Below are 115,343 nucleotides of genomic sequence, written 5' to 3' on the forward strand. Positions count from 1 at the left end.
ATGCCCGACGTGGAAAGTTTTTGGCATAGCCTTGAAGAAGCCTATCAAGCGATTTTGTCGGCGCCAAGTTTTGATGCTTGGATTAAAACCACACGCCCTTTGAAATTAGACAACAATCAATTGTGGCTAGAAGTCCCTTCTGCGGTTCATCGTGATTACTGGGAAAAAAATCTTTCGGCAAAAATTGTCGAAACTGGATTTAAATTGACCGGTGCAGAAGTGATGCCCCATTTTGTTGTTGCCGATGAAAAAGACACAGCACTGGCACAAGAACTCGAAGAACCTGCCAAAGAAGAAGTTGTTTTTAGTGAACAAAGTAAAAAAGCGATGCTTAATCCTAAGTACACTTTTGACACCTTCGTTATTGGTAAAGGAAATCAGATGGCTCACGCTGCAGCGCTTGTTGTTGCCGAGGATCCTGGTTCGATTTACAATCCCCTCTTCTTCTATGGTGGTGTAGGGTTAGGGAAAACCCATTTGATGCATGCCATTGGTCATCAAATGTTAGTGAATCAACCAGATGCCAAAGTCAAATATGTTAGTAGCGAAACGTTTACGAATGAATTTATCAACTCAATTCAAACAAAGACATCCGAACAATTTCGGAAAGAATATCGCAATGTTGACTTATTATTAGTCGATGATATTCAATTTTTGGCGGAAAAAGAAGCAACATTGGAAGAATTTTTCCATACCTTTAACGATCTTTACAATGAAAATAAACAAATTGTTTTAACAAGTGATCGCCCGCCGAATGATATTCCAAAATTACCTGAACGATTAGTTTCTCGCTTTGCTTGGGGTTTGTCTGTCGATATCACTCCGCCTGATTTAGAAACACGGATTGCAATTTTGCGCAAAAAAGCAGATGCCGAGCGTTTAGAAATTCCGGATGATACACTAAGTTATATCGCTGGTCAAATTGATTCCAACATCCGTGAATTAGAGGGTGCTTTGGTCCGCGTTCAAGCCTTTGCAACTATTAATGGAGAAGATATTACCACTAGTTTAGCGGCGGACGCCTTGAAATCTCTAAAATCAGTTGGTAGTAAAAATCAATTATCCATCCTACAAATTCAAGAAGAAGTATCCAAATATTATCATGTGCCTCTTAAAGATTTAAAAGGGAAAAAACGGGTGAAAACAATTGTGGTTCCTCGTCAAATCTCAATGTATCTTGCTAGAGAAATGACCGACAATTCCTTGCCAAAAATTGGTGCCGAATTTGGCGGCAAAGATCATACAACGGTGATTCATGCGCACGAAAAAATTCAGCAATTATTGGAAAAAGATCCAGCGATTCAAAAAGAAGTCAGTGAAATTAAAAATTTATTGAACTCTTAGGATGTGGAAAACTAAACAAAAAAGAACAAAGTTATCCACAACTTATACACAAGTGGATAACTTAGTAAAACCAATGCTTTTTTGACTTTTCCACAGAATCAACATGCCCTATTACTTTTATTATTTATTTATATATAATATACAAAACAGTGGCGTACAAAATTAGAACGTATTGAAAATACTTAAAAAGGAGTTTACATTATGAAATTAACGGTCAAACGAAGTGTCTTTTTACAAGAATTACAAACTGTTCAACGAGCAATTTCTTCTAAAACAACGATTCCAATCTTAACGGGTGTTAAAATTGTCTTATCAGAAGATGGCTTATCACTTACTGGGAGTAACGCGGATATTTCAATTGAAAGTTTTTTAAGTAAAGACGATGAAAAAGCTCAAATGACCATTGAACGCACAGGTAGCATCGTTTTACAATCTCGTTTCTTTGGCGAAATTATTCGTAAATTACCAGAAGATATGTTCACAATGGAAGTTCTAGATAACAATCAAGTTGCAATTACTTCAGGAAAAGCTGATTTTACGGTTAATGGATTAGATGCTGACAATTATCCGCACTTACCAGTAATTGATACTCAAAACCAAATGAAATTACCTGTTCATTTATTGACAAAAATTATTAGTGAAACAGGTTTTGCTGTATCGATGCACGAAAGTCGTCCAATTTTAACTGGGGTCCACTTTATTTTAGAAAATCAAAAATTACTTGCCGTTGCGACAGATTCACATCGTTTAAGTCAACGTGTGATCCCGACAGAACAAGCAGTAGAAGACTTTAACATTGTAATTCCAGGAAAAAGTTTAACTGAACTTTCTCGTTCATTAACCAATGAAGAAGAAATGGTTGAAATCAGCATTATGGAAAACCAAGTGCTATTTAAAACAGAAACAATGTACTTCTATTCTCGTTTGTTAGAAGGAAATTATCCTGATACCAACCGTTTAATTCCAACTAGTCATAACACGCAAATTGAATTTTATGTACCAGAATTGCTTTCAGCAATCGAACGTGCCTCTTTACTTTCTCATGAAGGACGTAACAATATTGTTCGCCTTTCAATTTCACCAGATTCTGTTGTTTTATATGGAAATTCACCTGAAATTGGAAAAGTCGAAGAAGCTTTAAACTATGAAAATGTTTCTGGTGAAGCGTTGGATATTTCTTTCAACCCAGATTATATGAAAGATGCGTTGCGAGCGTTTGGCGATATGAATATTACCGTGAAATTCCTTTCTCCAATTCGTCCGTTTACATTGGAGCCAACCGAAACAGAACTAGATTTCATTCAACTAATTACACCGGTTCGTACAAATTAATCATGTTTAAAAAAGACCTTCGGAAAATCACTATGATCGCCGAAGGTTCTTTTTTGTCGTCTATTTAAAGCCGATAAACGCTGCTAGATAAGCTTTTTAAAACTAGAATAGCTTTTACGCTAATATGATTGTGAATGTTTGAACTATCATTTGACGAATAAATTCTGCCTTTTTTTTTCGTGGATAAAGAAAAAAGCCCTTTAATTTTTCGTTTAAGAGCTGTTCATTTTTTTATGAATATTTCCTAGCGGAAGAAGTTAGCATTGCTTAAAACGACGCTCAGACCTCTACAAGCTACTTTTCTTCATTGCGCGCCCTCTTCTTTTGTCTTTGAGTTACCCCTAATTGTTTTTTTAGTTAAATGATACTCGTCATTTTTGCAAAATCAGGCCCCTTTTTTCTCAAGAAAATATCAATTTCCGTTTTAAAATGCTTTTTAAGAGTTTTTTTATCCTAATAATATTTTCGGTCATTTAGAATTAAAATTGCTTAGAATGAAAATTAGACAGATAAATTTGTTTTCTCTTATGAAAAAGGGTATAATATATATGAGAACGTATTAGAAAAAAGAGGGATGCACATTGAAAAAAACGTTTGTTTTAGCAACTGAGTATATAACGCTTGGTCAGTTTCTTAAAGAAATCAACGTCATTGGTAGTGGCGGCCAAGCCAAATGGTATTTGGCAGACAATAGCGTGTTTGTTGATGGCGAGTTGGAAAATCGTCGCGGACGGAAACTTTATGCGGGCATGATGATTGAGCTACCTGAAGAAGGTACTTTTTTTATGGTGAAAAACGGAAACGAGTCCGACGATGCGGCTGAATGAGCTGACACTTCAGCATTATCGTAATTATGAAACAGTCAGCTTAGATTTTCCAAAAACGTTAAATCTTTTTTTAGGCGAAAACGCCCAAGGAAAAACCAACTTGTTAGAAAGCATTTATGTTCTAGCAATGACACGAAGTCATCGAACCAGCAATGAAAAAGAATTAATTGGCTGGGAACAAGCAGCAGCTAAAATTAGCGGTGTGGTTGAAAAAAAGACAGGCACCGTACCATTGGAAATTTTAATTTCCAACAAAGGACGTAAAACCAAGGTTAACCACATTGAGCAAAAAAGGCTCAGTGCGTACATTGGGCAACTGAATGTTATTTTATTTGCTCCAGAAGATTTATCTTTGGTGAAAGGCTCACCCCAAGTCCGCCGGAAATTTATTGACATGGAACTCGGACAAGTGAGTCCTATTTATCTTTATGATCTTGTCCAATATCAGTCTGTTTTAAAACAACGGAACCAATACCTAAAACAACTAGCTGAAAAGAAACAGACAGATGCTGTTTATCTAGATATTTTGACAGAGCAGCTAGCTGAATTTGGCGGGAAAGTTCTATACGCTCGGTTAGGTTTTCTTAAAAAATTAGAGCACTGGGCAAACTTACTCCATCAAAAAATTAGTCATGGACGCGAAACGCTCACCATTGACTACGCATCAAGCATCCCAATTGACAACACGGATCTTTCCTTAGAAGCACTTCAAAATCAATTGCTCCAACAATTAATGAACAATCGTAAACGTGAATTGTTTAAAGCGAATACTTTTTTAGGCCCTCATCGTGACGATTTGCTATTTATTGTCAATGGTCAAAATGTTCAAACGTATGGCTCACAAGGTCAACAGCGAACGACAGCTTTAAGTATTAAATTGGCAGAGATTGATTTGATGCATTCAGAAACAGGAGAATATCCTGTGTTATTACTAGATGATGTCATGAGTGAATTAGATAATGAACGTCAAATTCACTTGTTAGAAACGATTGAAGGTAAAGTTCAAACGTTCTTAACGACAACTAGTTTAGATCACATAAAAGACAAGCTAACAGTTGAACCAGATATTTTTTATGTTCAACAAGGCAAGATAGAAAGGAATTCAGCGACATGACAGAAGAAGAAAAAAACATGAGAGAACGTGCGCAAGAATATGACGCTAGTCAGATTCAAGTTTTGGAGGGCTTAGAAGCTGTCCGGAAACGTCCTGGTATGTACATAGGTTCTACTAGTGGCGAAGGGTTACACCACTTAGTATGGGAAATCGTTGACAACTCTATTGACGAAGCCTTAGCAGGATTTGCTAAATCAATTCAAGTAATTATCGAACCAGACGATAGTATTACTGTTATCGATGATGGTCGTGGAATTCCAGTCGGGATTCAAGCCAAAACAGGCCGCCCAGCTGTTGAAACAGTTTTTACAGTGCTACATGCCGGCGGGAAATTTGGCGGTGGCGGCTATAAAGTATCAGGGGGCTTGCACGGTGTTGGTTCCTCTGTTGTTAATGCTTTATCGACCAGTTTAGATGTTCGTGTTTATAAAGATGGCAAAGTGTATTACCAAGAATATCGTCGTGGTGCGGTTGTTGATGACCTAAAAGTTATCGAAGAAACGGATCGTCATGGCACCACTGTTCACTTTATTCCAGATCCTGAAATTTTTACAGAAACAACCGTTTATGATTTTGATAAATTAGCAACACGGGTGCGTGAATTAGCCTTTTTAAATCGAGGCTTACACATTTCAATTGAAGACCGACGTGAAGGACAAGAAGATAAAAAAGAGTATCACTATGAAGGCGGGATTAAGAGTTATGTTGAGCATTTAAATGCCAACAAAGACGTTATTTTCCCAGAGCCAATCTTCATTGAAGGTGAGCAACAAGATATTACAGTGGAAGTGTCAATGCAGTATACAGACGGCTATCACTCAAATATCTTAAGTTTTGCCAACAATATTCATACCTATGAAGGCGGAACGCATGAATCTGGTTTTAAAACTTCTTTAACACGTGTGATTAATGATTATGCACGTAAACAAAAATTGATGAAAGAAAACGATGAAAAATTAACTGGGGAAGATGTTCGTGAAGGCTTAACCGCAGTGGTTTCCATCAAACACCCAGATCCTCAGTTTGAAGGACAAACCAAAACGAAACTAGGAAACTCAGAAGTACGGACCGTTACGGATCGTCTATTCTCAGAATACTTTACAAAATTCTTGATGGAAAACCCAACAGTCGGCAAACAAATTGTCGAAAAAGGGATGTTGGCCTCTAAAGCTCGTTTAGCAGCAAAACGGGCCCGTGAAGTAACCCGTCGTAAAGGCGCTTTAGAAATTAGCAACTTGCCAGGGAAGCTGGCTGATTGCTCAAGTAAAGATCCGGAAAAATGCGAATTATTTATCGTCGAAGGAGATTCGGCCGGCGGTTCAGCAAAACAAGGACGTAGCCGTGAATTTCAAGCCATTTTACCAATTCGTGGGAAAATCTTGAATGTTGAGAAAGCCAGCATGGATAAAATTTTGGCCAATGAAGAAATTCGGTCATTATTTACAGCGATGGGAACAGGCTTCGGCGAAGATTTCGATGTTTCTAAAGCACGTTATCATAAACTAGTGATTATGACCGATGCCGATGTCGATGGTGCGCATATTCGAACGTTGTTATTAACCTTGTTCTATCGCTTCATGCGTCCAATTGTTGAAGCTGGTTATGTGTATATTGCCCAACCACCACTATATGGCGTGAAACAAGGGAAAAACATCACCTATGTTCAACCGGGCAAACATGCTGAAGAGGAACTAGCAAAAGTGTTAGAAGAATTACCTGCTTCACCAAAACCAAGTGTCCAACGTTACAAAGGTTTGGGTGAAATGGATGATCACCAACTTTGGGAAACAACAATGGACCCAGAAAAACGATTAATGGCGCGAGTGAGTGTCGATGATGCCATTGAAGCTGACCAAATTTTTGAAATGCTAATGGGCGATCGTGTGGAACCACGTCGTGCGTTTATCGAAGAAAATGCCCATTACGTGAAAAACTTGGATATTTAATGTGTCGCAACGTTGTAAGAGACGCTAGAACATATATTTAGAGGGGAAAAAATTCATGAGTGAAGAAATTAAAGAAAACATTCAAGACGTCAATCTGACCAGCGAAATGAAAGAATCTTTCATTGACTACGCAATGAGTGTTATCGTAGCCCGCGCGTTACCTGACGTTCGTGACGGTTTAAAACCTGTTCATCGCCGAATCTTATATGGAATGAACGAATTAGGGGTAACCCCTGATAAACCACACAAAAAATCAGCCCGGATTGTTGGGGATGTTATGGGTAAATATCACCCCCATGGGGACAGTGCAATTTACGAATCAATGGTGCGGATGGCACAACCTTTTAGTTATCGGGCGATGTTAGTTGACGGCCACGGAAACTTCGGTTCTGTCGATGGTGACGGCGCTGCCGCTATGCGTTATACCGAAGCACGTATGAGTAAAATTGCTTTAGAAATGCTACGAGATATTAACAAAAATACAGTCGATTTCCAAGGAAACTATGATGATTCAGAACAAGAACCAGTAGTTTTACCTGCTCGTTTTCCAAACTTACTAGTTAACGGAACAACGGGGATTGCGGTGGGGATGGCAACAAATATCCCGCCACACAATTTAAGTGAAGTGATTGATGCAACAAGTTTATTGATGGACAATCCTGATGTAACGACGAATGAATTGATGGAAGTGTTACCTGGACCAGACTTTCCAACAGGCGGTTTAGTGATGGGGAAATCAGGGATTCGCCGAGCATATGAAACAGGGAAAGGTTCGATTACTGTTCGTGCAAAAGTTGAATTGACTGAAATGCCGAATGGAAAAGAACGTATTTTAGTAACTGAATTGCCTTATATGGTGAATAAAGCCAAATTAATCGAACGAATTTCTGAATTACACAGAGATAAACGAATTGAAGGAATTACTGATTTGCGGGATGAATCTTCTCGTGAAGGCATGCGGATCGTCATCGATGTTCGTCGAGATGTGAGTGCCTCTGTTGTGTTAAACAACTTATACAAAATGACTGCCTTACAAACATCTTTTGGTTTTAACATGTTAGCCATCGAAAAAGGCGTACCGAAAATTTTAAGTTTGAAACGTATTTTAGAAAATTACATCGAGCACCAAAAAGAAGTCATTACTCGCCGGACGATTTTTGACAAAAACAAAGCAGAAGCACGGGCGCATATTTTAGAAGGTCTACGAATTGCCTTAGATCATATCGATGAAATCATTGCCATTATCCGTGGGTCACAATCAGATGACGAAGCAAAAGCAACGTTAATTGAACGCTTTGAATTTTCAGATCGTCAAGCGCAAGCGATTTTAGATATGCGTTTACGCCGTTTAACAGGTTTAGAACGCGACAAAATTGAGAATGAATATCAAGAGCTATTGAAATTCATTGCGGACTTAGAGGACATTTTAGCCCGCCCAGAACGCGTCATTGAAATCATTAAAACAGAGTTAAATGACGTTCGCACAAAATTTGGTGATGCACGACGCACAGAATTATTAGTAGGTGAAGTCCTAAGTCTTGAAGATGAAGATCTAATCGAAGAAGAAGAAGTCGTGATTACGTTAACCAATAACGGCTACATTAAGCGGATGGCAAACTCCGAATTCCGGGCGCAACGCCGCGGTGGACGTGGTGTTCAAGGCATGGGCGTTCATGATGATGACTTCGTGAAAAACCTAGTTTCTTGTTCAACACACGACACGTTATTATTCTTTACGAACACTGGGAAAGTTTACCGAGCAAAAGGTTACGAAATCCCTGAATACGGTAGAACAGCAAAAGGAATTCCAGTGATTAACTTACTGGGAATTGATTCTGCAGAAAAAATTCAAGCGATTATTTCTGTTGAGGGCAAAGCGGAAGCAGGTAAATACTTATTCTTCACAACCTTAAAAGGAACCGTCAAACGGACAGCCGTAACAGCCTTTTCTAATATCCGTAGTAATGGATTAATCGCCATTAGCTTAAAAGAAGATGATGAGTTAGTTAACGTGGTAACGACTAATGGCAATCAGAAGATGATTATCGGAACACATGCAGGATACTCTGTCACATTTGATGAAACTACTGTACGTGATATGGGCCGGACAGCATCAGGTGTTCGTGGAATCCGTCTCCGCGAAAATGATTATGTGGTCGGCGCAGCGATTCTGGATGAAAATAAAGAAGTCCTAGTCATTACTGAAAATGGTTATGGTAAGCGTACAAAAGCTTCTGAATATCCAGTTAAAGGACGTGGCGGTAAAGGGATTAAGACAGCAAATATCACTGAGAAAAATGGTCCATTAGCTGGTTTAACCACGGTCAATGGGGATGAAGATATCTTATTAATCACGAACAAAGGTGTCATTATCCGCTTTAACGTTGATTCTGTTTCTCAAACAGGACGCGCAACATTAGGGGTTCGTTTAATGAGAATGGAAGATGGCGCCAAAGTGGTAACAATGGCTGTTGTAGAACCAGAAGAAGTGGAAGAAGAAATCGTAGAAGTTGTAGAAACAACAGAAAATGAAACAACAGTAGAAACAGAAGAATAACATAAAAAAGTTTCGCCAGTTGGCGAAACTTTTTTATTGGGGCTTTTCAAAACTATTTCTTGCTTTTGTCCATCAATTAGCATATAATTAGAGATTGTGAACTACCTTTTTAGGTATGTTCTCCTTGCTCTTAGCCAACTAAGAGCCTTGAAGTCCATAGGGAGGTGAAAATCAATGAGTCAAGATACGAAGTATGAAATCATGTACATTATTCGTCCGAACATTGATGAAGAAGCAAAAACTGCTTTAGTAGAACGTTTCGACACAATCTTAAAAGATAACGGAGCAGAAGTTATCGAATCTAAAGATTGGGAAAAACGCCGCTTAGCATATGAAATGAACGGATTCCGTGAAGGCATCTATCATATCGTTAACGTTACTTCTCCATCAACAGCTGGCGCAATCAATGAGTTTGATCGTTTAGCAAAAATCAATGACGATATTATTCGTCATATGATCGTGAAGGTAGAAGCATAATTTGTTTCACATGAAACATTTATTGACGAAAGGAGATGTTTTGAATGATTAATAACGTTGTATTAGTCGGAAGATTGACAAAAGATCCTGACTTACGTTACACCGCTAGTGGTTCAGCTGTTGCGACCTTTACACTTGCTGTAAATCGTAACTTTACGAATCAAAATGGTGACCGTGAAGCAGACTTTATCAACTGTGTGATTTGGCGTAAACCCGCAGAAACAATGGCTAATTATGCCCGTAAAGGTACATTATTAGGTGTTGTCGGAAGAATTCAAACTCGTAATTACGAGAACCAACAAGGTCAACGTGTCTACGTAACTGAAGTGGTTTGTGAAAACTTCCAATTGTTAGAATCTCGTTCTGCTTCAGAGCAAAGAGGAACTGGCGGCGGTAGCTTTAATAACAACGAAAATGGTTATCAATCACAAAATCGTAGCTTTGGTAATAACAATGCCGGTTCTGGATTTAATAACAACAACAATAGTTTCAATCCATCATCTTCTCAGTCGCAAAACAATAACGGTATGCCTGATTTCGATAAAGATTCTGATCCATTTGGTGGCTCAGGTTCATCTATCGACATTTCAGATGATGATTTACCATTCTAAACGAATTTGATAGGAGGGAACAAGAATGGCACAACAAAGAAGAGGCGGACGTAAACGTCGTAAAGTCGACTACATCGCAGCAAACCACATCGAATACATCGATTATAAAGATACTGAATTGTTAAAACGATTCATTTCAGAACGTGGCAAAATTTTACCACGTCGTGTTACAGGTACTGGCGCTAAAAACCAACGTAAATTAACGATTGCTATTAAACGCGCACGTATCATGGGATTATTACCATTCGTTAGTGACGAACAATAATTTTATGACAATTTCCAGAACCAAAGAGCTTGCTCTTTGGTTCTTTTTTATCTTGACTAGTGTTTCACGTGAAACATAACAAGGTTCGCAGAATGAAGTGTTTTGTGATAAAATAAAGGATGAAATAACTAGTGAATCACCAGAGCAATATGCTCGTTGGAACAAGTCGCCTCAAAGGTCTGCAGAAAGATTGGAGGCAAAAAAATGCAAAAGAAGAGAATTCAAAAAAACGGTTTCTTAATTGTTGTGGGGCTTCTCTTAGTAGAATTTCTCCTCTATTTCTTACTAACAAATAAATGGCTGCTATTAGCGGTGATTATCGCATTAGATATCTTTCTCTTAGTGGTTATTCGGCTGTTGATTAGAGATGTAGAAATTACGAATGTAGAAAAGATTCAAGAAGCAAGTTCCATTGCTGAACAATCGTTGGATTATGTTGTAAATGAAGTACCTGTGGGGATTATTACGTATAACGGGGAAACACGTGCGGTAGAATGGCTTAATCCTTATGCTGCTTCTATTTTTAATAAAGACAATCAGCTAACGTTAACCGCTAGCCAAGTTACGTCTTATTTAGAATTAGCAGAACGAAACCAAGATATCTTTACGATTGACGAAAATACCTATCGCTTTAGCGTCAATAAAGAACAACATACAATTACTTTTGAAGATATCACTAAAGAAAGTAATTTGTATCAAGAAAAAGTCGAAATGCAAACGGCTATTGGCATTGTGTCTGTCGATAATTATGATGATGTCACCGATACAATGGATGAGAAAGAAATTTCTTATTTGAATAGTTTCATTACGACGATGGTTTCTGATTGGATGGACCAATACAAAGTTTTTTATAAGCGGATCAACGCAGAACGTTATTTTTTCATTGCTCAATGGGAAGATATTCAAAAAATGATGGACGAAAAATTTTCTATTTTGGATACTATCCGTAAGGAATCAGCTAACCATGAAGTAGCCATTACGTTAAGTATGGGTATTGCTTATGGGGGGGCAACATTAGATCAAACCGGGACCACGGCTCAAACGAACCTAGATACAGCTTTAGTTCGTGGCGGCGACCAAGTGGTTGTAAAAGAAGCCAAAGATGAAGCGAAGCCGTTATTTTTTGGTGGGAAAACGGCAGTAACGACTAAACGTTCTCAAGTGCGTTCTCGCGCAATGAGCATGGCAATTAAAGGAATTATTGCGGAATCCGCTGACATCTACATTATGGGTCATCGTTATCCAGATATGGATGCGTTAGGTTCAGCATTTGGGGTTGCTCGTTTAGCTTCGTTTAATAATCGAAAAGCATGGATTGTTTTAGATGAAAATGAAATCATTCCCGATGTCAAAAGAGTGCTAGAGGCGATTAAAGAGTACCCAGAATTAGAAGAGTGCATTATTAGTCCTAAAGAGGCCATGAAGCGCAAGAAAGAAAGTAGCTTATTAGTTATGGTAGATTACCATAAACCGTCTCTATCGATCTCAAAAGAGCTCTATGAGCGTTTTGATAAAGTAGTAATCATCGATCACCATCGACGAGGAGACGAATTTCCAGCAAAACCCTTGCTTTCTTATATTGAATCCTCTGCCTCTTCTGCTTCAGAATTAGTCACAGAATTGATCGAATACCAAAGTAATAGCGCAAACAAACTGCAGGCCTTTGAAGCAACCATGATGTTGGCGGGTATTGTGGTTGATACGAAAAGTTTCAATACACGAACAACGGCGCGAACATTTGATGTGGCTAGTTATTTACGAACTTGTGGAGCAGACTCATCTTTAGTACAATATCTATTAAGTTCTGATCTTACAAGCTATCTTGAAATGAACAATTTAATCTCTAAAAGCGAATATGTCACAAAAGATACCGTCGTTGTTGCAGGGAGTGAAGACAAAGAATATGATAGTGTGACAGCTGCCAAAACAGCGGACACATTACTTTCTATGGCTGGGATTAATGCAGCATTTGTCATTACCAAGCGGACGGATCAACAGATTGGCATTAGTGCTCGGAGTAATGGTTCAATTAATGTTCAAATTATTATGGAAAATTTAGGTGGTGGCGGTCACTTTACTAATGCGGCAGTACAATTATCAAACGTAACAGTAGCGGAAGTAAAAGAGCAACTACTTGATGTAATTCGTCAAAATATTAATGAAATGTATGAACAGGAGTGAAGGAAATGAAAGTTATTTTTTTACAAGATGTTAAAGGAAAAGGAAAAAAAGGGGACGTAAAAGAAGTGCCAACTGGTTACGCCCAAAATTTTTTAATTAAAAACGGTTATGCAAAAGAAGCCAACAAAGGAAGCATGAGTGCGTTAGCGGGTCAAAAGAAAGCTCAAGAAAAACATGAAGCAGAAATATTAGCACAAGCAAAAGAAATGCAAGCCTTTTTAGAAGATGAAAAAACTGTTGTAGAAATCAAGGCAAAAGCTGGGGAAGACAGCCGTTTATTTGGCTCAATTCCTTCAAAACAAATTGCAGAAGCCTTAAACAAACAATACAATGTAAAATTGGATAAACGCAAAATTGAATTAGCTAATCCAATCCGTTCTCTAGGTTACACTAACGTGCCGGTTAAACTACATCATGAAGTTACAGCGAAAATTAAGGTTCATGTCGTAGCGGAATAATATAATCGATAAAAAAGAAGCCGATTCCTCCGGCTTCTTTTTTATATTAAATTAATTATTAAATTTATTTTACGGTTGTTCGAAAATAAAATATATAACATTTTAAATTAACCAAAGAATTATATTTTAATTATTTATATGTTTTTGAAAATTTAAAAAGTGAACTAAAGATAGAGAAATCGGTAGAGAAAAAATGTACTTTTTTTAATGAAATTGTGTTAAAATGGATAGACTAAATGAACCAGAAAGTAAGACATCGTGGGAGAGAACAAAATGAATGAATTATTGCAAGATAGGGTACCGCCACAAAATATTGAAGCGGAACAAGCCATTTTAGGTTCTATTTTCTTAGATGCAGATGTGCTAATAGAAGCGATGGAATATGTGGAACCTAAAGATTTCTATCGTCGTAGTCATCAGTTGATTTTCCAAACGATGATGACCTTAAGCGACCGAAATGAAGCGATTGATGTGGTAACAATCAAAGATCGCCTAGAACAAGAGAATTTGTTAGAAGATGTTGGTGGACTAAGTTATCTGTCAGATTTAGCTTTAGCTGTACCGACAGCTGCCAATGTCATTTATTATGCAAAAATTGTTGAACAAAAATCGTTGCTGCGCAACTTAATCCAAACTGCTACAGAGATTGTAACTAAAGGCTTTGAGCAAGGTGAAGATGTTGAATCTATTTTGGATGATGCAGAACGAAGCATTTTAGAAGTCTCCGAAAAGCGGAATCGTAGTGGCTTTTTATCAATTTCAGATGTTCTAAATACAACTATTGCCAATATTGACCAATTATACCAAAATGATGAAGAGATTACTGGTTTACCTACAGGCTATCAAGCGTTGGATAAAATGACTGCCGGCTTGCAAGCGGAAGAGCTAATTATTTTAGCGGCCCGTCCAGCGGTAGGGAAAACCGCTTTTGCTTTAAATATTGCCCAAAATGTCGGCACCAAAACAGATAAAGCTGTCGCTATTTTTAGTTTAGAAATGGGGGCAGAATCATTAGTGAACCGGATGCTTTGTGCAGAAGGATCCATTGAGGCCAGCCATTTAAGAACAGGGCAATTATCTGAAGAAGAATGGCAAAACTTAATTATTGCGATGGGTAGTTTGTCCCGTGCGAATATCTATATTGATGACACACCAGGGATTAAAATTACCGAAATTCGTGCGAAATGTCGTAAATTAGCACAAGAAAAAGGCAACCTAGGGCTAATTTTGATCGACTACCTACAACTGATTGAAGGAACTGGAAAAGAGAACCGCCAACAGGAGGTTTCTGATATTTCACGTCAATTAAAAAAATTAGCGAAAGAATTAAAAGTCCCGGTTATCGCTTTGTCCCAGCTTTCTCGTGGCGTGGAACAACGTCAAGATAAACGTCCTGTGTTAAGTGATATTCGTGAATCAGGATCCATTGAGCAAGATGCCGATATCGTTGCCTTTCTTTATCGTGATGATTACTATGATCGTGGTGAGGGAGAGGACGGCGATCATGAGCCACCAGAAGTTGACAATGTTGTAGAAGTTATCATTGAGAAAAACCGTAGTGGTGCGCGTGGAACGGTCGAATTACTTTTCATTAAAGAATATAATAAATTTTCTTCGCTTTCGCCGAGGACAGAATTTTAAAAAAAAGAACTCATTTTTTGAGTTCGTTTTTTTAATGACTAAGGGATTAAAACCAGAGAGTAAAACACGAACAATATTCGTATATTTTATTGTTTTACAAAAACGCAACTAAAAATGTTCGTATTTTCGACAGAAACGCTTTTGATTGTGAAACAATATTCGATTTTTACCCTTGAAAGGGACTGGTTTTATTGGTACAATGATTCAGGACAAAAAAATTATGAACGAGGTGTTCGAATGTCATCAGTAGTAGTTGTTGGAACGCAATGGGGCGACGAAGGTAAAGGAAAAATTACAGACTTTCTAAGTGAAAACGCAGAAGTGATCGCTCGTTACCAAGGCGGAGATAACGCCGGACATACCATTAAATTCGACGGCGTAACGTATAAATTACATTTAATTCCTTCAGGGATTTTCTATAAAGAAAAAATTAGTGTAATTGGTAATGGCGTAGTTGTGAATCCAAAATCTTTAGTAAAAGAATTAGCTTATTTAAAAGAAAATAATGTTGCCACTGATAATTTACGTATTTCAGATCGGGCCCATGTCATCTTGCCGTATCATATTAAATTAGATCAATTGCAAGAAGATGCGAAAGGTGAAAATAAAATTGGGACAACGATTAAAGGAATTGGCCCAGCCTACATGGATAAAGCAGCACGGGTGGGAATCCGTATCGCTGATTTATTGGATAAAGAAATTTTTGCGGAACGTTTGCAAATTAACTTAGAAGAAAAAAATCGTCAATTCGTGAAAATGTTTGATAGCGAAGCCATTGAATTTGATGATATTTTTGAAGAATACTATGAATACGGACAACAAATTAAACAATATGTTACAGATACTTCGGTTATTTTAAATGATGCATTAGATGCTGGAAAACGGGTTTTATTTGAAGGGGCACAAGGTGTCATGTTGGATATCGATCAGGGAACCTATCCATTTGTTACTTCTTCTAATCCAGTAGCTGGTGGCGTAACTATCGGTAGTGGCGTTGGTCCATCAAAAATTAATAAAGTGGTTGGTGTCTGCAAAGCGTACACTTCACGTGTCGGTGACGGCCCATTCCCAACAGAATTATTTGATGAAACAGGAGAAACCATTCGTCGTGTCGGTAAAGAATACGGAACAACAACAGGACGTCCGCGTCGGGTCGGTTGGTTTGATTCAGTAGTTATGCGTCATTCAAAACGTGTATCAGGGATTACAAACTTGTCATTAAACTCGATTGACGTGTTAAGTGGTTTAGAAACGGTGAAAATTTGTACAGCTTATGAACTTGATGGTGAATTAATTTATCATTATCCAGCAAGCTTGAAAGAATTAAGCCGCTGTAAACCAGTTTATGAAGAATTACCAGGTTGGTCTGAAGATATCACTGGTTGCAAAACTCTAGCCGATTTACCCGCTAATGCTCGCAACTATGTGCATCGGATTTCAGAATTAGTTGGTGTGCGCATTTCAACATTCTCTGTAGGTCCAGACCGTAACCAAACGAACGTTTTAGAAAGCGTTTGGGCACAAATTTAAGCAGATTTTTAAGGGAACGTAAAGGATGGCTTATGCCAATTCAGCCTTTACGTTCTTTTTTAATTTTATATAAAAATGAAAAACTATGGTAAAATAAAAGAAAACATGAAGGGGGCAATTGTCCGTGAATTATCAATTAGTGACAGATTCTTGTTGTGACTTGCCGTATACATACTTAAAAGAAAAACAAGTACCTTTTATTAGCATGAATATTCAAATTGACGGGAAAGAATATCGCGATGATTTAGGTGAAACGTTTGATTATCAGAACTTCTTAACGGCTATTAAAAATGGAAGTATGCCCACTACGTCCCAAGTTAATGTGGGACGCTACAATGAATTTTTCCGTCCTTTTGTGGAGCAAGGGCTACCGGTGGTATATCTAGCTTTTTCATCTGGGCTAAGTGGCTCTTATCAAAGTGCGTTGCAATCAGTGGAGATGTTAAAAGAAGAGTACGATAATGTAGAAATTCATATTATTGACACAAAAGCAGCTAGCTTAGGTCAAGGGATGTTAGTCCGAGAAGCCATTCGATTACAAACAGATGGCCATTCATTAGGAGACGTTGTCGCCTATCTTGAAGAGCAAAAAATGAAACTTCATTCGTGGGTCACAGTAGATGATTTAAAGCATTTAGAACGTGGCGGACGGATTTCTAAAACAGCGGCTGCACTTGGTGGCTTAATGAACATTAAACCAATTATTCGCGTGGATGCGGCGGGCAAATTAGCATCTGTTGGTAAAACTCGTGGACGAAACAAGTCCTTGCAAAAGATTGCGCAAGAAACGATTCAAGGCATTGTAGAGCCAATGAAACAAACACTATTGATTGCATATGCGGGAACGAAAGATGACGCGGAAAAAGTCAAAGAATTAATCGAAAAAGAAATAGAGGTTAAGGAGATACTGATTTATCCTCTAGGACCCACCATTACTAGTCATACTGGAATAGGTTGTATTGCTGTGTTTTCTTTTGGTGAAAAAAGAAAATAAAAAATAGAGAAGTCATTTTTTAATGACTTCTCTATTTTTTTAATAGTCTGAACTGAATAAAACGTCCATTTGTTTTTGAATTTCTGGGTTTTCCAAGAATTCATCATAGGTTGTTTCTGCCCGATCAATGACCCCTTTATCAGAAACAGCAATAATTCGGTTCGCTAATGTTTGAATAAATTGGTGGTCATGTGAAGCAAAAAGAATTGAACCAGTGAAAGCCATCAAACCATCATTTAACGCAGTAATTGATTCTAAGTCTAAGTGGTTCGTTGGATCATCTAAAACTAAGACATTGGCTTTGGAAAGCATTAATTTTGAAAGCATGACACGCACTTTTTCGCCTCCAGAAAGAACATTGACTGGTTTTAGTACCTCTTCACCAGAGAATAACATCCGACCTAAGAAACTACGTAAGAACGTATTGTCATCTTCTTCTTTACCAGCAAATTGACGTAACCAATCTAAAATGGTTAATGGCTCTTCAAAGTCTTTGCTGTTGTCTTTTGGTAAATAAGCTTGGCTGGTTGTAACACCCCAACGAACAGAACCTGTATCGGGAGTAATTTCGCCCATAATCACTTTGAATAACGTAGTCGTTGTAATATCTGAGTCAGCGATGAATGCAACTTTATCATCTTTTGTTAAGTTGAACGAGATATTATCTAAGATTTTTTTGCCATCAATCGTTACAGAGACATTTTCAACTTGTAATAAGTCATTGCCGATTTCACGTTCTGGTGTAAAACCAACGAATGGATAACGACGAGAGGAAGGTTGAATGTCATCTAAGGTAATTTTATCTAACATTTTTTTACGAGACGTTGCTTGTTTTGATTTTGAGGCATTGGCGCTAAAACGAGCGATAAAGTCTTGTAATTCTTTGATTTGTTCTTCTTTTTTGGCATTAGATTGTGCTTGCAATTTTGTCGCTAGTTGGCTTGATTCCAACCAGAAATCATAGTTACCAACGTAAAGTTTGATTTTACTAAAGTCTAAATCTGCCATGTGAGTGCAGACTTTGTTTAGGAAATGACGGTCATGGGAAACCACGATAACGGTATTTTCAAAGTTGATTAAAAATTCTTCTAACCAATTGATTGAGCGGGTGTCTAAACCATTTGTCGGCTCGTCTAATAGTAAGACATCTGGTTTACCAAAAAGAGATTGAGCTAATAATACTTTGACTTTTTGACCAGCTGTTAATTCGCTCATTTTTTGATCATGTAATTCTTCTGGAATGTTTAGCCCTTGGAGTAAAACAGCTGCTTCAGGTTCTGCTTCCCAACCGTCAAGTTCAGCAAATTCGCCTTCTAGTTCTGCGGCACGAATCCCATCTTCATCTGAAAAATCTTCTTTCATATAGATAGCATCTTTTTCTTTCATTACTTCGTAAAGACGTTTATGTCCCATAATTACAGTTTCTAAAACAGTGTAGTCTTCGTAGTCAAAGTGATTTTGTTTCAGCGTTGCTAGTCGCTCATTAGGACCCATTGAAACCACGCCAGTTGTCGGTTGAATCTCACCTGATAAAATTTTAAGAAACGTTGATTTTCCTGCACCATTTGCGCCGATTAAGCCGTAACAGTTGCCAGGAGTAAATTTAATATTCACTTCTTCAAAAAGTTTACGATCTGGAAATTGTAAACTTACATCATTAACAGTAATCAATTGTTTTCCTCGCTTTTAATATATTCTTGAACCTCTCTGCATTATATCGGCTACAGAACCTTTTTTCAAGGAGTTTCAATCTTTTTACAGAAACGAATAAAAAGGTGGGTTTTTTATAGAAAAAAGGCGTTTTTTTAAAATGTTTCATGTGAAACAGAAATTTTTTTCATGAAAGGGTTTTTAGTGTATTTTTTTAATGATACACTGTATCATGTAAATTAATTAGTGTATCGATTAAAGGAGCCATCAAAAATGAAGCGGATTGAAAAAATCTATCAATATGTTAAAGAGCAAACGAAGAATTTAACGCCAATGACCTTAACAAGTGATGCGGGAGTCACGACACAAGAAATTTCAGAACGTTTAAACATTCAGCGGACCAATGCTAGTAAAGATTTGAATCAACTCGTTCGTGAAGGGCGCTTGAAAAAATTATCTGGTCGACCAGTAAAATATGTCGCGCAGGTGGCGTTTCAGCATCGACCATTAACCAAGCCAGTTAAAAGTTATCGGGAAAAATCAATGGATCACTCCACAAAAACTTTTATCGAACCATTGGTTGAACCAGTAGTCACGACAAGTAAAACCCCAGAAGTTGAAGATATTTTCAAAAAAATTATCGGTTCAGCTGGGAGCATGAAAACGCCGGTTGAACAAGCCAAAGCAGCAATTTTATATCCGCCAAAAGGCTTGAATTGTTTAATTACTGGACCAACAGGTTCTGGGAAAACTTATTTTGCTCACGCCATGTTTCAATTTGCGAAGCTGAACCAAATTGTGGCCAAAGAAAAAGAGTTTGTGGTGTTTAACTGTGCAGACTATGCGCATAATCCAGAACTTTTGATGTCGCATTTATTTGGGTATGTAGAAGGGGCCTTCACAGGCGCTACGAAAGCGAAAGAAGGGATTATTGATGAAGCAGATGGCAGCATTCTGTTTTTAGATGAAGTACATCGGTTACCACCCGAAGGACAAGAAATGATTTTTTATTTTATGGATCACGGCGTGTACGCGCGTTTAGGTGAAACAGTGAAATCACATCATGCGGATGTTCGGATTATTTGTGCTACGACGGAGAATCCTACTTCTTCTTTATTGAATACTTTTGTGCGACGCATTCCGATTATCATTCAATTACCGAACTTTAGTGACCGTCCTGCGAAAGAAAAAATTGACCTCCTAAAAGTGATGGTTTCAATGGAAGCAGCGCGGATTCAACGGCGAATCTCTTTGTCAGAAGATGTGGTCAAAGCGTTAATTGGAAGTGTTTCTTATGGAAATGTTGGTCAGCTAAAATCGAATGTGCAACTTGTGACTGCGCGAGGGTTCCTTAATCAGATGGAACAAGAGGAATTAATGATTACGATGGACGAATTAACGGACAATATTAAAGAAGGCATTATGCAACTTGCCAGTAATCGAGAAGTATTGTCGGAGTTATCGAAATATCTGGAACCGCAATTAGTGGTATCACCAAATGAATCTTTAGTAGCTATTCAGTCAGATGCCTATGAATTACCTTACAATCTATATGAGATTATTGGAGATAAAGCGGCTCTCTTAAAAGCAGACGGCTTGGACCAAGAACTAATTAATAATTTTATTACAACGGATATCAATGTTCATTTAAAATCTTTCTACAAAGATTATGGATTCACCTTTGATACAGAAAATAAATTGGCTGAAATTGTTGACCAACGAATTATTGATGTCACTAAGAAAATTTATAATTTTGCAGCGAAGCGGTTATCGTATTCGTTTCAACCCAACTTTATTTATGCAATGAGTTTACACATTAGTTCTTTCTTGAAACGCATCCAATTAGGCAAAGATCCTAAGCATCCTTTAAATGAAAGTATTCGAAATATGGTTTTAGATTATCCAACAGAGTTTGAAACAGCGAAAGAAATTAAAAATATTATTGAAAGTAGTTATCAGATGGAGATTCCTGAATCTGAAAGTTACTATTTAGCTGTTTTGCTCATTTCTTTAAGAGAAAATCCTGAGGCTGGCCGGATTGGCATTGTCGTGGCTGCGCACGGAAATAGTACTGCTAGCAGTATGGTACAAGTGGTTTCTCAATTGTTAAATGTTGATAATTTGAAGGCTGTGGATATGCCTTTAGATATGCCACCGAAAGAAGCTTTGCGTAAAATCGTTGAAGCAGTTGGTGAAGTGAATGAAGAAAATGGCGTACTATTATTGGTGGATATGGGTTCATTAAGTACGTTTTCAGAAGAAATTGTACGCCAGACAGGCATTGATGTGCGGACAGTAGACATGGTGACCACGCCAATTGTTCTTGAAGCGGCCCGCAAAACCGCATTAATTGATACACAATTGGAAACACTTCATGAGTCCTTAAAAAACTTTCATGGCTATGCCGATATTCGCCAAAGTGAAACGAAACAAATCATTGAAAATTGGAAAACAAGAGCAATTATTGCTATCTGCGCTTCTGGAGAAGGAACTGCCCGCCGAATGAAAGAGCTTATTGAGGAAGCTGTCTTGCCACAAATAGACTGGCATTTAGAAGTGATTCCTTTGTCCATTGTAAATATGAAAGAAGTCTTGCCTAAAATTCAAGAAGACTATGAAATTATTGCGACTACTGGGATTACCAATCCCAAAATTGGTGTTCCTTATATTTCCATGGAAAATTTCTTTTCCGGTGAAGCAGAAAAAATTATTCAGCAATTACTAGCAGAGCGGAAAGAAGAAGTAATGAATAAGCCGTTGGACGAAGCGGCAGCAAAAGAAATTTGTCTCAAATATATGGAGCAAAGTTTCACTTTCATTAATGGAAAAAAAATCATTGATCTGTTGTGGTCATTCGCTAAAAATATCCAAACCCAATTAGCGATGCCAGAAGAGTACACATTTTACATCAATTTGATTATGCACACATCGGGCATGTTGGAGCGTATTTTACGGAATGATACACTGACGGTTTCTGAAAAGGAACTTGGTCGATTGGTTCAAGAGCCAATTTATCCAGTGATTGTGGCCTCAATTGAGACTATGGAAGAAACTCTTAATATGGATGTTCCAGCAGAAGAAGTTTATTTTATCGCACAGTTAGTCAAAAATGCCCAGTGTATCGAAGATAAAATCACCGAAATTGATACACTAGATTAATACAGAAAAATCGATACACTATTTATTAGTGTATCGATTTTTTGATTTTCTTAAAAAAACCTATAATTTTCTAGGTTTCGAACCGATACACTAAAGTTGGCACGAAACTTGCTTATAATAAGGTGTCCCTTTTTACCTAAAATTTTTAAGTAAAAAGACAAAGGTCCTAACCTTTAAAAATGAATTTAAAGGAGCATTCCCGATGGTAATGGATATTCGTTTAGCTCGAATTGATGATCGATTAATTCATGGCCAAGTAGCAACTGTTTGGGCAAAATTGACGAACATTAATCGCATTTTAGTGGTTAGTGATTCCGTTGCTCATGACAATTTGAGAAAAGCCTTGTTGGTTCAAGCTGCTCCACCTGGTGTCAAAGTAAATGTCATCACTGTTCAAAAAATGATTGATGTTTACCCTGATCCTCGTTTTGATTCGTTTCGAGCCATGTTGTTATTCACTAATCCTTTGGACGTGAAACGAGTGGTCGAAGGCGGTGTACAACTAACTTCTGTGAATATTGGCGGAATGAGTTTCAGCACAGGCAAGCGAATGATTACGAATGCAGTTGCAGTGGATGCCAACGATTTAAAAGCATTTCTGTTTTTAAATGAACAAGGTATTGAATTGGAAATTCGTAAAGTCGCAGCAGACAGCCAAGTGAATTTGATGGATTTACTGAAAAAAGAGCGTAGCAAAGAAAATAACGCCAGCTGACGTTAATTTTTACAGACGAAAGACATTGAAAGGATGTGGTGGCCTAGGACCAACATCATTGCTTCATGAACTGTATTGATAAAGGCAAGTGCTGATGTTGAAAAAAATCAAGAACTATTGAAATTTTTTCATTTATTTTTGTCAGAATCTGATTTATCTGATTTTTTTCAAAAAGTGAAAGCGTTTAGCAGTACAACCATGAAAAAAAACATCAATTATACAGGAGGTATAAAAATGGTAGGAATTATCCTAGCAAGTCACGGTGAATTTGCTGAAGGGATCTTGCAATCTGGTGCAATGATCTTTGGCGAACAAGAAAATGTAAAAGCAGTTACGTTAATGCCTAGCGAAGGTCCCGATGATGTAAAAGCAAAAATGCAAGAAGCCATTGCATCGTTTGACAATCAAGACGAAGTACTATTTTTAGTTGACCTATGGGGAGGAACACCATTTAACCAAGCGAACTCATTGTTAGAAGATCATAAAGACAAATGGGCAATCGTTGCAGGTATGAACTTACCAATGGTTATTGAAGCATATGCTTCTCGTTTCTCTATGGAATCAGCACAAGAAATTGCGACACACATTCTTGAAACAGCAAAAGATGGTGTCAAAGTTAAACCAGAAGAGTTACAACCAGCAGAAGCACCAAAAGCTGCTGCGACAGAAGATGCACAGCCAAAAGGTTCATTACCACCAGGTACAGTTGTTGGCGATGGCAAAATTAAATTTGTGCTAGCACGTATTGATTCACGTTTATTACATGGTCAAGTAGCAACAGCTTGGACAAAAGCAACACAACCAAACAGAATTATTGTTGTTTCTGATGCCGTTGCAAAAGACGACTTACGTAAGAAATTAATCGAACAGGCAGCTCCTCCGGGAGTAAAAGCCAATGTTGTTCCAATCAGTAAAATGATTGAAGTAGCGAAAGATCCACGTTTTGGCAATACAAAAGCATTATTATTATTTGAAAATCCTGAAGACGTCTTAAAAGTGGTTGAAGGCGGCGTAGAAATTCCAGAAGTAAACGTTGGTTCAATGGCTCACTCTGTTGGGAAAGTCGTTGTAAGCAAAGTATTATCAATGGGTCAAGAAGACGTTGATACGTTTGATGAATTAAAAGCCAAAGGCATCAAATTTGATGTGCGTAAAGTGCCAAATGATTCAAAAGCGAATATGGACGAAATTTTGAAAAAAGCAAAAAATGAGTTAGCAAACGCGTAACTCGCCAAATACAAATCAAAATAGGAGGCTTATCATGTCTGTTATATCAATTATTTTAGTTTTACTCGTTGCCTTTCTAGCTGGTATGGAAGGGATTTTGGATGAGTTCCAATTCCACCAACCGTTAGTAGCATGTACATTAATCGGATTAGTTACTGGTAATTTAGAAGCCGGAATTGTTTTAGGTGGTACTTTACAAATGATCGCGTTAGGTTGGGCGAACATTGGGGCTGCCGTTGCACCGGATGCCGCTTTAGCATCTGTTGCTTCAGCAATTATTTTAGTTTTAGGTGGCCAAGGTGTTAAAGGTGTTCCTTCAGCGATTGCCATCGCAGTTCCTTTAGCGGTTGCAGGTTTATTCTTAACAATGATCGTTCGGACAGTTGCGGTTCCAATCGTTCACATGATGGACGCGGCTGCTGAAAAAGGCAACATTAAACAAGTTGAAATGTTACACATTTTCGCTGTATGTTTACAAGGTATTCGGATTGCAATTCCAGCAGGTGCTTTACTATTCATTCCTGCTGACACTGTTCGTAATTTCTTAGAATCAATGCCAGCTTGGTTAACTGATGGTATGGCTATCGGTGGTGGTATGGTCGTTGCCGTAGGTTATGCATTAGTAATCAACATGATGGCAACAAAAGAAGTATGGCCATTCTTCATTATCGGTTTCGTAGTCGCAGCGATTTCTCAATTAACATTAATCGCATTAGGTGCTTTAGGTGTCGCTTTAGCTCTTATTTACTTGAACTTATCTAAAATGGGCGGTTCTTCTAACTCAAATGGCGGAGGCAACTCTGGCGACCCATTAGGCGATATTTTAAACGACTACTAATTCTGAAGGAGGAGCAAAGAAAATGGCAGAAAAAATTCAATTAACTAAAAAAGATCGTTTAGCTGTAGCTTGGCGTTCAACATTTATCCAAGGTTCTTGGAACTATGAACGTATGCAAAACGGCGGCTGGGCATTCTCAATGATTCCAGCAATCAAAAAATTATATAAAACGAAAGAAGAACGTTCAGCGGCGTTAAAACGTCACTTAGAGTTCTTTAATACACACCCATACATTGCCTCACCAATTCTTGGTGTAACATTAGCTTTGGAAGAAGAACGTGCCAATGGCGCACCAGTTGATGACGTAGCGATTCAAGGGGTTAAAGTTGGGATGATGGGTCCTTTAGCCGGTGTCGGTGACCCAGTTTTCTGGTTTACTGTTCGTCCAATGTTAGGAGCTTTAGGTGCTTCCTTAGCAATGGGTGGTAACATCTTAGGCCCAATCTTATTCTTCGTTGCTTGGAACTTAATTCGTTGGTCATTCATGTGGTATACACAAGAGTTTGGTTACAAAGCAGGTTCTAAAATTACTGATGACCTTTCAGGTGGTTTACTACAAGATATTACAAAAGGTGCTTCTATTTTAGGGATGTTCGTACTGGCCGCATTAGTTCAACGTTGGGTATCGATTAAGTTCTTACCAATTGTCTCACAAGTTAAGTTAGACAAAGGTGCTTATATCGAGTGGGATAAACTTCCTGCTGGCGGTGAAGGAATGCATAAAGCTTTTGAACAAGTGAACCAAGGATTGGCGCTTTCACCAACGAAAGTTACTTCTCTACAAGATAACTTAGATCAATTGATTCCAGGTCTTGCACCATTACTACTTACATTCTTATGTATGTGGTTATTGAAGAAAAAAGTTAGCCCAATCATTATCATTCTTGGTTTATTCGTAGTCGGCGTTGTCGGCCACTTAATCGGCTTATTATAAGAATGAGGAAGTAAGTTCATTACTTCTAATCAAAAAAAGCGGAAGAGAAGTCGAGAAACTTTTCTTCCGCTTTTTTAAACAAAGATGTAATTTTGTTTGTTTCGATCAGGAAAGAAACGTATAATAAAGAGGAATTAGTCGAATGAAATGGAGCAGATAACATGGTACAATCATTAAACACAAAAGTTGATTTAGTTATAGATGCGACGGCATTTACAGGATTAACAGATTATGGACAAATTATGATAGGTGACCGCGGGTTTGAATTTTACCATGCCAAAGATCCACGTAAGTTTATCCAAATTCCGTGGGAAGAAGTCGATTACGTGTTGGCTTCAGTAATGTTCAAAGGAAAATGGATTCCTCGTTATGCGATTCAAACCAAGAAAAATGGGACGTATACGTTTGCTTCAAAAGAGCCGAAGCGAGTGTTACGAGCTATTCGTGAATATGTTGACCCAGATCATATGGTCCAATCTTTGAGTTTCTTTGATGTCATAAAAAGAGGGATCCTCTCAATCGGAAAAAAGAAAAAATAATTTATAACTGTTACTTTTTTATAAACTAGATGAAAAAGTAGCGGTTTTTTTGTGGAAAAACGAGGGACTTATTTATACAAAAAAGACACAATTATGCACCAAAAAAGAGACAATCAAGTGATACGTTGTTTTTAATGGAGTTATCATTGAAATGGTTTTCAGAAAGTACGATGAAAATATTTGACACCTTGTAAAATAGTAGTAACATAATAAGTGTAATAAATTATTTTATAGAGGAGTGAGTGTCATGGAACAACGACAACATCATGGAATAGATTGGGGTTCATTAGTATTAGGAATTCTATTTGTTCTGACTGCATTAATTTCTTTTCAAAATCCTGCCGGTAATTTAATTGCCATTGTGATGGTTTTTGCGATTTTTGCTATTATTAAAGGAGTTTTCGAAATTTTTGTACGTAATCGTATGAAAGAATTGCTAGGCTACAAAGCTTATGCACCAATCATCTTAGGGATTATTGATATCCTAATTGGTGTTTACTTATTGTTTAACTTAAATATTGGTGTCGCTGTGTTACCATTTGTCTTTGCAATTTGGTTTTTATTCGACTCAATTTTTGGCTTATTTACTTTAGATTTTGCTAAACGAGTAAGCACAGGTTACTTCTGGTTCACATTAATTGTTGATGTTTTAGGGATTATCTTAGGTGTAATGTTATTATTTAATCCATTGTCTTCAGCATTAACTTTAAGCTTCTTAGTTGGCTTTTACTTTATGATGTTTGGTATTAGCAATATTGTATATGCTTTTAGATAAAAGAAGTAAAAAAACAGGTTTTCCTTTTTGGAAAACCTGTTTTTTTTTTAATAACGACGGTGGCAGTTGCCATTATTTCCCGAAATTGTTCGAACAAGCCACACGATAATCGCTACGGGAACTAAAATTTTTACTGCTAGCCACAATAAGCTTCCCACGATACCGACAACGGCACTAAAGAGTGAACCGACAACTAAAAATAAAAGGACCACTAAAAGAATATTTATAAACATTGGTCGTTGATTATTCATACGTACTACCTCCAAATTTTTCCTGTTTTCTATATACAGAGTATAGCAAGAAAGCGCAACAAACACCTCCATCGGAAGGCTGATTTTTTTCTCTGGCGAATGATGGAGCCGCTGTTGGTTATTTTGGACTTTCTTATTGAAATAATCAGAATATTCTGGTGTATAATTATAAAAAAGGATTTAAAGTGAGGGATTGGATGTCGACTGAGGGATTAATCGCTTTGTTAGAAAAGAAACGAAATCATTTAAGTAAAATTGAAAATCAAGTATTGGATTATATTTTGACGCATATGACGGAAATTAGTTCACAAACCATTTATGAGGTGGCGCAGGCGTTGTTTGTCTCAACAGCCACTATTTCTCGAACAGCAAAACACTTAGGTTATCGAGGCTTCCAAGAATTAAAATACGCGATCGTCCAATCGGTGCAGAGCGAGAGCACAGAAAGCGATAGTCGTAGTTTTCAAGCCATTACGCAACAGTTGATTGCCAATGTGCAAGATAGTTTTCAACAAATGGATGAAGCCAAAGTCGCGGAAATGCTTAAAATGATTGAGCGTGCGAATACGATTGAAGTGTTCGGTGTTGGTGGCAGTTTTCCTATTTGTACTGATTTTGCACGAAAGCTAACATTTTTAGGAAAAAAAGCCTATGCACGATCTGATTGGGATGAACAAGCAGCAGCAGTTAAGAATCTGGATGGACAGGATTTAGCCATTTTTGTCAGTTATACAGGAGAAACTAAGGGGGTTGTAGGGTACGCACGTGTAGCGCAGGAACAGCAAGTGCCGATGATTAGTTTGATTTCCACTAAAGGAAGCACCTTGGAAAAATTGTCGACGACGACGTTATTTGCCAAAGGGACGACACGTTATCATCAGCGCGTGGATTTAAGTTCAAGAATTGCTGTCATTTGTTTGTTCGATACGGTTTTATTAATGTATGCAGAGGCAAAGCAGCCGCGGTAATTTTATGCAACACCATACTAAATGATGTAAGGGGATACATAAAGAGTGTAGCCTCTTTTTTCTTTGTTTTGGGCTAGTTATAATGAGGGTAATGAATGTAAACGCAATCATTTTTAGTTTTGTAAAGAATGAATGGAGGAGTTAAGAAATGGCAGTAAAGAAAAAGAAAGCGACTTTCTGGGAGTTTTTCCAAGGATTAGGTAAAACGTTTATGTTGCCAGTGGCTTTATTAGCTTTTATGGGGATTTTGTTGGGATTAGGAAGTTCTTTTTCCAGTGAATCCATGATTGAAACGATCCCGTTTTTAGGAAAGCCCGCAGTAAAAATTATTTTCCAATTTATGTCGACAATTGGTGGTTTTGCGTTTGCCTATTTACCTGTCATGTTTGCAATGGCCATTCCGTTGGGGTTAGTTCGGAAAGAAAAAGGAATTGCTGCGTTTTCAGGTTTCGTAGGCTATACGGTGATGAATTTAGCGATTAATTTCTATTTAGTGCAGACGAATCGCCTTGTGGATCCTGAACAGTTGCGGGAAGCCGGCCAAGGAATGGTTTTTGGGATTCAAACGATTGAAATGGGCGTTCTTGGTGGAATTATCGCTGGGCTTATTGTATATAAGTTGCATAATCGATTTTATACGGTGCAACTACCAGATAGTTTTGCCTTCTTTTCTGGCGCACGGTTTGTACCAATTATTACTTCATTAGTGATGGCATTCGTGGGCTTAGTAATTCCGTTAGTTTGGCCACTTTTCGCGCTAATGATTATGGCGATTGGCCAACTTATCCAACGTTCTGGTATTTTTGGGCCTTTTCTGTTTGGGTCAGGGGAACGTCTACTGTTACCGTTTGGGTTGCATCATATTTTGGTTTCCATGATTCGTTTTACTGAAGCAGGGGGTTCAGCGGTGGTGGCTGGCAAAGAAGTGTTTGGTGCGTTAAATATTTTCTATGCAGAATTGCAAAATAATTTACCGATTTCACCAAGCGCAACAGCTTTCTTGTCACAAGGGAAAATGCCGACCTTTATTTTTGGCTTACCAGCGGCGGCGCTTGCGATGTATCATACTGCAGCTCCGGCGAATCGACATAAGATTAAAGGCTTACTCCTTTCAGGTGTGATTGCTACGGCTATCACTGGCATTACAGAACCAATTGAATTTTTATTCTTATTTATTAGTCCATTATTATGGCTGTTTCATGTTATTATGACTGGTCTAGGTTTCATGGTAATGGCTTTATTGGGTGTTGTGATTGGGAACACTGATGGGGGACTACTGGACTTTATTATTTTTGGCTTGTTACAAGGAACTTATACAAAATGGTGGTGGGTTCTCATTGTCGGCGCTATCTGGTTTGTTATTTATTATTTCGTCTTTAAAACAGTCATTGTAACCTTTGATTTAAAAACACCTGGACGAGACAAGGTCTTAGGTGAGACTGAATATACCGATCAAGAAGTTCAATATAAGAAAACGGGTGGCTATGATGCGCCTGGGATTTTAGCGGCTTTGGGTGGACAAGAGAATATTCAAGCTATTGATAATTGCATTACGCGTTTACGTTTAGTGTTAGCAGATGCTAATAAAGTAGATGATGACAAATTAAAGCAATTAGGGGCTTTAGGTGTCGTGCATTTAGATGCGCAGAATGTGCAAGTGATTATCGGAACCAAAGTGACAACGGTCCGTAATCAATTAGAGATGATTTTAGGTTAGAAAAAAGACAGAAGGTGAAGAGTGTGTCGTTTGATAAAGCAATTGATCGACGAGGAACGTATTGTACACAGTGGGATTTTGTAGAAGACCGATTTGGGGAAGCGGACTTGCTTCCCTTCACTATTTCCGATACGGATTTTGCTGTGCCAGAGGCAGTTCTGGCAACATTACAGGAGCGTTTGAAACATCCCGTATTTGGCTATACGAGGTGGAACCATCCGCAATTAAAAGAAGCAATTCAAACGTGGTACCAGACAAGATTCCAGACGAAGATTGAAGAACACTGGATTATGTATACCCCGACCGTTATCTATGGGATTTCTGCTTTGATTCAATTATTAACTAACGAAGGGGAGGGCGTTATTTTACAAACACCTGCATATGATGCATTTTTTAAAGTTATTCAGGAAAATAAGCGGCAAGTAGTGGCAAATGAACTGCTTTATCAAGAGAAGCGCTACAGCATTGATTTTATTGATTTAGAAAAAAAACTAGCACAACCAGAAAATCGCTGTTTACTTTTATGTTCCCCGCATAATCCAACAGGACGTGTTTGGGCGCAATGGGAATTAGAGCGAATGGTTTCATTGTGCCAACAGTATGATGTGTTTTTACTATCTGATGAAATTCATATGGATATCGTTAATAAAGGCCATGTTCATCGACCAATTACGCAGTTTAATTATAAAAAGTCTGCCATTATTACCAGTGGCACGAAAACCTTTAATTTTCCAGGGCTGATTTTTGCTTACGCCTTAATTCCAGATAACGAATTGCGTGACTCTTTTCAGCTCAAATTAAAAAACGCCGATGGTTTATCATCAACCAGTATTTTGGGAATGCTAGCAACCATGACGGCCTATCAAAAATGTGGTGCTTGGGTTGACGAGTTGAATGATTATTTAGCAGAGAACCAACGTTACGTGAAAGATTTTTTAGAGACGTATTTGCCAAAAATTAAAGTGACGGAGCTGGAAGCCACTTACTTAATGTGGTTGAATGTATCAGCGGCAGTTCCAGATGTGATCCGCTTACAAGAGGCTTTAGTTTCTGTGGGAAAAGTCGCCATTATGGACGGCTCGATATATGGCGGCAATGGACAACGATTTTTACGGTTAAATATTGGCTGTTCACAAGCAAAACTACACGAGGGACTTGAAAGGATGCGTCGAGGTTTTGAAGCTGTTTTACAAAAGGGTGGCACAGAATCAGCGCCTGGGAATAATTGAGAAAAGATAGCATTCCGAAAATGGTTGCAGTACAATGGAAAAATAGAAACAAATAAAATAACAAAAAGTAACAACTTGTCATTTACTGGGGGAAAAGAAATGAAAACAATTAAAACAAATCAAGCACCACAAGCGATTGGGCCATACTCACAAGCAAAAATTGTGAATGGTTTATTGATTACTTCTGGTCAGATTCCACTAGATCCTGAAACAGGCAAGGTGGTTGGGACAACGATTAAAGAACAAACTAATCAAGTGCTGAAAAATATTCAAGGGCTTTTAACAGAAGCTGGTAGTGATTTCGCGCATGTAGTCAAAACGACATGCTATTTACAAAATATGGCGGATTTCCCGGCATTCAATGAAGTCTATGCTGAGTATTTTAGTGCGGAATATCCTGCACGCACAACGATTGAAATCTCTAAATTACCGATGGATGTGTTGGTAGAGATTGAGATTATCGCAGAAGTAGTGGCGTAAAAAATACAGTTAAAAGAGTGAGAAAAAAATCTAAGACGATTTTTTTCTCACTCTTTTTTTTTCAATAAAACAATACGATTCAGCCAAAATGTCTAGCCGTGCTGGAAAATTTTCAGCAAATAGGCTACCATGGAAGAAAATCGATAAAACGAAAGTTAAATGAATAGAAAAGAGATATGAAAGAGGCTATAAGATGAAAAAAAATATTAGCCAACTAACGCAGTGGTTGAAGGAACACAGTTTATTATTGAAACTAATTTTTCTTGGTTCTGTATTAGTTTTCGTGGCTAACCAAGTGACACATATCGCTCAAGGCATGACTTGGGCGGATATTTTTTCCACGATGGAACAACAAAGTACGGGTCGTTTAATTGGCATGGTCTTGGCAGGACTGTTAGGGGTTATTCCAATGCTCCTTTATGACTATGTAGTTGTTAAATTATTGGAAAAAGAAGGTAAGCCACCAATGAAACGAATGGATTGGTTAACTTCGGCTTGGGTCACCAATACCATTAACAATTTAGCGGGTTTTGGCGGAGTAGTTGGGGCAACGTTACGGATTAATTTTTACGGAAAAGATGTACCACGGGGCAAGGTTGTAGCAACGGTCTCAAAAGTTGCTCTGTTCTTGATTTCAGGGTTATCAATTTTATCTTTTGTGGCGTTCGTTGATTTATTTTTTATTCGAAACCAAAATGTTTTTCGTGAATATTGGGTTTGGTTATTATTGGGCAGTCTGATTGCGCCAGCGCTCTGGTTTTTCACGTATTTAAAACGGCGAACATTGTTTAAAACATTTTTTCCAAAAGCGGTGCTCCTTTTATTCGGCGCTTCATTAGGTCAATGGCTAGGTGGGATGTTTGCTTTCTTAATGATAGGTCGTTTGATGCAGGTGCCAGTTTCGATGGTTTCTGTCTACCCAATGTTTGTTATCGCCACGTTGATTGGGATGTTAACTATGGTTCCTGGCGGTATGGGAACGTTTGATGTGTTAATGATTTTGGGCTTATCACAATTAGGGATTGATCGATCACAAGCGGTCGTCTGGTTGTTGTATTATCGTTTGTTCTATTATGTGACGCCTTTTATGACAGGAGTTATTTTGTTCTTGCAACAAGCAGGCATGAAAGTCAACCAATTTTTTGATAATTTACCTCGGTTATTTTCACAAAAAGTAGCTCATTTTATTTTGGTGGCGGCGTTATATTTTGCAGGAATTATGATGGTTCTATTGTCGACTGTGACGAATTTGTCGAATGTCAGTCGTCTATTCCAAGTGTTACTTCCCTTCTCTTTTAATTTTTTAGATCAAACATTGAATTTATTTGTAGGATTCTTGTTATTAGGTTTAGCTCGAGGCATTTCTATGAAAGTGAAAAAAGCTTATTGGCCTACAATTATTTTACTAGGATTTTGTATTGTAAATACGGTGGCACGAACGACTTCGTGGCAGTTAATTGCTGTTTATGCTGTTATTTTATTGGCGGTTATTTTGGCTCGTAAAGAATTTTATCGTGAAAAGTTTGTTTATTCATGGGGCGCTTTAACGGTAGATAGTATTTTGTTTGGCTGCTTGTTTATCGGTTATGCGGTTGCTGGCTATTACGCCGCACGACCAGCTGGTGGCAATCAAGTTATCAATCACTTTTTGTTGTTTCCGTCAGATGATGTTTGGTTTAACGGATTGATTGGTTTAAGTATTTCCTTGATTGGTTTATTCTTTTTGTATCAATATTTAGCCGAAACAACTGTTACTTTAGGTGAGGGGTTTGAGAAAGCACGGTTGACACGCTTTTTGGAAAAATTTGGTGGCAACGAAGGCAGTCAATTTTTGTATTTAAAGGATTATGGCCATTTTTATTACCAAGAAGAAGGCGAAGATCAAGTACTTTTTGGGTTTCAAATGAAGTTTAATAAATGCTTTGTCTTGGCTGATCCGATTGGGCAACGAGAGAAATGGACCGCGGCGACACTGGCGTTTATGGATCAAGCTGATTTGTTAGGCTATCAATTAGTTTTTTATCGTATTTCGGAAGAATATGTTATGAATCTTCACGATTGCGGCTTTGAATTTATGAAAGTTGGGGAAGAAGGCTTGATTCAATTTGATGAGCCGTCAACAGTGAAGCAAACAGCCTGGACGGAAACAGTGACTGAAAAAATAGCAGCGGAAGCAGCAGATTTTCAGTTTGAATTTTATCCCGAAACGATTAGTGATGCCTTATATCAAGAGTTAGAACGAGTTTCTGCGGACTGGTCACGAAATCAAAAAGAGCGCTACTTTATTGGTGGTCGGTTGGATCCCGAGTACTTGAAATGTAGTAGCGTAGGCTTGGTGAGACAGAAACAAACGGTCATCGGTTTTATTACGGGAAAAGAAATGGAAAAAGGCAAAAGTATTTCGTATGATTTGTTACGTATTCGTTCAGAAGCACCTGCTTTTACTAGGGAATATTTGTTCACTCATTTTATTGAAACGTATCAACAGCAAGGCTATCAATTAATTGATATTGGGATGGCGCCGTTGGCCAATGTAGGTGAGAGCAAGTACTCTTTCTTAAAAGAACGCTTTGTTAATATTTTTTACAAGTATAGTTATCAAATTTATGCGTTTCAAGATACACGCAAGCGCAAAGAACAATATGTCACTAGTTGGCAACCTCGTTATTTTGCTTATCCTAAGCGGACCAGTGTGCTCTTTGCTTTTGTGCAACTTTCCTTGTTGATTACGAAAGGAAGACATCAAAGTGTTTCGCTTGTGGAAGAAGCAATGACTGAAATTTAAAAAATCACGCGATGACTTAGCCATCGCGTGATTTTTTATTTGTCTTCTTTTTTACGGTTTCGTCTAGCAGGAATCAAGGTTACGTAGGCAACGAAACCACCAGTACATAGAATGAATAACACGATGCCAGGAATCAATCCTTCTGGTAAATAAGAGAATTGAATAGTATGGGTTCCAGCGCTGACAGGAACACTTAGAAAGGCATCTTTAAAGGCTTTTGGGGTCACTTTTTTGCCATCAATTTTGACACGCCAACCTTTGTCATAAGGAATTGTAGTGACGAGTACTTGATCTTTGTCGGCGGTAAAGGTACCTGAAGCAGAGCGTTTGCCAGTGGTTAAATCAACGCCTTTTTCTTGCACGGCGGAAATGGCTTTTTCAAATGCATTGGTATTTAAGCCAACCACTTGCGGCTGGACAAAACTTACTGCTTTGGTTCCATAAAAACTTACTTTGAAGTTAACGGTTGTATCTTTTGGATAGTAGCCTAAATTATAATATTGGCCCGTAATACCAATTTGTGATTGCTGACTTGAGCCGTTCACGGTGACCGTCGTAGTGGAACTTTCCAATTGAGCAAAATCTGTTGGGAATAAACTCAAATAAGCTTGCGTATTGGCGGGCACATTGACTGTATAAGAAATCTCTTTGGCTACGTTATGTTGTTTCTCCGTAAAAGTTACGCCAGCTGTATTTTGCGTAATTGTCACGTTATTTTGAAGCGTCATCGTTGGTTGATAAAAGGTAAAATACCGTTCATTGGTATTGGCTAAAGCATTTAGTAAATTTGTTTGACTACCTAAATTATCATTGAGAGGTTGCCGAACATTGTAAATCTCTTTGTCTGCTAAAAATCCTAACGGCAAAGCATTTTCGTTACGATAAAGCTGATATTTACCAGCAGCAGCTTGTCGCTCAAAGCCGAATTTCATTGGATTATTTTCAGCAATATTGTATTTAATGCCCATCAAAGCATCCATTAACAAGGTATTATTTTGGTAACGAATATTTAAATTCGTGCCTCGCGAGCGGAAACCTAAGGCGTTTAGGTATGTTGAAGAATGTCGGTTCCGCACGGAAGAAAACATGCTAATGCCACTGTAGCCATAGTTAATGCCGTCATTGGCCGAAACACCATTTAAATTTTCTAAGCGGTAAAAGGTATCATTTTCTTTTTTTGTTTGATCGACTAGATTTTTTAAGTCAGGATAAGGTTCAGAATACAAACTACGTGATGCGTAGTTCCAATCATCTAAAATACCAGTGACCATCGCCCGTGTATTAATGATTGCTTCACCAGAAACGAGCAGCAATAACAATATCACTAAGTATTGCATAGGCGCTTTTTTCAATTGATAAAAAGCAATCCCGAAAAAGTATAATAGTAAAAAAGTTGCCGTTAATACGAAAGAGGTTAAAGTCACATACGTATAACTAGTAGCACCTTTTGTGCCCATTGCAAGAGCAAAAATTGCTAAAAGAATCAAAATCAAGCCGCTTAAGACGCCGAGATCATCCTTTTCAAATTTTTCCCAACCATAACCAGCAAGCAAAATAACTAGGAATGAAAAGAGAAAACTATAGCGGAAAAGAAACATGTTCGGCGCATGCATGCCGTGCCAGAATAAATTTAGTGGCGTGATGTAAAAGCTAGCAATCAAGAGGACAAACAAGCTACCAAAAAGTAGTTTGTTTTTCAATGGGACTTCTTTCGTAACGAAATAGAAGAGACAGAAAATCAAAGGCAACAACCCAATGTAAATAAAAGGAATGGACCCATATTTGGTTGTATCGTAAACGCCAATCATATTTTTCATAATAATATCTAAAAAGGCAGTCGCTTCTGTTTTAAAGGTTGTAATTTCAGAAAGAGTTTCACCATTGGTTCGTAAATCTAAGACAGCAGGTAAGACCATAATCATGGATGCTCCACCAGCTAAAAGAGAAGTAGTAAAATACGCAACGATTCGAGATTTATAACGTTGCCAGTCTGTAAACGTTCGTGCAAAATAGTACAGGAAGGAAAACAACCCAATCATAAAGCCAAAATAATAATTTGTAATAAAAAGCAAGAAATAACTGACAAACAATAACGTCGGCTTTCGTTGGTCCATTAAACGATGAATTCCTAAAATTACGAGTGGCAGATAAATAAAGGCATCTAGCCACATAATTAATTCTGAATGGGCCACAATGAAGGACATTAGTGCATAAGAGACACTTAAAGTCACATGGGACCATTTTGGAATCTTAAAGGTTTGTTTTGCCAAGAACCAAAAACTCAAGCCAGCACTCCCAATTTTCAATAACGTTAGGAAATAGAGCGCATCAGGCATGTTCTGATTGTTAAAGAACACGACGAGCGGCGTAAATAAGCCACCAAGATAATAGGAAATTAAGGACAAGTAGTTTAGTCCCAAAGAAGCATTCCACGTGTAGAAAATACTTTGTTTTCCATGAAGAACATTGTTAAAGCTTGCGTGAAAATTTGAAAATTGAGAAAAGGCATCGCTGGCTAAAATACTGCGACTACTTCCTGGATAAATCCCAATACTCAAATAGATAATTGCCATAATTAAAAATGGAATGAAGAAACTGGCTAACATATAAGGCCAGTTGTTTTTTAAAAACTGCCTACTTTTATTTTTCATAAATAACCTCACCTGATTTTTCGAAAGTACCTATAGTTTATCATACTCTTTATTTGATGTACCAATAGAAGAAAAACTTTAAAATTTTATTAGGATCCTAAGGGTGGAGTGAAGAATAATTAGGAGTAAGGGATCGACATTCAAATGCTAAATCATCAGATTAAACAACGAATATTCTCCGAAAAATTGCTGAAAACGCCCTGTGGATAACTTTGTGCATAACTCTGTTGAAAACCACAAAAAAGCTTTTTATCTCGGTTTATCCACAAGGATAAGTTTTCGAGTTGCTAAAAAAATTCGACATAAGTTCAGAAGTCCTGCTTGCTAAAAGTAAAGGAACCACTAAAGTTGAAAGAAGATGAAAACGTTATTAAAACAACGTTTTCATCTTCTTTTTTCTAGAATTGGCAAGGATTTGATGGCGAATAAGTAAGTGTTGTGGAAAAGTTTTTTGGAAAAAATAAGAAATTTCATCCACAAAGTTTTCTGTGGAGAATTTAAAAATGCTTGTCAAACTTTTTTTGAAAAAATGTGGATAACTTTTTAAAGACACACTTTTTTCCATTTGCGAATTTGCGTTCGGAAACTAGTAAAAGGGGCAACGCTATTAATGTGAATCCATTTCCAAAGAGGCCATTGTGCTTTGGTAGTCGCCCAAGCCCGTTGTTGAGGTAAAAATAATTCGTCTTCGGAAAGCGAGTCAATCCAATGAAGTAATTTTTCTAAGATGTCTTGCAACGCAATCAGCTGACTTTCTAAACTCATTTGTCCATAGGTTTGATAAAATGATTGATAGAGAGCGCCCAGTTGATTCCATTTATAGCCTTCAGCTGGGGTTTGAACGGTCAGACCACGTTGTTCTTGTTCTTCCCAAGAAAGCAGCAAGTTGAGCCAACCTAATTGATAGGCTAAGTTCTCTGAAGGTGTTTTAGCTACTGTTTCAATTCGGTGATCTTTAAGTGTTTCAGGAATTTCTGCAAATTCAGCTAAATATTTTGTTGAAGCTATTTGAATGGCCTCAATCAAGGCTTCTTTTGATTCATAGGTTCGCATTCTTCGGCTAACGTCCTTTCTTGGTAGGATCTGCTTGTTTTTCTTGAGTAATTTGAGTGACTAAACCAAAAGGATCTTTCACAATCGCATAAAATGTTGCAAATTCATTTTCAATTGGTTCTTGGATAATACAGGATTCGGGATGGCGCGTGAGTTTTTCAAAAATTGTTTTGGCAGAGTGACGGCTGTCGACGGTTAAGCTGAGGGTCAATTGTTCTGTGGGCGTGGTATTCATTCCTGCAAACAAAGGATTATCAGCTAGTTGTAATTGAAAAGTGTCCATTTGTAAAATCGAGTGAGAAAGCCAGTGTTCTTCGCCAGCGGGAATGGTCAAAGAAGGATTTAAGCGCTCTTTAAATTCTTGATTAGTAATTTTAAAAAGAATATCACCAGCAAAGGCTTCTTGGTAAAACGTCAAGGCTTCCGTTGCTCGTCCATTTAAGACCATAAAAAGGGCAAATTGTGTGTTTTTCATTGTTTGAACCTCCTAAGATTGATAAGATAAGCATAACAATAAAAGGTATCAAAAAGTGACACCGATGGAGGGAAAAATGAAAAAATCAGAACGTTTAAATCAGGAACTTTTTTTCTTGAGAACCCATCCTCAGTTTAATTTAAATCAGTTAATGAAAACTTTTGGGATTTCTAAAAGCACAGCTTTGCGGGATATTGAAGCTTTGGAAAACTTAGGCGTACCGCTATATGTGGAGAATGGTCGTTATGGTGGCTATCGAGTTTTAAACAAACCGTTGTTGCCACCGATTTATTTTAATGAAAATGAAGTGTTAGCGCTCTTTTTTTCGTTACAATTACTGAAATTAGTCGCAGAGTCACCGTTTGGTCATTCCTATCAGCAAATTCAGCAAAAATTATTGCATTCTTTAGATGAACCAACCCAATTTAAAATCAGTCAAATGAGTAAGGTTGTCTATTACGAAGGAATTGAACAAGTAGAAGCACCAGGCAATTTAGAGCGGCTGTTTCATTGTATTTTGGCGCAACAAGTAATTCAGTTTAACTATACCAGATATGAAGCAACAACGAAAAAAATCTTACCAACCCGGTTAACTATTTTAGAAGGGTATTGGTATTGTTCAGGCTATGATGTGACTAAAAAGGTTTGGCGTACTTACCGCTGTGATTTTATGGAGGCTATTCAGCAGTTAAACCAAACACTGGATTTTACGACTGAAGAACTGAAAGAATCGTATCGTCAGCAACAAACGACGGCACGTACGATGCCATTTAAAGCAATCATTACAGAAAAAGGCAGAGAATTTTTTTATAAACATCGCTTTGACAATATTCAGTTGGAAGAAACGCCCACGCAGTGTTTTTTAGTTGGACAGATTCATCCAACAGAAACACAATTTTTAGCCAACTATTTTATGGGCTTTGGTGAAGAAGTAACAATTTTAGAGCCAGTTCAAGTGAAACAAGCGTATGTAGAAAGTATAATGAGGATTCAAAAAAAATATGAAGAATAGATTGTGGAACTGTGAACAATTCCATGTGTAAAAATGCACATTGGAGAGGAGAAAGAAAAACCCTTGATTTTTAAATCAAGGGTTTTTCTTTCTAAGAACGTGCTTGCCCATTTCCATAAATAACATATTTTGTCGAAGTCAGCTCTGCTAAGCCCATAGGTCCACGGGCATGTAGTTTTTGCGTACTAATGCCGATTTCGGCGCCAAAACCAAATTCAAAACCGTCCGTGAAGCGAGTAGAAGCATTCGCATAAACAGCGGCCGCATCGACTTGTTGTAAAAATTGTTGTGTGGCAAAGTAATTATCACTAATAATACTTTCAGAATGTTTTGTATTGTAGCGATTAATATGATAGATGGCTTCGTCTAAAGAATCAACGACTTTCACTGCTAAGATAAAGTCGAGAAATTCCGTTTCCCAATCTTGTTCAGTCGCTGGAATGGCTTCTTCAAAAATTGCTAACGCACGTTCATCTGCCCGAAGTTCCACGTGAAACTCCTTCAAGGCTTTTTCAATTGTTGGTAAAAAGGCTTCAGCAACTTCTTGATGAATTAATAACGTTTCGGCGGCGTTACAGACAGAAGGACGTTGGCATTTAGCATTGACAATAATTTCAGTTGCCATTGTTAACTGGGCGTCTTTGTCCACGTAAATATGACAATTGCCTGTTCCTGTTTCAATAACAGGAACAGTGGCTGTTGTCAAAACAGTTTTGATTAAGTTGGCGCCGCCACGTGGAATGAGGACATCCAAGTAGTCATTTAAGCGCATAAGTTGCTGGGCTGTTTCTCTAGAAGTATCATCAACAAATTGAATGAGATGGGGAGAAACGGCTTCTTGTATTAGCGCTTCTTGTAAAATTGTCACCAATATCTGATTGGAGTGAAACGCTTCTTTTCCGCCCCGAAGAATAACAGCATTTCCCGATTTAAAACAAAGGCTAGCGGCATCTGTTGTCACGTTTGGCCGCGATTCATAAATGATACCAATAACACCTAAAGGCACACGTTGTTGCCCAATTAACAGCCCCGCTTCATTGCGCCACATTTTATCTACTTCCCCAATTGGATCTGGTAAAGTAGCAACTTGGCGTATACCCTCGGCCATCGCTGTGATTCGTTCTTCTGTTAAACGTAAGCGGTCTTGCATTGTTTCAGAAATTCCGTGGGTAGCGGCTTGCTCTAAATCTAATGTGTTTGCTTGTAAAATGCGGGGCGCATTGGCTTCAATGGCTGCGGCCATTTTGTTTAACAATGAATTTTTTTGACGAGTATCCATCAAGCCTAGCGTATAAGAGGCTTCTTTGGCTTGTTGCCCCAGTTGTTTTAAATCAGTCACTTTCAGGCCCTCCTTTAATAAATAACGTACCGATATCTTTTCCTTCTAAAATTTCAAAGATGATTTTTGGCTGTTTTCCGTTTGCTAAAATCATCGCCTGTTGATTAGCTAACACACGTTCGGCAGCTTTTAATTTACTAGACATTCCACCAGTGCCAAAGCGGCTCCCTTTTCCGCCAGCTATTTGGAACAAGTCTTCATTAATTTCATTGATTTCAGAAAATAACGTGGCTTCTTTATTGACAGTAGGGTTGTCTGAAAAGAAACCATCAATATCTGATAACATAACTAACAAGTCAGCTTGAACAATTTGGCAGACAATGGCTGACAATTGATCGTTATCCCCAAACTTGGTTAAGTGGTCTAATTCTTCAATTGCGACAGTATCATTTTCATTAACGATAGGAATAATATTCATTTTTAGCAGTTGTTCAAAAGTATTGGTAACATTATTGCGACTTTCAGGGTATTCAATAACATCACGAGTTAATAAAACTTGTGCCATTTGTTGGCTATAGGTTGAAAACCGCTGATTATAAATGTTCATTAATTCTGCTTGGCCGACTGCAGCGACTGCCTGTTGTTCTGGAATTGTCGTTGGGCGCACAGATAGATTTAATTTATTCAGTCCGACACCAATTGCGCCAGAAGAAACTAAAATAATCTCTTTGCCTTGGTTGCTTAAATCACTCAAAGTAAAGGCTAATTGATCAATTGCTTTTAAGTTAATATTGCCATTGGGATAAATCAGAGAACTGGTTCCGACTTTGATCACAATTCGTTTGGCCTGTTGGAGTTTGTTTCTCATAAGTGCCTCGTTTCTTTTTACAGTAAAATTTGACACTCATTATAACAAAATCAGCGGCTACTAGAAAGTGCTAAATAATGAATAGTAAAGAAAGTTTAATGAAAGTGTGAACTTTTTGAGGGAATCTTGGGACTTTTTGGGATTTGGTCTGTTTATTTTAAGAGAAGATGATAGACTAAAAGAAGGAAAATAAACAAAAATTCTTCTCTTTTTTGCGTAGTCTAGATTAACTGGGCTTTTAGAAATGAGAAACTTACTAAAAACAACCAGAGTATCAGAGATTATGGTAAAATAGGAGTAGTTTAGACAGTAGGGGAGAATGAATATGAAACAACGTGGTTTTGAGATTATTTCTAAGTATCAAGAAGAGGGCTTGAGTGTCCCACAACGAGCAACAAAAGGTGCCGCTGGGTATGATTTTCAAGCAGCCGAAACGGTTGTTGTACCAAGTCTTTGGAAGTTACAACAAGCTGGAGAAAATCCCAAACCAATTTTAGTTAAAACAGGAATTAAGGCGTATATGCCTGATTCTGAATATTTAGAATTGGTGAGTCGTTCTTCGAACCCGCTAAAACGGTTCCTACTTTTAGCGAATGGTGTTGGAGTCATTGACAGTGATTATTATAATAACGAGAATAATGAGGGGCATATCATGTTCCAATTTTTAAACTTTGGATATGAAGATGTTGTCATTGAAAAAGGTGAACGAATTGGCCAAGGGATTTTTAAGCCATTTTTATTAGCAGATGATGACCAAGTCGAGGCAGAAAGAACGGGCGGTTTTGGTTCGTCTGGACAAAAATAAAGACCATTTTTTCAGTAGGCAACGTTATTCAAACCATTTAATAAATGTTAAAATAAACAACAGATAAGGAGATTCTACATGGCAAAAAAAGCAAAAGTTCAATTTGAATGTCAAAGCTGTGGGTATGTGTCTCCAAAATATCTCGGCCGCTGTCCTAATTGCGGGCAATGGAATTCGATGGTGGAAGAGGTTATTCAAGATACTTCTGATCGTCGTGCTAGAGTAAGTTTGACTGGTAAAAAGACACAACCACAACGGCTATCTGAAGTCGTACCTAAAAAAGAGCCCCGTGTAAAAACCGAGTTAGCGGAGCTGAATCGTGTTTTAGGTGGTGGCGTTGTTCCAGGTTCATTAGTTTTAATCGGTGGCGATCCCGGAATTGGTAAGTCAACATTGCTCTTACAAGTATCGCAACAATTAGCAGCCACAGGTGGCACGGTTTTATATGTTTCTGGTGAAGAAAGTGCTGAGCAAATTAAATTACGAGCGGAGCGTTTAGGCACCGTCAACGAGACATTTTACTTATACGCAGAAACAGATATGCACGAAATATCACGAGCCATTGAAAAATTAGAACCAGATTATGTCATTATTGACTCGATTCAAACAATGACGCAGCCAGATGTTACCAGCGTTGCTGGTAGTGTCAGTCAGGTCCGAGAAACAACTGCCGAATTATTGAAACTGGCAAAAACGAATGGAATTGCCATTTTTATTGTCGGACACGTAACGAAGGAAGGGTCTATCGCAGGGCCACGGATGTTGGAACATATGGTAGACACGGTTCTTTATTTTGAAGGAGATAAGCATCACACCTTTAGAATCTTACGGGCTGTCAAAAATCGGTTTGGCTCAACGAATGAGATTGGTATTTTTGAAATGCAGACACATGGATTGGTTGAAGTTATGAATCCTTCTCAGGTCTTTTTAGAAGAACGTTTAGAAGGAGCCACCGGGTCTTCAATTGTGGTAGCAATGGAAGGTTCACGCCCTATTTTGGTGGAAATCCAAGCGTTAGTTACCCCAACGATGTTTGGCAATGCCAAGCGAACGACCACCGGGTTGGACTTTAATCGCGTTTCTTTAATCATGGCGGTTTTAGAAAAACGGGCAGGTCTTTTGTTACAAAACCAAGATGCGTACCTAAAAGCTGCTGGTGGAGTCAAAATTAATGAACCAGCCATTGATTTAGCGTTAGCAATCAGTATTGCTTCTAGCTATAAAGAAAAAGGAACCTCATCTTCGGAATGTTTCATTGGTGAGATTGGTTTGACTGGTGAAATCCGCCGCGTGAATAGTATTGAACAACGAGTGCGTGAAGCGCAAAAACTAGGCTTTACAAAGGTCTATGTCCCTAAAAATAACCTTGGTGGCTGGGAAGCGCCTGAAGGTATTGAAATTATTGGCGTTTCAACAATTGGTGAAACGTTAAGAAAAGTTTTTAAATAATGAAAGTAGAAATAATCCGTTTAGTTTGTTGGTGGCGTATGATTTTTATACGCCCCACAACACTAGACGTCTTTATTAAATAAACGAGGAGGATGGCTATATGCAAAAACGAATCATCACGTTGCTGATGATCATTGCTGGTGCAAGTTTAGGAATTTCTCTTTTCCCAATGGCTTGGGAAATGGCTAAGCAAGGCAATAACAGTTGGTTAAACAATAACTTTACGAACGGATTAATCGGTGCAATTATTTTCTTTATTTTATCTTTAGGGTTAGCAAAGTATATTGTTTCCGCTGTCAAAAAAATCGAAGCAGCTTTAAATGAAATGAGTTTAACCTATTTATTATTTGGAAGTATTGGTGCCATCATTGGTTTAACAATTGGCGTCATTATCTCCATTCCCATGTACAACTTACAAATTCCTGTCGTGAATAGTTTACTGCCAATTCTAGTTATGATTATTCTGGGTTACTTAGGTTTTCGAATGGGAACAACACGGATTGAGGAGTGGAAAAAAGTTTTTACACCTCGCCAAAAGAAAGCAAATACGGAAGACACCGAAGGACAAATGTTGGAACGTAAAGTGGAAGACAACTTCCATAAATACAAAATTTTAGACACCAGTGTCATCATTGATGGCAGAATCTACGATATCGCTAAAACGGGCTTTTTAGAAGGTGTTTTGCTCATCCCTAACTTTGTTTTATATGAATTACAATACATTGCTGATTCTGGAGACAGTTTAAAACGGGTGAGAGGTCGTCGTGGCTTAGATATTTTAAACGCTTTACAAAAAGAAGAAGGTATCTCCGTTGAGATGTATGACGGAGATTTCGAGGATATCTCTGAAGTAGACAGTAAATTAATCAAATTAGCAAAATTATTAGATGGCGTGGTTGTGACCAATGACTACAACTTAAACAAAGTCTCTGAATTTCAAAATGTGCCTGTTTTAAACATTAATGCCTTAGCTAATGCTGTGAAACCAGTGGTGATTCCAGGTGAAACGATGAATGTGATGGTTGTAAAAGCCGGAACAGAGCGTCAACAAGGGGTCGCTTACTTAGATGATGGCACAATGGTTGTGGTAGAAGATGGCCAGCATTACATGAATGAGCAAATCGAAGTGGTCGTTACAAGTGCTTTACAAACCGCAGCTGGACGTATGATTTTTGCCAAACCGGCGCATGCGGGTCGCGGGATTAATGATCGCAAGGATAACCATCCTAAAAACGATAAAAATTAAGCAAAGCGAGGACTTAGTATGATTCGAATTGGTCAAGGTTTTGATGTTCATCAATTAGTTCCGCAACGACCTTTAATTATTGGTGGGGTTACTCTTCCTTATGAAAAAGGTCTGTTAGGTCACTCAGATGCCGATGTTTTAACACATGCAATTATTGATGCAATCCTTGGTGCCGCTGGTCTGGGTGATATTGGACAACTGTTTCCCGAAACCGATCCGCAGTTCAAAAATGCGAATTCTGTAAACTTATTAAAAAAAGTAAATGAAAAAGTTGGGCGGTCGGGCTTTACTATTGGCAATATTGATTGTACAATTTTAGCGGAAGAGCCAAAGATGAGCCCATACTTGGCAGAGATGAAAAAGAATCTAGCCGCGAGTTGCCACTTAGCAGTCACACAAGTGAACATTAAGGCAACGACCATGGAAACGATGGGCTTTGTTGGTAAAAAAGAAGGAATCGGCGCAATTGCCGTTGCTTTATTGGAAAAATAACTGAAAACGACGTTAAACCGTCTGTTTTTAAAAAATGGAAAGAGGAATGAACATGACGAAAGTTCGTGTGCGTTACGCACCAAGTCCAACTGGACACTTGCACATTGGAAATGCAAGAACCGCATTATTTAACTACTTATTTGCCCGCCACAATGACGGAGAATTTATCATTCGTATCGAGGATACCGACCAAAAACGGAACATCGAAGACGGCGAGAAAAGTCAGTTGGAAAACTTAGCATGGTTAGGGATGGAATGGGATGAATCACCTGCTCATCCGGGAGAATATGGTCCATATCGTCAATCAGAACGTAAAGAAATTTACCAACCATTGATTGATCAATTATTAAGTAGCAATCGTGCGTATAAGTGTTATTGTACGCCAGAAGAATTAGAAGCAGAACGTGAAGCACAACAAGCTCGTGGTGAAATGCCTCACTACGCAGGCACTTGTGCGAATTTAACACCTTCTGAACAAGCAGCCAAAGAAGCGGCTGGTCTAGAACCAGTGATTCGCTTCCGTGTGCCACGTAACACAGAATACAAATTTGATGACATCGTGAAAGGTGAAATTACTTTTGAGTCAGATAACATTGGTGGCGATTTTGTCATTCAAAAACGCGATGGGATGCCAACGTATAACTTTGCCGTTGCAGTAGATGATCACTTAATGAAAATTTCTCACGTTTTACGTGGCGATGATCACATTGCGAACACACCAAAACAATTAATGATTTACGAAGCGTTTGAATGGACACCACCTGTCTTTGGCCATATGACCTTAATCATTAATTCAGAAACTGGCAAAAAATTGAGCAAACGTGATGAAACAATTTTACAATTTATTGAACAATACCGTGAATTAGGTTACTTACCAGAAGCCATGTTCAACTTTATTGCTTTACTAGGATGGTCTCCTGTTGGCGAAGAAGAAATCTTCTCACAAGAAGACTTGATTAAATTGTTTGATGAACAACGCTTAAGCAAGTCACCAGCGGCCTTTGATGCGAAAAAATTAGAATGGATTAACAATCAATACATGAAACAAATGGACTTAGGTGAACTAACTGATATGTGTCTTCCTTATTTAGTCGCTGACGGTCGTGTTGAAGAAAATCCATCTCCTGAAAAAATCGAATGGTTAAAACAATTAGTTAGTTTGTATCAACCACAAATGAGTTATGCAGCTGAAATTGTGGAACTATCAAACTTGTTCTTTAATGAACATCCAGTTTTAGATGATGCTGCGAAAGAATTCTTGCAAGGAGAAACAGTGCCAACTGTGTTACATGCGTTTAAAGAACAATTAGAAGCCTTGGACGTTTTCGATGTCCCAAGTATTAAAGCAGCGATTAAAGCCGTCCAAAAAGAAACCGGCGTTAAAGGCAAAAACTTGTTTATGCCAATTCGAATTGCTGTTTCTGGACAAATGCATGGTCCTGAATTAGGCGAAACTATCGAATTATTAGGCAAAGAAAAAGCATTAGATCATTTAAATAAAGTGTTATAAAAACACAAAGAATAGAAGAAGTAGACAATCAGATGGATTTCAGAGACGCTGTGGGTGGTGAGAACAGCGAGCATCTTTTGTCGAAATGCATCTATGAGTGGCTTTGGTGAAAAAAGTAACCGAAGACGTCGGCAGGCGTTAACTGTATCGAGGCAAGAGCTAGTTCTTGTGAAGAAAAGTGGAACCACGCATGGGCGTCTTTTAAGCAACGTTTTTTTGTTGCTTAAAAGACGTTTTTTATTTTTGTATAATAGAAAGGAGTTCACTATATGAGTTGGTTGAAACGTAGCGTCGCAGCTGTTAAAAGAAACGATCCTGCAGCGCGGACCACACTAGAAGTTCTTTTAACGTATCCTGGCTTGCACGCCCTGTTTTGGCATCGCTTGTCTCATTTCTTATATAGGCATCAGTTGTTTTTATTGGCGAAGATTCATGCACAATTTTGGCGTTTCATAACGGGCGTAGAAATACACCCCGGCGCCACAATTGGGGCGGGAGTTTTTATCGATCACGGCATGGGCATTGTGATTGGGGAAACCGCGGAAATAGAAGAAGATGTTGTTTTGTTTCACGGAGTGACGTTAGGTGGGACCGGTCGTGATACGGGTAAACGCCATCCAACAGTGAAAAAAGGAGCGATGATTTCGGCACGAGCTCAAATTTTAGGGCCAGTTGTGATTGGTGAACGTTCAAAAATTGGTGCGGGTGCTGTTGTTATTTCAGACATCCCAGCAGATGCCACAGCTGTGGGTGTTCCTGCGAAAGTCGTTCGTCTAAATGGAAGAAAGGTGGAAAAAGGGCATGATTAAAATTTATAATACATTGACCAGAGAAAAAGAAGTATTTACGCCAATTGAGGCGCATAAAGTTCGGATGTACGTTTGCGGACCAACTGTTTATAACTATATCCATATTGGTAATGCGCGCAGTGCAATCGCCTTTGATACGATTCGTCGTTATTTTGAATATCGTGGGTATGAAGTGAATTATGTCTCAAACTTTACAGATGTCGATGATAAAATTATCAAGGCAGCTAAAGAATTGAAAATTACTGCGCCGGAAGTGGCAGATCGTTTTATCCAAGCCTTTGAAGAAGACACGCAAGCATTGAATGTCCAACCAGCAACGTTACATCCTCGGGTGATGGACCACATGCCTGATATCTTAGCTTTTATCGACGTTTTAATTGAAAAAGGTTTTGCTTATGAGGTCGCAGGTGATGTGTATTATCGCACCCGTAAATTCCCTAATTATGGTAAATTAAGCCATCAATCGATTGATGAATTAGAAGTGGGGGCAAGTCAACGAACTGGCGTTGAACAACAATTAAAAGAAGACCCATTGGATTTTGCTCTTTGGAAAAGTGCCAAAGAAGATGAAATTTCTTGGGATTCTCCTTGGGGGAAAGGACGTCCTGGTTGGCATATTGAATGCTCTGTCATGGCGACAAAACACTTGGGAGAGACGATTGATATTCACGGTGGTGGACAAGATTTAGAATTTCCACATCATGAGAATGAAATTGCACAGAGCGAAGCCAAAACAGGCCATACCTTTGCCAATTACTGGATGCATAACGGTTATGTCACAATTGGTGAAGACGATGAAAAAATGAGTAAATCCCTAGGTAACTTCATTACTGTTCATGAAATGATTCAAAAAGTGGATCCGCAAATTTTACGTTTCTTTATGTCTACCACCCAGTACCGTCGTCCGATTCGTTATAGCGAAAGCACTCTAAAAGAGGCAGCAGCCAATTATCAAAAATTGAAAAATGCGTTTGAAAATTTACGTTTTAGACAAGCAGATGCTGTTGCAAGTTTGCCAGAGGATGAACACTATTTAGCGCAATTAAACGAATTAGAACAACGTTTTATTACGGAAATGGACGATGATTTCAATGCAGCTAACGGGATTACGGTCGTTTATGAATTAGCGAAGATGATGAATCAGTACAGTGAACAAGCGGCAGTTTCGGAACCAATTCTAGTGGCGATGGATAAGCTTTTCAGTGGCTGGTTAGCTATTTTTGGTTTATTCTTTAAAAACGAAGAATTAGTGGATGCACAAGTCGATGCGTTAATTGAAGAACGGAACCAAGCACGGAAAGACCGTGATTTTGCCCGAAGTGATGAAATCCGCGATTTATTAAAAGAACAAGGCATTGTTTTAGAAGATACTCCGCAAGGAACGAGATGGAGAAGAAGTGAATGAGAGATTACAAACAATTAAATGGTTTAGCTTTGGCCTATGTTGGCGATGCGATTTATGAAATTTACATTCGTGATTATTTAGTTTCCTTAGGACAAACGAAACCGAATGTTTTGCATCGCATGGCGACACACTACGTGTCAGCAAAAGCCCAAGCAAGCTTAATGCAAGCGATGTTAGCGGGAGAAATGCTAACGGAGGAAGAAGAAGTGATGTACAAACGCGGTCGAAATGCTAAAAGTCACACCTTTGCTAAAAATGCTGATGTGACAACCTATCGGGTAGCGACCGGTTTCGAATCCTTGATGGGCTATTTACATTTAACACAACAAAAAGAACGTTTAGAAGAATTAATTAACTGGTGTATCAAGAAAGTAGGTGAAACCAATGAAAAATGAAAAATCTCGTCCTTTTAAAAAAGGTAAGAAACGTCCCGAACGTTCAGACAAGCGTTCAAAAGAACGGAACCCACGACCAGCGACAGCAGGTGCTGATGGAACCTCAGAAGAGCTAGCAGATAACTTTGTCTTTGGTTTCCATGCCACTGTCGAGGCGTTGCAGCAAGGACGCGGGAATAAATTGTTTTTACAAGAAGATGCTCGTGGCGAGAAAATTGAGCAATTAAAACAAGCAGCGAAAGAACAGGCGGTGCCAGTCAAATGGGTGCCTAAAGCAAAATTAGATACGATGAGTGATCACGGTGTGCATCAAGGTATGGTTTTAGCAATCACGGCGTATCAATATTTAACTTTAGAAGAATTATTGGAACAAACAAAAGAAAAGACAGCAACACCATTTTTCCTAATTTTAGACAGTCTAGAGGACCCACATAACTTTGGCTCAATTTTGCGAACTGCTGATGCGACAGGCGTGGATGGTATTATCATTCCGAAACATCGTGCAGTGGGAATTACACCAACCGTAACCAAAGCGTCAACAGGGGCCGTGGAACATATTCCAGTGGCTCGTGTAACGAATCTGGCGCAAAGTATTGCAACGCTAAAAGAGAATCAATTTTGGATTTTTGGTACAGATATGTCTGGGACGGATTATCGTCGCTGGAATACACAAGGCGCAATTGCCTTAATTATCGGAAATGAAGGTCGTGGCATGAGTCAAGGTCTTCATAAAGAAGTGGATGAATTATTAACGATTCCAATGACTGGACACGTTCAAAGCTTAAACGCTGGTGTGGCTGCAGGCTTGCTAATGTATGAAGTCTATCGTGGCCGCAACCCATTATAGAAGAAGGCGATTGTATGAAAAAACAATTGTTAATCGTTGATGGCTATAATATGATTGGTGCTTGGCCAGAATTGGTCCAGTTGAAAAAGCAAGAGCGTTTAGAGGATGCGCGTGAACTGCTTCTTAGTCGTCTGTCCAACTATGCCAAATATGAAGGGTTGGAAATCATTGTGGTCTTTGATGCCCAATTAGTCCCAGGCATTCAGCAGACGTACAAAAAGTACCTTTTGACCGTGGTTTTCACCAAAGAAGATGAAACAGCAGATAGTTATATTGAACGTCTAGCTGGTGAAAAAAATGATCGTTTAACGCAAGTAACAGTCGCAACGAGTGATTTGGCTGAACAATGGGTGGTCTTTTCACAAGGTGCATTGCGGACTTCGGCCAATGAACTTTACAAAGCTGTCCAGAAAACAGAAAAGACGATTGCCATTCATGCAACGGATATCCATTTCCAGCAATTTCGTCGAAATTCTCCATGGAACGTGGAGCAGTTATCAAAACTTTCTGAGAAGCTAGAAGAATTGTCTCAAAAAAAAGATTAAACAAATGTTCGCTTAAGTCATAAATTTCTAACATGCTATGCTCTCCTAAATCATTCGATACGTTTATCGAAAAGGAGGGCTTTTTATGTTAGAACAGATTCAACAAGCATTAGCAGGAGACCAAGAACAATTTCAAGCCTTATATGGGCAATATCAGCCAGTGATTTATAAGTGCATGAAAAAATACTATTTAAAAGATTATGATACTGAAGACTGGCTTCAAGAAGGACGAATTGTCTTCTTTCGGACGTTAGAACGATTTGATTCAGAAAAACAAGCATCATTAGGAAAATTTTTTAAACGAAATTTTGAAAATCACGTACATAGCTTAATTCGCCATCAATGCGCCTATAAGCGGCGAACAGATACCTTATCTATTTCCCTGGAACAACGCTTAGAAAGCGCTGGTGAAGAGTTAGTGGACTATTTAGGGACAGCGGCAACCGACCCATTAGGTCAATTAATGATTCAAGAAAAATTGGCAGCCTTTCCGACACGTCTTTCCTCGTTGGAACAACAAATTTTAAACGCATACTTAAAAGGCTATACGTTAGAAGAAATCGCTAAAGCACGTGGGGGAACTTTTTCAGCTGTCCGAAGTGCCTATGATCGTGCCAAAGCAAAAATGAAATATACATTAGAAAATGAATAAAAATTCGACAAAACAGTCGATTTGTCGAGCAAAAGTAGTTGCAAACAGACTTCTAGTATGATAAACTTGAAATTTTTTAAAAAAAGTGGTATAATGTTTCTCGAGGTGAATGCAATGCCAACAACGTTATCGTCAATTAAGAAAGATTTGGAAGGCCGTATCGGCAGTGAAATTATGTTAGTTGCTCAGACTGGAAGAAAGCGCCAAACAGAACGTAAAGGAATCTTAACGGAGACTTATCCATCTGTTTTTGTTGTTGACTTGGATCCAGACGAGAACTCATTTGAACGTGTATCTTATAGCTATTCAGATGTTTTAACACGCACCGTTGAAATCGAATTCATCGGTCAAGCCGTATAATTTAGAAAGTCCGCTTAGGAGTGAAGGAAGAGCCCTTCGTTCCTAAGCTCTTTTTAATTTCAACAATCCGTCGTCTGAGAAAGAGCAATCTTCGGTGTACTTCTTCATGGACATATGATAGAATCTAAAAGATTAAAATGTTGGTAGACAAAAGATTAAGGAAGGTGAATCAGGGAACCGATGGAAATAATCGAACGAGCTCCTGCGAAAATTAATCTTGGGTTAGATGTTCTCCATAAGCGTGTGGATGGCTATCATGAAGTTGAATCTATTTTTGCAAGTGTAGATTTAGCCGATCATTTAACTTTTGAAAATCTAGAAGAAGACATCATTCGTATTGAAACGGACAGCTCTTTTTTACCCGTGGATCGACGGAATCATGTCTATCAAGCAGTTGATTTATTAAAGCGTACCTATAATATTCATAAAGGAATTAAAATATATATTGAAAAGCGCATCCCCGTGGCAGCTGGTTTAGCAGGTGGTAGCAGTGACTGTGCCGCAGCATTACGAGGCTTGAACAAACTGTGGAATCTGGGGTTGACGATGGACGAACTCTGTGAAATTGGTAGCCAAATTGGTATGGATGTTCCTTATTGTTTGAGGGGTGGAACAGCCTTTGCAAACGGACGTGGGGAGGAAATTGAAGCATTACCGACCATGCCTCAATGTTGGATTGTGTTAGTTAAGCCAAGAATTAGTGTATCCACCAGTACCGTTTTTAATGATTTAGCGGTAGATGAATTGCATCATCCAGATATTGCTGGACTAAGAATAGCCATTGAAAATGGTGATTATACTGGGATGACCCAGACGGTCGGCAATGCGTTGGAAAGTGTCACGATTGCCAGACATCCGATCGTGCAGCAAATCAAGGATCGCATGCTGAAGTACGGCGCTGATGCAGCGTTGATGAGTGGCAGTGGACCGACAGTCTTTGCTTTGTGTGAAAAGAAAACACGAGCACAACGGATTTATAATGGACTTAAAGGCTTTTGCGAAGAAGTTTATTTGGTTCGGACATTGAAATAAGTAAAAACAACAAGACAGCTAGCCAAAATGTTGTCTTGTTGTTTTTTAAAATTTATTCCTTGACGTCCCGTGTTCCATTTGGTACATTATTCCTGGCAAATCGTAAATATTACGGTTTATAACAGGTAAATCGAAAAGAGGACAGAACATGACGAAAATCTACCGCCGTTTGATAATCGGCGTTGCTTTAGCAATCAGTGCTTTTCTTTTAGCTAGCTGTGGGCAAACCACACAATCACCAAAAGAGAAGAAAGAGCTCACGGTAATGACTACTTTTTATCCGATGTACGACTTCGCAAAACGAGTCGTTGGTGATGAGGGAGAGGTTGAGCTGTTGATTCCAGCTGGAACGGAACCACACGATTATGAACCAAGCGCAAAAGACTTAGCGAAAATTACTGATGCGGATGTCTTTGTTTATAATAGTAAAGAGCTAGAAACTTGGGTTCCGAATGTTATTGAAAACTTGGACACGAAAAAAGTTTCAATCGTGGAAGCCAGTCAATCCATTCAATTGATGCAAGGAACAGAAGAGGAAGAATCTGGCGAAGAAGGTCATGAAGGTCATCACCATTCCCACGAACTGGATCCGCATGTCTGGTTAGATCCCGTGTTAGCGCAAAAAGAAGTGACAGCGATTCGGGATGCGCTTATCAAAAAATATCCTGAGAAAAAAGCCGTATTTGAAAAAAATACTGCTGCTTATTTGGAAAAATTGACTGCGCTAGATAAGGAATACCAAGCTGCGTTTGTAGGCGCTAAAAATCGGACCTTTGTGACGCAACATGCTGCATTTGGCTATTTGGCGAAACAATATGACTTGATCCAAGAACCGATTGCTGGGATTTCTCCAGACCAAGAACCTTCGCCAAGTCGTTTAGCCGAATTAAAAAAATATATTAAAACAAACAATGTTTCTGTGATCTATTTTGAAGCATCGGCTTCTACAAAAGTAGCCAAAACATTGGCAGACGAGACAGGCGTCGAATTAGCCGTATTGAATCCTTTAGAGAGTTTAACTCAAAAAGAACAAGAAGCAGGCGAGAACTATGTGTCTGTCATGAAAGAAAATCTCGCTGCTTTGCAAAAAAGCATCCATTAATCTGGCAACAGAAAGGAGCCAACTTATGCATTATATTGAAGTCGAAAATTTAACCTTCTATTATGATGATGAACCTGTTTTAGAAGATGTTTCTTATTATGTTGATCCAGGGGAATTCGTTATTTTAACAGGAGAAAATGGCGCTGCTAAGTCAACGCTGATCAAAAGTACCTTAGGGTTATTAAAACCAACAAGTGGCAAAATTACGGTTGCTAAAAAAAATAGTGCTGGTGAAAAAATCAGCATTGGCTACATTCCACAACAAGTCGCTTCTTTCAATGCGGGCTTTCCTAGCACCGTCATTGAATTAGTACGTTCAGGTCGCTTTCCTAGAAATCGTTGGTTCAAACCGTTGACGAAAAAAGATCATCTTCACGTGGAAAAAGCTTTGAAATCAGTGGATATGTGGGAAATGCGCCACAAACGAATTGGCGAGCTTTCTGGCGGGCAAAAGCAACGGATTAGTTTAGCGCGAGTATTTGCGACCGATCCAGATTTATTTATTTTAGATGAGCCAACAACAGGTATGGATGAACAATCGCGAAACGAATTTTATCAATTGTTGCAACACAGTGCGCATGAACATGGAAAAGCTATTTTGATGATTACGCATGATCATGAAGATATCAAAACCTATGTAGATCGTCAAATTCGTCTTGTCCGCAAAGAAGATTCGAAATGGCGTTGCTTCCATATGAGTGAAGAATCGTATACGTAAATTTTCCAATAAAACGTTATCTGGCTCGATCATAACGAAAGCCAAGGAACGGCTTAAAGAAATGCTGGAAAAATTTAAAAATAAGCAGGAATTAAAAAATTAATTCGCTTAAACGTCGCTACAATGGTAGTGTTCATTTTAGCGGTAAGGAGTGAATCGTATGGCAGAAATGCTTTCTTATGCATTTATGCAAAAGGCCTTTTTAGCAGCACTGTTTATCTCAGTGATTGCCCCAATGCTCGGCGTCTTTCTAGTTATTCGTCGACAATCTTTAATGGCAGATACCCTCTCACATGTGTCATTAGCCGGTGTGGCACTAGGCTTCTTTTTTAATTGGAATCCTAATTTAATGACCCTAATTGTCGTAATTGTGGCTGCAATCATTCTAGAATATTTACGAATGATTTATAGCACCTATTCAGAAATTTCGATTGCTATTTTAATGTCAGGCGGTTTGGCTTTGGCATTAGTTTTAATGAATTTAACAGGAGGCAATTCAGCTGCTAGTATTCAATCGTATTTATTTGGTTCCATCGTCACGATTACGTGGGATCAAGTGGTTATGTTGGCGATTTTATTCGTAGTTTTAGTTTTATTGTTTATGTTATTTAAACGCCCAATGTACGTTTTAACATTTGATGAAGATACTGCTCATGTCGATGGGCTACCTATTCATTGGATGTCGATGCTTTTTAATGTAATTACTGGTGTGGCGATTGCTGTGATGATTCCGATCGCGGGGGCCTTGTTAATTTCAGCAATTATGGTCTTACCAGCTGCGATTGGTATGCGAATTGGTAAAGGCTTCAACACGGTGATCATCATCAGTGTGTTTATGGGCTTGATTGGCATGCTAACAGGGTTGACTAGCTCGTATTATTTGGAAACACCACCGAGTGCAAGCATTACCCTAATTTTTATTGGTTTATTCTTATTAGTCAATATTTATCGCCGAGTGGTTGTTATGGTCCAACGAAAACAAAAAATGCAAAGAAACTAAGGAGAAAAACGAAAGTTTTTCTCCTTTATTTCTTTTTTTTAAAAGAAATGGCGAACTATTTTCAGTTATTTGAAAAAAATCCTCGAATTTTTCGGTTAAACCCCTTATAATAAGGAACGATAGAATGAAAAGGAGTGACGAATTTGAAAATTCGGAGAAGTGAACGATTAATCGATATGACCCAATATCTTTTAGATCATCCCCATACATTGGTTTCTTTGACATATTTTGCTGACCGATACCAATCTGCCAAGTCTTCCATTAGTGAAGATTTAGCAATTGTTAAAAAAACATTTAAAGAACGTGGAACAGGTATTTTAGAAACGATTCCAGGCGCTGCAGGCGGTGTCCGCTTTATCCCTGAAATTCCTTATGAGGAAGCGGAGCAGTTGATTATGGATTTGTGTGATCGTTTGTCAGAACAAGATCGCTTATTACCTGGGGGTTATGTTTATCTTTCAGATTTACTTGGGGAACCGAATTTATTAAGACAAGTGGGCCGGATTATTGCTTCTAAATATTTAGGCAAACAAATTGATGCGGTAATGACCGTTGCGACCAAAGGAGTGCCAATTGCGCAAGCTGTGTCTTATTACTTAAATGTTCCGTTTGTGATTGTTCGTCGCGATTCTAAGATTACTGAAGGTTCAACGGTGAGCGTGAACTATGTATCAGGGTCTTCAGAACGTATCGAAAAAATGGAACTTTCAAAACGCAGCTTAAAACGCGGATCCAAAGTTTTAGTCGTGGATGACTTCATGAAAGGCGGCGGCACCGTCAATGGTATGAAGAGTATGATTGAAGAATTTGAAGCAGAACTTGTTGGCATTACCGTTTTTGCTGAGTCAAAATTCAATGGCCGTCGTGCAATCGATGACTATACTTCGCTATTGTACGTGGAAGATGTGGATACACAGACAAAAACGATTAGCGTAGTCCCAGGAAATTATTTCACAGAGAAATAATTTGAAAAAGAGCGTGAAAATGGTCCATCCCATTTTCAGGTTCTTTTTTTCTGTTTTATTCCTTTAAAAAAAGATGAGAAAATAAATTGGTCTACCTTTTAAATGCCTTATTTTGTTGAAAAAGACAAAAGAGTAAGATAAACTAGAAAAGGTATTGATGAGAACGATTTAGAAGAAAAGCAAACAATTTAGTTAATTTGAGGTGGCAAACGTGGAAAATAGATACGCAATTATTTTAGCAGCTGGTAAAGGAACACGCATGAAATCTAAACTTTACAAAGTATTGCATCCAGTTGCTGGTAAACCAATGGTGGAACATATTTTAGATCAAGTAGAACAAACAGAACCAACAGAAATCGTAACGATTGTAGGACACGGGGCGGAAATGATAAAAAGTCATTTAGGCGAACGTAGTCAATATGCCTTACAAGCTGAACAATTAGGAACTGGGCATGCAGTCATGCAAGCACAAGAGTTATTAGGTGGTAAACAAGGAACAACATTAGTTATTACAGGGGATACGCCGTTATTAACTGCGGAAACCTTGAAAAACTTATTCGATTACCATCAAGGTAAAAATGCAAGTGCGACTATTTTAACAGCACATGCTGAAGATCCAACAGGCTATGGTCGAATTATTCGTGATCATGTGGGCATTGTTGAACGAATCGTGGAACAAAAAGATGCTAGTGAAGAAGAAGCGCGTGTTCAAGAAATTAATACAGGAACCTTCTGTTTTGATAATGAATCATTGTTTGAAGCGTTAGCGAAAACAGATACAAACAATACACAAGGGGAATACTATTTAACAGATATCATTGAAATTTTGAAAAAAGAAGGCAAAGCTGTTGCTGCTTACCAAATGGCAGACTTTGACGAAGCAATGGGTGTAAATGATCGTGTCGCTTTATCCACTGCTAATAAAATTATGCATCGTCGTTTAAATGAAATGCATATGCGAAATGGTGTTACATTTATTGATCCTGATACAACGTATATTGATGAAGGCGTGGTAATTGGTTCAGACACAGTCATTGAAGCGGGAGTCACTATCAAAGGAAAAACAGTGATTGGCGAAGATTGCTTGATTGGCGCACATTCAGAAATCATTGATAGTCACATCGGCAATCAAGTGGTTGTTAAACAGTCTATGATTGAAGAAAGTGTGGTTCGCGAGGGGGCCGATGTAGGTCCGTATGCACATTTACGTCCTAAAGCAGATGTGGGGGCAAACGTACACATTGGTAACTTCGTGGAAGTAAAAAATGCAACAATCGATGAAGGCACAAAAGTGGGCCATTTAACATACGTTGGTGATGCAACATTAGGCAAAGATATTAATGTCGGTTGCGGCGTTGTTTTTGTTAATTATGATGGCAAAAATAAACACCAAACAATCGTAGGTGATCACGCATTTATTGGCTCTGCAACGAACATTGTTGCGCCAGTCACGATTGGTGATCATGCGGTGACTGCTGCTGGTTCAACCATCACAGAAGATGTCCCTTCAGAAGATTTGGCGATTGCCCGGGCACGTCAAGTGAATAAAGAAGGCTATGCTAAAAAGTTACCTTATATGAAGGATTAATCTCAAATAAAAAAGAACGCTCTTTTGCTTAAGCAAAAGAGCGTTCTTTTTCCTCCTTAAAGACTAGACCAATTGCTGCTAGTATTTGTTTAGAGACGTTCAAGGACTAGACCAATGCTGTTTATTCGGTATTTTTAGTTATTTTTTTCAAAAAAATAGTTTTTGTTCTTCTTTTCCAATATAAAAAGACTTTCTTTTTTATAAAGTTCGTGTTTTAGTTAAAATTATTATTTTTTTCACAAACAAATCCACTATATTGTCAAAAAATAAAAACAATTTACAGGAAAAACATCTTATTTTAACGGAATTTACTGTTTTTTATTTAACGGATATATTATTATAGGGAAAGAAGAGCAGTGTGATGGGGGAAGGCTCTTTTTGTTGTTTGTTACTTTGACAATTGTTTGTTGCAAATGGGTTGAAACACAAGGAGGAAATTTGTGAAAAAGTTGAGCTTTAAAAAAGTGAAGTGGGGCATGCATTTTTTAATGGCTGTTGCGTTGATAGCGCCAAGCGTTACTAGTACGGCATATGCAATAGAAACAACGAGTCAACAAAGTTCAGAAGCAGTAACAAGTACCACCGATTCAAGTAGAAAACAAGAACCAGTCATCACACAGGAAACAACAGACAGCAAACAAGAAGCACCAAATCAGGCTACGAGTGACAGTGTCAAGCAGTCACAAGAAACCACGGCACCAACAGAGACGACGAATTTAGAAACGTCAACCGCTGAAAAAGAAGAAACGAGCACGCCGCAAAAAATAACAATTTTAGGTACGTCAGATGTTCATGGTCAATTATGGAATTGGTCTTATGAAGATGATAAAGAACTACCAGTTGGTTTGTCCCAAGTAAGTACAGTCGTCAACCAAGTCCGGGCACAAAACCCAGCAGGCACCGTTTTAATTGATAATGGCGACAATATTCAAGGCACTATTTTAACAGATGACTTGTATAATAAAGCGCCTTTAGTGAATGAAAAGACCCATCCAATGATCACCGCAATGAATGTGATGAAGTATGATGCAATGGTTTTGGGGAATCATGAGTTTAATTTTGGTTTACCATTAATCAAAAAAATTCAACAAGAAGCCACTTTTCCAATCTTGTCTGCGAATACCTACAATAAGGAAGATGGTCGTCGTTTTGTTGAAGGGACTACCACGAAGGAACTTGATTTTAATCAAGATGGGCAGCCAGATTTAAAAGTTGGGATTATCGGCTTAACAATCCCGCACATTCCTTTGTGGGATGGCCCTCGTGTTACTTCGCTTAATTTTTTACCTTTGAAAGAAGAAGCAGAAAAAGCAGTTGCTGAGTTGAAAACTAACGATCAGGCTGACATTATTGTTGCCTCGATTCATGCGGGACAACAAAATAGTGATCCAGCTGCCAGTGCCGACCAAGTGATTGAAAATGTCGCGGGGATTGATGCGTATATTCTGGGCCATGACCACCTTTCTTTTACTAAGCAAGGATCAGCGCCGAATGGAAAAACTGTACCGGTAGGCGGACCGAAAGATACGGGGACAGAAGTTGTCAAGATTGATCTTTCAGTTGCTAAAAATGCTGATAAATGGGAAGTACAAGAAGGTACAGCAACGATTGTACCAACAACGAATGTTCCGGCAGATGAAGCAGTTAAGGCAGCGACGAAAGAATACCATGAAAAAACGCGAGCGTTTATTCAGGAGGAAATCGGCACAGCCACAGCTGATTTCTTACCAAAACAAGAAATTAAAGGAATTCCCGAAGCACAATTACAACCAACAGCGATGATTTCTTTAATTAATAACGTTCAAAAAGAAGTAACAGGCGCACAATTAAGTGCGGCAGCCCTGTTTAAATACGACAGTAAATTACCTGCGGGGAAGATTTCCTATGCCACGATTTTTGATATCTACAAATACCCGAATACCTTAGTGAGTGTTCCCATTAACGGTGAAAACTTACTGAAGTATTTAGAAAAACAAGGGGCGTACTATAACCAAACACAGCCAGATGATTTGACCATTAGTTTTAATCCAAACATTCGTGTGTATAACTATGACATGATTTCGGGAGTGGACTACAAGATTGACATTTCAAAACCAGTGGGTAAACGAATTGTAGATGCGAAAATTGACGGCCAACCGCTTGATCCTGCCAAAGAATATACGATTGCTATGAATAATTATCGTTACGGCGGTTTAGCTAGCCAAGGGATTCAAGTCGGGGAACCTATTAAAAATTCTGATCCAGAAACCTTACGAGGAATGATTGTTGATTATATTAAGAAAAAAGGAACGCTTGATCCAGAACAAGAAATCGAACGAAATTGGTCAATTATTGGGACAAATTTTGATGAAAAATGGCGTGCTAAAGCAATTGAATTAGTGAATGATGGCACTCTTCAAATTCCAACTTCTCCTGATGGACGTACACCAAACGCCGCCGCTATTACGAAACAAGACGTCCGTAATGCGGGCTTTGATTTAGATAATGCATATACCATTATGCACACAAATGACGTTCATGGACGACTAGAAGCAGGGAAAGGCGAATTAGGTATGGCGCGTCTAAAAACCTTTAAAGACCAAGAAAACCCAACCTTGATGGTGGATGCAGGAGATGTTTTCCAAGGATTACCAATCTCCAATTTCTCCAAAGGAGCGGATATGGCCAAAGCAATGAATGAAGTTGGTTATGATGCCATGGCGGTGGGAAATCACGAGTTTGATTTTGGTTTAGAGATTGCACTAGGCTATAAAGACCAACTGAATTTTCCGATTTTATCTAGTAATACGTATTACAAAGATAGCAGTGGACGGGTTTTTGATCCGTATACAATCGTAGAAAAAGCTGGGAAAAAGTTTGCCATTGTAGGTGTGACAACCCCAGAAACAGCAACGAAAACACACCCGAAAAACGTGGAGAAGGTGACGTTTAAAGACCCGATTCCAGAAGTAGAAGCAGTGATTAAGGAAATTAAAGAGAAGTACGCGGATATTCAAGCTTTCGTGGTTACTGGGCATTTAGGCGTAGATGAGACGACGCCGCATATCTGGCGTGGCGATACGCTAGCAGAAACCCTTAATCAAACATATCCTGAGTTAGATATCACTGTGATTGATGGCCATTCGCATACAGCCGTCGAAAGTGGCAAACGTTATGGCAAAGTAATCTATGCTCAAACGGGTAATTATTTAAATAATGTTGGAATTGTCACAGCACCAGAGAGTGAACTAACTAAGAAAACAGCAAAATTGATTCCAGCAGAAGAGTTGCTAGGATTGCCAGAAAACCCGGCAGTCAAAGCCATCGTTGATGAAGCACGAATGAATTTTAACGCTGAAAATGAAAAAGTAATTGTCGATTATATTCCATTCACATTGGATGGACAACGAGAAAATGTGCGCACACGAGAGACCAACTTAGGGAATTTGATTGGTGATGCGATTATGTCATATGGACAAGACGCGTTTAGTCAACCTGCTGATTTTGCAGTAACTAATGGTGGCGGCATTCGCGCTGATATTAAACAAGGGCCAATTAAAGTTGGGGATGTCATTGCTGTGTTACCTTTTGGCAATAGCATTGCGCAAATTCAAGTAACCGGCGCTCAAGTTAAAGAAATGTTTGAAATGTCTGTTCGTTCGATTCCCCAGAAAGATGAGAATGGCACAATTTTACTAGATGATGCTGGCCAACCAAAACTTGGCGCAAATGGTGGTTTCCTACATGTTTCAAGCTCCATTCGTATCCACTACGATTCCACAAAACCAGGTACTCGCTTGGCTAGTGACGAAGGCAATGAAACAGGACAAACGATTGTCGGTAGTCGCGTATTAGGAATAGAAATTAAAAATCGGCAAACACAAAAGTTTGAACCATTGGATGAGAAGAAACAATACCGGATGGCTACCAATGATTTCTTAGCTGCTGGTGGTGATGGTTACGATATGCTAGGTGGCGAACGAGAAGAAGGGATTTCACTGGATGCTGTCTTAATTGAATACTTGAAAAGTGCAACCAGCTTGCGGTTATATCGTGCAGCAACGACGATTGATTTAGCGCAATATAAAGAACCATTCCCAGGCGAACGAATTGTTTCTCTTTCGGAAGAAGCTTACAAAGAGTTAATCGGTGGAGGGGAGACCCCGAAACCAGAACCGAAACCAGAACCGAAACCAGAACCGAAACCAGAACCGAAACCAGAACCGAAACCAGAACCGAAACCAGAACCGAAACCAGAACCGAAACCAGAACCGAAACCAGAACCGAAACCAGAACCGAAACCAGAACCGAAACCAGAACCGAAACCAGAACCGAAACCAGAACCGAAACCAGAACCGAAACCAGAACCGAAACCAGAACCGAAACCAGAACCGAAACCAGAACCGAAACCAACACCAGAAACACCAGTAGCAACCAATCAACAGAACCAAGCGGGAGCAAGACAGAGCAATCCATCCGTAACAGAGAAGAAAAAATATGGCGGCTTTTTGCCTAAAACGGGTACAGAAACAGAAACGCTTGCGTTATATGGTTTACTGTTCGTTGGACTTTCTTCTTCTGGCTGGTATATTTATAAACGACGTAGCAAAGCTAGTTAGTCATTTTTTAAGAACCGTCCTTCGGGATTGGTTCTTTTTTTATTTTAATACTTGCCATTTGTTTTTAATTTTAGTATTATAAGAATATTCTAAAAATTAAAAAATGAAGAGTTTTTTCTGTGAAGGGAGAAAGGCATGAAAAGTAAACGTATAAAAGGACTTATCGGGTTAAGTTTAACAACGCTGTTAGTTTTAGCTGCTTGTGGTGGTGATGGGGGAGTTGGCGCCGAAAAAGCAAAGGGCGGGTCAGAGAAAACCGCCGCTAAACAAGAATTTAAAGTAGTGATTCAACAAGAAATGCCTTCTGCAGATTTATCTTTAGGAACAGATACAATTAGTTTCACGGCACTGAATAATGCGTATGAAGGAATTTATCGTTTAGATGATAAAAGCAAGCCGCAACCAGCAGGGGCTAAAGAAAAAGTGCAAGTCAGTGATGATGGTCTGACGTATACAGTGAAACTAAGAGAAGAAGCAAAATGGTCCAATGGTGATCCTGTCACAGCTGCCGATTATGTTTTTAGTTGGCAACGTACAGCAGATCCTCAGACTGGCGCTGAGTATGCTTATTTTCTAGAAATGATTGAAAATGGTGCAGACATTGTAGCTGGTAAGAAAACAGTTTCTGAATTAGGCATTAAAGCAAACGGGGATTACGAGCTAGAAATTAAACTGGCAAAACCAACACCATATTTTGATTATTTACTGGCCTTTCCACTATTTTTCCCGCAACATCAAGCAACCGTAGAGAAATATGGCAAAGATTACGCTGCTTCCAGTGAAAAAGCAGTCTATAATGGTCCGTTTGTCTTAGCTAACTTTGAAGGGGCTGGCTCAGATACCAATTGGACTTTAGAAAAAAATGAAAACTATTGGGATAAAGACAATGTCAAATTAGATAAAATCAATTTTGATGTTGTCAAGGAGGCACCAACTGCCTTGAACTTATTCCAAGATGGCCAAGCAGACGATGTTATTTTAAGTGGCGAATTGGCCCAGCAAATGGCGAAGGATCCAGAATTGGTTATCGAAAAAGAAGCACGAACTAGCTATTTGGAATTTAATCAGCGAGATAAAAATTCACCGTATAATAATGTGAATTTACGCAAAGCAATTTCGGCAGCGATTGATCGCAACGCATTAGTAGATAAAATTTTAGGCGACGGCTCAGTAGTCGCTACCGGCTTAATTCCAGAAGGGATGTCGTATTCACCGACAGATGACAAAGATTTTGCTGATGAAAATAAAAAAATTGTTGAATATAGTCCAGAAAAAGCAAAAGAATATTGGGCAAAAGCGAAGAAAGAATTGGGCATAACAACATTCAAAATGGATATTGTTGCCGATGATGTCGATTCTACGAAAAAGTTAGCGGAATATATTCAAGGTACGTTAAAGGATACTTTAGAGGGCATTGATGTAACAGTGAGCCCAGTGCCGTTTTCAGTTCGAATTGATCGAGGCAGTCGCGGCGATTTTGAGACAATCTTAGGTGGCTGGGCTGCGGATTACGCTGATCCAAGTAGTTTCTTAGACCTTTTTGTCACTGGCAATAACTATAACCGTGGGCGTTTTTCAAGTAAAGCCTATGATGAGTTGATCGAGGCTTCAGCCACAAGAGATGCATCAGATCCTGAAAAACGTTGGGAAGACATGGTTAAGGCCGAGAAGTTATTGATTGGTGAAGAGACAGCTTTAGCACCACTTTATCAAAAGGCGACTGCCCATCTACGCAGTAAAGAAGTGAAAGGTGTCGTTGCCCATGGTGCTGGCGCGCAATATGATTATAAGTGGACATATGTAACAGAAGAGTAGTTAAAAAGAGACACAGAATAGTCGATTTGACTGTTCCGTGTCTCTTTTAATCAAAATGTTTCTGCTGTTCTTCTTTTAATTTTTCTGGTGTTACATCTTCACCAGTAGGGTCATAAATAGTGACCCCCATTAACGTTTTATTGAATTGTTCGCGAATGGTCCGCAAATATTCTTGTCGTAAATCGACACGAAGGGCTTGTTCTTCAGGTGTTAAGCCCTGTTCACGCTCTTTTTGCGCAAGTGTATTAATTCTTTTTAAAACATCTAACATTTTTGTCTCCTTTCTACAATAATTCTTTTGCCACGCGTTCAAATGATTGAAAGCGCGTTTGTTTGTCGTAACCTGGGGTGATCAGCATCGCTTCTGTTAAGCCTAATTCTTCTTGTTGGTGGAAAAACTCTGCGACTTCTTGGCTACTGCCAATGACAAAGCGTTGTTTATTTTGTTCTAACACCTGCTTGTCCATTTCACTATAAGGAAAAGCAAGAGCCTCTTCTGGCGATAAAAACTTATTAGGAAGCCCGTGTTCGGTGGCAAAAATATAATGCTCGAAACTAGCCGCATGGTATTCTGCTTCTTCTTTCGTGTCGGCGGCAAAAGTGAAATACGCAGCGCTCGCTTGAGGCTCTTGTTGTTCAGTTACTGGTCGGAAATGCTTGTAATATGCTGACAATACTTCTTTGGGCAACTGTCCATGAATAAACTGCGCAAAGGAAAAATTAATGCCATATTCACCAGCTGAACGTGCGCTTTCTTTACTAGCACCTAGTAACCAGGGTTGTGGTAATAGAACTTCCCGCGGAACAGCTGAAATTTTAGAATATAAATGATCTTCAGGAAATTCCTCTCTTAAAAAGAGTAAAATTTCAGGTAATTTATCAAATTGATCTAGTTGTGGTGGCTGACCATTATTTAACGCCAACGTAGTTAAAGGGCTGCCACCAGGCGAGCGGCCCATACCTAAATCGATTCGATCAGGATATAAAGCTGCTAACGTTTTAAACGTTTCTGCGACTTTAAATGGCGCATAATGCATGGTCATGATGCCACCCGCGCCAACACGAATTTTTTCGGTGGCGCTAGCAATATGTGCAACTAAAATTTCTGGTGTTGCACTGGCAAAGGCGTCTGAACTGTGATGTTCGGCATACCAAATTCTTGTGTAGCCAAGTTTTTCCGCCAACTGAGCGAGCTCTTTGGCTTCTTGTAAGGTGTCGCTTGCTGATTGATTTTTAGGAACCGTTAATTGATCTAAGATACTTAATTTCATGTATGTAGTCTCCTTTTTGATTATTTTTTTGAAGCTACCGCTATTATTACGCAAGCATGTCAAAAAAAACAGTACGCACTTTTTAATTCCCTAGTGAGTGAAAAGTAACCAATAGATGTAGCCAAGGTCGATGATAAAAAATTCTCCGCTATGGCTTTTTGATGCTTTGTGTTAAAATGGAACATATGTACGCAATCAGCAATTGGAAAGGTGACAACATGTACGAATATATTATTGGAAAAGTAACGTTTGTTAGCCCATACTATATTGTCGTTGAAACAAATGGCATTGGCTATCAGATTTCAGTCGATAACCCGTATCGCTATTCAGGAAAAATGGATACGGATATTAAACTATATCTTCACCAAGTCGTGCGGGAAGATGCACAACTTTTATTTGGTTTTGGCAGTTTAGAAGAAAAACAATTGTTCTTAAAATTAATCAGTGTCTCTGGAATTGGCCCTAAAAGTGGCTTAGCTATCATGGCTTCTGTGGCTGATCATGGTGGTTTAATCAATGCAATTGAAGGGGAAGATGTTACATATTTAACGAAGTTTCCAGGTGTTGGCAAGAAAACAGCCCAACAAATGATTTTAGATTTAAAAGGAAAACTAGGCGAATTAGAGTCTTCCGAAGCAGCGGTTGCGGCCATGACCGCAACCGAAGTGGTGACAACAAGCAATCAAGCATTGGCAGAAGCGTTAGAAGCATTAAGTGCCCTAGGCTACAGTGACCGAGAGATTAAGCGTATCACTAAGCAATTGGAAGCGTTAGGTGAGACAACGACAGATGTTTATTTGAGCAATGCGTTAAAATTCATGATGAAACGCTAAGGAGGAATAACGATGACAGAAGAAGAACGGTTGCTTTCAGCTGCAAGTCAAGAAGCAGAAGCTTCAATTGAAAAATCGTTACGTCCACAATTTTTAGCACAATATATTGGTCAAGACAAAGTAAAACAAGAACTAACGATTTATATTGAAGCGGCGAAAAATCGGAATGAAGCGTTGGATCATACCCTTCTTTATGGTCCGCCAGGTTTAGGGAAAACGACAATGGCGATGGTCATCGCCAATGAAATGAATGTGAACATTCGGACCACAAGTGGCCCAGCCATCGAACGGGCGGGAGATTTAGTCGCTATTTTGAACGAATTAGAGCCTGGTGATGTGTTATTTATCGATGAAATTCATCGTTTGCCGCGAGTTGTGGAAGAAATGCTGTATTCCGCAATGGAAGATTTTTACATTGATATCATGGTTGGTCAAGGAACCACGGCACATCCCGTTCATTTTCCATTACCGCCTTTTACTTTAGTGGGCGCTACCACACGTGCAGGGATGCTTTCAGCGCCATTACGAGATCGTTTTGGGATTATTTCTCACATGGAGTATTATCAAGAGCAGGATTTAAAAGAAATCGTTCTCCGTTCCGCGGATATTTTTCAAACGGAGATTTTTGAGGAAGGTGCCTTTGAAATTGCGCGCCGCTCAAGAGGAACCCCGCGAATTGCCAATCGTTTGTTAAAACGTGTCCGTGATTTTGCCCAAGTCCAATCAGATGGCAAAATCGACCGAGCGATTGCAGACAAAGCGTTAACCTTACTGCAAGTGGACCATCAAGGCTTAGATTATGTCGATCAAAAATTGTTGAAAACAATGATTGATTTATACGGCGGTGGTCCAGTTGGCTTAAGTACCTTGTCTGTAAATATTGGTGAAGAAACCGAAACGGTGGAAGATATGTATGAACCCTACCTTATTCAAAAAGGTTTCATTAAACGAACACCGCGAGGACGGATTGCAACGCCTTTTGCGTATGCACATTTTGGGTATGATTATTTAGAGGGGCGTAAAAATTAAAAATAAGCCAAAAGAAAGTAAGCTATAACCGCTTGCTTTCTTTTGTTTCACGTGAAACGTTTGTTCTTATTTGGGAGAGTGGCATATTTCAACTGTTGTAGGTATACTGTGTTTGTAACCGCTTTTAAATTGGAGGGATCAATGTTGAATGAAGAAATCAAAGGGGCATTAATTGTTTCTTGCCAAGCGTTGGCAGACGAACCGTTGCATAGTTCCTTTATCATGTCCAAGATGGCTTTGGCCGCTAAACAAGGAGGTGCTAAAGGCATTCGAGCAAATTCTGTAGTAGACATTCAAGCAATCCGAAAAGAGGTTGATTTACCAATCGTTGGGATTATTAAACGAGATTATCCTGGAGCAGAAGTATATATTACCGCAACTATGCGTGAGGTAGATGAATTAATGGCTGTTCAGCCAGAAATTATCGCTCTCGATGCAACCCATTCGAAACGACCGAATGGTGAAACGTTAGCCACATTTTTCAAAAGAATAAAAGAAAAGTATCCTGACCAAGAATGGATGGCGGATTGTTCCACGCTAGAAGAGATGATTGAAGCGGCAGAGTTAGGCTTTGATTACATTGGCACAACGTTAGTCGGCTATACGCCACAAAGTGAAAATCAGCGGATTGAACAAAATGATTTTGAACTGTTAAGAGAAGCGAAGAAGCATTTTACTACGCCCATCATTGCAGAAGGAACGATTGACACACCAGCAAAAGTCCAGCGTGTTCTGGAGCTAGGTGCTTATAGCGTAGTGGTGGGATCTGTTATTACAAGACCGCAAAAAATTACTGAAAAATTTGTGGAAGCTACGAAAATAAAACAGAATGAAGCATAAACTAAATACACTATCGATACACTCGTTATTTTTTGATTAATACACTTCGACACGGTCGCTTTTTTTTCTGGAGAAAGTTGAATCTTTCAATAATGAAAAGGGATACACTCCATTTGGCATAGTCCTTGCTGATAATAAATCAGTGTATAAAGCGCTATCATTTTATAGGAGGGGTTTTATGAAGGGTTTATCAAAAAAGAAACGGGTGTCTACTTGGTTAGCGTTAGGAATCACCGTAGTCAGCTGTTTTGCGTTAAGCGGGGAAGTGCAAGCAAGTGTTGAAAGAACAAAAGTTGATGAATTTGCAAATGTTTTAGATGTGAGTGCATCACCAACCGAACGGACGAATGGCGTATACGATACCAATTATTTTAATAATTTTTCTGATTTAGGTGCATGGCATGGCTACTATTTACCTGAAAAAAGCAATAAAGAGCTGCTGGGTGGTTTTGCGGGGCCATTGATTATTGCGGAAGAATATCCAGTAAACTTGGCGGCAAGTTTAAACAAATTAACGGTCAAAAATAAAAAAACGGGAGAAACTTATGATTTAAGCCAAAGCAACCGCATGGACTTGTCTTATTATCCTGGGCGCCTAGAGCAAACCTATGAATTAGACGATCTAACGATTCATTTAGCTTTAATTTTTGTCAGCAATCGAACGGCGCTTATCCAAACGACACTTGAAAACACTGGTGAAGAGCCCTTGTCACTTGAAGCAAGCTGGACAGGTGCGGTCTTTGACAAAATTCAAGAGGGAACGGAAACCTTAGATATTGGCACTCGTTTAACTGCTAAAGACAATGACATTCAAGTGAATTTTGGCGAAGTCAGAGAAACGTGGAATTATTTTGCTACGAAAGACACAAAATATACGATTCATCACGCAGATAAAGTTTCAACAAAAATTGATAATCGGAATTATACAGCGACCGCTGAACCAATTGAATTGAAGCCTAAACAAACGTACAATACCTATACGACAGAAAGCTATACTTTTACAAAAGAAGAAGAGGCAAAGGAACAACAACAAGCACCCGAATATACCAAAAATGCGGCGCGCTATTTCAAAGAGAACAAGCAAAGGTGGCAAGGATATCTAGATAAAACGTTTGATCAAAAGAAAACAGCAGAATTTCCTGAATATCAAAATGCGCTAGTCAAATCGATTGAAACGATTAATACCAATTGGCGAAGTGCGGCAGGTGCCTTTAAGCATGACGGGATTGTTCCGTCCATGTCTTATAAATGGTTTATTGGTATGTGGGCTTGGGATTCGTGGAAAGCGGATGTAGCAACGGCTGATTTTAATCCCGAGTTAGCTAAAAATAATATGCGGGCCTTGTTTGATTATCAAATTCAAAAAGATGATACCGTACGTCCACAAGATGCAGGAGCGATCATTGATGCTGTCTTTTACAATCAAGACAGTGCGCGTGGTGGTGAAGGTGGCAACTGGAATGAACGAAATTCTAAACCACCATTGGCTGCATGGGCAGTTTGGCATATTTATCAAGAAACCAAAGACAAGGAATTTTTAAAAGAAATGTATCCCAAACTTGTGGCTTATCATAATTGGTGGTATACCAACCGAGACCACAATAAAAATGGGATAGCAGAATATGGAAGCATGGTCAGCGATGCCCACTGGCAAAAAGATGACAAGGATCAAATCATTAAAGATAAGAATGGCCAACCTAAAGTGGACGATGATGCTGTTATTGAAGCAGCCGCGTGGGAAAGTGGCATGGATAACGCTACACGGTTTGACAAAGAAGGTGTGGGCAAAGGCGACGTCGGAGTTAAAGTTTTTGAAAATAAAAATAAAGGAAAAGTAGTGGGGTATTCAATTAATCAAGAATCAGTGGATTTGAATGCGTATCTCTACGCTGAAAAGGGCTATTTAGCTTCGATAGCAGAAGAACTAGGCAAAAAAGAGGACTATAAGAACTATCAAAAAGAAGCGAAGAAACTAAAAAAATATATTCAAGAAAATATGTTTGATGAAAAAACGGGCTTCTTCTATGACTTACAAATAAATGAAGACGGCTCGAAAACAAAATTGTTAGTCAATCGTGGCAAAGGAACAGAAGGCTGGTTGCCGCTTTGGGCAAAAGTAGCGACCAAAGAACAGGCGGCGGCAGTTAAGAAAAACATGATGAATCAAGAAATGTTCAATACCTTTATGCCATTCCCAACGGCATCCAAAGACAATGAAAAATTTGCTGCAACGAAATATTGGCGAGGACCAGTTTGGCTTGATCAAGCCTTGTTTGGTGTAGAAGCTCTTCAAAACTATGACTACACAAAAGAAGCAAAAGAAATGACACAAAAACTCTTCTTACATGCCGAAGGATTGATGGGAGAAGGACCTATTCATGAAAATTATGATCCACTGACAGGGAAGGGCCTAAGTACGAAAAACTTTAGTTGGTCAGCGGCAGCATACTATTTATTGTATAAAAACACCTTATTAAGTAATAACCCCACAACGCAAACCGCTTTTGAGATAAAATAGAAAAACAGCTCTTGAGAAAATATTGCTCAAGAGCTGTTTTTTCTTCACTTGCTACAATCTGTTCCCCTCTGATTTAATTAAATGTAATTTATTTATTTAAATAAATATATTTCATATAATTAAACAAAATATCTAAAAATAAACTATATGTACTTTTATTAAAAATGTTATTTAATAAAAATGAAATAGATATTCAATGAGATTGATTGTACAATGGTTAATGAAGAGTGGGTTTAACGGAACCGAGTAATAAGAAATAAACTAATATTGAAACCAAACATTGCGACACCTCCTGCTCTAAGTTATATTGAATTTCATTATAAGACAGATATCTTAGTTTCTTCAAGAACGAATTAGAAAAGTTTTTTTAAATTTGTTGACGCCTGACAATTATAATGTTCAAAAAAATAATTTAAACAAATATATTATTTGATTATTTGGTAATATTAAAGTTCGTAAAAATAATTTTTATAAAATGTTATATTTTATTTAATAAAAAAATAATACTTAATATTAACTTATTAATAGAAAGGGGCATATTATGGATGTGTTAGAGGCATTAAAGTATTTTAGAAAAAAGAAAAAAATTGCTCAGAAAGATGTTTTACCAAAAAAAGGGAAACAAACCTATCGAAGAATCGAAATTGGTGAAGCCAAGCTAAGTTACGAGGATTTAATGACAGCATTACAGTCACTTGGGATTACCTTTAATGAATTTTTTCATATGGTCTCTGAAACAAGAAGTACGGCTTCATCTAAAATTATGCATCAAATTGAATGTTGTCAAATGGGGTTGAACAATACAAGTGAAAAAAAGAACCTGATTCATTACTTTTATCAATTAGAGCGCAATCCCCAAAAAAACGCAGTAGAGATGTCTATTTATACAGATATTAAGCTAACTTTCAGTAATGATTGGGAGGAAATTCCAGAATTCGATGAAACTGATCGAATGGCAATTCTCGCACTTATCTCTAGCAAAAGCTACTATACATATTACGATTATCAAATGGTGACTAATACAGGGGCGTTATTTTCTGAAAACGAAGTCCTTCAGATTCTTGAGCAGATGTTTCCTGTCAAAGATGCTGAATTACGTGATACCCAAACATTAAATGTCGCCTATGGTTTTTACCTAAATATCATTACAGCGCAACTTTATAAGAAAAATTATGCGAAAGCCCGGGAGTATTTAGCGCTAATGAGTGTTACCACGATTCCTGTCGAAATCTACTATATTCATTTTAACTTACGTTATTTAAAAAATCTTACGTATTATCTGTACACTGGCAAAATGAGATATTATAAAGAAGTAATCACCGTTATTGATATGATTGAAAGTTTTGGGGATGCACGTTTGGCGGAAGGCATGAAAAAAGAAATGCTTCAGCTGACGGCTGGTCGGACATTTAATTTAGATTATGGACAATTTCCTGTGAATATTGTCACTGAAAAATAAAAAGCTCCCCCGCAAGTTTGAACTTGTGGGGGGCTTTCTCTAGGCTACTTTAAAACATGTAGCGACTTTTCAACGATAGCATCGGTCAAGGTTTTAGAAAAATTCAATTTATTTTTTTTCCCGAGTTCATCAGACCACTTGGGAATGGTGACGGTTTTTTTGACTAACGTATTTGTTCCTAAATAATCATTTAGTTCTACATTTACCATAGAAACAAACGAGTCTGCAAGGTTAAAATTGAAGTCATCATCATCTCTAAAGGGATTATTATCTTCTAATGACAACGTATTGATAGGAGATGGCTGGTTGATTGTTCTTTGATGTTCAATATCATCAGATAACATCATACCTAAATAATCGGAAGCCATCGCAATTGCATCAGGAATTGTATCTCCTTGCGTACCAGAACCACCTATATCTGGGAAATAAACATAGTAACCATTCTCGACACTGTAGAAACATGCAGGATAACTAATTAGCATGAATGATGCCTCCTTATCAATCATTGAGGAAGGCTATTTCAGCCCTGCCTCTTTTAAAATCCCTATTTCGGTTCCTTTTTTCAATTCTCCGTGTGGGATAATGATCGGTCTTTTGCCAGACATCTCCATTTTTATATGGGAGCCTTTTCCACCATCGGTTGGTAACCAACCGAGCTTTTTTAGCAATTTGACCATTTGTTTTTGTGTCATTGGCATGTGCACAATACCTCCTGACAGGATATATTTTAATACGTGTAATACGTATTGTCAAGTGGATGAAAAAGCACCCCCGTAAGGTCAAACTTACGGGGGTGCTGATGTTAAACAATAATGTTATCTCTAATCATGTCTAAATCTTTAATCAAAATTTTGCGATTACGTAGTTCGATTGCCCCTAACTCTTTTAGTTGCTGCATCATCCGGTTAACGCTACTAGCAGAAGTTATCCCACAAAAATGCGCAATTTCTTCATTGGTCACCACGAAATCGATTAAAATACCTTCCTCTGTTTCTACACCAAATGAATCGTACATTTCATAGATTTGTGTACAAACGGCTCCAAATTTACCGTTCATTAACATTTGCTGCATCTTTTTCATGGAATGCATTAGACGGTCCCGATAGTATTCTTTGACATACATCTGTAACTCTTTACTATTATTGATATCCCGCCAAAATTGTACACGGTCGATTTGGTAAAGTTCTGCTTGTGGAGATTCGATGCGAATATTAAAAGGTGCATCAATAAATTCTGAATATTCATCACGTAGCAATGAAACAATTTCCAAATTGTTGATATAACGTAAATTAAATTCACGACCGTCTTTGGAAATAACGCTGGTTTTGATGATGCCACTTTTTAAAATATAGGCATAACGATCCTGCAGTCCTTCATAAGTTAAATAATTTTTCTTCTTTTTTACAACGACTCGAAATGAATGCTCATCTAAGTAGTCTTGTAAAACATTTCTCATTGGCGGTAACTCCTCAATTATTTCTAAATATTTTTTGTCTTTGCCTGTTGGCTTCTTTCTTATTTAAGCGAATTGGACATCATATGTCAATAACAAATGTTGATAAAAATGGTCAATTAAACGCTGTTTTGAAAAATAAAATCAGCTTTCAGATACTTTCGCGAAAAATTTCGCTTAATGAGTATTAAAAATATTTTTTTTATTTTATGTGCTCAAATATTTTTCAAAATTAAAAAATTGTATTAAGATAATAGTAGAAAGGGAGGAGATTTCATGACAGAACCAAACTTAAAAGACCCAAGAAAGTTATTTTATAGTGATGGATTTCCGCAGCAAGATCAAGAAACTCCCGCATTACAAGACAAAATGGTTCCTAAACCGGATTGTGGGGAAGACAGCTATGTCGGAAATCACAAATTAGAAAATCGTCGGGTATTAATTACAGGCGGTGATTCTGGGATTGGACGAGCAGCCGCCATTGCTTTTGCTCGCGAAGGCGCGGATATTGCGTTACATTTTTTCCCAGGTGAAGAAAAAGATGCTGAAGAGGTAGCGCGCTATATACGAGAAGCTGGCCGAAAAGTCTTTCTTTTCCCAGCAGATTTAAGAGACAAACAAGCGCCTGCAGAATTGGTTGCACAAGCTCGTGAATCTTTAGGCGGCTTAGATACACTTGTTTTAAATGCAGCCCAACAAATTTCCTGTGCCGCTATTGAAGAATTACCAATGGAACAAGTGATAGACACTTTCCATGTCAATATTATTGCGATGTTTGGCATTGTCAAAGCAGCAGTGCCTCACTTACCTGCTGGAAGTAGCATCGTGACCACGACTTCCGTCCAAGCCTTTAATCCAAGTGAGCATTTGTTGGATTATGCAGCAACGAAGGCATCAATTGCCAACTTTACCGTTGGTTTAGCAAAACAACTGGCACCAAAAGGCATTCGGGTAAATGGCGTGGCCCCAGGACCAATCTGGACACCATTACAATTAGATCATGGACAACCAATTGAAGAGTTGCCAGAATTTGGGCAACATTCTTTACTGGAACGTGCTGGTCAGCCTGCTGAATTAGCCCCTGTTTATGTTTTCTTGGCGTCCAACGATGCAAGTTATGTTACGGCTCAAGTTTATGGCGTAACTGGTGGAGAAGCAATTAATCTTTAGGAGGGATGTTCCGTGAATAAAGTTGTTAAAATACTTTTGCTTCTAGGCTCACTGATTTTAATGGCATTATTTGGCGCGGTGGCCATCACCACTTGGTCAGCCGAGACGGCTTGGCAGCCGCCAGATAATGTTCAATGGTTCTTGCAAGACAATGAGTACGCACGTCAAGCAATTTTTTGGGTAGCGCTGGTTTTACTAGGAATTATGCTCTTTCTATTTTTATTCATTCTTTTATTCCCAAGAAGAAAAGGCACGTTTGAATTAAAAGAGCAGCAAGGGAAGTTAGTGTTACACCGTAAAGCCATCGAAGGATTTGTACGCTCTAGCTTACAAGACAGCGATTTTCTGGAAGCACCAACCATTCGTGTAAAGGCGACAAAACGGCGCATTAAGGTCAATGTCAAAGGTACACTGAAACGAACGGCAGATTTAATTGGACAAACAGAAGCTTGGTCAAAAACAATGGAAGAACGGCTTGCTCGTTTGGTGGGAACTGGTCACAAGATTACGATTGATGTTCATTTTGAAGATATTCAATCAGTAAAACGACCACAACAACAGCAAACACAAGCACGTGTGGAGTAGGAGGGATGTACAATGGTTGAATGGATAAAACAATATGCCGTTCCGTTAATTGGTGGCTTAGTCGGCTTGGTTTTTGCAATCTTGTTTCTGTCAATCGGCTTCTTTAAAACATTGTTAGTGGTACTCCTGACAGGACTAGGTATTTGGCTAGGTTTGTATTTGGAACAGACAGGCATTGTCAAAAATTATTTTCATCATAAATAGGAGGTTTTGGCTATGGAAAATGCAAATGTATCGATTGTTAAAGGTGAGTTGACGTTTGAGGATAAAGTAATCCAAAAAATTATTGGCATTGCTTTGGAAGAAGTCGACGGTTTGTTAACTGTTGACGGTGGATTTTTCTCGAATTTACGAGACAAAATGATTAACAGTGACGATGTTACAACAGGAATTCACACTGAGGTCGGCAAAAAACAAGTCGCAGTGGATATGGACATCGTAGCCGAATACGGAAAAGATATCGAGACCATTTATGATCAAATGAAAGAGGTTATTACTCGTGAAGTCCAACAAATGACTCACTTGGAAGTAATCGAAGTTAATGTCAACGTAGTAGATATCAAAACACAAGCAGAGTACCAAGAAGAAAGTGAAACGGTCCAAGATAAACTTGGTAACGCCGCTGAAGCGACAGGTAGTTTTATGTCAAAACAAACCAACAAAGCCAAACATGCGGTAACTAAAGGCAAGACAAAAGTCAAAGAAAACACGGCACCTCGTGTTCAATAATGGGTTATTATTTTATTAAAAATAAAGCAATAATAGAAGAAATTAGGAGGAATGAACCATGAGTAACGAAAAATTCAATAATGTACCAAAACCAGCAGGAAACGGACCACACACACCAGAAGATCATGCAATCAAAGGTGAATTAACATTTGAAGATAAAGTCGTTCAAAAAATTATCGGTTTAGCCTTAGAAAATGTTGATGGTCTATTAACAGTCGATGGCGGCTTTTTCTCAAATATTGCTGAAAAATTAGTAAATACAGATAACGTCACAGCTGGTATTGATACCGAAGTTGGTAAAAAACAAGTCGCTGTTGACATGGATATCGTGGTAGAATACGGTAAAGATATTCAAGACATTTATGAAAAAATGAAAGAATTAATCAGTCGTGAAGTGAAAAAAATGACCCACTTAGATGTGATTGAAGTGAATGTTAACGTAGTTGATATCAAATCAAAAGAAGAATACGAAGAAGATAGCGAAACGGTTCAAGATAAAGTCACAGGCGCTGCCAAAAGTACCGGTGAATTTGCTTCTGAACAAACAGAAAAAGCAAAAAAAGCTGTGAATAAAGGAACAGAACAAGTCAAAGAAAATATGGAACCACGTGTAGAATAAACGGTTAAAAGGAGGAAACAATCATGGGCTTTATTTGGGCATTAATTGTCGGCGGTGTCATTGGGGCAATCGCTGGAGCAATTACTAAAAAAGGATCATCAATGGGCATTATTGCCAATATCATTGCAGGTTTAGTTGGTTCAACAATTGGTCAAGCCATTTTAGGCACATGGGGACCAAGCTTAGCTGGTATGGCTATTGTGCCATCGATTATCGGGGCAGTGATTTTAGTTGCCATCGTTTCATGGATTTTAGGAAGAAAATAGGGAAAGTTAAAAAAAAATAGGTCATAAGTCGTCTCGACTTATGATCTATTTTTCTTTTTCTATGTATAGGAAGTTTCGTATGAAAAGTAAATTTTGAGCCAATTAGCCAAGAGCTTATTTTAATTAAAATAAGCTCTTGGCTAATTGGCTCAATGCCTTTCTGGGGGTTAATTAAAATCATTAGTCATTTTTGGTTTTTTAACAAAAATCAACAACATTTGTTGAAGTTATTTGTAGATAACGTTTATCATTCACAAATTTACATTTTTTTGTAACGGATATCTCGTATAGTAATAACTGCAAATGAATTTCAGAAAATTTTTTGATAAGTCATCAAAGTGAGGGGATAGCGGTCTTTTATTGAAAAATAGCAACACAAAATAAACAGAACAAAAGAGAGAGGAATCCAAAGAATTATGACAGAACAAACACCAACAAAGCTTTTGAATAAAGGCTTTATCAGTATTACAGTGATTAATTTCATTGTCTATCTTGTTTATTATTTATTAATGGTTATTATTGCGGTGATTGCGCAAGATAGCTTACACGCTACTTTAGGTCAAGCGGGTTTGGCCTCAGGAATTTACATCATCGGGACATTGCTTGCACGACTTTTCATGGGGAAACTCCTTGAACTGATTGGGCGCAAACAAGTCTTACGTTATGGGGCTTTGTTTTATCTTTTAACGACTGTTGCGTATATGTATATGCCAAGTATGGGCATTCTTTATCTGGTCCGTTTTTTAAATGGGTTTGGTTACGGAACCGTTTCGACAGCGACTAACGCAATTGTCACCGCCTATATCCCTAAAAACAAAAAAGGGGAAGGGATCAATTATTATGGGTTGAGTACTAGTTTAGCAGCCGGCATTGGGCCATTTATTGGGATGTTATTGTTAAATGTTGCCAACTTCCATGTCATTATTAACTTTTCAATTATTTTAATTTTGTTAACAACCATTGCTTGCTTCATTTTCCCAGTGAAAAATATTGAGTTAACACCTGAACATCGTGAAGCTTTATCTAAATGGAATTTTGATAGTTTTGTTGAAAAGAAAGTTTTATTTATTACATTTATCGCCTTTTTAATGGGTCTTGCTTATTCAAGTGTCTTGTCTTTCTTATCTTCTTATGTCAAAGTAATCGATTTAGTGGACGTCAGCACATTCTTCTTTATCGTCTATGCGGTCGTGATTACCTTAACACGTCCATCGACTGGTCGGATTTTCGATGTCAAAGGGGAACGCTACGTCATGTATCCGAGCTACATTTTCTTAACGCTAGGCTTGTTCTTATTAAGTATAACTACGTCTGGTTGGATGTTATTAGTTTCAGGTGGGTTAATTGGCTTAGGTTATGGGACCTTCATGTCAAATGGCCAAGCGGTTTGTCTTCAAGAAAGCCCAAGTCCTCACCGTATCGGGATTGCTTTATCGACTTATTTCATCGGTTTAGATCTTGGATTAGGGGTTGGTCCGTACGTTTTAGGTGAATTACGTAACTTTATGTCATTCCAACAAATGTACTTCTTAGCAGGCTGTATCCCAATCGTTTGTACTATTTTATATATGGTCTTCCACAAAGCTAAAAATGATGCCAAAGATTTGTCTCTTGAAACGATTGAAGAGATTGAACACGGCTCAGAACTATAAATGGACAAGGAGTGATTTCAATGCCTAACGATGAACGGATTTTAAATGTTTTACAACAAACACTAACGGAAATTCAACGCATGAACACGCGTTTAGCTAAAATTGAAACAGAGTTAGCCGATGTCGATCAACATCACGCGACTTTGGATCATTACTTGCAAGAGCTAGAATTGGTGACAGAAAATAACAACGTCATGTAAAACCGTGTGTCATTAAATGATTTTTCGGCAGTTTGCGACCGAAATAGTGAAATAAATGATAAGATTTTAGAAGAAAACGTCAAAAAGTTAGGGTTCAACGCTGACTTTTTGACGTTTTCTTGCTATTTGTTAAACTTTTTGGCGTTGAAATCGATTAAATAACATCTTTAATTATCAAAATCAATTGAAAATCCAGTGTTAAACAATAGATAAACATTGTCATATCAAGAAACGTTATTTTTCATGCAGATGGTGTTAAATATTTAAAATTACAAATGGTGGCAGTTCTTGTATAATAAGAACATAGCTTTAGCGGCGCAGAAGCAGATTGGCGCTGAAAATTCAGAGAGTCAAAGGAGACGTACATATATGAAAAAGAAATTATTGGCAAGTTTATTGGTTAGTAGCGCCGTGGTTGGCGCTAGTTTGGCACCACTTTCGGCACAGGCAACTACAACAGGGACTACACCAGTGACTGTGGGGTTTGAAGGGGGCACGTTGCCAGATCAAGATAATAATGATGGCACAACAACGGCACCTGACCCAGGAACTTCTAATACTGACTTTGATATATTATCTATTCCCAAAAGCATAGATTTTGTTACCTCAAAAATAGGTGATGATTTGTCAGCTATAAAAAAATCTGGGGCAACACAAAAACATGTTAGTGTAGGCGATTTACGAGGCACGAAAGAAGGCTGGCATTTAACAGCAGAGATACCACAAATGAGCAACGGAACAGATAAATTAGATGGTGAGATGAATTTTACCTTGGTTCCTCGATATGCTGAGTATATAGTTAACCCAGATGATAAGACAGGGATTTATATTCAAAACATTGAGACGAATGGACTTAATATAGCAAATGATTCTACAGCCCCCGACTTTATTGGAACAACTATAAAATTAGGTGGTGGAGCAACTACATTAGTTAATGCACCAGCAGGAAAAGGACAAGGTCTATGGAGTGCTTTATTCCAACAAGATATGACGTTAAATGTCACAACCCCAACGCAACAATTGAAAAAGGGCAACTACACAGGCAACATCACATGGAACCTAGTCGCAGGACCTTCTATCTAAACACAGATGCATACATAGAGGATGGCGTATCGATTTTCTGTTTTCAATCGTCCATTCTCTATGGAAGAATAAAAAAAGGAGACGTACATATTATGAAAAAGAAATTATTGGCAAGTTTATTGGTTAGTAGCGCCGTGGTTGGCGCTAGTTTGGCACCACTTTCGGCACAGGCAACTACAACAGGGAAAACACCAGTGACAGTGGGGTTTGAAGGGGGCACGTTGCCGGATGGTAACGGTGACCCAAATACCGTAAGGCCTGACCCGGATGCTTCAAATAGTAATTTTGATCTACTATTTATTCCAAAAGGGTTAAATTTTGGGAAATTATCTATCTCAGATGATTTGACTAAACCAATTCCTACACAAGTAGATGAAAGCGTAGCTGGAATGAGAGAAGCAGTAGGGGTTGGTGATTTGCGCGGAACTAAGGAAGGTTGGCATGTGACAGCTCAATCATCTGGACTGGTATCAGGAAGTGAAAAGTTAGCAGGAAATATCAATGTTGCGGGAATTGCTGTGTTTAATTTAATATACGATAAAGACACGAATACATATATTAATGGGGCCGCAGCAGACACAAATCCCGTTGAGGTTACCCCTAATTTACCTGTATATTTAAATTGGAAACTTGACTTAGGGGGAGATGCCCAACTTCTCATGAATGCTACTTCTGGTAAAGGCCAAGGATTATGGAAAGCTGGATTGCGTGATGTAACACTAAACCTTACCACTACTGCTAACGAAATCAAAGCAGGCAACTACACAGGCAACATCACATGGAACCTAGTCGCAGGACCTTCCACACCAGCGCCATCTAACTAATGCACAATTAATTAGAAGGCTACCTGCGCCCAGCAACACAGCAGAGTAAAAACGCAGCCCACTTCTTCAAAAGAGGAAGTAGGCTGCGTTTTTTTAAAATGTTTCACGTGAAAACTTCTAAAAATGGCGGGGACTTTTTTTCGTTACTACTTGTGTATTTAAGTTCGCTAAGCTCTGCGCTAATGCGCCAATGCTGGCGGAAAAGTCGACATAATATGTCGGAATAGTCGCTTTAGCAGTCATTTCAGAAAAGACATCCGTAATGATGACATCAAACGGCTTTTCTGGTGAGGCCACAAAAACCAACTTTTTCTCCACTGCTTTGTTCAACTTTTCGTAGAGGGTATCTAAAATCAAGTTGCTTTGATTGGTGCGGACCAAGACCCGAATGGGCGGGACTGACTGATCTTTTAAAGTACTAAACAGCATAAACAAACTATCAGCCAACAATTCAGCATTGCCCCCCAGTGTCGGTAACATCTCTGCAGACAAACGCGTAATATCCTTATAGAGACTCGGGTGTTTCTGACGGGCTTCCTTCAAAAAGCTGTCTTGCACAAAGGGATTGGCAATCGTCACAAAGGTTTGAAAAAAGACACTTAAATTTTGAATCGACGTATATAAATAAAGATATTCATGAAACGTCAACTTAATGTGATAGAAAGATGTCAATTGATAAACGACCTCTTTAATCGGTGAGGCTAACAACTGAACCATGTGCATGCGAGCAGCCGGAATTTCTGAAATGTCCTTCTTCGCGTAGCTGGCACTAATCGTCAATAAAAAGAACGCGAAGACGCCTTCTTTTTGGACAAACTTCATCGGTACTTGATGATATGCTTCTTCTTTAAAAAACAAGTTAAACTCGGTCAGACTAACAAAAGGATTGACAATCGTTTCTTTCTCTACCAGCATTTCTTTCATATAGAAGCCACTGCGCCACCGGGCTAAAATCACACCAGAAAAAATCAAATCCTTCGTGAAATCCTGCGTTGTGTCAAAGGAAACGGAATATTTTAAGCGCTTAAAGAGACTATTGACATCTTTCTTTGGGACCGTCAGTAACGGCCAATCATCTTCTGAGTAGTTGTTCCAAAAAAGCATCATAAAGAAAATACGGATATCTTTTTCTTTGCCCACTAAGACGTTCGTCCGTTTTAGGTTGATTTCAATTTGATATTTTTTGAGCCATTGATTCAGTTGACCGATTTTCCGAGTCAACGTCGAAGAAGAAATCGCTAAGTGTTCTTCAAAATACTTGTTGTCCAGCGTGCCGTGATTAAAGGCATAGGCTAGCACTTGATAGGCGAAGCTCTTTTTTACAAAGTAAGGCATCAGAAACGACAACTGGAAGTAAGGGGCAAACCAAAAGGTGATTTCTTTGGTGTCGATGGATAAGGAAAGGAGCTTTTCCCAGCCATTTTTTTCAATTTCTGCTTGAAATAATTCAATCGTTTGCAGAAGGGTTTTTTGTTGCATTTTTAATTGCGTCGCCAAGGTGGAGAGCGCCAGTGTTTGTTCGGCAGCTTCGCTACGTTCTAATAACTTTTCTAAAACGGCGAAACTTTTGCGGTAAGGGGTATCAAGTAAGCCTGTTAACATCCAATCTCCTCCAAACTGTTTTCGTCTCGTAATTTGTCGAAATAGATTTTCCGGACCACATGTTTGAGATGATAGTATTCATCTAAGTAGGGGACGGGATGCCAATAGAAGGTACGGCTAGCATGGAAAAGCGGGTTTTTTTTATCTGTAATGACTAAATCAGGTATTTCCTGAATGTGGTTCACAAATTTCAAAGGAACGTCACAATAATTGGCAATCTCTTTCGTGAGCCATTTTTCTTGAATTTGATTAATTGAAGAATGTAATAAAATTTTGACTGGCACTTGTTTATTTAATAGGACGCTACGGATAATCAGAAAAATCGTTTCTTTAAATAAAGCATCTAAAGGATGATACTTGGCAAAAGGCAAGCGTTTTAAGAAATAATCAGTTGTCCGTGAAACATTGGGGTATTGTTTTTCATATAAGGAGACATTCGCCACCTCATAGCTTAATTCTTCTTCAATAGGAAAATGGGTTAGACGTTCACTGGCGTTGGAGAGATTCACCAATAAAAAGACGACTTCAAGAGCGCTTAAGTTCAACTGTAATTGGGAACATTTTTCAAAAATCCAAGTAGTGTGTGGACTTTGGTCCATGCCCATAATGGCTAAATTGGCAAAGTTAATTGTTTCGATTTGTTCTAGCGAATACATGGTTAAGGTACTGAATAAGTCATAGTAAAAGCGAATTTCTGCTTGCCAGCTTGCTCGTTTCGTTTGTTCATCAATAAAACAATCATTCACTAATAATTGGAACTCTGGATAAGGAAAGGCCAGATTAATGGCAGCAACTTTCGGATAATCGGTAATCGTAAAACCAGCTTGGTAACGCAGTAAACCTATGGACATAATTAATTTTAATTTGCGTAGATCAGTATATGTAAAGTAAGGGTAACGATTTTTAATAATTTCGATAAAGTTTTTTAATTGCGCTTGGTTATTTTTAGCTAAGAAAGGTACCAGGGAAGTCCCTGAAATAAAAAATAAGGAGTAAAAGAAACTTCGAAAGTCGGTCTCGTTGCCACAAATCTTTTCTCGTCTTTTTAAATTTAAATGGCAATTAAATTTAGCTAGCTGATTATTCAATCGATCACTGACTTGCTTGAAAATAGAGAAATTAATAAAGTGCTCATCACAAAAATCTTTGGCGGAAGTGTAGCGTTTTAAGAGTAATTCAATTGCTAAGGTATAGGTTAAGGAGCTACGCACAACGGCTTCCTTCATTAATTCAATCGGAATGTTTTCATCGGCGACTAATTCTATGGACTGTTGATGATTAATGATGCGAATATGTACATTTTCATGTGTATTGACGCGTGAAATTAACAAATTTAATTGGTTCAATAAATTGTTGATATTGTAGTGGGAAAATTCATATTTTCGCCGCAGTTCTTGCATGGGGACTTTTTCTTTGTTGTCATATAGAAATTCAATCAAAGATAGTAATTGAATTTCTTGTTTGGTCAGTAAGTTATACATAATAACCACCTTTCTAATTGGTTATGTTCTTTGTTTTTTAGCGAAAAAGCTCGTTGTCCTTATGCTACTGTATCTATTCTTAAAAATCAAGAAGAATTGAAAGCATCCGTTTGCTGTGGTAGGAGGGAAAAAAGACGGTATTTGTCCGCAGTTTCAAAAATTGTGATCTTCGCTCAATTGATTAAATAACGAGAGCACTAAAGTTGATTGTTGTGTTTTCTGATGGGAAACCCTAGACAGTTCTGGCTTTTTGTCTGACTTGTTTTTATGAAAAAATTTTTAAAAAACGGTATAGTTGAAGAAGATATCATGTAAATCTGAAACGTGTCAGCGCGTGTTTTCGCGGGATTGAAAAGGGTTTCGAAAAGCCGTCAACTTTTTCTGCTTGAAGAGGAAGTTGTTGATGAATTTGACGGGAAAATCTCGTTATACTCTTTTTATTCTATAGTGAATAACACGCAATGTAAAAATGCGTTTTAAGGAGATAAAAAGAAAAGGTGTGTTGGCTATCTGTTTTCGTCAGGAAAAAACAACAGAAGAGCACGCACTTGTTTTAAAATAAAAAATTGGTAAAGAGTGAACGTTCTCTTCTCTATGTTGTTAGTAGAGGAAGGATGAAAGAAATGAAAAAGAATGGCTCCATCGTCAATCGTTGGATTTATGGTTTGCTGAGTTTGTTGCTTGTTTTAAATTATGGTACGCCGCTTATAGCGTTGGCGGAAGAGGTTAACAGCAGTGGACAGATTACACTAGGAGAAGTGAAGCAAACCAGCCAGCAGGAAATGACCCTAGCGCTTCAAGGACCAGCCCAACCAGCGACACAAGAGGTCGTATTACATTACAGTGCCAATGTTTCGTTGAAAGCTGCGCATTGGGCAGCGCCCAATAATGTCCGTAAGGTTCAAGTGGATGATCAAAAGAAACAGATTCAGCTTGAATTGAATCAACAAGCGTTAGCAGATACGTTAGTTGTTACGTTGAACGCGACACCTTCAGTACCAACAGAAGTGACGTTTTCTTATGGGGCACAACAACGGGTGCTAATGTTAAATAGTGGTACTGATCCGACAGAATCAACAGCAGTCACGAGTTCTTCAGTGACATCAACGAATGAACGTTCCACAGAAGCAACATCTACAAATGACGCCATTGCTCGTTCGTCAGAAGAAACTGTAGGAAGCACAACCAAAGCGACAGAAAGTAAAACAACCGAGTCGACGACTGTCAAACCACGTGCAGCGGGGCCGACAGATATCAGTGACTATTTTACAGATGCTGAAACAACGATTATCGATAATTTTGAGGATCCGATTTATTTAAACCCTGATGGGACACCGGCAACACCGCCATACAAAGAAGATGTGACCATTCATTGGAAGTTTAACTGGTCGCTTCCCGAAGATGTGCGGACCCAAATGAAAGCCGGCGATTACTTCGAGTTTCAATTGCCTGGTAATTTGAAGCCCAATAAACCAGGTTCAGGTGATTTGATGGATACCGAGGGCAATGTTTATGGATCGTATACAATTAGTGAAGATGGCACCGTGCGTTTTACCTTTAATGAACGAGTGACGGCTGAAAGTGAGATTCATGGCGATTTTGCTTTAGACACGCATCTGGATGATTCAGATGGTCGTGGCCCTGGTGATTGGGTGATTGATATTCCTACAAACGATCATCAACCGCCTGTTGTCATTCCTGTGAGACCCGATACGGAGGATCAGATTGATAAACAAGGACATTTTGATCGGACACCAAATCCTAGTAGTATCACTTGGACGGTAGCTATCAATCAAGCGATGAAAGATCAAACAAATTTAACGGTGACAGAAACGTGGCCAGCAGGAAATACTTTTAAGTCAGTGAAAGTCTATGAATTAGTCATGAATCTTGATGGCACGGTTGAAAAAGTTGGTCGTGAACTTAGCCCAGATGAGTATACTGTCGATAAGAATGGCAATGTGACCATTAAAGGGGACACCAATAAAGCCTATCATTTGGAGTATCAAACCACGATTGATGAGGCGGTTATTCCAGATGGCGGTGGCGATGTGCCTTTTAAAAACCACGTGACGTTAACAAGTGATAATAATCCGAAGGGGTTAGACGCTGAAGCAACTGTCACGGCAACGTATGGCAAAATGTTAGACAAACGTAATGTAGATTATGATGAAGCCAACCAAGAATTTTCTTGGGAAATTAACTACAATTATGGCGAAAAAACCATTCCGCAAGAACAAGCAGTCATAACAGACACGATGGGCGATAATTTAACCTTTGAGCCAGACACTTTACATTTATATTCAGTGACGTTTGACGACAAAGGAAATGAAGTCGTTGGGGCAGAACTTGTGGAAGGAAAAGATTACAAAGTGGTTGTCAACGGAGATGGCTCCTTTGAGATTGACTTTTTACATGATGTGACTGGCGCCGTCAAGGTTAATTATAAAACCAAAGTTGCTGGAATTGTTGAGGGCGATGTCGCCGTGAATAATCGTGTGGATGTCGGTACTGGTCAGCATTCAGAAGGCGATGGCACAGCGAGTCAACAAAATATTATTAAAGGAATTGGCAAGCCAAACTATAATAACTCAACGATTGGGTGGACATTGGATGTCAATAATAACGGGTATCAGATGATTAATGAAGTCATAAAGGATGAATTTAGTCCGGTACCAGGGTTAACATTAATTGCGAGTACCTTAGTAATTACTGATCAAACGACAGGGGCAACCTTAGTGTTAGGCCGTGACTTTGATTTACATGTTGAACAAAACGCTGCAGGCGCTGAAACGGGCTTTACGCTTACATTTAAAGGGCAATATGCAGATACAACAGATAAATTTCATATTGAATACTTAACGAACTTTGATGTCACACAACTTGATTCAGATGGTAATGAAGAAGGACCGAATCAGTTTACCAATCGTGCCTCCATTGATTGGACGGATGAAAACGGTGATTCGCATCATTCTGATGACACCAAGCCATTTAAACCATTACCACCCTATGCACTAAATGCCCAAAAAAGTGGCGTTTACAATGCGGTAACGAAAGAAATTACTTGGACCATTGCCGTGAACTTAAGTAATAATCCGTTGATTAATGCAACTTTAACGGATCCTATTTTAGACAATCAACAGTATGTTGGCGGCAGTTTGAACGTTTACGAGGGAGAAACCTTGGCAGACGGAACCGTTGCTAAGATCAATCCAAATCAACCAGTGAACGACAAAATGGCTCATGTGGTTGAACCAAGTGAAAATAATCAGAATACAGTGGACGTTGCTTTTCCAGATCGTGAAACACCACGAGATACCAAAACCTATATTGTTGAATTCAAAACGTCCATTGATGATAGGGTGATTGAAGAGGCTCAAAAGTATGACAACGTCGCTTCATACACCAACAACGGCCAAAGTCGTGATGTGATTGGTAAGGTTTCCATTAACCATGGCGGTGAAACGGTCGCTAAAACTGGAGAAGTTGACCCGGCTGATCCCAATTATGTCGATTGGCATGTGACGATCAATGGCTCCCAATCCGTGTTAGATGATGTAGTAGTGACAGATACTCCTTCGCCAAACCAAGTTGTTGACCAAGCATCGATTGTGATTTATGGAACGAAAGTTAGTGTAGATGGCACCATTACGCCAGATAAATCAGTGGTTTTAGAAGAAGGAAAAGATTACACACTGGAAGTTACCACCGATAATGAAACAGGGCAACAACAAATCGTTGTAAAAATGGCCCACATTGAAGCGCCGTATTATTTAGAATATCGCAGTTTAGTTACCTCTTCAGCTGCTGGAAGCACGGATACTGTGTCTAACCAAGTGGACATTACAGGGAACGGTTCAAAAATTATTCATGGAGATGATAACGGTGATATCGTTGTTGACATTGATCATAGTGGCGGTCATGCCAGCGGCACCAAAGGTAAAATTCAGTTGAAGAAAACAGCGATGGATGGCACGACCATTTTAACTGGGGCCCATTTCCAACTTTGGAATAAAGAACGGACACAAGTTCTTCGTGAAGGAACAGTGGATGCCACAGGTGTAATTACATTTGGCGGCCTACCACAAGGAGAATACATTTTGGTGGAAACAAAAGCACCAGAAGGTTATACAGTTTCTGACGAATTAGCCAAAGGGCAAACCATCACCATCAATGAAGCAACCTCAGCCGAAGGAGCACAACCAACCATCATCAAAAATGATGTCAGTAAAGTGATTTTAGAAAAAACAGATGAGAAGGGTAAAAAGTTAGTCAATGCGCGCTTTAAATTAGAGCATGCCGTAACTACACCGTTTACTCATTGGGAAGAAGTTATCCTCGCGCCTGATCGAACCAACGCAAATGGCCAGTTGGAAGTGGATAGTTTAAAACCAGGGATTTATCGGTTCACAGAAATCGAAGCGCCGGCAGGCTATCTTTTAGATACGACGCCAAAACGATTCATCGTGACACAAAACACGAGCGGGCAAATTCATGATGTCCATGTTAAAATGCTTAATTACCAAGGTTCTGCGGAACTAATTAAAAAAGATCAAGCAGGCAATCCATTGGTCGGCGCTGAATTTTCAGTCCTTGATGCCACAGGACAAGTGGTTCGAGAACACTTAATTTCTGGTGCAGACGGAAAAGTTACAGTGACGGATTTAGCCCCTGGCAAATATCAATTTGTGGAAACCAAAGCGCCAGCAGGGTACCTTTTAAACACTGAGCCAAGTGCTTTCACGATTGCAGCAAGCAATCAAGGGAAACCAGCGACAGTTGTAGCAACGGCTAACTTTGTTAACTATCAAGGCAAAGCTAAATTAGTCAAAAAAGATGTGAATGGACACTTGTTAAGTGGTGCGACATTTAAAGTGCTCGATGCGAAGGGGCGAACGATTCAAACCGGCTTGACGACAAATAATCAAGGGGAAATTGTTGCAGAGCACTTAGCTCCAGGCAAGTATCGCTTTGTAGAAACCAAAGCGCCAACAGGGTACTTGTTAAATACCACGCCAGTCCCATTTGAAATTGCTGAGAAAAACGCAGGAGAACCAGCGGTCGTGGTTGCTAGTGACAACTTTGTGAACTACAAAGGGGCTTTCCAAATCGTGAAAACGAATAGCGCAGACCAACCATTAGCAGGTGCTGTTTTTGAATTATATGATCGCAATAAACAATCATTAGGGATTACAGCAACGAGTGGCAAAGATGGTAAAATTATCTTTAGAGACTTGGCGCCAGGCACCTATTATTACAAAGAAATCAAAGCACCAAAATTACCAGATGGCTCAGAGTATATTATTTATCCTGAATTAGTAAAAGTAGAAATTCGTGGTGATTTCAAAGGTGATCCAGAGATCTTCCAATTAGGGGCGTTTGCCAATTTCAAAGGACGCGCCGTCTTTAAGAAAATTGATACCAATGCGCACCCACTTCCAGGAACAATTTTCAAATTGTATCGAATCGAAAACGGGGAAAAAATCTTTGAAAGAGAAGTAACTGCTGAAAAAGATGGTTCATTGGCTATGGACGATTTAGGCGCTGGTAGCTATGAATTAGATGAAATGGATGCAACGGATGGCTATATCGTCAATAAACAACCCATTTATTTTGTAGTGAAGAAGAATTCAAATGATAAACAACCACTAGATGAGTTAGAATTTGTAAATTATCAAGCGGAAGTAACGGGACGTAAAGTCAATGAGCAAGGTCAAACCTTAGCGGGTGCAGTTTTTGCAATTTATAAAGCTGATGATCAGAATAAGCCACAAGGTTCACCAATAACATTCTTGAATCGTGCAGGAGAAAAAGTTTCTGAAATAAGAACGGACAAGACTGGTGAAATTTACGCTAAAGGGCTGAATGAAGGGCATTACGTTTTGGTGGAAACGAAAGCGCCGACAGACTACCTGTTAGACACAACGCCACATCCATTTGATATAACCGCCCAATTAGGAAAAGAGCAGCCAATTGCTTTAGGTGATCTTATCAATTATCAAGGAACCGCTCAATTAACCAAAGAAAACGAAACAGGTCAAGCATTGGCAGGTGCGGTGTTTAAGGTGATTGATGAAACAGGGCAAACCGTGGCTGGACAAACCAATCTAATGTCTGACAAGCAAGGCAAAGTTATTGCGAAAAACTTAGCACCGGGAACGTATCATTTTGTGGAGACACAAGCGCCAACTGGCTATCTTCTTAATGAAACGCCAAGCGCCAGCTTTACGATTGCGAAAGACAGCCAAGGCAAACCAACCACTGTGATACTTAAAGCACCTTTTATTAATTATCAAGGTGCTGCCAAGCTGGTGAAAATTGACCAGCAAAAGAATGCCTTAGCGGGCGCTGAATTTAAAGTGACAAATGTGCAGACAGGGCAAACCGTCGCTCGTTCATTACGTTCTGACAACCAAGGGTTAGTTCAAGTGAACCACTTACAACCAGGTAAATATACCTTTGTGGAAACAAAAGCACCTGATGGTTACCAACTGTCTAAGCAAGCTGTCGCATTCACTATTGCAGCAACAGCGAAAGACAAACCTGAACTCGTGGATGCGGGCACGTTTGTTAACAAGAAACAACCTGTATCCCAAAAAACAATACCAAATCAACCAACAACGACGAAAGCAGCTAGAGAGACAGGTTGGCTTGGTTTACCGAAAACCAACACACAAGTCAATTACTTCTTTGTCTTGATTGGCTTCCTGCTGGTCGGTTTGGCAAGTTGGCTCTTCTATAAAAAGAGAACGAAATAAAGAGGCATAGGAATGTCTAACAAAAATAGATTCAGAACAGAAAAGCCACTGTTCTGGGTCTATTTTTGTCTCTAGAGGAATGTTCACTGTGTTAAAAATTTACACTTTTAAACATCAAAGAACGTTTTTTATGCAAATTATTCTGTGAGAAAGTAAAGGTATAACAAGTAGTAAGCTGAAAAATGGTTCCCCTAGATGTTACTTTGGTAACACACAACTCTAGCCTGTTCATCAAGCAGAAAAAAGATATTTTAGTTTTATTTTTCTGGATTCATTTCAAAGCAAACTAAAAATTTTTAGGTATGCGCTAAAAATACTACTTAGGTTGACAATTAAAAGTTCATATAACTAATCCGTGGAACACAATTGCATTCGCGATTAGTTATGCCCTTATAATATGTAGATAATGGTTTAATTATAATTTAAAAAATAAAGCATGGAAAGTTCATAAGTTTAAGGTACGATATATACTGAACCAAAAATATTAATTGGGAGGAATATTCATGAAAAAAATCTTATTGTCTACAGTCACTATTTTGTCTATTTTCGGTTTAGCAGGTTGTGGAGGGAAAAAAGAACAAAAACCTACAAATAATAGTTCTTCGAGCTCTTCGCAAACTTCGCAAACTTCACAAACTTCACAAACTTCAAAATCTGAAAAAGGGAAAAAAACCGACACAAGTACAAGTGTGGAAAGTACAAGTTCATCAAAAGATAGTAATTAAAAGTTATAGGTGCTAAAAAAATTAGTTATTTAATAGTAGTTTCAGATTTGACTTCAATAGTCGACGGTTTTTGTAATTGATAGTCTCATCTGGCAAAATGAAAAGAATGTATATTATTTAAAATATGGTTGTGAACATTTTGTTACTCTTTAAAACACAAGGAGAAAACTTTTAAGGAGAGTTTTATAATAAGCAGTATGTGAAAAATAGCTAGGGTAAAATAGTGCCTGTTATTAAGTATTTCTATTTAACTGGTTAGTTCCTAAATAAAAAGTTGTAAGAATTTTTGTAAAGAAAGAAGATTTTAGAAACGTTTAATAAAAATAATATAAATAGTCCGTTTTATCACTCTCCTTCTTAATATCTCTATTGTCAAAATTGACATTAGAGATATTTTTGTATGTATTGAAAACCATCTATTATGGATTCTGGATAGATATTAATCAAATCGACACAAAAGTGCAGAAAATTTGTTTATTTTATTAGCACATATGCAAGCTTGGTGTATTTGTTGGTGAAGTATGTAATGCTTGGTGATTCTTTTTCTTAATGGTAGCGAATGAAGAAGAGAGTATTAGAATTTAGAAGCGTAATTCTGTTGATGTATTTCAGGATTGCGGTTTTCTTAAAATATCGAACGTAGGTGAGATAAACAGCAAATTTTTGCGAGCAACAAAAAATATTTTTTAGCAAAGGGATTTTAAATTGAATGAATTTGTCTTTCAAAGAATGGATGAGCATTTATTGAATATTTCGAAAAGGACAAAAGTAATTATATAAACAGAAAGACGTTAGGACTTGCTATCTAGGGGAATAATACAACACAGTTGACAAGCAATTGCTCGTTGTCTTTCCTGTTTTTCGGTGATATCTTTAGGTATTTTGGCTAAAATATTGTACACTTTACATGTGCAAGAAATTTAGTTAGAGATATGAGGATAGAATAATGAAAAAGATGATGGTTTTATACAACGAAACTTCAGGAAGTAGTGAAAGTAAAGAGATTGCGGAACGCTTTAAAAAAGCTGCAGAAGCGAAAGGCGAAGCGGTTATTTTGCAACCTTCCAACCCGGATATTGATCCTGAAGAAATGCGGAAAAATGCCAAAGAAAATCAAGTGGGTGTCTTGGTTGTTATTGGTGGTGACGGGACCATTCATCATGCCGTTCAAAATTTTAAAGACACCATTCGTGACTATCAAATAGGGATTATTCCAGGTGGAACAGTTAATAATTTTGCGCGTGTGTTAAGTATTCCTTTGAAAGAAGAAGACGCCTTTGAAACCATTTTGGCAGGCAAGACAACACCAGTTGACTTTGGAATGGTAAATCAAGATGTAATGATTTCAACCTTAACGATTGGCTTATTAGCGGACACAGCAGCGAATGTGACCCAACAGGAGAAACAAAAATATGGTCCTTTAGCTTTTACAAAGCAATTTTTCCGCTTATTAATGAAAAAGAAAAAGTACAAACTAAAAATTGATGGCGCTGAAAGACGTTGGCATGGCAAAGCCCAATTATTAACGATGACCATGACAAATTCTGCTGGTGGCTTTACCAATTTCGATGCCAATGCCACGCCAGATGACGGCGAAGTACACATCATCATTTTGCCTAAGTTAGTTTTTTATAAGTTTGTCTATTATTTACCTAAAATTATCAGAGGTCAATTAAATAAAATACCTGGCGTCGTGTATTTCTCTGGGAGTCAATTTAAAATTAGTGGCGAAAAAGATAAGAAAGTCCAAACACGAACAGATGGCGACCCTACCGATGATTTACCGATTAAAGTAACGGTGGAAGCTGGGGGACTCAACGTGTTTGTTCCTGAAACGTCCACATCTACGAAAGAATAAAAGAAACAACTGTTATTTTTTTCGTGGAATAGATTTCTCATTTTGTGTACAATAGAACAGAAGAGAGGCAGTTGAGTGAACAGTGAAATGGGATGAATATGTTGATATATTCGATACAGATGTCGTTTCTAAAATTATTATTTTAAGAAATTTGCCAATTAATGAAGGCTGGATTGACATCAATGAGTTAGCCGAAGAATTACAATTAAACAAAAAATCAGTCAAAAAATACGTAGAGCTTCTAAAAGATGACATTACGTATTATTCTGTGGATAATGATGCTTCTTTGGCGTTTGAAAAGGGTCATGGCTATCGCTTGAACTTAGCTTCCAGCCAAGCATTCCAGAAACTCTATACAGCAATTTTTCAAGATAGTTTAACTTATCAAGTAATGGAAGATTTATTCTGGGGGCGATTTAATGGAATTGTGCCAGCGACAACAAAATATCATACCAGTGATGCCACGATTCGGCGCTTACTCAAAGGTTTTACAGAAATTTTAGCGCCATTGGGTTTAGTGATTAATAAAAGCACCTGGAAAATTGAAGGCAATGAAGCGTATTTGCGCCATTTTGCTTACACTATTTTTATGGACTTAATCCGTGATACTTGGCCTTTTGAGTATATCCAAGAAACGGAAGTCACACAAACCGTCCAAAAAATGATGGCTTTTTTCAACGTAGAAGTTGCGGAAACGGTATTACGTCGGGTTAAATATATGGTCGCTATTTCAAAAGTCCGTAGTGCGCAAGGCGCCGAATACCGACCTTCAGCTGAGCAAGAAACTTATTTAGAAGGAAATAAACATTATCAAGCGTTTATAGAAGAGATGACAGCCACAACACTTTTCCTTAATAAAAACGATTTAACCTTTGTGTACTTTTTCTTGTTGGCTAATGACCAATTTTATCAAGATGAAGCCACTGCAAAAGCAATTTTAGCGCATTTTGATGAGTCTGAAGCACCTGTTTATATGTTGACTCATTTAGTCCAACATTTCTTATTAGAAGAAATACAAATGACGCCGCAATTGGAGAAAATTCGTCCGCAAATTTTTTATTATTTGTTTGCTACACATTTGTTTGCCGAACTTTACTATGTCCAAAATGTGAAATTTTACAATGTCTTTTGGAATAAAGTTAAAGAAAAATATCCAATTCTTTTAGAAGAATTAAGCAAAGACTTAAATCAACTTTACGAACAAACAGGCAATGAATTATTTACAAATAAAGAATTTTTGGCTTTGCGTTATTCTAGTGTTTTGGCGCTTTCCAATGATTTAATTCATCGTGAACAAAAAATTGTTTTAGGCTTAAAATCAGGCTTGCCAGTGTTGGAAGAAGAACGTGTGAAACTTTCGATTGAAAATAATTTTCGTCGATTTTATGCATTGGAAGTTTTAAGATACAGTGAAGCAAGCACAGAAGAATGGCAAAACATTGATTTACTCTTAGTGACTTCTTTGGCAGATGTGGAAACGGGACATCCAGACATCTTTTTACTTTCAAGTGAGTTAACGTTTGAGCAATATAATCGATTGAATCAAAAAATAGTAAGAATCAACGAGAAAAGAACCACGTCACTTTAATAAAAAATGAGCTGTTTTTATATACACGTCAGACAAATTGTAAAAAAGTTTTTCTAAAAATTAAAAAAACAAGAAGAAAACATCAATAGGTAAGTGCTTAGCACCTACTTGTTGATGTTTTCTTGCTATTTTTTATAAATTCTACACCAGTTCAACTTGAAATTACGTCAAAAAGGCGCTTTTTTTTACTTTTTTAGCATCAATAATAGGTGATTGGCCTTTGGTAGTAAAGGAACTATTGCTTTTTTTGATAGGTAGTTAAAAAATATTGAGGTTTCTCACAAGAATTTTTCTATATAATAGAAGTAGCAAGGGAAGAAAGGCGGGATGAGATGAAAAAACGGATGGAACAAATTGAAGGAATTTTAAGTTGTGAAGAAAATAGTGCGGGCGTCCGATTAAAGGAATTGGTTGAGGCTTTAGAATTGGAAGTCACGAATCAAAATTTGTTAAAGGTGACAAGTGTTTTACATATGAATCCAAGATTCAAAAAAATATATGCATACGAAGACAGTCGTGTCGTCACGCTGTATCAACTTTTGCAAAATAAGCCGTTGGAAGTGATGGAACGAAAAGAGGGAACCAGATGAAGAAAACAATACTTATTCTTCTGTTTGGTTTATTGACAGTGGCTGGTCTACCAATGGTGACTGAAGCGGCTGAACCAGTTGATGCAACAGATGCAACAATTTTTGGTGCGCAAGCGATGGTGCCTAATAGCACCGAGGATCAAACAGATAAGTTGCAAGCATTGTTGAGTCAGTCGGCAAAGGAAGAACGGGCATTATTTTTACCACAGGGAAGTTACGCTCTGTCGAAAGACATTGCTATTTCTTCAAATTATCAATTAATTGGTGATACAGAAGGGGCCACTATTTTACATAATGCTACAGGGGCACCGCTTCAGCTGACAGACACAACGTACGGAACGAAAACCAATGTCCGACTTCAAAATATTGCCTTCGATGGCATCAATGTGACTTTGAAATTGACGAATCAATTAACTTTAGAAAACAATATCTTTTATAATCCATTGAAAGGATTCGTGGTCAATTTAAATGCAGATAGTGGCGTTAAAATTTCAGGTAATATTTTTATGCGAGATACAGCACACATGCAACCAAAGATTGATTTTAATCGAGCAATTTATATTGGTGGTTATTCCACACCAAGTCGCTTTCAGTATATGTCAGATGTAGACATCGTGGACAATTTATTTGGGTTAAAAGTGACAGAATTAGATGCAATTAAAAGTACCAGTCGTTCAGACTTAGCAGCGACTATTACACGTTTACAAACAGCCATTGAAGCCGGTGCTATTTCAGTGCCTAATGAACAAAATTATCTATCCACCGGGGTTAAATCTTATAATATGTTGAAAGATGTAACCGTTCAACATAATTTTTTCTATTCACCTTATGATAATGAAAACTTGAATGGCTTGGTGGGAGATCATGCAATTTATTTCCGTGGCGCCCAAAATATCACAGTGGTAGGGAATCATTTACGCGGACTGCAAAATGGTCCAGCTGGCGGATTTAAGTTTAAATCAGGGCGTAATATTACGATTATGAATAATTATTTGCGAAATACAGGTCTTATTATGTATGGAACACCAGAGATTGGTTTGGCAGAAACGAAAGCAGAAGGTGCTATTTCAGAATTATCCAATTGGTTAGTGGCTAATAATATTTTTGATTGGAAATACTGGGACAATCAATATGCAATTGGAATGGAATACAATCGACATACAGGGAATAACAATGTGTTTAATGGTGTGTTTATCGACAATCAATTTGTTAATTATCATAATATTCCACAGAATCGTCGACGGGAATTGTTAATCGCTAGTGGTGGTGGTTTCCGACCAGAAACGAGTTTTGTGAAAGGGAATATCCGAGATGATGGCCTTAAAAACGGTCAATTATTGGTGGAAAATTGGACAGAGGCGGACTATCGCTTAATGCCAGCAACATGGGAATCGTTAATTTCACCAACGCTTTATGAGCAATATAAAAATACGCCAATTCCGGTTAGAAATACTTTAGCAACCCCTGTGGCTACAACGATTGTACAAGGACAATCAATTGATCCTTATCAACTGGTTGCTAATACAAATGATGCGGATGAAAAAGTACCAACCGCTAAAGTCGTCAATCCAGAGGTTTTAAATCAAATTGGTCAACAAAAAGTGACCGTTCAATTAACTTATGAAACAGGGTCACTGGTAACGGTGAACGTACCAGTGACGGTAGAGGCCCCAGCTAAAAAGCTTGATTTGTCTAAGCTTCAAACTGTTTATGCTTCGATAGGTGAAGCAAACCAATACACGGTTTACTCTTGGCAGTTATTCACTGCTCTTGGTCCTAAAACGACTGTTTCTCCCTATTATCAGCAGGCGACACAATTGTTAGCAGAAGGTGCGGAAATTGAGAACCAAACACAAGAACAAGTGGACCAGTTAACAAGTAATTTGCAGGCTGCAATGAAAGTATTAGTTAAAAAAACCGATATCACGCTAGAACGTGCAGAAGCAGAAAACGAACTAGCAACCATTCATAAATTAGATGAGTCCGCATATACTAAAGACTCTTGGCAAGCCATGCAAGAAGCCTTAATAGATACAACAAATGGCGTAGAAAGTCCTAAACAGTTACAACAACTGCTTGCTTGGTCAGATGAAGAATTATTGGAGCCAACACTTGGTAATTTTAAAACGCCCGCAGATGCACAAAAGCGTATTAATCAATTAACACAAACCATAAAAATGGCGTTACTTCTGTTAGTTAAAAAACCAACAGATACAACTAGTAACACAAGCGAAAACAGTACAAGTGAAAGTAGCACCTCAAGCACGACAAGTGAAACAAGCAATACACCAAGCGTAACCAGCGAAACAAGTAGTAAAAGTGAAAGCAGTGCTTCAAGTACAACCAGCGAAACCAACAGTACAAGTGAGAGTAGCACCCCAAGTACTGTAAACGAAAACAGCCAAAACAAAGGCCAGAATTCTATCATTTACGCGGAAGAGTCTAATCAAGATCCTAATGATTATCAAAGCAATTCAAAGACGTCTACCAAGGCTAGTCAAAAAAAGGAATCATCAGCAGAAAGTCAAGCAACTAAACAGGTACAGACGAATCAAAAATCGTCAGAAACAGTTAAAAAAGCGGATAATACGACTAAAATTGCCAAGAAAAAACTCCCCAAAACAGGTGAACAAACTTCAGCAGTTGGGGGCTTCTTAGGTCTTAGCTTGTTATCGTTAGCTACAGCAACCTATTGTTTTAAAGTAAAAAGATAACTCTTTAAAACGGATAAGTAAATATCCTGAAACAAGAAATAAGGCTTGTTTCAGGATGTTTTTATATAAAATTAAAAGAACAACAGTTTTTTAGTGAAAAATTACACAAAAGTACTTGAATTTCTGTGATATAAGGGTAAAGTAAAGGAGGACAAAAAACAAAGGAAGTGAAATGTTTGTATACACCAGATGAAATTTTAAGTATTAGTATTGAAAACGGTCAGAGAAAAATTCAAAAGCCTTTGGTAGCAAAACTCATTTTAGGATTTATCGGCGGTGCCATGATTTCTCTCGGCTATTTGGCTTATGTGCGTGTTTCCGCCTCTATTCCAGCAGATTTAGCCAGTGTTCAAGCTTTAGTGGGGGCTGCGGTTTTCCCAATTGGTCTAATTGTTATTTTAATGGCTGGTGGTGAGTTAATCACAGGGAATATGATGGCGGTGAGTACGGCTTGGTTTGCTAAAAAGGTCTCTTTCAGAGAATTGCTCGTGAACTGGGTCACAATTACATTGGCAAATATAGTTGGTGCCCTATTTGTTGCCTATTTTTTTGGCCATTATTTAGGTTTAACCACTAGCGGAGTCTATTTAAATCAGGTTCTTTCTCTAGCAGAACATAAAGTTGCAGCAACATGGCTTCAGGCAATTATTTCAGGTATTGGCTGTAACTGGTTTGTAGGACTGGCCTTATGGCTTTGTTATGGTGCGAAAGATGCAGCGGGGAAAGTATTAGGCATTTGGTTTCCAGTAATGATTTTCGTCGCGATCGGTTTTCAGCATAGTGTGGCGAATGCATTTATCATTCCAGCCGCAATTTTTGAAGGCGGCGTTCAGTGGGGGGCTTTTTTCCGTAATTTTATTTTTGTTTATTTAGGTAATATCATTGGTGGCGCCATTTTTGTTTCTGGCTTCTACTATTTAAGCTATCGCAAACATTAAATCCATTTAGTAGATAAGAACCTTCACTATGGCTAAACGCCTTTGTGAAGGTTTTTACTTTTTGTGAAAAATTATCAAAAATGACTAAAAAATTATTGCCAGTTTTTTAAAATTATGTTACGTTAATATTACAAAAAGATTTCTGGAGGTAACAAAAATGAAAAAAATTGTTTTGTTCAGTATGTTAACGTTCAGTGTGTTGTCTTTAAGTTTAGCAGGTTGTGGAAACAAAAAAACAGCCAGCACAAATGATTCTAAGCCAAAACAAGAAACAAAGAACGCCACGAAGAAATCATCTAGCCAACAAGAAATGAAAAGTAGTCGTTCGTCTGTCACGAGTCAAAATTCTGATGTGGCAGGGGAAAATCCGTCGGGGAATGGCACGAAGCCCTCTGTAGGAACCGATGAAACGAATGAAATCCCTCAAAACCAAACACCTGATACAAATATTACAATTACCAATGTTGTTTATAATCCTGAAAGAAATGAAATTAATGGTACCACGTTGCCTAATGCCATAATTACAGCAACGGTAGTTGGTGATGCTTCTGCACAAGCAGGTGTTTTTTATGCGGATGCCAATGGCAACTTTACAGTAGTTAGTCCCAGAGCGGGAGCGACTACTCAATTAATCGCAACCGTTGATCAACGAAATAGCGCACCTGTCCAAATTGATATTCCAAGTTCAGGACAAGAAGCAGAGCTTTCTTTTAGCAATATTACGATTGATCCGAAACAAGGGACAATTTCTGGTAAAACAGCACCTAATGCAACTATTTTAGTGTCGCGTGCAGATGATGCGCGGGTGATTTTAGCAAGTTTTACTGCGGATGCCCAAGGGAATTTCACAGCCAGTAATTTAGTTCCTGGCACGAAAAATCGCTTAGATGTTACATTAAATGGAGAAATAGGGACACCTTACTTGTTTGATTTACCAAATTAAATAGAAGAGAAGTGATAAAAGCCACCAACGCTAACTAGTGTTGGTGGCTTTTATGGTTTAGGCTTCTTCTTTTTTATGATTGCGGATATGTAAATAGATGGTATTTTTTGAAATACCTAATCGATCGGCAATCTTTATGACAGAATCTTTGAGATTAAAAATTCCTTGATCATATAAACGAATAACAATTTCTTTGTTTTGATTCAAATGTGATACGTTTGGATCGCTTTCTACTGCTTGTTTCACTTTTGTCAGTGAAGTAGTGATTAATTCGTCAATATTGTCAGAAAAATGTTCAGAATTTTTAAGCTCTTGGGACATATCATTTTGTTGTCCCGAAGGTAATAAGTCTTGCAAGTAATCAATTAATGGCATTTCTAGATGCATATTGATACAGATTAATCCAATGATACGATCATTTTCACCGATAACTGGAATGGTGGAAGATTTTAAAATAACCCCTTTTTGATTTTTATTGTAGTAGGGTTTCACAGCGTAATCATGTTCCGACTCTACTTGACTTAACATTTTTAACGCCATATCAGTAATGGGGGCACCTTCCTTACGGTTACTGAAATGGCCATTGATGACTTTGATAGCTGAACTTTCCAAATTTTCTAAACTATGAAGAATGACTTCATGGGTACTACCAAAGAAGTTCCCTAATCCATCAAGCATTAAGGCATGTGAATGTAAGATTTGTTTATCTACTTCACTTAAACGTAAATATGACTCCAAGTGATATCCTCCCCTACACTGAAATTAATTTTAGTGTAATACTTTTTTAATGGAAAAGCAATAAGATTCTTTATGTTAAAAAAATACATTGACTAAACTTTTGTTTAGTCTTATACTCAGAATGTGGAATGAAATTTTTATTACTCATTGTACTTTAGTTCATCGGGATGCTCGTTCATTCTTTCACTTGTTGAGTAATAAAAATTTTATTCAGGAGTACCATCCGTTATAAAAAATATATTTGGAGGCAAAGAAATGAAAACGTTATCAGGAATCTTGATGTTAGTCTTAGTTTTATGTGGCATGTCCCTATTCTCTTTTAAAGCACCGCGAGGGAAAAAATCTTTAAGTGCTTTGTCTGGTGCAGCTTGCGCCACCTTTCTACCAGAGGCGTTTTTGCGGTATGCAGTAGGCGGCGTTTTTCATTTAGATTATGTGTCGCAAATTGGTGAAACGATGGGTAGTCTAGGTGGTTTAGCGGCTGGAGCTCTTGTGCCGCTCGCTTTTGGGATTAGTCCAGTTTTTTCAATTATTTTAGGTCTGTCATTGATTAAAGTCAGCTTGTTACCAGCCTTTATTACCGCGTATCTTTTATCTTTTGTTGTTGAGCAGATGCAAAAACGTATTCCAGAAGGGATTGACTTATTAGTCGTTATTTTAGTCATTCCAGTCGCTGCCTCGTTAGTTGCTGGTTTTATTCAACCCGTTGTATTAGGCGTCCTAGAAGTTATTGGGGGAACGATTTTAAGTGCAGTGGATGGCAATCCATATGTGATGGGCGCAATTTTAGGCGCTATTATCCCGATTGTTGGTATGACACCGTTAAGTTCAATGGTTTTAACTGCCTTGATTGGTTTGACTGGTGTACCAATGGCTGTCGGTGCGTTGACCTGTTACGGTAGTTCCATTGTCAATGCGGCGCTATTTAAAAAGTTAAAACTAGGCACAGCTTCAACCCCGTTAGCTGTGGCAATCGAGCCATTAACACAAGTCGATATCATCAGCTCCAATCCAATTCCTATTTACGCAACCAATTTATTTTCAGGGATGGTTAGTGGTATCGTGGTAACCTTCTTTGGCTTAAAAGTACCTGTGACAGGAATGGCAACACCGTGGGCTGGTTTACTTGTGACATTAGGTAACAATGCCATTCAAACGACTTTACTAGCAGTAGCGATTATCACAGTGGTTAGTCTGATGTTTGGATTTTTAGGTGCTTTGGTCTTTAAACGTTACAGAATTGAAGCGGTGGATAATACACCAGAATTTGAAGGAACGACGGAAGTAACCAGTGAGAAAGAAAAAGAAGCAGTAAAAACCAAAGGAGGAGTTACGTATGAACACAGCTATGGCCGTCAATAAACCTAAAAAAGTAAACAAAGTAATGAACTATAAAAGTTGTTTTGACATTATCGGTCCTATTATGATTGGTCCTTCTAGTTCGCATACAGCTGGAGCATTGGCGATTGGCTTAGCGGCGCGAAAATTATTCGGTGGAACGCCAGAAAAAATTGTGATTAAATACTATGAATCTTTTGCAGACACGCATAAAGGACATGGGACTGATTTTGCAATTATTGGCGGAATTCTTGGGCTAGCAGCAGATGATGCCAACGTAACACAATCTATTGAACTTGCGGAAGAACAAGGAATCGAGATTCAATTTTTAGAAATGAGTGAAGAAAGTCCAGTGAATCACGCTAATACAGCATGTGTGACACTCAGTGATGCAACGCATGAAATCCATTTAACAGGAATTTCTGTAGGTGGTGGCACTATCGAGGTGAAATACATTGAATTAGATGGTTTCAATGTACAACTACATGGTCCGTTACCTATTTTGTTAGTTATTAATCAAGAAGAGCAGGCGATGCAAGCTTTTAAAGATACGTTACAAAAAAATAATATTCAAGTGAATGCTGTGTCTCGTTATGTGGAAGGGGATCAAATTTTGTTCATCTTTGACTTAGATTCGGCACCAATTTCCTCGGTGAAAGAACAACTGTTTTCACTAGATGACACATCGAAAATAATCTTATTATGATAGGAGTTTGACATATGTACCTTTCGATTGAAGAATTTATCGATAAAGCTGAAAAAACAGGAAAAAAAATCTCTGATTTGATGATTGAGCAAGAAATGGAACGTAGCCAAAAAAGCTATGAAGAAATTTGGACGCAGATGGGTCAAAATTTGGATGTCATGGATGCTGCTGTCAAACGCTCGCAAGAAGGAGAAGGCGTTTTTTCTCCTACTGGGCTAACGGGCGGTGATGCGGCTCGTTTAAAAAAATACCGCGCAGCTGGCAAAACGTTATCAGGTGATTTAATGATGTCTGCAGTTCAAGCCGCACTAGGTACTAATGAAGTCAATGCAGCAATGGGCGTTGTTTGCGCAACGCCAACTGCTGGTGCAAGTGGCACTTTACCAGGGGTTTTAACAGCGATTAAAAATACCTTGAATTTAACGCGTGACCAACAAATTCGTTTTTTGTTTACCAGTTCTTTATTTGGGATGGTCACAGCCAACAATGCGATGATTGCTGGTGCTGTCGGTGGGTGTCAAGCCGAAGTAGGCAGTGCTTCAGCGATGGCCGCTGCCGCCGCTGTTGAAGCGGCTGGCGGGACACCACGCCAATCTTCTGAAGCTTTTGCCATGGCTTTAGGGAATTTATTAGGTTTAGTTTGTGATCCGGTAGCTGGGTTAGTCGAAATTCCTTGTGTCAAACGAAATACAGTAGGTGCAGGCAATGCGTTAATCGCTGCAGATATGGCTCTAGCTGGGATTGTAAATAAAATACCAGCAGATGAAGTGGTGGAAGCCATGAATAAAGTTGGTCGTCAATTACCACGAGAATTGAGAGAAACGGGTTTAGGTGGCTTAGCTGGCACAGCGACTGGCCAACGAATGAAGAATGAAATTTTTGAAAAAGTAAAATTCACCATTGTTTAAAATTTAATCATGAAGAGGGAAATAAGATGCTGGATATGAAAAAAATTCGCCAAAATGTAGAAGTGGTACAGAAAAAGTTAAAAACACGTGGTGTGGACGAGGAAGTTTTATTACGCTTTTTGGCTTTAGATGAAGAACGGAGAGCATTACTTGTTAAAGTTGAAGAACTGAAAAAACACCGTAATCAGGTGTCAGGAGAAATTGCACAATTAAAGCGTGCGCAAAAAGATGCTTCACAACAATTGCTAAATATGCAAGAAGTTAGCGAGCAAATTAAAGTTTTAGACCAAGAGGTTGTTCATTTGCAAGAACAATGCACAGCCATTGCAGAACGTCTGCCTAACTTACCACATGAGAGTGTGCCTGTTGGTGCAGACGAAGCCGCCAACGTAGAAGTTCGGCGGTGGAGTACGACAAAAACTTTTTCATTTGAACCGAAACCACATTGGGAAATCGGTGAAGCCTTAGGAATTTTAGATTTTGAAAGAGGTGCGAAAGTATCTGGTAGCCGTTTTCTTTATTACAAAGGCTTAGGGGCTCGTTTAGAACGAGCGGTCTATAATTTTATGTTAGATCAACATGTTTATGAACATGGTTATACCGAGGTGATTCCTCCTTATTTGGTCAATAGCAAAGCAATGTTTGGCACTGGCCAGTTTCCTAAGTTTAAAGAAGATGTTTTCCAAGTTGCAGAAAGTGATTTGACGCTGATCCCCACAGCGGAAGTCCCGTTAACTAACTACTATAATAATGAAATTTTAGAGGCGCAAGAGTTACCCATTTATTTTACTGCTTTAAGTCCTTCTTTTCGTTCTGAAGCGGGCAGCGCAGGCCGTGATACCCGAGGATTGATTCGTTTACACCAGTTCCATAAAGTAGAAATGGTTAAATTTAGTGATGCAGAACACTCATATGAAGAATTAGAAAAAATGACCAACAATGCTGGAGACATTTTAGAAAGATTGGGCCTCCCTTATCGAGTGATTACTCTTTCGACAGGTGACATGGGCTTCTCGGCAGCGAAAACCTATGATTTAGAAGTTTGGATTCCGGCACAGAAAACGTATCGAGAAATTAGTTCTTGTTCAAATTGTGAAGACTTTCAAGCGCGTCGGGCGTTGATTCGTTATCGTGATAAAACGGGGCAGGTTCAATATGCCCATACACTTAATGGGTCAGGACTTGCTGTTGGTCGAACAGTGGCTGCCATTTTGGAAAATTATCAAAATGAAGATGGCACGGTAACGATTCCAGAAGTTCTACGTCCTTATATGGGCGGTTTAACGAAAATAGATTAAAAAAGAAGGTTGATGTCACAGCATCAACCTTCTTTTTAGTTTGTTAAATCCGTTAACCAATGCCCAATTTCTTGAAAAACCGTTGCTTTTTCCGTTTCTAATAAAATTTCGTGACGCAATGTGGGAAATAGTCGTAACGTCACGTGCTGAAAACCTGCATGCTTTAATTGTTTTTGAATTTTCGCTGGCCCCTTGCTGAAATCACCAACTGGGTCTTCAGCGCCACTAATGATCAAAATAGGTAATTCTTTTGGGATAGCTTGGTACCAATTCCTTTGATTGGCTCGTTTAACAAGTGAAAAAAGGGTAGCAAAACCATTATTGGTAAATACAAAGCCCATTAATGGGTCATTTTCATAGTCAACCACATTGGCTTGATTTTTAGAAAGCCAATTAAAGGAACTTGCTTCAGGAAATTTTTTGCTAAAAGAACCAAATGCCAGCTTATCAATGAACGGAGCTGGTTTTTTCGGCTGTTTCTCGGCCATTTTTTTAATAAAAGGCAATGCGGCGGTTAAAGGTAACGGACTTGTTCCAGTGCCCATGAAAATGACTCCTTGCATAGTCACAGGATAGTCTTGCAGATAGTTGCGCAAGGCGAAAGACCCCATGCTGTGACCCATCATAAAATAGGGCAATTGTGGATAGCGATTCACAGCCCATTGTTTCACTTGATGAATATCTGTAACGACATTTTCAGGCCCTTGTTCTCCAAAAAAACCATAGATCGGTGCGCTTGGTTGTACAGATTCGCCATGACCTAGATGATCATGACCAACGACAGCAAACCCTAATTGATTTAAAAAACGAGCAAATTCATCATAACGTTGGATATGCTCTGCCATGCCGTGAATCAATTGAACCACGGCTTTGGGTGAAGGACAGGGCCAATGACGTACATTGAGCTGAGTTTGTTGATCGTTTGAAGTAAGTATGAATTGTTCAGTCATAAGAAAACCTTTCTTTGCTTTTTGATTATTATACAAAAAAAGACGGTGTTCAAAAGAAAAAATCATTATTTTATTAGAATAAAATTACATTACAGCTTTTATTCTTTAATAACTAAATGCAAAGGTTGACCAAAAAATAACTTTATATACAAGCTTTTGGACAAGCAATGTTTTTTAATATTAAAACAATTGACATTGTTTTCTAATTATAATATATTTGTTTTATAATTCAGAAAGGAGTGATAAAATGAAAAAGATTAACGAAACGGTTGCAAGAGAAGTTAAAGCTGGTTTTCATTGGCATTGTTGGTTGTGTAATGCAGGTGGTGGAAGTAAAGCAGGTTATTTAAGACATGTGCAAGTATATAACCATATTTTTGTTTCTTATTGGAGATAAAATGTTGTCTTTTCAAAAGAATACAGTTTAGTCAACAAAAATTGTATTCTTTTGAAGTTGCACAGATAATATGAGGATTGTACGAATGAAAAATATGAAGGTATTATACAATATCTTAGCTTTGTTAGTTATTACAGGATGTGCTGCACCTGAGTCTCTAGTGCATAAGCAAGATGATGACTCGGCTATCGATGTGGTTGAAACGTATTCAGAAGCAGAACAAATAGCCTTTCCCTATTATTATGTTCAGTTAGTTGAAGTAAGTAAATTAAAAAAGGAAGTTAACAATAGTATAAAATTAACGCTTAATTTATTGAATGATGGAGTTCCTCAGAATACACAGATAAAAGATATATTTTCAGTTAAGGCTTTACAAGGTGAAGTTAATTTGAAAAATTTATCCACTAAAATTGAGGGAGATAAATTTTTAAAAACGAGCACAGTAGTTGTTGAATTTCTGTTAGTATCTGATGAAGAAGTAATATTTGAATTTACTTCCACATACAAAGAACAAATCAAAAAACATTATAGCGTATTTTTAGAATGAATTGCAGGTTAGATAATGAATATTAAGTTGATAGATGTAAAAGTACTGACTCAAAAAAATTTTTTCCTTTATCAAATTGATTTTGTTGAATTCTCTAGCAAAGAAGTCTCTTTTATTATAGGAAAAAGCGGCGTAGGGAAATCAACACTTTTAAATATACTCGCAGGTGAACATCCTTATTTTACGGGAGAATTTGTTCTAGATGAAAAAAAAGTCTGTTTAGATACGAGGAAAAAATTAATATCGTATAGGCGGAGCATAGGTTATGTTCACCAAGATTTTCAACTAATTGAATGGTTAAGTGCGTATGAAAATATTGCTTATCCCTTAAAAATCAAAAAAATTCCTAGTCAGATTATCAAAAAACAGGTTGAGAAACTAGCTGTGGAGTTAAAAATTACAGAGTTACTATACACGAGAATCTCTCTTCTTTCAGGAGGAGAGAAACAACGGGTTGCTATTGCTAGGGCAATTATAAAAAATCCTGAACTTATTTTGGCAGATGAACCTACAGGAAATTTAGATCCAGATACATCAAAAAAAATAATGAATATTTTATACCGTGTAAGTAATAAGTATAATATCCCTCTAATCGTGGTTACACATGACTATGATCAGATTCCATCAATAAAGAAGAAGATTTACGAAATAACAGAAAAAAAATTGAATGAAGTTATAGAGGTGGAGAATTGACTATAAATAGGTCTAATTACTTATTAAAAATAAAATCAATCAGTAAATATTTCTATTTTTCAATGTTTATTAACTTATGGATTACTGTGTTTGTCCGATTATATTTTTATGTCTATTTATTTAAAAAGAGCCAAGAAAAGGATGCTCAAAACATCTCTCCAATTTTCCATTTGTTTAATAATGATACTTCAGAGGAATTAACTTTCTTGTTAGCAATGCTGGAAGTGAGTTTGTTAATATTAATAATTGCATTATTTTTATTTTTTATTTTTTACATAGTTATGCAATTAAAGAGAGAATTCTTGTTGTCACAACAAGAATTACAAATAAAAACATCCCTCGGGTGTAGTCCGCTACAATTGACTAAAGAGTTTTGTTTAAAATTATTAACGGGTACATGGATAGGAAGTGGTATAGGGATATCTATAACAAGTATTTCATATTTCTATCTGTATGACTTTTTAATCGATACTCGTGCTCAAGTTTTTTTAATTACTCCTTTCAATTTTTTCTTATTCTATGATTTGAAACTATTTTTAGGAGTACTTATTTTTTGTGGAATTCAATTTATTTTTGTATATCGAAAAGTAATATCTAAATATTTCAAAATAGGGGGAAGATATGTTTAAAAGGATAAGACAAACAGAAATAAAGGATTGTGGACCAGCTTGTTTAGCAACCATCATAAACCTTTCTGGTGGGAAGTTATCTCTGGTGACAGCTAAAGAATTAACAAAAACAAGTGAATCTGGGACTACGATTCAAGGAATACTGGATGGCTCAAGGAAATTAAACTTAAATCCTGAAGGGCTTGAAGGTAATTGGGCTGAATTAATTGAAGGTATACAAAATAATGAAATACATCTGCCTTTTATAGCACATATCATTACAAAATCAGGTTTAGCTCATTTTGTAGTAGTGGAAGCTATAAATAACAAGCATATCAAAATTTTTGACCCAGCTCTGGGGATTTTAAAACAAGAATTAAAAGATTTTCAATCTACTTGGACAGGAAGAATAGTGAACTTTAATATAGATAAAATAAAAAATTCTGTTCCTAAGATGAAAAATCACAATTTTTATTATGAGAGCTTAAAGCAAGAAAAAGGAACCTTGAGCATTGTTTTATTTTTTTCAATCATAATGGCATTAATTTCTTTTATAGGAAGCTTCTCTTACCAAAAATTTATAGATACTTTTATATTACAGACAGAAAAAAGCGTGCAGAAAATACATACATATAACTTTTTTGAAAAAATCTATCTAAATATACTTGATAATTTTAATTATTTATTTATGACTATCATTTTGTTATATCTATTTCAATGGATTTTAGGAATAGTACGTACGTTGTTTATAGCTAAAATGTCAAAGCGTATGAATGATAGCTTGTTCTCAGTTTTTTTGAATAAGCTTATAAATATGGAGATAGTTAACTTAAAAAGTAAAAACAGCGGAGAAGTGCTGACAAGATATAATATAGCTACACAAGTACAATCAATATTGACTAGACTAGTACTATCGCTGTTTTTGGAATTTTTTATAGCATTAGCAGGTGGAGCTATCTTATTTGTTATAAGTAAGGAACTTTTTAGTATTACCTTAGGAATATTTTTTAGTTATTTATTAATTACTATATTGTTTATTAAGCCTTTAAATAACGTTAATACTAAAATTATAGACATAAACTCGAGAACGATTACTTCATTAAATGAGATTTTAAATGGATATGAGACAGTTAAAGTTTTTCAATTAGAAAATTTTTTTACTAGAAAATTTTTAAAAAATGCAAAAAAACTGACTTCTCAAGAAAAAATCAGTGTAATTTATCAGAACGTACAATCTAGTATCATTATTTTGATCGAATCAGTAGGCACACTTTGTGTATTATGGCAAGGGGGGATATTAGTAATTAATGGAGGTATAAGTATTGGGCTACTAATAGCCTATATATCACTGATAACTTATTTTACTTCACCAGTAAAAAACATCATTGAATATCAAAAAGAGATACAAAACGTAGTTGTTATGGTTAGAAAGTTAAATGATATCATTCATGTGACAAAAGAAGAAACTGAATCTATCGCAAAACAAATAGACTTCAATAATTCAAAAAAATTATCTGTAAAGAAACTTCGATTTTCTTATGGAGCTACTTCTTATGTTTTGAAAGATTTTTCAGAAGAATTTTATTTTGGAAAAACATATGGTATCTACGGTAAAAATGGCAGTGGCAAAAGCACTTTAAGTAATATCTTAGCATCACTTTATAAACCAGACCAAGGACATATATATCTTGGTAACAACGATATTTTCAATAATATAAGTTCCTATAGAAAAGACGTTATCCAGATAACGAGCAGACCGTTTATAATGGCTGGAACAGTAAAAGAAAATCTGTTCTTAGAAGCTGATTCATTTGATGATGAATATATTTATGATATTTTAAAAAATATAGGATTGGAAGAAGTAATAAATTCCTTTCCTTTAGGATTAGATACAGTAATAGCAGAGGGTGGAATTAATTTATCAAGTGGACAAAAACAAAAAATAAATTTGGCTAGAGCGTTGTTAAGGAAGCCAAAAATACTTATTTTAGATGAGGCCATGAGTAACTTGGATCAGAGCAGTAAAAGGAAAATATTAGAATATATCAGAGATACATTACCAAAGAGTTTAAGGATATATATAGCTCATGACGAAAAATCTTTAGATTTTGTGGATGAGAAAATTATATTGAATTGAACTGTTTAATTTTATGTAAATAGTTATCTAATAATTAGTAGTAAGAAATTCAATGAAATAATAGTATCTCCAGAGGAAAGTATCCTCTGGAGATTTTTATCTTTAATAAAAATAGCAATGATGTCAAAAAATAGTCGATTTCACTAAGTGACAAATTATGGGTGGTACAAATACTGCTGGAAATAGTTGTTAACTTCAAGGGCATCTTCTTTATTTTTTGAAAGAATTAAGATGGTATCATCCCCAGCGATGCAGCCCAAGATATGAGGGTTGTGGATACGTATGCGATCAATTAAAACCCCAATGGCTTGCCCGTTGCCAGGTAAGACGGTTAAAAGATTTGTGAACTCTATTTGTGTTAAAGAAACACCAGTTTCAATAATAATGTCAACAAGACGTTCTTCATCTGTTTTATATTTTGGACGAAGGGCAGAATTATTCAAGATACGATAATAGGCTTCTCCTTGACCATTGTCTACTTTGTTTAAATTCAGCTCACGAATGTCACGAGAAATAGTTGCTTGTGTGGTGTGAATATTTTCTTTCTCCAATAATGCTAGTAATTCACTTTGTGTATGGATTTCATTTTCTGTGACCAATCGCTTAATCATCGTTTGGCGTTTTAATCGGTTCATTACTTTCCTCCAGTTCAGTTAATCATGCAAAAAAACATCATTGCTGTTATTTAAAACGGTGCCAGTAATTCCCTAAAATCACTGTACAACGTTTTACTAAATTGTGCAAGTCTCACTTTTTTAAATGAGAAATATCCGGCAAAATCAATGAGAACCTTTTGGCTAAACGACCCTTTTTCTATTCTAATTAGAGAGATTCTGCTAGTATTGCTTTGTAAATGTCTGGAGGAAGGGTGTTATTTGTGAATAAGCAAACACGCCAAAGTTTGATTAAAGAAATCATTCAAACAACTGTAATTCATAGTCAAAATGAGTTGTTAAGAGAATTAAAAAAGCGCGAGATAAATGTCGCACAAGCAACGATTTCACGGGATTTATGGGAATTAAAAGTCGTCAAAGCATTAGATGAGTCTGGCGAGATGCGGTTAACGATTTTTGAACAATTCACTTCTTTAGAAGAACGAAAAAAAGAACAGTTGATACAAGCAATTCGTGAGGTAGTGACCAAAGTTGAACGTGTCGCCTTTTTACTAGTGGTTCATACATTACCAGACAACGCAACATTGTTTTCAGCTGTACTTGATGAAGTGTCTTTGTGTGAAAAGAAATGTTCTGTCGCTGGCTTCGACACTGTTATTATTGTTTCATCATCCGAAGAAAAAGCACAAGAACTAGAGCAGTATTTTCAACAATTTATTCAGCCAACACCTTTGTCAAAAAGTAACGTATAAAAGGAAGTGAGCCAGAAGTCGTTTTGACTTCTGGCTCACTTCCTTTTACCTCTATAAGATTATAACTTTATGAAGTGTGTGGAGAAATAATTTTTTTTGAATAAATGCATTTTTTTTTATTTAATTATGCATTATTTTTTTAGAATATCTATGAAAGCGCATTCTTTTAGGCTGGAAATATGCATAAGAAAGAATACCGTTGTATATTTGGTATTTTGTTTGGTAAATGGCTCACGTCTCAGGTTAATCAGGTCTGTTATTCTGTGTTTGTAATTAAGTTGAGGAGGTTATTTCACATGAGTCATCCAATTAATGTATTTTCTGAAATCGGGAAATTGAAAACAGTGATGTTACATCGCCCAGGTAAGGAATTAGAAAATTTAATGCCAGATTATCTGGAGAGACTGTTATTTGATGATATTCCGTTTTTAGAAAAAGCACAAGCAGAACATGATGCATTTGCAGATTTGTTACGATCAAAAGATATCGAAGTGGTCTATTTAGAGGACTTAGCTGCTGAAGCGTTGATTAATGAAGAGGTCCGCCGACAATTTATTGACCAATTCTTAGAAGAAGCCAATATCCGCAGCGAATCAGCAAAAGAAAAAGTTAGGGAGTTGATGTTAGAAATTGACGACAACGAAGAACTTATTCAAAAAGCGATTGCAGGCATTCAAAAACAAGAATTGCCTAAATATGAGCAAGAATTTTTAACAGATATGGTTGAAGCGGATTATCCATTCATTATTGATCCAATGCCTAACTTATACTTCACGCGTGATAACTTTGCGACAATGGGCCATGGGATTTCTTTAAATCATATGTATTCAGTGACTCGACAACGGGAAACCATTTTTGGGCAATACATTTTTGATTATCATCCTCGTTTTGCTGGAAAAGATGTTCCTAGAGTCTATGATCGTTCAGAATCAACCAGAATTGAAGGTGGCGATGAATTAATTCTTTCAAAAGAAGTGGTGGCCATTGGGATTTCTCAAAGAACCGATGCCGCGTCAATTGAAAAAATTGCGAGAAATATTTTTGAACAAAAATTAGGATTCAAAAATATCTTGGCTTTTGACATCGGTGAACATCGTAAATTCATGCATTTAGATACTGTTTTTACCATGATTGACTATGATAAATTTACGATTCATCCAGAAATCGAAGGTGGCTTGGTTGTTTACTCGATCACTGAAAAAGCAGATGGAGACATCCAAATTACAAAAGAAAAAGATACATTAGATAACATTTTATGCAAATACTTGCATTTAGACAATGTCCAATTAATCCGTTGCGGCGCTGGAAATTTAACAGCAGCAGCCCGTGAACAATGGAACGACGGCTCAAATACATTAGCAATTGCCCCTGGAGAAGTTGTTGTTTACGATCGGAATACGATTACGAATAAAGCGCTAGAAGAAGCAGGCGTGAAATTGAATTACATTCCAGGAAGTGAACTAGTACGTGGCCGAGGTGGCCCTCGTTGTATGAGCATGCCACTTTATCGTGAAGATCTTTAAAAAAACACCCAAAAATAGGAGGAATCATCATGAATTCAGTATTTCAAGGACGTAGTTTATTAGCAGAAAAAGATTTTACAAGAGCAGAATTAGAGTATTTGGTCGACTTCAGTATTCACTTAAAAGAATTGAAGAAAAAAGGGATTCCACATCACTATTTAGAAGGAAAAAATATCGCTCTTTTATTTGAAAAAACTTCGACACGGACACGCTCTGCATTTACTACAGCAGCGATTGATTTAGGGGCCCATCCTGAGTATTTAGGCGCCAACGATATTCAATTAGGTAAAAAAGAATCTGTTGAAGATACAGCGATTGTTTTAGGTAGTATGTTTGACGGGATTGAATTCCGTGGGTTCAGTCAAGAAGTAGTGGAAGATTTAGCGAAATATTCTGGCGTTCCTGTTTGGAATGGTTTAACGGATCAATGGCATCCAACACAAATGATTGCGGACTTTATGACAGTGAAAGAAAACTTTGGTCGTTTAGAAGGAATCACTTTAGTATATGTCGGCGATGGCCGTAACAACATGGCAAACAGCTTGTTAGTGACAGGTGCTATTTTAGGCGTAAATGTTCGTATTTGTGCACCAAAAGAATTGTTCCCTTCTGATGAAGTTGTTAATTATGCAAAAGAATTTGCGAAAGAATCTGGTGCAGAATTAATGATTACAGACGACGTTGCTAAAGGGGTTAAAGGAGCCAACGTGTTATATACAGACGTTTGGGTGTCCATGGGTGAAGAAGATAAATTTGAAGAACGTGTCAATCTGTTGAAACCTTATCAAATTAATATGGCTATGTTAGAAAAAACCGAAAACATGGATGGCGATTTAATCGTATTACACTGTTTGCCAGCCTTTCATGATACGAAAACACAATACGGAGAAATGGTTGCTGAAAAATTTGGCATTACTGAAATGGAAATTACGGATGAAGTCTTCCGCAGTAAATATGGTCGTCAATTTGAAGAAGCAGAAAACAGAATGCATTCCATTAAAGCAATCATGGCAGCTACTTTAGGCAACTTATTCATTCCTCGTGTGTAGGAATTAACTGCAAAAACATTGAAAAAAGAATAATTGTTTCGCCCTTTAAGAGATTCTTTTGAAGGGCGGCCTATTCTTTATTATGATAGGAAAGAAGGATTTGTAATGGGGAAAAAAATGGTCGTTGCACTAGGCGGAAATG

The 115,343-nt window shown here is 38.0% G+C and carries 101 protein-coding genes and 1 other annotated feature (1 of these 102 running past the window's edge); of the genes, 84 read left to right on the forward strand and 17 right to left on the reverse strand.

Annotation, left to right across the window (positions count from 1 at the left end; genetic code table 11):
* The 14 genes from dnaA to IGL49_RS00070 all read left to right on the forward strand — a co-directional run bounded on the left by dnaA (position 1) and on the right by IGL49_RS00070 (position 17,277).
* Positions 1 to 1,344 carry a chromosomal replication initiator protein DnaA gene (gene dnaA / locus IGL49_RS00005; RefSeq protein ID WP_104853902.1) on the forward strand — a complete coding sequence of 448 codons (1,344 nt, stop codon included), beginning with the start codon at positions 1 to 3 and terminating at the stop codon, positions 1,342 to 1,344.
* A gap of 201 nt (positions 1,345 to 1,545) precedes the next feature.
* Positions 1,546 to 2,676 carry a DNA polymerase III subunit beta gene (gene dnaN / locus IGL49_RS00010; protein ID WP_002356014.1) on the forward strand — a complete coding sequence of 377 codons (1,131 nt, stop codon included), beginning with the start codon at positions 1,546 to 1,548 and terminating at the stop codon, positions 2,674 to 2,676.
* Positions 2,677 to 3,257: 581 nt separating this feature from the next.
* A complete protein-coding gene (gene yaaA, locus IGL49_RS00015) occupies positions 3,258 to 3,503 on the forward strand; it encodes a S4 domain-containing protein YaaA (RefSeq protein ID WP_104853903.1) in 246 nt (81 codons plus the stop codon).
* Positions 3,490 to 4,617 carry a DNA replication/repair protein RecF gene (recF, locus tag IGL49_RS00020; protein WP_104853904.1) on the forward strand — a complete coding sequence of 376 codons (1,128 nt, stop codon included), beginning with the start codon at positions 3,490 to 3,492 and terminating at the stop codon, positions 4,615 to 4,617. The genes yaaA and recF overlap by 14 nt, the downstream gene beginning before the upstream one ends.
* Positions 4,614 to 6,563 carry a DNA topoisomerase (ATP-hydrolyzing) subunit B gene (gene gyrB / locus IGL49_RS00025; protein ID WP_002359210.1) on the forward strand — a complete coding sequence of 650 codons (1,950 nt, stop codon included), beginning with the start codon at positions 4,614 to 4,616 and terminating at the stop codon, positions 6,561 to 6,563. The genes recF and gyrB overlap by 4 nt, the downstream gene beginning before the upstream one ends.
* Positions 6,564 to 6,618: 55 nt before the next feature.
* A complete protein-coding gene (gene gyrA / locus IGL49_RS00030) occupies positions 6,619 to 9,120 on the forward strand; it encodes a DNA gyrase subunit A (protein WP_104853905.1) in 2,502 nt (833 codons plus the stop codon).
* Positions 9,121 to 9,294: 174 nt separating this feature from the next.
* A complete protein-coding gene (rpsF, locus tag IGL49_RS00035) occupies positions 9,295 to 9,597 on the forward strand; it encodes a 30S ribosomal protein S6 (protein WP_002356019.1) in 303 nt (100 codons plus the stop codon).
* A 44-nt stretch (positions 9,598 to 9,641) separates the two neighbouring features.
* Positions 9,642 to 10,208 carry a single-stranded DNA-binding protein gene (ssb, locus tag IGL49_RS00040; RefSeq protein ID WP_002364599.1) on the forward strand — a complete coding sequence of 189 codons (567 nt, stop codon included), beginning with the start codon at positions 9,642 to 9,644 and terminating at the stop codon, positions 10,206 to 10,208.
* 25 nt (positions 10,209 to 10,233) lie between these two features.
* A complete protein-coding gene (rpsR, locus tag IGL49_RS00045; RefSeq protein WP_002356021.1) occupies positions 10,234 to 10,473 on the forward strand; it encodes a 30S ribosomal protein S18 in 240 nt (79 codons plus the stop codon).
* A gap of 156 nt (positions 10,474 to 10,629) precedes the next feature.
* Positions 10,630 to 12,654 (forward strand): DHH family phosphoesterase, encoded by a 2,025-nt coding sequence (locus IGL49_RS00050; RefSeq protein WP_162782671.1) that lies wholly within the window; start codon positions 10,630 to 10,632, stop codon positions 12,652 to 12,654.
* A 5-nt stretch (positions 12,655 to 12,659) separates the two neighbouring features.
* Positions 12,660 to 13,112 carry a 50S ribosomal protein L9 gene (gene rplI / locus IGL49_RS00055; protein ID WP_104853907.1) on the forward strand — a complete coding sequence of 151 codons (453 nt, stop codon included), beginning with the start codon at positions 12,660 to 12,662 and terminating at the stop codon, positions 13,110 to 13,112.
* A gap of 273 nt (positions 13,113 to 13,385) precedes the next feature.
* Positions 13,386 to 14,753, forward strand: a complete 1,368-nt coding sequence (gene dnaB, locus IGL49_RS00060) for a replicative DNA helicase (protein ID WP_104853908.1) — start codon at positions 13,386 to 13,388, stop codon at positions 14,751 to 14,753.
* A gap of 237 nt (positions 14,754 to 14,990) precedes the next feature.
* Entirely contained in the window at positions 14,991 to 16,283 is a 1,293-nt protein-coding gene (locus tag IGL49_RS00065) for an adenylosuccinate synthase (RefSeq protein WP_002359213.1), read from the forward strand.
* A gap of 124 nt (positions 16,284 to 16,407) precedes the next feature.
* On the forward strand, positions 16,408 to 17,277 hold the full coding sequence (locus IGL49_RS00070) for a DegV family protein (RefSeq protein WP_104853909.1): 870 nt from the start codon (positions 16,408 to 16,410) through the stop codon (positions 17,275 to 17,277).
* Between the two features lie 39 nt (positions 17,278 to 17,316).
* Here IGL49_RS00070 and IGL49_RS00075 read toward each other — a convergent pair whose 3' ends face one another.
* Positions 17,317 to 18,948, reverse strand: a complete 1,632-nt coding sequence (locus tag IGL49_RS00075; protein WP_002359215.1) for an ABC-F family ATP-binding cassette domain-containing protein — start codon at positions 18,946 to 18,948, stop codon at positions 17,317 to 17,319.
* 252 nt (positions 18,949 to 19,200) lie between these two features.
* Between IGL49_RS00075 and IGL49_RS00080 the strand changes: the two genes are divergently transcribed.
* The 7 genes from IGL49_RS00080 to IGL49_RS00110 all read left to right on the forward strand — a co-directional run bounded on the left by IGL49_RS00080 (position 19,201) and on the right by IGL49_RS00110 (position 27,114).
* On the forward strand, positions 19,201 to 22,086 hold the full coding sequence (locus tag IGL49_RS00080) for a sigma 54-interacting transcriptional regulator (protein WP_104853910.1): 2,886 nt from the start codon (positions 19,201 to 19,203) through the stop codon (positions 22,084 to 22,086).
* A gap of 202 nt (positions 22,087 to 22,288) precedes the next feature.
* The gene (locus IGL49_RS00085) at positions 22,289 to 22,801 is read left to right on the forward strand and encodes a mannose/fructose/sorbose PTS transporter subunit IIB (RefSeq protein ID WP_002385473.1); all 513 of its coding nucleotides are present in this window, start codon (positions 22,289 to 22,291) and stop codon (positions 22,799 to 22,801) included.
* Between the two features lie 234 nt (positions 22,802 to 23,035).
* Positions 23,036 to 24,028: a mannose/fructose/sorbose PTS transporter subunit IIB gene (locus IGL49_RS00090; RefSeq protein ID WP_104853923.1), complete on the forward strand. Its 993-nt coding sequence runs from the start codon at positions 23,036 to 23,038 to the stop codon at positions 24,026 to 24,028.
* Positions 24,029 to 24,062: 34 nt separating this feature from the next.
* Positions 24,063 to 24,866 (forward strand): PTS mannose/fructose/sorbose transporter subunit IIC, encoded by an 804-nt coding sequence (locus IGL49_RS00095; protein ID WP_002356031.1) that lies wholly within the window; start codon positions 24,063 to 24,065, stop codon positions 24,864 to 24,866.
* A gap of 22 nt (positions 24,867 to 24,888) precedes the next feature.
* Positions 24,889 to 25,800, forward strand: coding sequence for a PTS system mannose/fructose/sorbose family transporter subunit IID (locus IGL49_RS00100; RefSeq protein WP_104853911.1), 912 nt, complete (start codon positions 24,889 to 24,891; stop codon positions 25,798 to 25,800).
* A gap of 161 nt (positions 25,801 to 25,961) precedes the next feature.
* On the forward strand, positions 25,962 to 26,339 hold the full coding sequence (locus tag IGL49_RS00105) for a DUF956 family protein (protein ID WP_002356033.1): 378 nt from the start codon (positions 25,962 to 25,964) through the stop codon (positions 26,337 to 26,339).
* A 247-nt stretch (positions 26,340 to 26,586) separates the two neighbouring features.
* Positions 26,587 to 27,114, forward strand: a complete 528-nt coding sequence (locus IGL49_RS00110; RefSeq protein WP_104853912.1) for an HdeD family acid-resistance protein — start codon at positions 26,587 to 26,589, stop codon at positions 27,112 to 27,114.
* 47 nt (positions 27,115 to 27,161) lie between these two features.
* Here the strand turns inward: IGL49_RS00110 and IGL49_RS00115 are convergent, their stop codons facing one another.
* Complete coding sequence (locus IGL49_RS00115; RefSeq protein WP_002383512.1) at positions 27,162 to 27,365, reverse strand: hypothetical protein; 204 nt, start codon at positions 27,363 to 27,365, stop codon at positions 27,162 to 27,164.
* Between the two features lie 197 nt (positions 27,366 to 27,562).
* Here IGL49_RS00115 and IGL49_RS00120 point away from each other — a divergent pair, with 197 nt between their 5' ends.
* The 5 genes from IGL49_RS00120 to mprF all read left to right on the forward strand — a co-directional run bounded on the left by IGL49_RS00120 (position 27,563) and on the right by mprF (position 34,544).
* Positions 27,563 to 28,333 (forward strand): MurR/RpiR family transcriptional regulator, encoded by a 771-nt coding sequence (locus IGL49_RS00120; protein WP_104853913.1) that lies wholly within the window; start codon positions 27,563 to 27,565, stop codon positions 28,331 to 28,333.
* A gap of 148 nt (positions 28,334 to 28,481) precedes the next feature.
* On the forward strand, positions 28,482 to 30,050 hold the full coding sequence (malX, locus tag IGL49_RS00125) for a maltose/glucose-specific PTS transporter subunit IIBC (RefSeq protein WP_104853914.1): 1,569 nt from the start codon (positions 28,482 to 28,484) through the stop codon (positions 30,048 to 30,050).
* A gap of 14 nt (positions 30,051 to 30,064) precedes the next feature.
* Positions 30,065 to 31,279, forward strand: a complete 1,215-nt coding sequence (locus tag IGL49_RS00130; RefSeq protein ID WP_104853915.1) for a MalY/PatB family protein — start codon at positions 30,065 to 30,067, stop codon at positions 31,277 to 31,279.
* A 99-nt stretch (positions 31,280 to 31,378) separates the two neighbouring features.
* Positions 31,379 to 31,759, forward strand: coding sequence for a RidA family protein (locus IGL49_RS00135; protein ID WP_104853916.1), 381 nt, complete (start codon positions 31,379 to 31,381; stop codon positions 31,757 to 31,759).
* Positions 31,760 to 31,952: 193 nt separating this feature from the next.
* Complete coding sequence (gene mprF, locus IGL49_RS00140) at positions 31,953 to 34,544, forward strand: bifunctional lysylphosphatidylglycerol flippase/synthetase MprF (protein WP_104853917.1); 2,592 nt, start codon at positions 31,953 to 31,955, stop codon at positions 34,542 to 34,544.
* A 35-nt stretch (positions 34,545 to 34,579) separates the two neighbouring features.
* On the opposite strand, the gene IGL49_RS00145 is transcribed toward mprF, so the two are convergent.
* The 3 genes from IGL49_RS00145 to IGL49_RS00155 all read right to left on the reverse strand — a co-directional run bounded on the left by IGL49_RS00145 (position 34,580) and on the right by IGL49_RS00155 (position 38,723).
* Entirely contained in the window at positions 34,580 to 37,195 is a 2,616-nt protein-coding gene (locus tag IGL49_RS00145) for a YfhO family protein (RefSeq protein WP_104858738.1), read from the reverse strand.
* 543 nt (positions 37,196 to 37,738) lie between these two features.
* The gene (locus IGL49_RS00150) at positions 37,739 to 38,248 is read right to left on the reverse strand and encodes a ClbS/DfsB family four-helix bundle protein (protein ID WP_104853920.1); all 510 of its coding nucleotides are present in this window, start codon (positions 38,246 to 38,248) and stop codon (positions 37,739 to 37,741) included.
* Positions 38,249 to 38,255: 7 nt separating this feature from the next.
* Complete coding sequence (locus IGL49_RS00155; protein WP_104853921.1) at positions 38,256 to 38,723, reverse strand: VOC family protein; 468 nt, start codon at positions 38,721 to 38,723, stop codon at positions 38,256 to 38,258.
* A gap of 64 nt (positions 38,724 to 38,787) precedes the next feature.
* Here IGL49_RS00155 and IGL49_RS00160 point away from each other — a divergent pair, with 64 nt between their 5' ends.
* Positions 38,788 to 39,735, forward strand: coding sequence for a helix-turn-helix transcriptional regulator (locus IGL49_RS00160; protein ID WP_162782667.1), 948 nt, complete (start codon positions 38,788 to 38,790; stop codon positions 39,733 to 39,735).
* Between the two features lie 91 nt (positions 39,736 to 39,826).
* Here IGL49_RS00160 and IGL49_RS00165 read toward each other — a convergent pair whose 3' ends face one another.
* The gene (locus tag IGL49_RS00165) at positions 39,827 to 41,080 is read right to left on the reverse strand and encodes a glutamate-5-semialdehyde dehydrogenase (RefSeq protein WP_104855075.1); all 1,254 of its coding nucleotides are present in this window, start codon (positions 41,078 to 41,080) and stop codon (positions 39,827 to 39,829) included.
* On the reverse strand, positions 41,067 to 41,882 hold the full coding sequence (gene proB, locus IGL49_RS00170; protein ID WP_104855076.1) for a glutamate 5-kinase: 816 nt from the start codon (positions 41,880 to 41,882) through the stop codon (positions 41,067 to 41,069). Before proB ends, IGL49_RS00165 begins: the two co-directional genes overlap by 14 nt.
* A gap of 319 nt (positions 41,883 to 42,201) precedes the next feature.
* Here proB and IGL49_RS00175 point away from each other — a divergent pair, with 319 nt between their 5' ends.
* The 20 genes from IGL49_RS00175 (at position 42,202) to IGL49_RS00270 (ending at position 65,215) form a co-directional block, all read left to right on the forward strand.
* On the forward strand, positions 42,202 to 42,687 hold the full coding sequence (locus IGL49_RS00175; protein ID WP_002361472.1) for a dUTP diphosphatase: 486 nt from the start codon (positions 42,202 to 42,204) through the stop codon (positions 42,685 to 42,687).
* Between the two features lie 78 nt (positions 42,688 to 42,765).
* The gene (radA, locus tag IGL49_RS00180; protein ID WP_104855077.1) at positions 42,766 to 44,136 is read left to right on the forward strand and encodes a DNA repair protein RadA; all 1,371 of its coding nucleotides are present in this window, start codon (positions 42,766 to 42,768) and stop codon (positions 44,134 to 44,136) included.
* 100 nt (positions 44,137 to 44,236) lie between these two features.
* Positions 44,237 to 45,382 (forward strand): PIN/TRAM domain-containing protein, encoded by a 1,146-nt coding sequence (locus IGL49_RS00185; RefSeq protein WP_002368622.1) that lies wholly within the window; start codon positions 44,237 to 44,239, stop codon positions 45,380 to 45,382.
* Between the two features lie 18 nt (positions 45,383 to 45,400).
* A complete protein-coding gene (gene ispF, locus IGL49_RS00190; protein WP_002367570.1) occupies positions 45,401 to 45,874 on the forward strand; it encodes a 2-C-methyl-D-erythritol 2,4-cyclodiphosphate synthase in 474 nt (157 codons plus the stop codon).
* 52 nt (positions 45,875 to 45,926) lie between these two features.
* Positions 45,927 to 47,384 carry a glutamate--tRNA ligase gene (gene gltX, locus IGL49_RS00195; RefSeq protein ID WP_104855078.1) on the forward strand — a complete coding sequence of 486 codons (1,458 nt, stop codon included), beginning with the start codon at positions 45,927 to 45,929 and terminating at the stop codon, positions 47,382 to 47,384.
* Positions 47,383 to 47,589: a binding site (T-box leader), on the forward strand. (Overlaps the previous gene by 2 nt.)
* 64 nt (positions 47,590 to 47,653) lie before the next feature.
* On the forward strand, positions 47,654 to 48,193 hold the full coding sequence (gene epsC / locus IGL49_RS00200) for a serine O-acetyltransferase EpsC (RefSeq protein WP_002356054.1): 540 nt from the start codon (positions 47,654 to 47,656) through the stop codon (positions 48,191 to 48,193).
* A complete protein-coding gene (gene cysS / locus IGL49_RS00205; RefSeq protein ID WP_104855079.1) occupies positions 48,186 to 49,598 on the forward strand; it encodes a cysteine--tRNA ligase in 1,413 nt (470 codons plus the stop codon). Before epsC ends, cysS begins: the two co-directional genes overlap by 8 nt.
* Positions 49,595 to 49,993: a Mini-ribonuclease 3 gene (locus IGL49_RS00210; RefSeq protein WP_002356056.1), complete on the forward strand. Its 399-nt coding sequence runs from the start codon at positions 49,595 to 49,597 to the stop codon at positions 49,991 to 49,993. Before cysS ends, IGL49_RS00210 begins: the two co-directional genes overlap by 4 nt.
* Positions 49,983 to 50,840, forward strand: coding sequence for a 23S rRNA (guanosine(2251)-2'-O)-methyltransferase RlmB (gene rlmB / locus IGL49_RS00215; RefSeq protein ID WP_002378685.1), 858 nt, complete (start codon positions 49,983 to 49,985; stop codon positions 50,838 to 50,840). The genes IGL49_RS00210 and rlmB overlap by 11 nt, the downstream gene beginning before the upstream one ends.
* Before the next feature lie 14 nt (positions 50,841 to 50,854).
* Positions 50,855 to 51,385: an NYN domain-containing protein gene (locus IGL49_RS00220; RefSeq protein ID WP_002356058.1), complete on the forward strand. Its 531-nt coding sequence runs from the start codon at positions 50,855 to 50,857 to the stop codon at positions 51,383 to 51,385.
* An 85-nt stretch (positions 51,386 to 51,470) separates the two neighbouring features.
* Positions 51,471 to 52,037 (forward strand): sigma-70 family RNA polymerase sigma factor, encoded by a 567-nt coding sequence (locus tag IGL49_RS00225; protein ID WP_104855080.1) that lies wholly within the window; start codon positions 51,471 to 51,473, stop codon positions 52,035 to 52,037.
* A 57-nt stretch (positions 52,038 to 52,094) separates the two neighbouring features.
* Positions 52,095 to 52,397, forward strand: a complete 303-nt coding sequence (locus IGL49_RS00230) for a Veg family protein (RefSeq protein WP_016618501.1) — start codon at positions 52,095 to 52,097, stop codon at positions 52,395 to 52,397.
* A gap of 180 nt (positions 52,398 to 52,577) precedes the next feature.
* A complete protein-coding gene (gene ispE / locus IGL49_RS00235) occupies positions 52,578 to 53,429 on the forward strand; it encodes a 4-(cytidine 5'-diphospho)-2-C-methyl-D-erythritol kinase (protein WP_104855081.1) in 852 nt (283 codons plus the stop codon).
* 148 nt (positions 53,430 to 53,577) lie between these two features.
* Entirely contained in the window at positions 53,578 to 54,531 is a 954-nt protein-coding gene (locus tag IGL49_RS00240; protein ID WP_104855082.1) for a metal ABC transporter substrate-binding protein, read from the forward strand.
* A gap of 25 nt (positions 54,532 to 54,556) precedes the next feature.
* Positions 54,557 to 55,249 (forward strand): metal ABC transporter ATP-binding protein, encoded by a 693-nt coding sequence (locus IGL49_RS00245; protein ID WP_002356064.1) that lies wholly within the window; start codon positions 54,557 to 54,559, stop codon positions 55,247 to 55,249.
* A gap of 160 nt (positions 55,250 to 55,409) precedes the next feature.
* Positions 55,410 to 56,249, forward strand: coding sequence for a metal ABC transporter permease (locus IGL49_RS00250; protein WP_002383493.1), 840 nt, complete (start codon positions 55,410 to 55,412; stop codon positions 56,247 to 56,249).
* Between the two features lie 143 nt (positions 56,250 to 56,392).
* Entirely contained in the window at positions 56,393 to 57,214 is an 822-nt protein-coding gene (gene purR, locus IGL49_RS00255) for a pur operon repressor (protein ID WP_002381336.1), read from the forward strand.
* Between the two features lie 211 nt (positions 57,215 to 57,425).
* Positions 57,426 to 58,802, forward strand: coding sequence for a bifunctional UDP-N-acetylglucosamine diphosphorylase/glucosamine-1-phosphate N-acetyltransferase GlmU (gene glmU, locus IGL49_RS00260; protein ID WP_104855083.1), 1,377 nt, complete (start codon positions 57,426 to 57,428; stop codon positions 58,800 to 58,802).
* Between the two features lie 440 nt (positions 58,803 to 59,242).
* Positions 59,243 to 63,400 carry a 5'-nucleotidase C-terminal domain-containing protein gene (locus IGL49_RS00265; protein WP_429109363.1) on the forward strand — a complete coding sequence of 1,386 codons (4,158 nt, stop codon included), beginning with the start codon at positions 59,243 to 59,245 and terminating at the stop codon, positions 63,398 to 63,400.
* 135 nt (positions 63,401 to 63,535) lie between these two features.
* The gene (locus tag IGL49_RS00270) at positions 63,536 to 65,215 is read left to right on the forward strand and encodes a peptide ABC transporter substrate-binding protein (RefSeq protein WP_104854681.1); all 1,680 of its coding nucleotides are present in this window, start codon (positions 63,536 to 63,538) and stop codon (positions 65,213 to 65,215) included.
* Positions 65,216 to 65,261: 46 nt separating this feature from the next.
* On the opposite strand, the gene IGL49_RS00275 is transcribed toward IGL49_RS00270, so the two are convergent.
* Together IGL49_RS00275 and IGL49_RS00280 are read right to left on the reverse strand one after the other, a co-directional pair.
* Positions 65,262 to 65,486, reverse strand: coding sequence for a DUF896 domain-containing protein (locus IGL49_RS00275; RefSeq protein ID WP_010822421.1), 225 nt, complete (start codon positions 65,484 to 65,486; stop codon positions 65,262 to 65,264).
* A gap of 13 nt (positions 65,487 to 65,499) precedes the next feature.
* The gene (locus IGL49_RS00280; protein ID WP_104854680.1) at positions 65,500 to 66,486 is read right to left on the reverse strand and encodes an LLM class flavin-dependent oxidoreductase; all 987 of its coding nucleotides are present in this window, start codon (positions 66,484 to 66,486) and stop codon (positions 65,500 to 65,502) included.
* Between the two features lie 218 nt (positions 66,487 to 66,704).
* On the opposite strand from IGL49_RS00280, the gene ruvA reads away from it, so the two are divergent.
* From ruvA to IGL49_RS00305, 5 genes are all read left to right on the forward strand, one after another.
* Positions 66,705 to 67,319 carry a Holliday junction branch migration protein RuvA gene (ruvA, locus tag IGL49_RS00285; protein ID WP_002361491.1) on the forward strand — a complete coding sequence of 205 codons (615 nt, stop codon included), beginning with the start codon at positions 66,705 to 66,707 and terminating at the stop codon, positions 67,317 to 67,319.
* 12 nt (positions 67,320 to 67,331) lie between these two features.
* Positions 67,332 to 68,348: a Holliday junction branch migration DNA helicase RuvB gene (gene ruvB, locus IGL49_RS00290; RefSeq protein ID WP_002381340.1), complete on the forward strand. Its 1,017-nt coding sequence runs from the start codon at positions 67,332 to 67,334 to the stop codon at positions 68,346 to 68,348.
* Positions 68,349 to 68,489: 141 nt separating this feature from the next.
* Positions 68,490 to 69,188 (forward strand): N-acetylmannosamine-6-phosphate 2-epimerase, encoded by a 699-nt coding sequence (locus IGL49_RS00295; RefSeq protein WP_104854679.1) that lies wholly within the window; start codon positions 68,490 to 68,492, stop codon positions 69,186 to 69,188.
* A gap of 178 nt (positions 69,189 to 69,366) precedes the next feature.
* Entirely contained in the window at positions 69,367 to 71,706 is a 2,340-nt protein-coding gene (gene ygjK / locus IGL49_RS00300) for an alpha-glucosidase (RefSeq protein WP_002386404.1), read from the forward strand.
* 541 nt (positions 71,707 to 72,247) lie between these two features.
* Positions 72,248 to 73,165 carry a helix-turn-helix domain-containing protein gene (locus tag IGL49_RS00305; RefSeq protein ID WP_104854678.1) on the forward strand — a complete coding sequence of 306 codons (918 nt, stop codon included), beginning with the start codon at positions 72,248 to 72,250 and terminating at the stop codon, positions 73,163 to 73,165.
* Positions 73,166 to 73,209: 44 nt separating this feature from the next.
* Here IGL49_RS00305 and IGL49_RS00310 read toward each other — a convergent pair whose 3' ends face one another.
* From IGL49_RS00310 to IGL49_RS00320, 3 genes are all read right to left on the reverse strand, one after another.
* A complete protein-coding gene (locus IGL49_RS00310) occupies positions 73,210 to 73,647 on the reverse strand; it encodes a type II toxin-antitoxin system HicB family antitoxin (RefSeq protein ID WP_104854677.1) in 438 nt (145 codons plus the stop codon).
* A 33-nt stretch (positions 73,648 to 73,680) separates the two neighbouring features.
* On the reverse strand, positions 73,681 to 73,863 hold the full coding sequence (locus tag IGL49_RS00315; protein ID WP_104854676.1) for a type II toxin-antitoxin system HicA family toxin: 183 nt from the start codon (positions 73,861 to 73,863) through the stop codon (positions 73,681 to 73,683).
* 104 nt (positions 73,864 to 73,967) lie between these two features.
* Positions 73,968 to 74,621, reverse strand: coding sequence for a Crp/Fnr family transcriptional regulator (locus tag IGL49_RS00320; RefSeq protein ID WP_104854675.1), 654 nt, complete (start codon positions 74,619 to 74,621; stop codon positions 73,968 to 73,970).
* On the opposite strand from IGL49_RS00320, the gene IGL49_RS00325 reads away from it, so the two are divergent.
* The 11 genes from IGL49_RS00325 to IGL49_RS00375 all read left to right on the forward strand — a co-directional run bounded on the left by IGL49_RS00325 (position 74,621) and on the right by IGL49_RS00375 (position 81,746).
* Positions 74,621 to 74,809 (forward strand): hypothetical protein, encoded by a 189-nt coding sequence (locus IGL49_RS00325; protein WP_104854674.1) that lies wholly within the window; start codon positions 74,621 to 74,623, stop codon positions 74,807 to 74,809. The two genes, IGL49_RS00320 and IGL49_RS00325, sit on opposite strands and share 1 nt — an antisense overlap.
* Positions 74,810 to 74,894: 85 nt before the next feature.
* Positions 74,895 to 75,788, forward strand: coding sequence for an SDR family oxidoreductase (locus tag IGL49_RS00330; protein WP_104854673.1), 894 nt, complete (start codon positions 74,895 to 74,897; stop codon positions 75,786 to 75,788).
* 12 nt (positions 75,789 to 75,800) lie between these two features.
* Positions 75,801 to 76,373, forward strand: coding sequence for an alkaline shock response membrane anchor protein AmaP (gene amaP, locus IGL49_RS00335; RefSeq protein WP_104854672.1), 573 nt, complete (start codon positions 75,801 to 75,803; stop codon positions 76,371 to 76,373).
* A gap of 12 nt (positions 76,374 to 76,385) precedes the next feature.
* The gene (locus IGL49_RS00340; RefSeq protein ID WP_002356087.1) at positions 76,386 to 76,577 is read left to right on the forward strand and encodes a DUF2273 domain-containing protein; all 192 of its coding nucleotides are present in this window, start codon (positions 76,386 to 76,388) and stop codon (positions 76,575 to 76,577) included.
* A 12-nt stretch (positions 76,578 to 76,589) separates the two neighbouring features.
* The gene (locus IGL49_RS00345; RefSeq protein WP_010816949.1) at positions 76,590 to 77,102 is read left to right on the forward strand and encodes an Asp23/Gls24 family envelope stress response protein; all 513 of its coding nucleotides are present in this window, start codon (positions 76,590 to 76,592) and stop codon (positions 77,100 to 77,102) included.
* Positions 77,103 to 77,160: 58 nt separating this feature from the next.
* On the forward strand, positions 77,161 to 77,721 hold the full coding sequence (locus tag IGL49_RS00350) for an Asp23/Gls24 family envelope stress response protein (protein WP_002356090.1): 561 nt from the start codon (positions 77,161 to 77,163) through the stop codon (positions 77,719 to 77,721).
* A gap of 23 nt (positions 77,722 to 77,744) precedes the next feature.
* On the forward strand, positions 77,745 to 77,987 hold the full coding sequence (locus IGL49_RS00355; protein WP_002356092.1) for a GlsB/YeaQ/YmgE family stress response membrane protein: 243 nt from the start codon (positions 77,745 to 77,747) through the stop codon (positions 77,985 to 77,987).
* 416 nt (positions 77,988 to 78,403) lie between these two features.
* Positions 78,404 to 79,639, forward strand: coding sequence for an MFS transporter (locus tag IGL49_RS00360; protein WP_104854671.1), 1,236 nt, complete (start codon positions 78,404 to 78,406; stop codon positions 79,637 to 79,639).
* A gap of 20 nt (positions 79,640 to 79,659) precedes the next feature.
* Positions 79,660 to 79,839 (forward strand): hypothetical protein, encoded by a 180-nt coding sequence (locus IGL49_RS00365; protein ID WP_002381345.1) that lies wholly within the window; start codon positions 79,660 to 79,662, stop codon positions 79,837 to 79,839.
* Between the two features lie 369 nt (positions 79,840 to 80,208).
* A complete protein-coding gene (locus IGL49_RS00370) occupies positions 80,209 to 80,922 on the forward strand; it encodes a WxL domain-containing protein (protein ID WP_104854670.1) in 714 nt (237 codons plus the stop codon).
* Between the two features lie 92 nt (positions 80,923 to 81,014).
* Positions 81,015 to 81,746, forward strand: a complete 732-nt coding sequence (locus IGL49_RS00375; RefSeq protein ID WP_104854669.1) for a WxL domain-containing protein — start codon at positions 81,015 to 81,017, stop codon at positions 81,744 to 81,746.
* Between the two features lie 117 nt (positions 81,747 to 81,863).
* On the opposite strand, the gene IGL49_RS00380 is transcribed toward IGL49_RS00375, so the two are convergent.
* Positions 81,864 to 83,348: a helix-turn-helix domain-containing protein gene (locus IGL49_RS00380; protein WP_104854668.1), complete on the reverse strand. Its 1,485-nt coding sequence runs from the start codon at positions 83,346 to 83,348 to the stop codon at positions 81,864 to 81,866.
* Positions 83,342 to 84,829, reverse strand: a complete 1,488-nt coding sequence (locus IGL49_RS00385) for a helix-turn-helix domain-containing protein (protein WP_104854667.1) — start codon at positions 84,827 to 84,829, stop codon at positions 83,342 to 83,344. The genes IGL49_RS00380 and IGL49_RS00385 overlap by 7 nt, the downstream gene beginning before the upstream one ends.
* Positions 84,830 to 85,452: 623 nt before the next feature.
* Here IGL49_RS00385 and IGL49_RS00390 point away from each other — a divergent pair.
* From IGL49_RS00390 to IGL49_RS00425, 8 genes are all read left to right on the forward strand, one after another.
* The gene (locus IGL49_RS00390) at positions 85,453 to 91,587 is read left to right on the forward strand and encodes a SpaA isopeptide-forming pilin-related protein (RefSeq protein ID WP_164982940.1); all 6,135 of its coding nucleotides are present in this window, start codon (positions 85,453 to 85,455) and stop codon (positions 91,585 to 91,587) included.
* 503 nt (positions 91,588 to 92,090) lie between these two features.
* Positions 92,091 to 92,312 carry a hypothetical protein gene (locus tag IGL49_RS00395; protein WP_104854666.1) on the forward strand — a complete coding sequence of 74 codons (222 nt, stop codon included), beginning with the start codon at positions 92,091 to 92,093 and terminating at the stop codon, positions 92,310 to 92,312.
* 946 nt (positions 92,313 to 93,258) lie between these two features.
* Positions 93,259 to 94,170, forward strand: a complete 912-nt coding sequence (locus tag IGL49_RS00400) for a diacylglycerol/lipid kinase family protein (protein ID WP_164982941.1) — start codon at positions 93,259 to 93,261, stop codon at positions 94,168 to 94,170.
* Positions 94,171 to 94,252: 82 nt separating this feature from the next.
* Positions 94,253 to 95,758 carry a helix-turn-helix domain-containing protein gene (locus IGL49_RS00405; RefSeq protein ID WP_104854664.1) on the forward strand — a complete coding sequence of 502 codons (1,506 nt, stop codon included), beginning with the start codon at positions 94,253 to 94,255 and terminating at the stop codon, positions 95,756 to 95,758.
* Between the two features lie 332 nt (positions 95,759 to 96,090).
* A complete protein-coding gene (locus IGL49_RS00410; protein WP_104854663.1) occupies positions 96,091 to 96,348 on the forward strand; it encodes a hypothetical protein in 258 nt (85 codons plus the stop codon).
* Positions 96,345 to 99,062 carry a glycosyl hydrolase family 28-related protein gene (locus IGL49_RS00415; protein WP_104854662.1) on the forward strand — a complete coding sequence of 906 codons (2,718 nt, stop codon included), beginning with the start codon at positions 96,345 to 96,347 and terminating at the stop codon, positions 99,060 to 99,062. Before IGL49_RS00410 ends, IGL49_RS00415 begins: the two co-directional genes overlap by 4 nt.
* Positions 99,063 to 99,238: 176 nt before the next feature.
* Complete coding sequence (locus tag IGL49_RS00420) at positions 99,239 to 100,000, forward strand: formate/nitrite transporter family protein (protein ID WP_162782662.1); 762 nt, start codon at positions 99,239 to 99,241, stop codon at positions 99,998 to 100,000.
* Positions 100,001 to 100,157: 157 nt separating this feature from the next.
* Complete coding sequence (locus IGL49_RS00425; protein ID WP_104854660.1) at positions 100,158 to 100,943, forward strand: hypothetical protein; 786 nt, start codon at positions 100,158 to 100,160, stop codon at positions 100,941 to 100,943.
* A 57-nt stretch (positions 100,944 to 101,000) separates the two neighbouring features.
* Here IGL49_RS00425 and IGL49_RS00430 read toward each other — a convergent pair whose 3' ends face one another.
* Positions 101,001 to 101,621 carry a helix-turn-helix transcriptional regulator gene (locus IGL49_RS00430; protein WP_002383467.1) on the reverse strand — a complete coding sequence of 207 codons (621 nt, stop codon included), beginning with the start codon at positions 101,619 to 101,621 and terminating at the stop codon, positions 101,001 to 101,003.
* A 315-nt stretch (positions 101,622 to 101,936) separates the two neighbouring features.
* Here IGL49_RS00430 and IGL49_RS00435 point away from each other — a divergent pair, with 315 nt between their 5' ends.
* From IGL49_RS00435 to serS, 4 genes are read left to right on the forward strand one after another with little or no spacing between them, the layout of a single operon-like run.
* Positions 101,937 to 103,043 (forward strand): PTS sugar transporter subunit IIC, encoded by a 1,107-nt coding sequence (locus IGL49_RS00435; RefSeq protein ID WP_104858670.1) that lies wholly within the window; start codon positions 101,937 to 101,939, stop codon positions 103,041 to 103,043.
* Positions 103,030 to 103,725 carry an L-serine ammonia-lyase, iron-sulfur-dependent subunit beta gene (sdaAB, locus tag IGL49_RS00440; RefSeq protein ID WP_162782675.1) on the forward strand — a complete coding sequence of 232 codons (696 nt, stop codon included), beginning with the start codon at positions 103,030 to 103,032 and terminating at the stop codon, positions 103,723 to 103,725. Before IGL49_RS00435 ends, sdaAB begins: the two co-directional genes overlap by 14 nt.
* Positions 103,726 to 103,739: 14 nt before the next feature.
* Positions 103,740 to 104,633: an L-serine ammonia-lyase, iron-sulfur-dependent, subunit alpha gene (sdaAA, locus tag IGL49_RS00445; protein ID WP_104854658.1), complete on the forward strand. Its 894-nt coding sequence runs from the start codon at positions 103,740 to 103,742 to the stop codon at positions 104,631 to 104,633.
* A gap of 26 nt (positions 104,634 to 104,659) precedes the next feature.
* Positions 104,660 to 105,931, forward strand: a complete 1,272-nt coding sequence (gene serS, locus IGL49_RS00450; protein WP_104854657.1) for a serine--tRNA ligase — start codon at positions 104,660 to 104,662, stop codon at positions 105,929 to 105,931.
* Between the two features lie 35 nt (positions 105,932 to 105,966).
* Here serS and IGL49_RS00455 read toward each other — a convergent pair whose 3' ends face one another.
* Positions 105,967 to 106,917 carry an alpha/beta hydrolase gene (locus IGL49_RS00455; RefSeq protein WP_162782661.1) on the reverse strand — a complete coding sequence of 317 codons (951 nt, stop codon included), beginning with the start codon at positions 106,915 to 106,917 and terminating at the stop codon, positions 105,967 to 105,969.
* Positions 106,918 to 107,128: 211 nt separating this feature from the next.
* Here IGL49_RS00455 and IGL49_RS00460 point away from each other — a divergent pair, with 211 nt between their 5' ends.
* The 5 genes from IGL49_RS00460 to IGL49_RS00480 all read left to right on the forward strand — a co-directional run bounded on the left by IGL49_RS00460 (position 107,129) and on the right by IGL49_RS00480 (position 111,263).
* Entirely contained in the window at positions 107,129 to 107,278 is a 150-nt protein-coding gene (locus IGL49_RS00460; protein WP_002367605.1) for a hypothetical protein, read from the forward strand.
* 85 nt (positions 107,279 to 107,363) lie between these two features.
* Complete coding sequence (locus IGL49_RS00465) at positions 107,364 to 107,825, forward strand: hypothetical protein (protein ID WP_240185154.1); 462 nt, start codon at positions 107,364 to 107,366, stop codon at positions 107,823 to 107,825.
* Between the two features lie 15 nt (positions 107,826 to 107,840).
* Positions 107,841 to 108,518, forward strand: a complete 678-nt coding sequence (locus IGL49_RS00470; protein WP_104854655.1) for an ABC transporter ATP-binding protein — start codon at positions 107,841 to 107,843, stop codon at positions 108,516 to 108,518.
* The gene (locus IGL49_RS00475; protein ID WP_241690088.1) at positions 108,515 to 109,147 is read left to right on the forward strand and encodes a hypothetical protein; all 633 of its coding nucleotides are present in this window, start codon (positions 108,515 to 108,517) and stop codon (positions 109,145 to 109,147) included. The genes IGL49_RS00470 and IGL49_RS00475 overlap by 4 nt, the downstream gene beginning before the upstream one ends.
* On the forward strand, positions 109,140 to 111,263 hold the full coding sequence (locus tag IGL49_RS00480; protein ID WP_104854654.1) for a peptidase domain-containing ABC transporter: 2,124 nt from the start codon (positions 109,140 to 109,142) through the stop codon (positions 111,261 to 111,263). Before IGL49_RS00475 ends, IGL49_RS00480 begins: the two co-directional genes overlap by 8 nt.
* A 155-nt stretch (positions 111,264 to 111,418) precedes the next feature.
* Here the strand turns inward: IGL49_RS00480 and IGL49_RS00485 are convergent, their stop codons facing one another.
* Positions 111,419 to 111,898, reverse strand: coding sequence for an arginine repressor (locus IGL49_RS00485; RefSeq protein WP_002356125.1), 480 nt, complete (start codon positions 111,896 to 111,898; stop codon positions 111,419 to 111,421).
* Positions 111,899 to 112,116: 218 nt separating this feature from the next.
* On the opposite strand from IGL49_RS00485, the gene IGL49_RS00490 reads away from it, so the two are divergent.
* The 4 genes from IGL49_RS00490 to arcC all read left to right on the forward strand — a co-directional run.
* Positions 112,117 to 112,629, forward strand: coding sequence for an arginine repressor (locus IGL49_RS00490; RefSeq protein WP_164982943.1), 513 nt, complete (start codon positions 112,117 to 112,119; stop codon positions 112,627 to 112,629).
* A 296-nt stretch (positions 112,630 to 112,925) separates the two neighbouring features.
* The gene (gene arcA, locus IGL49_RS00495; protein ID WP_104854653.1) at positions 112,926 to 114,152 is read left to right on the forward strand and encodes an arginine deiminase; all 1,227 of its coding nucleotides are present in this window, start codon (positions 112,926 to 112,928) and stop codon (positions 114,150 to 114,152) included.
* Positions 114,153 to 114,178: 26 nt separating this feature from the next.
* A complete protein-coding gene (argF, locus tag IGL49_RS00500) occupies positions 114,179 to 115,201 on the forward strand; it encodes an ornithine carbamoyltransferase (protein WP_160747730.1) in 1,023 nt (340 codons plus the stop codon).
* A 105-nt stretch (positions 115,202 to 115,306) separates the two neighbouring features.
* Positions 115,307 to 115,343, forward strand: the 5' portion of a protein-coding gene (arcC, locus tag IGL49_RS00505; RefSeq protein WP_104854652.1) for a carbamate kinase. The gene runs 896 nt beyond the window's last position; 37 of the gene's 933 nt are visible here — the first part of the coding sequence; it begins with the start codon at positions 115,307 to 115,309; its stop codon lies beyond the right edge, outside the window.

Origin of the sequence: Enterococcus sp. DIV1337a (assembly GCF_051712285.1) — a bacterium.
In the GTDB taxonomy this organism is placed as follows: Bacteria; Bacillota; Bacilli; order Lactobacillales; family Enterococcaceae; genus Enterococcus; species Enterococcus faecalis.

Bases quoted from the DNA above. Each gene is read 5' to 3' on its own strand.
- dnaA (WP_104853902.1), top strand. From the start codon at position 1: ATGCCCGACGTGGAAAGTTTTTGGCATAGCCTTGAAGAAGCCTATCAA.
- dnaN (WP_002356014.1), top strand. From the start codon at position 1,546: ATGAAATTAACGGTCAAACGAAGTGTCTTTTTACAAGAATTACAAACT.
- recF (WP_104853904.1), top strand. From the start codon at position 3,490: ATGCGGCTGAATGAGCTGACACTTCAGCATTATCGTAATTATGAAACA.
- gyrB (WP_002359210.1), top strand. From the start codon at position 4,614: ATGACAGAAGAAGAAAAAAACATGAGAGAACGTGCGCAAGAATATGAC.
- gyrA (WP_104853905.1), top strand. From the start codon at position 6,619: ATGAGTGAAGAAATTAAAGAAAACATTCAAGACGTCAATCTGACCAGC.
- rpsF (WP_002356019.1), top strand. From the start codon at position 9,295: ATGAGTCAAGATACGAAGTATGAAATCATGTACATTATTCGTCCGAAC.
- ssb (WP_002364599.1), top strand. From the start codon at position 9,642: ATGATTAATAACGTTGTATTAGTCGGAAGATTGACAAAAGATCCTGAC.
- rpsR (WP_002356021.1), top strand. From the start codon at position 10,234: ATGGCACAACAAAGAAGAGGCGGACGTAAACGTCGTAAAGTCGACTAC.
- rplI (WP_104853907.1), top strand. From the start codon at position 12,660: ATGAAAGTTATTTTTTTACAAGATGTTAAAGGAAAAGGAAAAAAAGGG.
- dnaB (WP_104853908.1), top strand. From the start codon at position 13,386: ATGAATGAATTATTGCAAGATAGGGTACCGCCACAAAATATTGAAGCG.
- IGL49_RS00065 (WP_002359213.1), top strand. From the start codon at position 14,991: ATGTCATCAGTAGTAGTTGTTGGAACGCAATGGGGCGACGAAGGTAAA.
- IGL49_RS00080 (WP_104853910.1), top strand. From the start codon at position 19,201: ATGAAGCGGATTGAAAAAATCTATCAATATGTTAAAGAGCAAACGAAG.
- IGL49_RS00085 (WP_002385473.1), top strand. From the start codon at position 22,289: ATGGTAATGGATATTCGTTTAGCTCGAATTGATGATCGATTAATTCAT.
- IGL49_RS00090 (WP_104853923.1), top strand. From the start codon at position 23,036: ATGGTAGGAATTATCCTAGCAAGTCACGGTGAATTTGCTGAAGGGATC.
- IGL49_RS00095 (WP_002356031.1), top strand. From the start codon at position 24,063: ATGTCTGTTATATCAATTATTTTAGTTTTACTCGTTGCCTTTCTAGCT.
- IGL49_RS00100 (WP_104853911.1), top strand. From the start codon at position 24,889: ATGGCAGAAAAAATTCAATTAACTAAAAAAGATCGTTTAGCTGTAGCT.
- IGL49_RS00105 (WP_002356033.1), top strand. From the start codon at position 25,962: ATGGTACAATCATTAAACACAAAAGTTGATTTAGTTATAGATGCGACG.
- IGL49_RS00110 (WP_104853912.1), top strand. From the start codon at position 26,587: ATGGAACAACGACAACATCATGGAATAGATTGGGGTTCATTAGTATTA.
- IGL49_RS00115 (WP_002383512.1), bottom strand. From the start codon at position 27,365: ATGAATAATCAACGACCAATGTTTATAAATATTCTTTTAGTGGTCCTT.
- IGL49_RS00120 (WP_104853913.1), top strand. From the start codon at position 27,563: ATGTCGACTGAGGGATTAATCGCTTTGTTAGAAAAGAAACGAAATCAT.
- malX (WP_104853914.1), top strand. From the start codon at position 28,482: ATGGCAGTAAAGAAAAAGAAAGCGACTTTCTGGGAGTTTTTCCAAGGA.
- IGL49_RS00135 (WP_104853916.1), top strand. From the start codon at position 31,379: ATGAAAACAATTAAAACAAATCAAGCACCACAAGCGATTGGGCCATAC.
- mprF (WP_104853917.1), top strand. From the start codon at position 31,953: ATGAAAAAAAATATTAGCCAACTAACGCAGTGGTTGAAGGAACACAGT.
- IGL49_RS00145 (WP_104858738.1), bottom strand. From the start codon at position 37,195: ATGAAAAATAAAAGTAGGCAGTTTTTAAAAAACAACTGGCCTTATATG.
- IGL49_RS00150 (WP_104853920.1), bottom strand. From the start codon at position 38,248: ATGCGAACCTATGAATCAAAAGAAGCCTTGATTGAGGCCATTCAAATA.
- IGL49_RS00155 (WP_104853921.1), bottom strand. From the start codon at position 38,723: ATGAAAAACACACAATTTGCCCTTTTTATGGTCTTAAATGGACGAGCA.
- IGL49_RS00160 (WP_162782667.1), top strand. From the start codon at position 38,788: ATGGAGGGAAAAATGAAAAAATCAGAACGTTTAAATCAGGAACTTTTT.
- proB (WP_104855076.1), bottom strand. From the start codon at position 41,882: ATGAGAAACAAACTCCAACAGGCCAAACGAATTGTGATCAAAGTCGGA.
- IGL49_RS00175 (WP_002361472.1), top strand. From the start codon at position 42,202: ATGAATATGAAACAACGTGGTTTTGAGATTATTTCTAAGTATCAAGAA.
- radA (WP_104855077.1), top strand. From the start codon at position 42,766: ATGGCAAAAAAAGCAAAAGTTCAATTTGAATGTCAAAGCTGTGGGTAT.
- IGL49_RS00185 (WP_002368622.1), top strand. From the start codon at position 44,237: ATGCAAAAACGAATCATCACGTTGCTGATGATCATTGCTGGTGCAAGT.
- ispF (WP_002367570.1), top strand. From the start codon at position 45,401: ATGATTCGAATTGGTCAAGGTTTTGATGTTCATCAATTAGTTCCGCAA.
- gltX (WP_104855078.1), top strand. From the start codon at position 45,927: ATGACGAAAGTTCGTGTGCGTTACGCACCAAGTCCAACTGGACACTTG.
- epsC (WP_002356054.1), top strand. From the start codon at position 47,654: ATGAGTTGGTTGAAACGTAGCGTCGCAGCTGTTAAAAGAAACGATCCT.
- cysS (WP_104855079.1), top strand. From the start codon at position 48,186: ATGATTAAAATTTATAATACATTGACCAGAGAAAAAGAAGTATTTACG.
- IGL49_RS00210 (WP_002356056.1), top strand. From the start codon at position 49,595: ATGAGAGATTACAAACAATTAAATGGTTTAGCTTTGGCCTATGTTGGC.
- rlmB (WP_002378685.1), top strand. From the start codon at position 49,983: ATGAAAAATGAAAAATCTCGTCCTTTTAAAAAAGGTAAGAAACGTCCC.
- IGL49_RS00220 (WP_002356058.1), top strand. From the start codon at position 50,855: ATGAAAAAACAATTGTTAATCGTTGATGGCTATAATATGATTGGTGCT.
- IGL49_RS00225 (WP_104855080.1), top strand. From the start codon at position 51,471: ATGTTAGAACAGATTCAACAAGCATTAGCAGGAGACCAAGAACAATTT.
- IGL49_RS00230 (WP_016618501.1), top strand. From the start codon at position 52,095: ATGATAAACTTGAAATTTTTTAAAAAAAGTGGTATAATGTTTCTCGAG.
- ispE (WP_104855081.1), top strand. From the start codon at position 52,578: ATGGAAATAATCGAACGAGCTCCTGCGAAAATTAATCTTGGGTTAGAT.
- IGL49_RS00240 (WP_104855082.1), top strand. From the start codon at position 53,578: ATGACGAAAATCTACCGCCGTTTGATAATCGGCGTTGCTTTAGCAATC.
- IGL49_RS00245 (WP_002356064.1), top strand. From the start codon at position 54,557: ATGCATTATATTGAAGTCGAAAATTTAACCTTCTATTATGATGATGAA.
- IGL49_RS00250 (WP_002383493.1), top strand. From the start codon at position 55,410: ATGGCAGAAATGCTTTCTTATGCATTTATGCAAAAGGCCTTTTTAGCA.
- IGL49_RS00270 (WP_104854681.1), top strand. From the start codon at position 63,536: ATGAAAAGTAAACGTATAAAAGGACTTATCGGGTTAAGTTTAACAACG.
- IGL49_RS00275 (WP_010822421.1), bottom strand. From the start codon at position 65,486: ATGTTAGATGTTTTAAAAAGAATTAATACACTTGCGCAAAAAGAGCGT.
- IGL49_RS00280 (WP_104854680.1), bottom strand. From the start codon at position 66,486: ATGAAATTAAGTATCTTAGATCAATTAACGGTTCCTAAAAATCAATCA.
- ruvA (WP_002361491.1), top strand. From the start codon at position 66,705: ATGTACGAATATATTATTGGAAAAGTAACGTTTGTTAGCCCATACTAT.
- ruvB (WP_002381340.1), top strand. From the start codon at position 67,332: ATGACAGAAGAAGAACGGTTGCTTTCAGCTGCAAGTCAAGAAGCAGAA.
- IGL49_RS00295 (WP_104854679.1), top strand. From the start codon at position 68,490: ATGTTGAATGAAGAAATCAAAGGGGCATTAATTGTTTCTTGCCAAGCG.
- ygjK (WP_002386404.1), top strand. From the start codon at position 69,367: ATGAAGGGTTTATCAAAAAAGAAACGGGTGTCTACTTGGTTAGCGTTA.
- IGL49_RS00305 (WP_104854678.1), top strand. From the start codon at position 72,248: ATGGATGTGTTAGAGGCATTAAAGTATTTTAGAAAAAAGAAAAAAATT.
- IGL49_RS00310 (WP_104854677.1), bottom strand. From the start codon at position 73,647: ATGCTAATTAGTTATCCTGCATGTTTCTACAGTGTCGAGAATGGTTAC.
- IGL49_RS00315 (WP_104854676.1), bottom strand. From the start codon at position 73,863: ATGCCAATGACACAAAAACAAATGGTCAAATTGCTAAAAAAGCTCGGT.
- IGL49_RS00320 (WP_104854675.1), bottom strand. From the start codon at position 74,621: ATGAGAAATGTTTTACAAGACTACTTAGATGAGCATTCATTTCGAGTC.
- IGL49_RS00330 (WP_104854673.1), top strand. From the start codon at position 74,895: ATGACAGAACCAAACTTAAAAGACCCAAGAAAGTTATTTTATAGTGAT.
- IGL49_RS00340 (WP_002356087.1), top strand. From the start codon at position 76,386: ATGGTTGAATGGATAAAACAATATGCCGTTCCGTTAATTGGTGGCTTA.
- IGL49_RS00345 (WP_010816949.1), top strand. From the start codon at position 76,590: ATGGAAAATGCAAATGTATCGATTGTTAAAGGTGAGTTGACGTTTGAG.
- IGL49_RS00350 (WP_002356090.1), top strand. From the start codon at position 77,161: ATGAGTAACGAAAAATTCAATAATGTACCAAAACCAGCAGGAAACGGA.
- IGL49_RS00355 (WP_002356092.1), top strand. From the start codon at position 77,745: ATGGGCTTTATTTGGGCATTAATTGTCGGCGGTGTCATTGGGGCAATC.
- IGL49_RS00360 (WP_104854671.1), top strand. From the start codon at position 78,404: ATGACAGAACAAACACCAACAAAGCTTTTGAATAAAGGCTTTATCAGT.
- IGL49_RS00365 (WP_002381345.1), top strand. From the start codon at position 79,660: ATGCCTAACGATGAACGGATTTTAAATGTTTTACAACAAACACTAACG.
- IGL49_RS00370 (WP_104854670.1), top strand. From the start codon at position 80,209: ATGAAAAAGAAATTATTGGCAAGTTTATTGGTTAGTAGCGCCGTGGTT.
- IGL49_RS00375 (WP_104854669.1), top strand. From the start codon at position 81,015: ATGAAAAAGAAATTATTGGCAAGTTTATTGGTTAGTAGCGCCGTGGTT.
- IGL49_RS00380 (WP_104854668.1), bottom strand. From the start codon at position 83,348: ATGTTAACAGGCTTACTTGATACCCCTTACCGCAAAAGTTTCGCCGTT.
- IGL49_RS00385 (WP_104854667.1), bottom strand. From the start codon at position 84,829: ATGTATAACTTACTGACCAAACAAGAAATTCAATTACTATCTTTGATT.
- IGL49_RS00390 (WP_164982940.1), top strand. From the start codon at position 85,453: ATGAAAAAGAATGGCTCCATCGTCAATCGTTGGATTTATGGTTTGCTG.
- IGL49_RS00395 (WP_104854666.1), top strand. From the start codon at position 92,091: ATGAAAAAAATCTTATTGTCTACAGTCACTATTTTGTCTATTTTCGGT.
- IGL49_RS00400 (WP_164982941.1), top strand. From the start codon at position 93,259: ATGAAAAAGATGATGGTTTTATACAACGAAACTTCAGGAAGTAGTGAA.
- IGL49_RS00410 (WP_104854663.1), top strand. From the start codon at position 96,091: ATGAAAAAACGGATGGAACAAATTGAAGGAATTTTAAGTTGTGAAGAA.
- IGL49_RS00415 (WP_104854662.1), top strand. From the start codon at position 96,345: ATGAAGAAAACAATACTTATTCTTCTGTTTGGTTTATTGACAGTGGCT.
- IGL49_RS00425 (WP_104854660.1), top strand. From the start codon at position 100,158: ATGAAAAAAATTGTTTTGTTCAGTATGTTAACGTTCAGTGTGTTGTCT.
- IGL49_RS00430 (WP_002383467.1), bottom strand. From the start codon at position 101,621: ATGCTTGATGGATTAGGGAACTTCTTTGGTAGTACCCATGAAGTCATT.
- IGL49_RS00435 (WP_104858670.1), top strand. From the start codon at position 101,937: ATGAAAACGTTATCAGGAATCTTGATGTTAGTCTTAGTTTTATGTGGC.
- sdaAB (WP_162782675.1), top strand. From the start codon at position 103,030: ATGGCCGTCAATAAACCTAAAAAAGTAAACAAAGTAATGAACTATAAA.
- sdaAA (WP_104854658.1), top strand. From the start codon at position 103,740: ATGTACCTTTCGATTGAAGAATTTATCGATAAAGCTGAAAAAACAGGA.
- serS (WP_104854657.1), top strand. From the start codon at position 104,660: ATGCTGGATATGAAAAAAATTCGCCAAAATGTAGAAGTGGTACAGAAA.
- IGL49_RS00460 (WP_002367605.1), top strand. From the start codon at position 107,129: ATGAAAAAGATTAACGAAACGGTTGCAAGAGAAGTTAAAGCTGGTTTT.
- IGL49_RS00465 (WP_240185154.1), top strand. From the start codon at position 107,364: ATGAAAAATATGAAGGTATTATACAATATCTTAGCTTTGTTAGTTATT.
- IGL49_RS00470 (WP_104854655.1), top strand. From the start codon at position 107,841: ATGAATATTAAGTTGATAGATGTAAAAGTACTGACTCAAAAAAATTTT.
- IGL49_RS00480 (WP_104854654.1), top strand. From the start codon at position 109,140: ATGTTTAAAAGGATAAGACAAACAGAAATAAAGGATTGTGGACCAGCT.
- IGL49_RS00485 (WP_002356125.1), bottom strand. From the start codon at position 111,898: ATGAACCGATTAAAACGCCAAACGATGATTAAGCGATTGGTCACAGAA.
- IGL49_RS00490 (WP_164982943.1), top strand. From the start codon at position 112,117: ATGTCTGGAGGAAGGGTGTTATTTGTGAATAAGCAAACACGCCAAAGT.
- arcA (WP_104854653.1), top strand. From the start codon at position 112,926: ATGAGTCATCCAATTAATGTATTTTCTGAAATCGGGAAATTGAAAACA.